We start from the raw sequence: 115,343 nt of genomic DNA on the forward strand, positions 1-115,343 counted from the left end.
CAGGAACGTTACGCAGGCGAGCCTGCGCGCCTCGATCGGCATGGTGCCGCAGGATACCGTGCTGTTCAACGACACCATCCGCTACAACATCCGCTACGGTCGCTGGGATGCCGGCGATGGCGAGGTGGAAGAGGCGGCGCAACTGGCGCAGATCGACAGCTTCGTCCGCAACTCGCCCAAGGGCTACGAAACGCAGGTCGGCGAACGCGGGCTGAAACTGTCCGGCGGCGAGAAGCAGCGTGTGGCGATTGCGCGCACGGTCCTGAAGGCGCCGCCGATCCTGGTGCTGGATGAGGCAACCTCTGCGCTCGACAGCCACACCGAGCACGAAATCCAGGAAGCGTTGGAGCGGGTCTCACGCGGCCGCACCTCGCTGGTGATCGCGCACCGGCTCTCCACCATCGTCGGCGCCGACGAAATTATCGTGCTGGATCAAGGCCGCATTGCCGAGCGCGGCACCCACGTCAAGCTTTTGGCGGCGGGTGGGCTTTATGCCAGCATGTGGAACAGGCAGCGCGAAGCCGAGGCGGCACGGGAGAAGCTTGCGCAGATCGACGATGGTAACGAAGCGCCGAACCGCGCCCCGCCGCCGGTCGATGATCCGCTCAACGAGCCGGCCGGCGATCAGCCCAAATCCAAAGATCCCTTGGCAACCGCCGCGGAATAATCCAAATACGGCGCTACTTCCAAAGGCAGCGAAGTCGGCCAGATAACAGCGAGCCCTAATGTCGATTGCGAATTCGATCCGCGCGCAGATCCCACCGATCCACCGGGAGGGCTATCCGTTCATCGGCGGCTTTGCGCTGGTCAGCCTGATCCTGTTCTGGATCTGGACTCCGCTTGGCTGGATCGGCACCGTCCTGACCGTCTGGTGTGCACTGTTCTTCCGCGATCCCGTCCGCGTGACGCCGGTACGCGACGGCATCGTGGTGTCGCCGGCCGATGGCCGCGTCTCGATGGTTGCTCAGGTGCTGCCGCCGGCCGAACTCGGCCTCGGCGACCGGCCCCTGCCGCGCATTTCGATCTTCATGAGCGTGTTCAACTGCCACGTGAACCGCAGCCCGGTGACCGGCCGCATCGACCGCATCGCCTACCGGCCCGGCACCTTCATCAATGCCGAGCTCGACAAGGCGAGTGAAGACAATGAGCGCAACTCGCTGGTGATCTCGACCACGAACGGCCGGATCGGCGTGGTCCAGATTGCCGGGTTGGTAGCGCGGCGGATTGTCTCATTCGTGCGCGAAGGCCAGTCGATCGGCGCCGGCGAGCGGTTCGGCCTGATCCGTTTCGGCTCGCGTCTGGACGTCTATCTGCCCGAAGGCACGAGGTCGCTGGTTTCGGAGGGCCAGACGGCGATTGCCGGCGAGACGATTTTGGCCGATTTCGGCTCGACCGAGCAGGGCCGGACTTTTCGCGCCGATTAACCACCTTCGGCGCCTGAATGGCCAGGCGGCTGCCAATGGCAAACCGGGTCGGCGCTTGCTATATGATGGCTGGCCATGTTGATCCCGGACCCCAAATACCCTGAATTGCGCCGCCGCCGGTTTCGCCCGATCCCGGTGCGGATGCTGGTGCCCAACGTCATCACGCTGCTCGCGATCTGCGCCGGGCTGACGGCGATCCGCCTGTCGATCGAAGGGCGAATGGAGCTCGCCGTCGCCGCGATCGTATTCGCCGCGGTGCTCGACGGGGTCGACGGCCGCGTCGCGCGCATGATCAAGGGCCAGTCGAAATTCGGCGCCGAGCTCGACAGCCTGGCGGATTTCGTCAATTTCGGCGTCGCACCCGGCCTGATGCTGTATTTCTGGCAACTGCAGGAGCTGGGCAATGGCGGCTGGATCGCGGCGATGGTGTTCGCGATCGCGGGCGGCCTGCGGCTGGCGCGCTTCAACGCCAGTATCGACGACCCGAACAAGCCCGCCTTTGCGGCAAATTATTTCACCGGCGTGCCGGCACCGGCTGGCGCGATCCTTGCGATGTTGCCGTTCTATCTGGCATTTCTCGGCGTCTCGAAGCCGCCGGCCATGCTGACCGCGGCCTACACGCTGCTGATCGCTTTCCTGATGGTATCGCGGCTGCCGGTGTTTTCCGGCAAGACGGTGAAGATGCGGGTGCCGCCGGAAATGGTGCTGCCGGTTTTCGTCTCCGTCGTATTCTTCGTCGCGCTTCTGATCGGTTATCCCTGGCACATCCTGTCGATCGGCTCGGTGCTCTACCTCGTGAGCCTGCCCTGGGGCTGGAAATCCTATCGCGACCACGAGCGCAACGCCGCCGTTGCGGAGCAGCCGGCTCCGGCCGCTGAAGCCACGCCGTCATCTCCGGCGACGTTCTCGCCGGCGCCCAGCGACAGCGAGGACGAACGGCCGGCGCGGCTGAACTGAGCGTCCTCGCCACTCTCCGATATAGCTGCCATGAGCTGCTGCCGAGTTGGGTTCTCCTGCAATCTCGGCTATAGGGCTTAGCGACCTACGGCCTCAAAGAGCCGGGCCGAAAAATCAGGAGAGAACGCCGTGAACAAAGCCGTTACCGCCCCGCTGCCTGCTTCCGTCCTCGAGGCGCTGGCGCGCTACGACACCCCGACGATCTGCAATGCGATGGAGATCGTGGCGCCGGAGCGCCGCCTGATCGGCTACACCACCAAGCCGCTGGTCTGTCCGTTCCCCGACCTGCCGCCGATGGTCGGCTACGCCCGTACGGTGACGATCCGCTCGGTACTCAAATCCACGCTTCCCGCCGACGAGCAGTCGAAGCGCCGCATCGCCTATTACGAATATGTCGGCACCGGCTTCGGTCCGCGCATCACCGTGATCCAGGATATCGACGGCGCCGATGTCGGCTACGGCGCGTTCTGGGGCGAGGTGCAGAGCAACGTGCACAAGGCGCTCGGCTGCCTCGGCGTCATCACCGACGGCTCGATCCGCGACATCCCGCAATGGGCGCCGGGCTTCCAGGCCTTGGCCGGTTCGATCGGACCGTCGCATGCCTGGGTCCATGCCGAGAACTGGGGCGGCGAGGTGCGCGTCGCCGGCATGACGGTGCATTCGGACGATCTGATCCACGCCGACCAGCACGGCGCCATCGTGATCCCCGTCGATATCGCCGCGAAAATTCCGGAAGCCGCCGAACTCTGCGGCCGGCGCGAAACGCCGATCCTGGAGATCGCGCGCAGCCCGGACTTCTCGCTCGAGAAGCTGAAAGAGGCGCTGAAGCGCTCGGCGGAGATTCACTGAACGGCCGCTGACGCCGGAAGGATTGGCCGCCTTCCAGAAGGCCAAGATCGCAAAATGGTGGCCTATCATCAAGGCCGCCGGCATCGGCGCCGCGCAGTGACTGCCGGCCGTGTCATGGCGAGCGAAGCGAAGCAATCCAATCCACATCTCCGCTTGCGGGACTATGGATTGCTTCGTCGCTATCGCTCCTCCCAATGACGGGGAGAACGAAAGATCGACCGGCGCATCATGGTTAGCAAATCCTTGAGAACGCAGCGTCGCTGCCCCGCAATTTTACGATCCCTGTTCGAGTTTAACCTTTACGGCTCTTTAATTGCGCGGTCGTAGGGTTCCTCTGCGCTAGCTCCGGATGGAGCGGCGCGACCGGTCAGGATGGCCGGTCGTTCGCGTAGGCGTTGGAGTTCAGAATGGATATCACCACGCTCGTTGGCCTGACAGCCGGTGCAATCGTGCTGGCGACGCTGATCCTGATGGGCGGTGATTTTCGGATGTTCTACGACATCCACGCCGTCATCATCATCTTCGGCGGGTCGTTCGCCGCGACCATGATCCGCTTTCCGCTCAGCGCGATCCTGCACGGCATGCCGTTAGGCGCGAAATTCGCCTTCACCATGAGCCGGCTCTCGGCGCGCGACCTGGTCGACGAACTGGCGCGGATCGCCGAAATCGCCCGCAAGCAGGGCCCGGTCGGACTTGAAAAGGTCGAGACCGACGAGCCGTTTCTCGCCAAGGGCATCCGTTACGTCGCCGACGGCTACGATCTGGAATTCATCCGCGACAATATGGAGCGCGACCGCGACAATTTTCTGATGCACCTGAACGAGGGCTCGAAGATCTATCGTGCGATCGGCGACTGCGCGCCGGCGTTCGGCATGATCGGCACGCTGCTCGGCATGGTGCAGATGTTCTCGAACATGTCGGACCCGTCCAAGCTCGGTCCGTTCATGGCCGTGGCCTTGCTGGCAACGCTTTACGGCGCCGTCGTCGCGAACCTGATCTGCCTGCCGATCGCCGACAAACTGCATGGCAAGCTGATCGACGAGGAAACCAATCGCACGCTGATCATCGACGGCATCCTGATGATCCGCGATTCCAAGAGCCCGGCCTTGGTGCGTGAAATGCTGTTGGCCTATCTGCCCGAAAAGCATCGACACGAGGAAGGCGAGCTGGTTCCGGCTTGATCGGGTGATAGCATCCAGCGCGGACATAAAGCATGGCCAAGAAAAAACGCGAAGAGGCGCATGGCGGTCACGGCTGGTTCGTGACGTTCGCCGACCTGATGGCGTTGTTGCTGTCGTTCTTTGTGATGCTGGTGGCCTTCTCCAGCCAGGACCAGCAGAAGCTCAAGATCGTCGCCGGCTCGATGCGCGAGGCGTTTGGCGTGCAGACCGAGTCCCGGCATTCGGGAATCGTCGAAGCCGACGGCCTGCCGACGCGGCCCAAGCTGAAGAATGTTGCGCATATCTCGCCCGAGGAAGCCTCCAATACCCCGACGCCCGACGAGAAGGACCGTCAGCGCGAAATCGGCGCCCGTCTTAAGGTCGATCGCGAATTCGCGCTCGCCGCGGCCTCGTTGCGCCAGGCGCTGCAGGACATGCCGGAACTGACCGAAATGTCCAAGAACATCATGTTCGAGGAGACCAAAGAGGGCCTCAATCTGGAGATCGTCGACCAGGATGGCCGCTCGATGTTCGCCGACGGCTCCAAGGTCCCGTACGACCGCACCCGCCGGTTGATCCAGAAGCTGGCCGTGCCGCTGAAGGCGACGCCGCTGCGGCTCAACATTGTCGGCCACACCTCTGCCGGCTTCCTGCCGTCACGCGGTGAATATGGCGCCTTCGATCTGTCGGCGGACCGCGCCAACGCCGTCCGCCAGATCCTCGAACGCGAAGGGCTGCCGGCATCCCACATCTACGCGGTTGGCGGCAAGGCCGACAGCCAGCCGCTGTTTCCCGACGATCCGACGCTGCCTGCAAACCGTCGCGTTACCATCACGTTGATGCGCGAAAATCCACCGCTTCCGCCCAACCTGAAGCCGTAATACGTTTCGACTACCATAATACCGGCATGAGCTGTGGCGACTTTGTGCCAGTCGCGGATCGCGCGTGGTGTTATGGTTGCGCGATGATTGACAGGCAACGCGGAAGCGCCGATAGCCGCCCGGATCAATTCAACGACGAGAACGTTCCTTCTCCATCATGGCTGTCAGCGTCACATCTACCGAAGCCCATGAGGGGCAGGCCACCTCCGGTTTTTGGGCCCTGACGCTGGGCAGTATCGGCGTGGTGTTCGGCGATATCGGCACGTCGCCGCTGTATGCGTTCCGCGAGGCCGCCACACATGCGGCTGAAGGCCAGCCGGTATCGCGCATCATTGTACTCGGCGTGCTCTCGCTGATCCTGTGGTCGCTGTTCATCGTGGTGACAGCCAAATATGTGCTGCTGCTGTTGCGTGCCGACAACAATGGGGAGGGCGGTACGCTGTCCCTGATGGCGTTGGGTCAGCGGGCGCTGGGCCGGCGGAGCTGGCCGCTATTGGCGCTCGGCGTGGTCGGCGCGTCGATGTTCATCGGCGACTCCATGATCACGCCGGCGATTTCGGTTTTATCGGCGGTCGAAGGTCTCAAACTCGTCACGCCCGCGCTCGAACACTATGTAGTGCCGCTGACGATCTTCATTCTCGTCGTGCTGTTCTCGGTTCAGAGCAGCGGCACCGCGCGCGTCGCCTCAGCCTTCGGGCCGGTCACGGCGGTCTGGTTCTTGACGCTGGCGGTGTTGGGCCTCGTCCACATCTCTGACGATCCCACCGTGCTCTACGCGATCAATCCCTGGTATGGAATCCAGTTCATGCTGTCCCATGGCGTCATCGGCCTGGTGACGATGGGCCTGGTGTTTTTGGCGGTAACCGGCGGCGAGGCGCTTTATGCCGACCTCGGGCATTTCGGGCGCAAGCCGATCCGGACCGCATGGCTCTTTTTCGTCTTGCCGTCATTGCTGATCAATTATTTCGGACAGGGCGCGCTGGTATTGTCCGATCCGTCGGCGATCGAAAACTCGTTCTACCGGATGGTCCCGGAGATGCTGTTGATTCCGCTCGTGATACTGGCGACCGCCGCCACCGTGATCGCGAGCCAGGCGGTGATCACGGGCGCCTTTTCGCTGATCCGCCAGGCGGTGCAGCTCGGTTTGTTGCCGCGCTTCGAGGTCCGTTACACCTCCGAAACCCATGCCGGCCAGATCTATCTGCCGCGCGTCAACCGGATGCTGCTGATCGGGGTCGTGCTGCTGGTGCTGTTGTTCCGCAGCTCGAGCGGACTGGCTTCGGCCTACGGCATCGCCGTTTCCACCACCATGGTCGTCGACGGTATCATGGGCTTTGTCGTGATCTGGAAATTGTGGAACTGGCGCGCGGCGACCGCGGCGGCCGTGATCCTGCCTTTCGTCGTCGTCGACATGAGCTTCTTTGCCGCAAACCTGTTGAAGCTGTTCGAAGGCGCCTGGGTGCCGCTGCTGTTCGGCGTTGCGATGGCGGTGATGATCTGGACCTGGCGCCGGGGTGCGGCGATCCTGACCGCCAAGACGCGGCGCATCGAAGTGCCCTTGATGGACCTGATCAAGAGCCTGGAAAAGCGCCCGCCCCACATCGTCAAGGGCACGGCGGTGTTTCTGACTTCCGATCCGAGCTTCGTGCCGACCGCGTTGATGCACAATCTCAAGCACAACAAGGTGCTGCACGAACACAATGTGATCCTGACCATCGAAACCGCACAAACGCCGCGGGTCGACGTTTCAGAGCGCGTCAAGATGGAAACCATTAGCGAGAAGTTTTCTACCGTGCGGCTGCGGTTCGGCTTCATGGAATCGCCGAACGTCCCCAAAGCGCTGGTGATCGCGCGCAAGCTCGGCTGGCAGTTCGACATCATGGCGACGTCATTCTTCGTGTCCCGGCGGTCGCTCAAGCCATCGGCGCAGTCGGGCATGCCGCTATGGCAGGATCATCTGTTCATCGCGATGAGCCGGTCGGCGAATGATGCTACCGACTACTTCCAGATCCCGACAGGACGGGTGGTTGAGGTAGGTACGCAGGTAACCATTTGATTTTCCAGAGCGAATTGTTTGCGGAACCCGCCGCTATCCATGCGGGCGGCGCATACCGGAGGCCTGGATTCCGGCTAACCTGTCCCTTCGCCCCGGGAGTATAGGGCTGCGCTTCGGCATTTGTGCAGTGCGGTAAAGAACCGAGGCCCCCGTCTCATGTCAGTCCAGTTTGCGATCCCCGCGGCGGAAACGCCCGCGGCGAATGGTCATGGCGAAGCGCATTCCACGGCGACCTTCAAGGCGCTGATGCTCGGCAGCATCGGGGTCGTTTATGGCGACATCGGCACCAGCCCCCTGTATGCGCTGCGCGAGGCGGTTGTTGCCGCCAGCGGGGCCTCGACCGCTGCTACGCCGCAGGCCGTACTCGGCGTGCTCTCGCTGATTCTGTGGGCGCTGATCGTCGTGGTGACGCTGAAATACGTCGTCATCCTCTTGCGCGCCGACAACAATGGCGAGGGCGGAACGCTGGCGTTGATGGCGCTGGCGCAGCGCGCGGTCGGCAAGGGCGGGGCGGCGGTCGTGCTGCTCGGCATCGTCTCCGGCGCGCTGTTCTATGGCGACGCGGTGATCACGCCGGCGCTGTCGGTATTGTCGGCGATCGAGGGCATTAAACTCGTCACCGTCACCTTTGAGCATTGTGTCGTGCCGCTGACGGTCATCATTCTGGTGGCACTGTTTGCCGTGCAGTCGCGCGGCACAGCCCGCGTCGCCTCGTTCTTCGGACCGGTGATGTGCGTCTGGTTCGCCGTGCTTGCGATCGCGGCCGTGCCGCAAATTGTTCGGCATCCCGAAGTTTTGCTGGCGCTCAACCCGCTCTATGCCGTTTCCTTCATGCTCCATCACGGCCTGATCGGTTTCGTGACGTTGGGCGCGGTGTTTCTCGCCGTTACCGGCGCGGAGGCGCTCTATGCCGATCTCGGCCATTTCGGCAAACGGCCGATCCAGACCGCCTGGCTCTTCATCGTGCTGCCGTCGCTTGCGATCAACTATCTGGGGCAGGGTGCGCTCCTGATTGCCAATCCCAAAGCTATCGAGAATCCCTTCTTCCTGATGTTCCCCGACTGGGCGCTGATTCCGATGGTCGCGCTGGCGACGGCGGCGACCGTGATCGCGAGCCAGGCCGTCATCACCGGCGCCTATTCGCTGACGCGCCAGGCGATCCAGCTCGGGCTGCTGCCGCGGTTCGAAATTCGTCATACCTCGGAAGCACATTCGGGCCAGATCTTCATCCCGCGCATCAACCTGCTGCTGTTGCTCGCGGTGATTTTGCTGGTGGTGCTTTTCCGCTCGTCGAGCGGGCTGGCGTCGGCCTACGGAATTTCCGTGACTGGCACCATGGTGGTCACGGGCATGATGGGTTTTGTCGTGGTCTGGCGGGTCTGGAAATGGTCGCCGATCGCGGCCGCAGCCCTGATCGCTCCGTTCCTGTTTCTCGACATTACCTTCCTCGCCGCCAATCTGCTGAAGGTGTTCGAGGGCGGCTGGGTGCCGCTCGCGCTTGGCGGCATCGTGATGATCCTGATGTACACGTGGCGCCGCGGCAGCCGGCTGTTGTTCGAGAAGTCGCGCAAGCTGGAATTCCCGCTGGCCGAACTGGTCGCGATGCTGGAGAAGCGGCCGCCGCAGCGGGTCCCCGGCACCGCCGTGTTCCTGACCTCCGACCCCGAATGCGCGCCGACAGCGCTGATGCACAGCCTGAAACACTACAAGGTGCTGCATGAGAAGAACGTCATTCTCACCATCGAGACCGCACCGACGCCGCGGATCGACGATGCCGAACGGGTGCGGATGGAGCAGCTCAGCGAGACCTTCTCCCGGGTCACGTTGAAATTCGGCTTCATGGAATCGCCCAACGTGCCGAAGACGCTGGCGATCGCCCGCAAGCTTGGCTGGCAGTTCGACATCATGTCGACGTCGTTCTTCCTGTCCCGCCGCGCGCTCAAACCCGCCGCGCATTCGGGCATGCCGCGCTGGCAGGATTTGCTGTTCATCCGCCTCAGCCGCTCCGCCAACGACGCCACCGACTATTTCCAGATCCCGACCGGACGCGTGGTCGAAGTCGGAACGCAGGTCACGGTCTAGGGCGAGACCCGTAAGCTATGATCGTCGGCCGATGCCGGCGTTGAAGCTCATTTCGGACTCAAGCGCCCGCCCGGATTGTTCTTGAGACTCCCATTCGGCCGACATTCCATGCCGGCCGAAGATACCCCTACCTTTATTGCTATTCAGTGCTGCTTGCGATATTCGGCCGGCGTGATGTTCATGTGCCGGCGAAAGACCCGGTTGAGATGGCTCTGATCGGCAAAGCCGCTCACCAGGGCGATCTCCTTGAGCGCCAGACGATCTTTACGCAGATGCTGGCATGCACGTTCCACCTTGCGCTTCAAGACAAAGGCATGCGGCCGGGTTCCGTAATGCGCTTGGAATTTGCGCACAAACTGAACCGGCGTGCAGTTGCAGATGTTGGCCAATTCCTCGAGTGTGATGTTCCGGAAGATGTTCTGTTCGATGTAGTCTTCGATCAGCCGCGCATGGGCGGGCCTGAAACGTCCCTGCGAGCAGGGTAACTTGAACTGCACAGAGGCGTATTTTCGCAGGATGTGCACGCTGGCCTGAAGGGCCAGCGCATCGTAACAGAGCCGCCCGCCCGGACCTCCAGCGGTCACCTCCTGAACCATTTGATCGCTGATCCAGGCCAATACCGGATCTTCCGCACGCACCAGGTCGTGGAGTTCAACGCGCTCCGCGTCGCGGTCGAAAGCTTCGCTTGCCGTTTTCATCATGAGCGCGGGCGAGATGTAGAAATGAGACACTTCGATATCGTTTCGCCAAACCCAGTTCGAAGGCTCCGCGCGCGTTAGCAAGGTCGTCACGCCTCGGCCGACGTGATCCTGTTTCCATGGTCCGCTCACGCGACGGTTCATGGATGTCGCGCCTTCCCGATAAATTGACAATCAGGAAATTCTCCGACGCCGGGACGCAGATGTCGGATGGGGCGTAGCGGAACACCCTTAGGCGAAATTCCGGCATGCCCGTCGCAACGCTGTCTAATTTGAGGTCACCACCGGCATATTGCGGAAGCTCCTCCACCGTGATCAACCGGCCCATCGCGCATCTCCCCCGCGTCTGGAATTCTTGGGGCGGTTGACCGCTCTATTCTTTAGCCAGACGGCGACCGGCGAGCATAAGGCTGTTTTGCAATTTGCCAAGGCCTGTGCGGACGGCGCTCCACGCCGGACATTTCGTCCAAAAGAATGCGCAATTCATCCAAGCCGCGAATGCCGGATGGCGATTAGCCTCCTGATCCGTCACCGGCCAGTCGGAAATTTAGAAGAGACGCCGGCCCGAGCGTCCAGCCCGCTGTCTGCCGTGAACGATACCAGACGACGTGTGCGCCGCCCGTCTCGCGACGGGCGAACGAAGCTGCACGCCGTTCAGCAACAAATGCCAATGGAGGGAAGCATGACCCAAGCAGCAACAGAGTCACGGAGAGGTAACGGCGCGCAGAAGACAGCGACCTTCGATGCCGTGATCGTCGGAGCCGGTGTCGCCGGGCTTTACCAATTGTACCGTCTGCGCGAGCAGGGATTAAACGTGAGAGTGATCGAGTCCGCGTCCGGCGTCGGTGGCACGTGGTACTGGAATCGCTACCCTGGCGCGCGTTTCGATTCTGAAGCTTACATTTATCAGTATCTCTTCTCCGAACAGCTCTACAAGGGATGGAGTTGGAGCGAGAAATTCCCCGGTCAGCCCGAAATCGAACGTTGGCTGAATTACGTCGCGGATCGGCTCGATCTCCGCAAGGATATTCAGTTCGACACGACCGTCGAGCGCGCGCATTTCGACGAGGCGACGCAGCGTTGGACGGTTTTGACCAACAAGGGCGATGCGATCGACACGCAATTCCTTATCACCTGCGCCGGCATGCTCTCGGCGCCGCTGACATCGAGGTTTCCGGGGCAAGAGACGTTCAAGGGTCAGCTATTCCATACGGCGCGCTGGCCCAGGGAGGGCGTCAATCTTGCCGGCAAGCGCGTCGGCGTGGTCGGCAACGGGGCGACCGGCATCCAGGTCATCCAGACCATCGCCGGCGACGCGGCCCATCTGAAGGTTTTCATCCGCACGCCGCAATACATCATCCCGATGAAAAATCCCAAATACAGCGCCGCGGACGTCGATGCTTACAAGGGCAAATTCCAGTTTTTCACCAAGCAACTGCCGAGTACGTTCACCGGCTTCGAGTATGACTTTGAGCATGCCTGGGCCGATCTCACGCCCGAGCAGCGCCACGAGGTACTGGAGAACTGCTGGAACGATGGGTCCCTGAAGCTGTGGCTCGCCTCCTTCGGCGAAATGTTCTTCGACGAGGAGGTCAACCGGCAAATATCAGAATTCGTGCGCGAGAAGATGCGCGTGCGGCTCCAGGATCCGAAGCTGTGCGAACTGCTCATCCCCTCCCAGTCCGACTACGGGTTCGGAACGCACCGCGTGCCGCTGGAACAGAACTTCCTGGAGACTTTCCATCGCCCCAACGTTGAGATCGTCAGCGTCAGGACCAATCCAATCGAGCGCGTGACCGCTAGCGGGCTGCAGACCGCGGACGGGACGGTCCACGAGCTCGACGTCATCATTCTGGCAACCGGGTTCGACGCCGGAACAGGCGCGTTGACGCGCATCGACATCCGCGGTCGGGGTGGAAGGGCATTGAAGGACGATTGGAGTACGGATATCCGCACCACCATGGGCCTGCAGATTCACGGCTACCCGAATCTGTTCACGACTGCCGTGCCGCTCGCTCCGTCGGCCGCCCTGTGCAACATGACAACTTGCCTCCAGAAGCAGGTCGAGTGGATCGATAACTGTATTAAGTATCTGCGCAGCAGGAATCTGAAAGTCATCGAGCCGACAAAGGATGCGGAAGACCAATGGGTGGCGCATCACGATGAGACCGCCAACGCGACCCTCATTGCCAAGACCAACTCCTGGTATCTCGGCTCGAACGTCGAGGGCAAGCCGCGGCGGGTGCTGTCCTACACTGGCGGTGTAGGCACCTATCACCGGAAATGCGACGAGGTCGCCGCGAGCGGCTACATCGGCTTCGCCATGCAATGAGCGCGGCGCCGCCAGGCATCGCGACAAGGGATTTGTCACGCGCGACCGCTGCGGTCGCGTGCGGCCGAACGCGGGCTCCAAGCGGCGCTGTGTATCGATCGAAAGCATTCACTTGAAAAAGGAGGAAGACGATGAGCACCAATTTCAATGCGTCGGCAAATGCCGTCCTCGATGGGGTCGTTGCGTCAAACCCGGGCGTCCCCGGCGTGGTCGCGATGGTCACGGACCGTCATCGTAATATCTACGAAGGCGCGGCCGGCAAGCGTCGGCTCGATCAGGCGGCCGAAATGACGACGGACAGCGTTTTCGCCATCTTTTCGACGACCAAAGCGATCACCGGGACGGCGATCCTGCAGCTCGTCGAACAGGGCAAGCTCGACCTCGATGCACCTGCCAAGATCTACGCGCCCGACATCGGCAAGCTTCAGGTGATCGAGGGCTTCGATGCCGCGGGCGAACCGAGGTTACGCCGCCCGAAGCGCGATGTGACCACGCGCATGCTGATGGTTCACACCGCCGGCTTTGGTTACGACTTCTTCAGTCAAACCTATAATCGCTTGGCGCAGGAGAAAGGTCAGCCCAGCGTCATCACGTCTTCCAAGGCGTCGCTGATGACTCCGCTTCTGTTTGATCCGGGCGACAAGTGGGAATACGGAACCAATCTCGACTGGTGCGGTCAAATCGTCGAGGCCATCGCTGGAAAGCGGCTCGGCGACGTGTTCAAGACGCGCATTTTTGAACCTCTCGGAATGAATGAAACTACCTTCGACCTCACCGAGGCGATGCGCGGAAAGCTGGCCGGGATGCATGCACGAGGCGCCGATGGCTCGCTCACGCCAATGGACTTCGAGCTTCCCGCCAATCCGGAAGTTCACATGGGCGGCCATGGCCTCTACGCCACCGTCGGCGATTACATGCGCTTCATTCGCATGTGGCTTAACGATGGTGCGGGTGAGAATGGCCGCGTGCTAAAGCCTGAGACCGTACGCACGGCGGCGCAGAACCACTTGGGCGACAAGAAGGTGACGGCCCTTCCGGGAGTCATCCCCTCGCTGTCCAATGACGCGGAGTTCTTCCCAGGTCAGTCGAAGTCCTGGGCGCTGACGTTCATGATCAACGACGAGCAGGCGCCTACGGGACGTCCAGCCGGTGCTCTCGGTTGGGCCGGCCTCGCCAATCTCTTCTACTGGATCGACCGGGCGAATGGGTTCGGCGGATTCTGGGCCACCCAAATTCTGCCCTTCGGCGACCCGGCTTCGTTCGTCGGTTATCTCAACTTCGAAACGGCGTTCTACGACAGCCTGAAGCAGCGAAAGGCAGGCTAGACTTCGAGAGGTCCACTCAAAATTTTCACTCAGTGGTGCGGCCTCCCGATTCCCGATCGAGTGGGATGTTGCGACCTCGATCGTCAGGGATACCGCACCCACGTCAGAAGTCAGGCGCTTCATCAGGCGCGGTTCGCGCCTGATGGCGCATGTGCTGCCAGACAGCCAGGGCGACCGAGAGCGCCGCACAGAGCAGCAACCCGCCGGAAATCGGCCGGGTGAAGAACAGCAGCGGGTTGTCGTCCGTCATAATCGCCCGAATGAGGTTGATCTCGATCTGATCGCCGAGGATGAGGCCGAGGATCAGCGGAGCCAGCGGAAATCCCCCCTTCACCAGCGCATAGCCGAACACACCAAAGATGAGCAGGACGTACACGCTCTGCATCGTGTTGTTGAGCGCGTAGGCACCGATCACGCAAAGCACCAGCACGACGGGCGCAAGCACCGCGAGCCTCACACGGGTGATCTGAAGCATGAACAGCGCGCCCACGGCCAGGATCAGCACCATCAGCAGGTGCGCCAAAATATACGCGGCGTAGATGCCGTAGGCGAGGGCGGGTTGCTGGGAGACGAACAACGGCCCCGACTGGATGCCATGGATCGTCATGGCGCCCAGCATGACGGCGGTCACGGCGTCGCCCGGGATGCCGAACGCCATGATGGTTACCAGCGAGCCGCCGACATTGGCATTGTTGGAGGACTCAGAGGCGATGATGCCCTCGGGGATGCCTGTGCCGAAACGCTCGGGGTGGCGCGAGAACTTCTTCGCCTGGTCGTAGGCCAGCATATTGGCGGCGCTGCCGCCGATCGCGGGCAGCACGCCGATCAGGATGCCGACGATCGTCGACCACAAGAGCAGGAACGGACGGCCAAGGATTTCACCGATTACCTTGACGTGGGAAACCTTGAGACTCGGCTGCGCCGCCAGAACGGCCTCGGGCGTCTTTGGCACTCCTAGCTTCTCGATATCGGACATGATCTGGGCGAAGGCAAAGATCCCGATCAGCACCGGCAGGAACGGGAAGCCGCCGCTGATGAACTCGGACCCGAAGGTGAAGCGCGGCACGCTGCCGATCGGGTCGGTGCCGATGACCGTGATCAGGAGGCCGATGGCGGTCGACAGCAGGCCCTTGATGAACGAGGACTCGGCCAGGCCCGCCACCATCGCCATGGCCAGCACGAACAGCGAGAAATACTCCCACGGTCCGAACTCAAGTGCGATGGCCGCGAGCGGCCCGGTCACCAGGATCAGGAACAGTCCGCCGAGCAGCCCGCCGAAGAACGACGACCACGCGCCGAGCCAGATCGCCCGGCCCGGCGCGCCACCCCGCGCCATCGGAAAGCCGTCGAAGGTCGTCGCGATCGCCGAGGGCGTGCCCGGAATTCCCAGCAGACAAGCGATGACCAGGCCGCCAGCGGAGCCGCCGACATAGACGCCGGTCATCGCGGCCAGTCCCTGCAGCGGATCGAGACCATAGGTGAACGGCAGGATGACGATGATCGTCATCGTGATGGTGACGCCCGGCAGCGCGCCGCCGATGACGCCAATGAGCGTGCCGGCGAACAGTGGAACGAGATAATTCCACTGCAGCACCGTCAGCAGCCCATGTCCCAAAAGCTCGAACATGGCCTACCAGTTTGTCCAGCTACCGCGGGGGAGCAGCACCGAGAGATACCGCTCGAAGACCAGATACGTCACCGCCGACGTGCCAATCGCTATTGCCGCGAGGACCGCCCATTGGCGCCAGGTCGTCGGCTTTTCGAGGATAGCTTGCAGCGCGGCGACGAACAGGACGGTGGCGATGCGATAGCCGAGCAGAGGCAGAAGTACCAGGTAGAGCGCGACAATGACGAAGGCGAGCGCGACCAGGCCATAGGCCCGTTGCGGCTGCGCCGGAGCAGGGACGTCGGCCGGCTCGGCGCGCCGGGCGAGCAGGTCCTGCACGATCAGTGTCGCGCTGGTCACAGCCATGAAGATCAGAACGATGCGCGGATAGAAGCCGGGACCGACCGGCACCAGCGGCAGTTGCGGCAGTCCAAACGATTGCACGAGCAGAGCCAGACTGACCGCGAGGAAAATCAGCCCGGCAAAGCTATCGCGGCCAAGTCTCATTTCTTGGCGAGACCGAGTTCGGTCATGATCACCTTGCTCTCTCGGTCGAGCTTGTCGAGGAATGGACCGTACTCGGCGGCGCTGAGATAAGAGACGCGCGTGCCCTGCTTCTTCATCGCGTCCGCGAACTCCGGCTCCTTGGCGGCTTTTCCGCAGGCCTCGTCCAGCTTGGCGCGCACTGCGGCGGGCGTCCCCTTCGGCACCACCAGGCCGCGCAAAACCGCGTAGACGATGTCCATGCCGAGCTCCTTCAGCGTCGGCACGTCAGGGGCTTCGGGATCGCGCTTCTCGGCGGCAATGGCCAGAAACTTGAGCTGCCCTGCATCGACCTTGCCCTTCTGCGTCAGGTTGGAATCCGTCAAATCGACATGGCCGCCGAGAATGGCGTTCATGCGCGGCGCAAGGCCTTCATAGGAGACGTACTTGAACTTGACGCCGGCCGCCTTTTCGATGAGCGCCGGGAAGATGTGGCTGGTCGATCCGAGGGTCGCTCCCACGGTGATCTGGCCCGGACGCTTCTTGGCGTCCTCGGCGAGCTCTGCCCAGGTCTTCCAGGGCGTCTTGGGACTCGCTGTCAGGACCGATGGCGTCGCAGAGAGCAGGCAGATTGGCTCGAAGTCGCTGTATTTGACCTCCGTGACGCCGGCATAGTGCACAAGGTGGATGTAGTCGTGCACCGCATAAAGCGTGTAGCCGTCCGGCGGCGAGCCTTTGGCTTCGCGCGCCCCGACGGTGCCGGAGGCGCCGACGACGTTGGCGATCACGATTGGCTGGCCGATGTGCTTTTGCAGAAGCGGCGCAAATGGACGGAAAATGTTGTCCGTATCGCCGCCCGCCGCCCACGGCACGATCATCTTGATCGGACGCTCAGGATAGTTTTGAGCCGCGGCCGGCACGGCCATCGCGGCCAACGCTGCTGTCGCCGCCAAAATACGGAGCACGGTCGTCATGACGCTTCTCCCTGTTGCTGTTGATTGATTTTTTTCAATCATAGCAAGATGCCAGAACTTCGCAAACAATGATGCGACAAGGACGGTCCGGCGGCGTGTGCGGCGCACTGTTCGGCTGAGTCCACTGGCGCCCTTTGAGGCATTTCGCAGAAGCACCCTAAGCGTCTGTTTGGTCCATACCGACGGCGACGACGAGTTCGGGGGATGTCCGCTTGGGCCAGAAGCCACATCAAAGCTAACCTGCAAGCACCGTCCAACTCGGCGCTCCGCAAATGCTAGCTCGACCCGTGATCGGGGAGAGATGTCGACCAACGCTAGAGCCGTCATCCCCAAGTCAGGGACAACAGTATCAAAACAATTCCCAGCGTAGCGACGTTCCAAACCAGCGAGCGCAACAAAAATATTCCTGCTGCGTAGAGGGCAACATAAGCAACACGCGCCCCAAAATAGAGCTGCGCCCCCCATTCGGTCATCCAACCGTGCCTTCCGGAAATATGGGCAATGAGCACGGCTGCTGCGAAGAGCGGAAATGTCTCGATGAAGTTTCGCAGCGCTCTATCCAGCCGACCAGCCAGCCCCGTTAAAGCCGGAACGGCTTCATCGCGCGCACTCGCAGTCCACATGTATCCGCGTTGCAGGCTCGCCGCGTGAGAGGCCAAGACAATTTGGACAAGCCCCAGCAAGATACTGAGCCCAAGCATTTTGAATTCAAGGGTCATCGATGGTGTGTCCATGTTAGACTGAGAGGCACGGCACCATAACGCGCAATGCCCCAGCCCCGACAGTGGCGGACCATCAAAGCATGCTCTTCATTCGTAGACCTGCAGTTATTCCTCGCAGCAGGGTTCGAAGCCGCTATAATGGGGCGGTTGCGACATGAACTGGCGAACGGGCCATGGTGGCAACGAACGATCAGACCGTCACCGTGTTCGGCGGAACCGGTTTTCTGGGCCGCCGCATCGTTCAACAACTGCGCTCGCGCGGCTTTTCCGTTCGGATCGCGTCAAGACATCCGGATCACGGGTACACCTTGCCTGGTGCTGATGATCCGCACCTTCAATCCGTAGAGGCCAACATTCACGACGAGCGGTCGGTCGCGGATGCGCTTGCCGGCGCTTACGGCGTCGTGAATGCGGTCAGTCTTTACATCGAGCGCGGAGCGGAGACGTTTCATTCCGTTCACGTCGAGGCCGCGCGGCGGGTGGCCGTTCATGCGCACGGGGCCGGTGTCAAAAGACTCGTCCACATTTCAGGAATCGGCTCCGATGCCGCCTCACAATCGCGCTATATCCGAAAGCGGGGCGAGGGCGAGCGGGTGGTCCGGGCTGCGTTCGCCGGGGCAACGCTCATCCGTCCGGCGGTGATGTTCGGACCGGACGACGCGTTTCTCGTCGCCATCCTCAAGCTGCTGCGCCAGCTTCCCCTCTATCCGATGTTCGGCCGCGGCGAGACCAGATTGCAGCCGGCCTATGTGGATGACGTTGCGGACGCGATTGGCCGGATCATGCAGCGCACCGAGACGCCGGGGATATTCGAGTTCGGCGGTCCTCGTGTCTACTCCTACGAGGAGTTGCTTAGAGCCGTGGCGCGTCAAGCCGGACTCGCGCCTCGACTGCTTCCAGTCCCGTTTGCCGCCTGGCATGCACTGGCGTGGGCGTCCGAAATGCTTCGGCTTCCATTCCTGACGCGCAATCAAGTGGAGCTGATGCAGATCGACACCGTGTCATCGCCGGATATGCCCGGATTTGCCGAGCTTGGGATATCGCCGCACTCGGTCGAGGTAATACTCCAGAAGATGCTGCCAAATTCCGGAGGATGAGCTCCTCGATCAAGCCGCGGCAACGGACGGCGGATTGTCGATGTTGCGCGCAAGAATGAGGAACCAACCGTTGCGAGACACCGTTATTCACTCAATGCGAAGGGGGCGACCATAGATGAAGGCGGATACCATGGCTACATGCGAAACCTGCGGCAATGACTATGACAAGTCCTTTCAGGTCACAATGGACGGCAAGGCGCATACCTTCGACAGTTTCGAGTGCGCCATTCATGCGCTCGCGCCGACCTGCGATCATTGCGGCATCCGTATCGTCGGGCACGGATTGGAGAAGTCCGGTACGTTTTTCTGCTGCGAGCATTGCGCCGAAGGGGAAGGCGTCAAAGGGCTACGTGATCGAATCTAGGCCCGGGAATTGATGCGGGTTGGGTCCCTCCATCTCGAAGGACAATGTTTCGCTTTGCAACAAGCGCCTCGTAAGGCCGACAGGCGCTTCGCGCTCGCTGGGCAAAACTGCCGGTCGCAATGGGGCGCTTTAGGACAGCATGGCTGCCGGATAACGTTACTTGCGCCATTGGAAATTTGAGCATTGAATTCGGCGAAGATGCGCCACTACCGTAAGTAGTTTTCACGTGTGTCTGTACCCTCACAGAATGAAGCGATGAAGGAACTGGCCTGGGCGCGAGGCGAGTGGGATGGCCTCATGCGTGGCTGAACGGGAGGTCCGCCCATTTCGTTCGCCTGACTGATCGGGAGTGGCCAACGCGCAAGCCTGACGCGCGCTCCGACCGGCGCCGTCGTGGCCCAACCAAACGGGGAGAAGAACAATGAGCACCTGGCTTAGCGAGCGAGAGCAGCGTCTTGTCGCAGGCGCGGAGGCGGCATCGGCGGCAACGCCGATTCCCACTCAGATTGTTTCCAACGGCGAGTATTTGCCGCCCCCGCAGAGCGCCGTGCAAAAGAAGGTCGAGGCGCGGATCAACGAACTCGCCGACGTGAACGGCAAGCACCTCGGCCTGAGCCGCCGGCAGTTCCTGCACACGGGCTGCGGCATGGCGGCGGCATTCCTTGCCATGAACGACGTCTATGGCAATGTTTTCCAGGTGGCGCCGGCGGAGGCGCGAGAGCCCGAATTGATGCTGGCGCGCGCGCAAGGCCTCGCCGGCCAGTTCATCTTCGACGTTCAGACCCATTTCGTGCGCGACGACTTCGATCACAAGGAGCTGCTGGGGCTGGCGGACTTTGCGAGCCAGCACTGGAATCCGAAGATGAAGGAGGAGGGCGTCTCCTCGCTCGCCCGCTACAAGTTCCAGAATTATGTGAAAGAGATCTACTACGACAGCGACACCAACATGGCGCTCTTGAGCGGCGCGCCGTTCGACGACCCGAGCTGGTGGCTTCTTTCCAACGAGCAGATCGTCAAGGCACGCGAACTCATCAACGACTTCGCCGGCTCGCGCCGCCTCCTGGCCCACAGCGTCATCACCCCAAAGCAACCCGGCTGGATGGAGGAAGTCGACAAGGCGATCGAGGTCTACAAGCCGGATTCCTGGAAGTCCTACACGATCGGCGATCCGCTGGCGCCCTCCAAGTTCCCATGGCGGCTCGACGACGAGCAGGTGATGTATCCGTTTTACGAAAAAGCCGTGAAGTCCGGCATCAACACGCTGTGTATCCACAAGGGGCTGCTACCGCCCGATTACGAGACGTCGTTCGCCGGCGTGTGGGAATACGCAACCGCATGGGACATCGGAAAGGCTGCCAAGGATTGGCCGCAGATGAACTTCGTGATCTATCACTCGGCGCTACGGCCGTTCACCGAACTGCCCGACAAGGCGTGGGCCGAGTTCGAGCAGACCGGCCGCATCCAGTGGGCCACGGATCTCGCGGAAATCCCCCAGAAGTTCGGCGTCACCAATGTCTATGCCGAGCTCGGTACATGCTTTGCCAACTCGGCGGTGGCGCATCCGAAATTCTGTGCCGCGCTGGTCGGTACGTTGATCAAGGGCATGGGGGTAGACCACGTGATGTGGGGCACCGACTCGGTCTGGTACGGCTCACCGCAGTGGCAGATCGAGGCGATGCGCCGGCTCGAAATCCCGGAGGACATGCAGAAGAAATACGGCTTTGCGCCGCTCGGCGACGCCAACAGCGCCGCCAAGCAACTGATCTTCGCCGGCAATGCCACGAGGTTCTACAAGATCAAGCTAAGGGCGGCTGACAACACCAGGATGCCGGCCTATTCCGAGGACCGCCTCGCTTCGCTCAAGAATGAGTATACGCAGGCGGCCAAGGCGCCCTCGAACCTGCGCTACGGCTACGTTCGCGCCGCGTAACGTCCAACGGCCGCGCCGGCGGAGGGGCAAGCTTCGCGGGCGCGGTCGAGGCGCGGCTGCAGTGAAGGGTGTAGATCGAAAGAGGCAACTTTGTTTTGGATGAAAACCAAACGCTTTGTGCGATATCTGCTTTTTGGCTCCAATAGCCCACATCCCGGGACGTCCGTTGTGCCCCCACAACCGGCATAGGATGATTGCGCCGCAACATGCGCCAACACAATTGGCCGCATCCGGGACTGCCAAACCGGGCTTGTAGGACTTTCGATCAATTGTATTCTCAAGGGGAGCATGCGGAACTCGCATGGCTGTTGCCTGAAGGGCGCAGATCACCATAAGCAGGCGCGAACCAACGTGCCGGTTTTTGGCTGGAGACCGACATGGCCGATGGCGGATCGTTTGACACGTTCCCCAAGTTGCTACTGCGAAACGCCGCGAAATTTGGCAGCCGTCCAGCGTTTCGCCATAAGGATCTTGGCATCTGGCAGACATGGACTTGGACCGAGGTCGCCGGGATCGTTCGTGCTTATGCCGCGGGTTTGCGGCGGATTGGATTGCAGCCGGGCGACACAATCGCCATCGTCGGCTCCAACCGGCCGAAGCTCTATTGGACCATAATGGCAGCGCAGGCGCTGCGTGCGATTCCGGTTCCGGTCTATTCGGATGCGGTGGCCGACGAGCTTGCCTACGTTCTTGCCCACGCCGACGTGAAGCTTGTTGCAGCGCAGGATCAGGAGCAGGTCGACAAGGTTTTGTCCGTGTCCGACCGGGTGCCGCATCTCAGCAAGATTGTTTATGATGAACCGCGTGGACTCGGCGACTACGATCACAGCCGGTTGGTCGCAATGCACGATGTCATCGATGACGGCCGGGCTGCGCTTGCAAGCAACGCTGCGCTAGGCGAGCAGATCGATGAAATCATCCGTCAGGGCGAAGGTTCTGACATCTCGATCATCCTCTATACGTCGGGAACAACCGGCGCGTCGAAGGGCGTCGTGCTGTCAGCGCGACGGTGCATCGACGCTGTTACGGATACTGTCAGGTTCGACAGGTTGACCGAGAACGACGTGGCGCTAGCTTATCTGCCGCTCGCCTGGGTGGGAGATCATTACCTCAACTATGCGCAGGGCCTTGCCGCCGGTTTCTGCATGGCGTGTCCCGAGAGCGGTGAGACGGTCGAGCAGGATCTGCGCGAGATCGGACCAACCTTCTATTTCGCTCCACCGCGCGTTTTCGAAAACATGCTGACGCGGGTGACGATCCGCATGGAGGATGCTGCGCCAATCAAGCGGCGTATGTTCGACTACTTTCTCCGCATTGCGCGACGGCATGGCGAATCGATTTTGACCGGAAAGCCGGTGCCGGTGTCAGGCCGGCTGCTTTATGCGCTCGGACGCTTGATACTGTACGAGCCCCTTAAAAACGTCCTCGGCCTGTCTCGCGTGCGCGTTGCCTATACTGCAGGTGAGGCCATTGGCCCGGATCTTTTCGCGTTTTACCGCTCGATCGGATTGAACCTGAAGCAGCTCTACGGTCAGACTGAGGCGTTCCTCTACGTCACGTGTCAGCCCGACGGGGAGATCTACTCCGATACTGTTGGGCCGGCAGCGCCGAACGTCGACATTCGCATTGCGGAATCAGGCGAGGTGCAATTCCGTTCACCCGGCATGTTTGTCCGATATTTCAAGGATCAGGCGAAAACTGCGGAGACCCTGACGCTTGACGGTTACGTCAAGACCGGTGATGCCGGTTTCTTCGACGAGAAGACGGGACATCTGAAGATCATCGATCGCGCAAAGGATGTGGGCCGGCTGGCCGACGGAACGATATTTGCGCCGAAGTATCTTGAGAACAAGTTGAAGTTCTTTCCAAGTATCAAGGAAGCGGTCGCCTTCGGCGATTCCAGGGAGTTCGCTTGCGCCATTCTCAATATCGACCTGACTGCGGTGGGAAGCTGGGCCGAACGTAACAACATTGCCTACGGATCCTATCAGGAACTGGCGGGCCATCTACTGGTCTACGACCTGGTGGCGAAAAGCGTTGAAGAAGCGAACCGCTCCCTCGCGGAGGAAAAGGTGATGGCTGGCGCACAGATTCGCCGCTTTCTCATTCTGCATAAGGAGCTCGACGCCGACGATGGCGAATTGACACGCACCCAGAAAGTTCGCCGCGGATTCATCGCCGAGCGCTATGCGCCATTGGTCACAGCCCTCTATGACGGCTCGCATGAAGCCGACATTTCCACCGAAGTCATTTTTGAGGATGGCCGCAAAGGCGTGATCGCGGCGCGGGTAAAGATCCGCGACGTGCCGGCAATTGGCGCGACGGAACCCTTGGGGAGGGCCGCATGAGGATGCCGGACACGAGCGAAATCCTGCTTCAGGTCGAGGGGGTGTCGCTGGCGTTTGGCGGCGTGAAAGCGCTGAGGGATGTTTCGCTTGACATCAGGAAAGGTGAAATTCGCGCCATCATCGGACCGAATGGCGCCGGAAAGACTTCGATGCTCAACGTCATCAACGGCTTCTATCATCCCAATCGCGGTGCCATCACCTTCAAGGGACGAACCCGCGCCCAGATGCAGCCGTTCGAAGCGTCCCGTGGCGGCATCGCGCGCACCTTTCAAAACGTCGCGTTGTTCAAGGGAATGAGCGCGCTCGACAATATCATGGCTGGCCGCACATTGAAGATGCGGCGGGGCCTTCTGTGGCAGATGCTGCGCTACGGCCCTGCGCTGGCGGAGGAGATCGAGCACCGGCATCGGGTCGAGGAGATTATCGATTTTCTGGAGATCGAACCGATCCGCAAGGTGCCGGTCGCGCGCTTGCCATACGGCCTGCAGAAGCGCGTCGAACTCGGCCGCGCGCTTGCGATGGAGCCAGATCTCCTTCTGCTTGACGAGCCGATGGCGGGCATGAACCTCGAGGAGAAGAAGGACATGTCGCGCTTCATCATCGACGTGAACGATCATTACGGCACGACCATCGCGCTGATCGAGCACGACATGGCTGTGGTGATGGATCTCTCCCATCGCGTGGTGGTGCTCGATCATGGCGTGAAGATCGCCGACGGCACGCCGGATGAGGTCAAGAACAATCAGGCAGTCATCGAAGCCTATCTCGGCGTCGCGCACTAGGGAGCATGGTGTGATCGCATTGGGTCAATTTCTCGAAGTGCTGATCGGCGGATTGATGTCCGGCGTACTGTACTCACTGGTCGCGCTCGGCTTCGTGTTGATCTTCAAGGCATCCGGCGTCTTTAATTTTGCGCAAGGCGCAATGGTGTTGCTCGCAGGGCTGGCGCTGGTTCGTTCGCTCGATCTCCTCGTGGCGAACGGCTTCCCGCTTTGGGTTGCGATCGTCCTCGGCATTGGCTTCGCTGCCGTGATCATGGCGATAACGGCCTGGCTGATCGAGCGGTTCGTGATCGGACCTCTTGTCAATCAGGACGGCCTTACGCTGTTCATGTCCACCATCGGCGTGACATTCATCCTCGAGGGTGCGGCGCAGATGATCTTCGGTTCCGGTTCTTACCCTTTGCGCCTGTTTCCGACGGATGCCTGGTTCCTGTTTGAAAATCTCTTTCCCGGTGGAATTCTGGTCAACAAGCTGGATGTCTGGGGCGGCTTTATCGCCGGCGTTCTGGTCGCGGGTCTCGCGATCTTCTTCCAGCGTACCAAGACCGGTCGCGCACTCAGGGCGGTTGCCGACGACCACATGGCAGCGCAGTCGGTCGGGATTCCGATCGGCTGGATCTGGTTTGTGGTCTGGCTCGTTGCCGGTCTCGTTGCGCTCGTTGCGGCGACTGTGTGGGGTACCAAGCTGGGTGTGCAGTTCTCGATCACGTTTCTCGCGCTGAAGGCCCTGCCGGTTCTGATCATTGGGGGCCTTACTTCGGTCCCAGGAGCGATCGTCGGCGGGCTTATTGTAGGTGCGGGCGAGAAGCTCGCCGAGGTGTTCCTGGGGTCGCATATTGGCGGCGGTATCGAATACTGGTTCGCCTATGTGCTGGCGTTGGCGGTGCTGCTTGTGCGGCCGCAGGGGCTGTTCGGCGAGCGGATCATCGAACGTATCTGAGACGAGGAGTCGTTGTGCTTTATCGTGAGGCTGGCCAATTCAAGACGACCTACGCGGAGGATATGGCGATCTTCCCGATACGCCAGGACCGTATGGCGCTCGCGATCTTGCTTGGTATCGCCTTCATTGGCGTACCGCTGCTGGCAGACTTCGACATTTGGCCGTTCGGCAGCGACTATCTGCTTCGCGCCATTCTGCTGCCCTTCCTGATCCTCGCGCTCGCCGCCATCGGCGTAAACATCCTTGTCGGCTATTGCGGCCAGATCTCGCTCGGCAGCGGCGCGTTCATGGCCATCGGCGCCTACTCCGCCTACAAGTTGGGGACCGGCGTTCATATTCCGCTCGCCTGGCTTGGCTTCGCGATTTCGATCCCGCCGTTGCCCGTGCTGCTATCCATTTTGCTCGGCGGGCTCGCGGCGGCGGTTGTCGGCATCCTCTTCGGTGTTCCCAGTCTGCGGATCAAAGGCCTCTATCTGGCGGTTGCAACACTCGCAGCGCAGTTCTTCTTTGACTGGGTGTTCCTGCGGGTGTCGTGGTTCACCAATTATGCGCCGTCGGGATCGGTCAGTGCACCGACACTGGATTTCTTCGGTCTGAACGTAGGCACGCCGATCGAGCGCTATATGCTGTGCCTGATCTTTGTAACCGTGTTCGCGTTTCTGGCGAAGAATCTCGTTCGCGGCAATCTCGGCAGACAGTGGATGGCGATCCGCGACATGGACATCGCCGCCGAGTTGATCGGTATCCGGCCGCTCTATGCAAAGCTCACGGCTTTCGCGGTCTCTTCATTTATCATCGGCGTGGCGGGCGCACTCTGGGCGTTCGTCTATCTGGGCTCGTGGGAGCCGCTGGCGTTCTCGATCGACCGTTCGCTGCAGCTTCTGTTCATGGTGATCATCGGCGGGCTGGGATCGATCATGGGTGCGTTCGTAGGTGCGGCCTTTATCCTCATTCTGCCGATCCTGCTGAACCGGATTCCGTCCGAGCTCGGCGTGCCGCTGTCGACCGAAACGATCACGCACCTGGAATTCATCATATTTGGATCTCTGATCTGCTATCTTCTCATCAAGGAGCCACATGGGTTTGCCCGGCTGATATCGATTGGCAAGGAGAAGCTCAGACTTTGGCCGTTTCCCTACTGAAGGGCGGTCAGTGTGAACGAAGCCGAAGATCGCAATGCGGAGCGACGGTCGTTGGCAAGAGGAGAAAGGAAGCCCGCGATAACAAGACCCGTACAGCAAAGAACGGGCTGAAACGAGGAGGAGACTCACTATGGTACGCAACAAACTGATATTGGCCGCAGCCATACTTTCAGGCGGGGCGTTTGCCTCTCCTGCTGCAGCTCAGAACGAGCAATTCATCCCGATACTGTCCTACCGGACGGGCGCGTACGCCGTGAATGGCGTGCCGTACGCAAACGGCGTGGCCGACTATTACAACCTTGTCAATGAGCGCGACGGCGGCATCAACGGCGTCAAGCTCTTGGTCGAGGAATGCGAGACCGGTTACGCCACCGACAAGGGCGTTGAGTGTTACGAGCGTCTCAAAGGCAAGGGCCCGACCGGTGCAGCCTTCATCAATCCGCTGTCGACCGGCATTACATTCGCCCTCACCGAAAAGACCGCGACCGACAAGATCCCGATTATCACGATGGGCTATGGCCGCGCCGATTCCAAGAACGGCGCTGTGTTCGCCTACAATTTCCCGCTGCTCGGCACATACTGGTCCGCAGCCGATATCGCGGTCCAGCACATCGCCAAGGAGGTGGGCGGCTTCGACAAGCTGAAAGGCAAGAAGATTTCGCTGCTCTATCACGACAGCCCATACGGCAAGGAGCCGATCCCGATGCTGCAGGTGCTGGCCAAGAAGTACGGCTTTGAGTTCACGCCGATTCCGGTCACGCATCCCGGTGTCGAACAGAAGTCGCAATGGCTGTCGATCCGCCAAAACCGGCCGGACTATGTCCTGGTCTGGGGCTGGGGCGTCATGAACGGGACGGCAGTCAAGGAAGCTGCGGCCGTTGCCTATCCGCGCGACAAGATGATCGGTGTTTGGTGGTCGGGCGCAGAGCCGGATGTGGAGCCCGCAGGCGATCAAGCCGTCGGCTACAAGGCGCTGATGCTTCAGCATGGTGCGGGCAAATTCCCCGTGCATGCCGACATCGAGAAGCACGTCTATGCAAAGGGCAAGGGCGCGTCGGAGCCTGGCAAGATCGGCGAGGTTCTCTACAACCGCGGCATGGTGAACGCCATGCTCGGGGTGGAAGCGATCCGCAAGGCGCAGGAAAAGTTCGGCAAGAAGCCGCTGACGGGCGAGCAGGTCCGCTGGGGGCTTGAGAATCTGAACCTCACCGATGCACGCATCAAGGAACTCGGCTTCGAGGGCATGTTGAAGCCGATCAAGATTTCCTGCTCCGACCACGAGGGCGCGCGGGACGGGCGCGTACAGCAGTGGGACGGCAAGGGCTGGAAGGTCATCTCCGACTGGTACACGGCCAACCAGTCCGAGACCGAACCGCTCGTTGAAGAGGTTTCCGCGAAGTATGCCGCGGACAAGAAGATTCAGCCGCGCGACTGCTCGAAAGAGAGCTGAAACATCTCGGCGATCCGGGAGGGGCGTTCGCTTGCTCCCGGATATTCCGAAAGCCGCAACAGTTTGGAGGGAGCAGCGTGTCAATCCCCGAGGCCGCCAAGGCGACAGAAACGGCAACGCCATTTCTGTCGGTCAACAATATCGAGGTTGTCTACGATCACGTCATCCTCGTGTTGAAGGGCGTATCGCTGGATGTGCCGCGGGGCGGAATCGTCGCACTTCTCGGCGCCAATGGTGCGGGCAAGACAACGACTCTGAAGGCGGTTTCCAATCTGCTGCATTCAGAGCGCGGCGAGGTCACCAAGGGCTCTATCTTGTTCGACAGTGTCGAAGTGCAGTCGCTGTCGCCAAACGAGCTGGTGCGGCGCGGCTGCATTCAGGTGATGGAGGGGCGGCGCTGCTTCGCCCACCTCACTGTCGAAGAAAATCTCCTGACCGGCGCATTCACGCGCGTGGACGGCAAGTCCGCGATCGCGGAGGATCTCGAGCGGGTCTATGGCTATTTTCCGCGTCTCAGGGAGCGACGCGGTTCCACCGCGGGCTATACGTCGGGTGGCGAACAGCAGATGTGCGCAATCGGACGTGCGCTGATGTCGCGCCCGAAGATGATCCTGCTCGACGAGCCATCGATGGGCCTCGCTCCGCAGATCGTCGAAGAGATCTTCGAGATCGTCAAGGATCTCAATGTCCGGGAAAATGTTACGTTCCTGCTCGCCGAGCAGAACACCAATATGGCGCTCAAATACGCCAGACACGGATACATCCTCGAAAATGGCCGCGTAGTGATGGACGGCGAGGCGCGGGCGCTCGCCGCAAATGAGGATGTCAAGGAATTCTATCTTGGCATCGCCGGGGACAAGCGCAAATCATTCCGCGATGTAAAGCACTACAAGCGACGCAAGCGCTGGCTCGCTTAGGCCATGGGGAAAAAAAGCCATACTGCTGCGCCCACGGCAGCTCTTGCTCTCGGAATCTTCTTCACAGTGTCGGCCTCCATTGCAACCAATGCGAACGTCGGCACGGTCGCGTCGCTCGTGGCGGCCGCCATCGGCAATCTCAGCTTCATTTCGCCCGCAATGGGCGAGCCGGCCGCACTCACCAAAAAACAGTCGGATGCGCTCAATACATACAGTAACGCACGAAGCAACTTTGAGTCGATCCTAGGCCAGCGGCGCGCGCAGATCAATTCGAACCAGCGGCTGCCGAACTTGCCGGGACAAGCCCTCTACCTTGCGCGCAACAGCATGATGAGCGCGTACAAGGATCTCACCGACGCTCTTCCGTCCAGGATCGGCAGGCCCAACAAATACGGAATCCCTCCGGCGTACTTTAGCGCCGACAATGAGCCGCTGCTCGACGAGTACAGGAGACTTTTTGACCTGATGCAAGCGCCGCCCGCCAGCGCGCAAAACTCGGATACTCCATTCAAGGACGTTGTCGACCTGGGCACTGCCATTGCGCGAGCCAAGGGCCTCGATGCGGCCAATGCCGAAGCAGCAGGCCGGATCAGCCTGGGCCTGTTCTTTGCCGAGACAAATGGCAATCAGAACATCGGGAATGCGCGCTCGAACAAATACAAGGGCAGCTTGCAAACAGGCGTATCCGAAGATCAAAATGGGCGAAAGAAATGGGCCGCAATAAAGAAGTCGATCGCAGCCTTTGATTCCACACTGAACGCCCGCGATGACAAGGAGGAGGCACGGGCCGGCAATCTGGACCATCGGTACAACCACTGGACCGCCGTGCGCGATGGCCTCATGAACGCACACGCGGATATTTTCCCGCAAATACCGGCGATCGTGAAAAGACTGCCGGATCCGATCGATCAAATGAAGCTGTTCGAGTTGATCCAGATCATCCCGAGCCCGACCAGGTCTGCACTCGGCTCGCGCAACCTGGTCGACTACAGAATTTCCGACCCGAAGATCATGGCCTATCTGCGAAACAACAGCGTTTTCACCTTCGGACAGGCTGACCGGGCCAAAACATCCGCGACCTACCGCGAAATTCTCGATGCGATGTGGTTGTTCAACGAAAAATTTGAACGAGCGCTTTCCAAATTCGACGAAATCAAGAAGCCGTCAAAGGGTTGAAGCCGGCAGGCGGGGTTCGGATGCGACGCTAACGCCCGTCAGAGCGGACCGAGCATGGCCCATCTGGGCTCGCAAAATGCCTTCACCGCCGCCGTGACACCGCTGCTGATAATGTCCCGCCGCTCAGGCGAACTCATCCTGAGCTCTTCGTCCCGGTTGATGATCGAGCCCGCTTCCAGCAGGACGGCAGCCATCCGGGTTTTTCTCAGCACGATGAGCTCATCGTAGCGATAGACGCCGGTCTCCTTGTTCAGCAGCTCGCGCTGGTACCGGCCCATGATGGGCTGGGAATATTGCCTGGCATAGTCGAGGCCCTGGGCCTTCATTTCCTTGGCGATCAGTTCGGCGAAGGCGAAACTCGTCTTGAAGTCCGGGTTGCTGCGGGAGACGAAGACGGAATATCCGCTGAAGCGGTCGCTGAAATGGCTTTTCTTTCCCTCGAACTCCCAGTCCTCGAGGAATTTGTTGGGCACGGAGTCATGGTGGATCGACAGGAAGAGATCCGCGCGCAGATCATTGGCGGCGGCGACGCGTTTGAAGAGGCTGTGCTTGGCCTTGCCCTCGGTTAGCAGCAACTTGGTCTCGGCAAAGCCTTCGGCCTTCAACTTCTCCTCGATCCGCTTCGCAAGGTGCAGATTGAAGACGAACTCGGGGACGTTGCGGGCGCTGATCGCGCCTTCTGATTCGACGGTGTGCCCCACATCCAGAACAACCCGGAGCTTGGAGGGATCGCACAGGGGGGCGGCCGGCTTGAAAGCGGCAGATGGCAAGCCGACCGGCCCCAGGGCCGCAAGCCTTATGGTGCGGCGCTTTGGCGAGGCGGCTGGCTTCGTCAAGGCGGCTCGCTTGCGCGAAGTGACATGCTTTGACGGCTTGCCTTGTTTTGGCGCTTTGGCTTCTTTTGGCGAGCCCTTGAAGACGTCCGACAGCCAGCCCGCGTCGCTGACCTCGATCGGCAGAAGCACCATTGCGGCCATCGCGAAAATCATGATGCGGCCACGGCGCCGCAATCGTGAAGCGATGCCGCCGAGAACAGAAATGAATGCGCGGCGCTTCATGTTCGCCCAGAGGCCGAACAAAAAGGCGCGCTAATGCGAATGAGGTTTGCTTTGAAGTCGACGAACGAAGTCCCGGCACAGCCGATGGAAAACATATCGTACCCCACCTACCGAATTCGACACGCAAGGGTCGCAATCCAATGAGGGCGGATACAAGTCGGAGAGAGCGATTACGGCATCCAATCGCGCGATTTTATGTCAGTGTTGTCATTGAGCCACATCTGGGTTTCCGGAGCCGCGCACAGCTATGCACTGAAACAGGCTTTCGGCCATTTCCTGGAAACCGTCAAAAGCGATTGTTGGTCTCGCTCTGGCGGCGCTGCTTTTTCGGCTTTGGTGCCGCCGGCGCCCGTGCATTGGCATCGAGCGATGTCGATGCCACTGGCGTCTCACCACCCTTGGCCCCTTCGCGTTCGATTTCGCGTCGCGGCCAGGCAAAATCGTCGGCTCGACCGGCTGGCGCCGACAAGGGCTCTCCTGTGATCAAGACCCGCGCCGCTTGCGCATCCATCGTCACAGGCCGCGTTCCCGGATCGCCGAGCAATTGATTCGTGCCGACAGAGGAGGCCGTCAAGGGAACGATCGGCCCGGCCAGCGGACGCGGCGCCGGTTCATCCGGCCGCGCGCTGGCGTCGGGCGTGGCCGGCTCAGTGGGCATCACAATCGGCGCGGAACGCGAAGCCAACAGCCGGTTGATTTCGCGCTCGGCATAATGCGCGAGCTTGAGCGCGCCGGCCTTGGTGAAGTACACGCCATCGGAAGAGCGCAGCCGGCGGATCTGCCCTTCGAAATCGGGGCCGTGCTGCAAAAAGCGGCCGGATTCATCGACAAATCCGTCCCAGACATCGACATAGGTGATGCCGGCCTTGCCGGCCGCATCGCGATAGAGCGTATTCAGAAACGCCGTGTCGGCGGTCGATTTTGGGCCACGTACCACCGGCAGACCCACCCACAGCACTGGCACGCCCTTGGACTTGAGTACGCCGATCATCTCCTCGATCTTTTCCATGTAGAGTTCGACCCAGCGCTTCTCGCGAAACTCATGGATACCGCTCGGCGAGCGCGCGCTCTTCTCCGGTCCAGTGACGGCCCGCGCACCACTGTTTTCGGCGTCGTCTGGCGGCAATTCGGGGTCCGTCACCTTGGTTGCGCCATCGGGCTTCGCATCGGGTTTTGCGCTCGAAGCCTTGCCATCAGGTTTGGCCTTGGCGTCCTTCTTGTCGCCAGCTTTATTGTCGGATTTATCGACCGCCGGCTCGCGGATTGCGGCGCGATCATGAAGCCCGAGCAAGACGACAATGGCGTCCGCTTTTTCGGTGGCGAGAATACCTTTGGCGGCGGCGGCCCAATCGGCTGGATCGCCCTTCGGCGGATACTTGATCAGGCCGGAGACTGTCTTGTGTTTGCGGATCACACCCATCTCAGGCTGATCGGCATAGACGTTCTCAAGCCCATAGGCGAGCCAGTCCGCCATGGCGTCACCGAGCACAAGAATGTGGCGCTCCGGTACACCGTTGCGTTTCTCGGGCGGCGGCGCCTTTGAAAAATCCTCGCGCGGCGCCGGAGGCGCTTGCCGCCCATTCCAACGGGGCTGCGGCGCGTGCTCCTGGTAAGGCGCAAACGTGTCGTTACCATACCAGCCGCCACCGCGTTCGTTACCAAACCAGCCGCCGCCGCGTTGCGGTTGTGGCCGCTGCTGATATCCGCCGAAATTAAAAAACTGTGCTGAGGTGGGTCCGGCCATGCCGAGCAACATTCCCACGACGAGGGCCAGCGCAATCAGCCAACCACGCTCGGTAAAGGTGCATTGCCTTTTTGGTTCCCTTGGCATGCTTCTTGACCGCAGACACGCAGAACCTGCCTCCGCCAGACTAGCACAATGGCCCTGTGGCGGGTCTCAGTTTACCGTGAAGCACGTCATCTCGGTGCGGAATATGCGAGCAACGGCCCATGTGAGTGGTGCGCGCGCGGAACGTCCCATAACAATACACCCAATCCGATGCCGCGCCTCACCGCGGCGTTCGCAGCTCAATGCCGTAGCGAGCGTAGATCCGCGCGATGGTGCCATCGGCCAAGAGGGCCTCGATCGCCGCATCGACACGCTGTTGCAGCTTGTCGTCGGGGCGGAGCAGCCCAGCCGCAATGTTCCAGTTCAAATCAGAATCATTGTCGAACGCCGGAATCAGGCGCAACGGCTTGTCGGCATGCTGCAGGTTGAACCAGCCAACCGTCATCGGTGTGACGGCGGCCGCCTCGATCTCGCGATTGGCCAATGCTGCGACGATATCGTCCTCGTATACGAACGGGGAGGTGGCGGCGCCGCCCTTGGCGAGCGTCATGGAGACCAGCGAGCCGACCGGTACGCCGACCCGCTGATCGGAACCGAGATTTGCCAGCGACGATGCCGGCGAATCGCTGCGCACCGCGAGCACGACGCCGCTGCGATGGTAAGGACGCGAAACCCGCACACCGCCCGGCGGCTCCGTATCCTTGCGCGCGATGACGTCGAGCACGAGGTCGCAATCGGCGCGCCGATGCTGGATCGCACTGACCACCCACTCTCTCGTGAGCTTGACACCGAGTTGCTCGGCAATCTTCTCGCCGAGTTCGATCTGAAATCCCGGTACCGGTCCGAACTTGCTTGCAAACGGCAGCGCGTTGGGGCTGGCGCAGAGCGTCAACGCGCCGCGCTCGATCACCGATTCCAGCGAGCGGGCGTGCGCCGATGCGTTCCAGAGCATCAGCAGCGACAGGCTTGCCGCGTAGCAGGCGAGGCGACATCGCGGTTTCCGCGCCGCTGAAAACGCTCTAGTCATCCAGCCCTCGGATGTAGGCCAGGAGCGCGCCAATCTGGGCATTATTGAATACCTCACCATACGCGGGCATGGCTCCGGTCTTGCCCTTCTTGATACGTTCGATGATGTATTCGTCGCTGCGCTCGGACTTCGACAGTTTTGGGCCGCGGCCGGCATGGCGGCCGCCATCCTGGTGACAAAAGCCGCAGTTGCTTGTGAACATTTTCCGGCCATCGACGTCGTTTGGCGAGGCTTCGGCTTGCGCCGGCGGACTCGCAGTGTCCGCTGAGTCGGACTGTTGGGCAAACGTGGCGCTCGACAGCCATGGCCAGAGGATGGCCAGCGAAGCAGCAGCTACAAACAGTATTCGCATTCCAGCATCCGTATTAGCCGCATGGGCGGCAGGGAGAGATCACTCCCTGCCGCCCTTGCCATCGTCATTGTCTGAGCGCGAAGACCACCAGGGCTCCGGTGTTCTTCGACATGCTCTTGAAGGGCTCGCCGTAGAGCGCGACAAATTCGTCGGCGACCAGGCTGCCCCAGCCCGCCGGTACGGCGATGTACTGCTTGCCACCGGCCATGTAGCTGATGATGCCGGCGTTATGTCCCATGCCGTTATTGCGCGACCAGAGCTCTTCGCCGGTGTCCGCATTGTAGGCGTGCACGACGCCTTCGGCGTCCGGCACGAATACCAGATTGCCTGCGGTAGCGAGAACGCTGGCAAGCGGCGGATACTTGTAATTGACCTCCCACTTCTTGGCGCCGGTGACTGGATCGCGGGCGCTAAGATGACCGCGGGCCGGTCCGTCCGGTGGCGCCACAGCCTTGAACGTGGCGCCGATGTTGAGCTGAGCCATCGGCTCCAGGACCGGCGTGGTCTTCTCGACGGTCAACTCCATGCACCACTCCTGCCCGATCCGGTAGAAGAGCCCGTTCTTGGGGCTGTACGCGCCAGAGTTCCAGCTGATGCCGCCCATGATCGCCGGGCACAACGGCGGGTCCACTTTGCCTTCCGCGAAGTCGCGGCGACCGATCAGTTCGCCGGTCTTCGGATCGATGCTCTTGACGAAGTTGATGTTCTTTACCAATGGCCAGACATTCTCGACCTTGGCGTTGGAACGATCATAGACGAAGATGTATCCGCCCTTGTTGGCGTGCACCACGAGCTTCTTGCCGCCCCGGTCGATCATGACGAATTCGCCCACGGCAGAGTCGAAGTCCCAGGCATCGTGCGGCAGCTCCTGATGGTAGAATTTGAGCTTGCCGGTATCGGGATCGAGCGCGATGACCGATGTCGTATAAAGATTTTCGCCCGGCCGCGGTCCGCTCTTCTTCCAGTCTGCGCCCGCCCAGTCGTAGAGCGGTGACGGGTTGCCGGTGCCCCACCACACCGTATTGGTTTCCGCATCATAGGTTCCGGGCATCCAGCCGCCGCCGCCGCCGGTCCGCCAGGAGTCACCACCCCAGGTTTTCATGGCCTCTTCGGTCCCGGCAACCGTGAAGAACTCCCATTTCTTCGCTCCGGTCTTGCCTTCCACGCCGAAGATCGGTCCGCGATAGAGCCATTCGCCGCCCTGGGCGCCGATGATCACCTTGTCCTTCACGACCAGCGGCGCGCCGGTGAAGCCGACTGTCATCTTCTTGGAATCCAGGAGCTTCGTGTCCCATACCGGCTTGCCGGTCTTCAGATCGAGCGCGATCAGGCGCCCATCGACCGTGCCGACGTAGAGATTGCCGTGTCCGATGGCGATGCCGCGATTGTAGGGCGAGTGCGTCTGCTTGGAGACCAGGTCCTCGTCGAGCTCCGGTGTGTAGGACCAGATTGTCTTGCCGGTCGCGCCGTCCAGCGCCCAGATACGGCTGTAGGAGCCCGAATAGTACAGCACGCCGTCAAGGACCAGCGGCGTTGACTGAATGCCGCGGGTGGCGCGCTCCGGAAAATGCATCCAGGCAACTTCAAGATTCTTGACGTTGCCGGTATTGATCTGGTCGAGGCCGCTGTAATGGTAGGACTTGTAGGTGCCGTGATAGGTCGGCCAGTCGTTCTGGGCCGCCTCGGCATTCAGGGCCGCTTCTTGAGGCTGCGTCGGCGCTTGAGCGTGCGTCGGCGAGACAGTGACCAGGGCAGCCACCGCCACCGCGGCGCAGCCGACGACATATCGTTCATGGAAAGTCATCTGTGTCCTCCCTTTGTAGTTTGTTTGTTGGGCCGAATTTTCTCGCGACCCTTGCAAGGGATGTTCTGGTGTCAGAGCCTCATGGGGTCGGGAGTTGGAGATAGATGGCGTGGAGCGGTTGAACTAGCGTCGAGAGAAGACGGCAGCACGTCTTGTCGCCTGCGCGAGAAGTTGTTTTGGGGGAGGGCGCCATTCAGTGCAGGGCGGCACAGGCCGTCATTGTCAGGATTTGCCTGCCCCGTATTGCGCCCGGCGATGTCGGTGCGGTGCACCATGACACGTTCCTCGATGCACACCCATTAGTTGACCGGATTGTTGTTTTTTTGTGGAGCGCCACTCGGCGGTGGCAACGTTGAGCTGAAGTCCCGATCACTCGGTCACCACGTCCCGGGGGCGCCGGCAGCTCCGCTATCCGCGGATCGCCGCATTGGCCTTCTCGGCGGCGTTGGTCATCGCAATCTTCGCCGGTTTCGCTCCGGTCACCACTTCATTCACGCCGATCATGAAAGCGTCCAGGATCGGTCTCGAGAACGGATGGAAAAGGATCGCCTTGGCGCGGCCAACATCGGCATTCTGCAAGTTGGTCAACGCCGCCTCGGCGGCCTGTACGCCGAACGCCTTCTTGAAGTCCTCGCTCGACCAGGCCGACACCCGTGTCGTCGCCAGCCCCGCTGCGGCGGTCCGCAGCGAGGTCGGCTTGCTTGTCGCCCACAGCAGAAACAAGAACGCCGCCCGCTTGTGTCGTGACTGGGAATTGATGCACGCCTGCCAGTGCGACATGAAGGGCACGGACGTGCGACCGGCGGCATGTGGAAAGGCGGCAAACACGGCCCGTCCGGCAACGTGGCTTTTGGCCGGATTGGAGATGTCGGTAGCGAAGTTACTGCTGTCGATCGCCATTGCCGTCTTGCGCTGCAGGAAATCGTCCAGCACGTGGTACCATTCATAGCCGCTCACACCGCGAGACCCGGCTTGACGGAGCAGTTGACCGTACATCTCGAGGGCCGCGATGGCTTCGGGGCTCGCGAAAGCGGCCTTGTTGTCCTTGACCATGTCCCCACCGTAGGAGAACACGAAGCTCATGGCCGGCGGGGACGAATTGCCGCCGGCCTGCGCCCGCATGGCGATCCCGGACATCTCATTGGTCTTGATCGCGTTGGCGGTGACAAGCAGCTCTTCGAAAGTCCGGGGAACCGACAGGTTCTTGGCTGCCAGCGCGTCGCCGTTGATGAACAAGGTCACCGCCTCGGAAGTTATCGGGCAGGCGTAGCGTTCGCCGTTCCGCCACACCGGAAATGTGCGGGCTGTCTCGATAAGGTCGGCCTCGTCATACCAGCGGAGATCAGTAAGCGACTTATCGGAATAGTATGCGTTCAGCGGCTCGAGCCATCCTGCCGAGACGCCCTGGCCATAGGCCGTGAACATGAATACGTCGGGTGTGCTGCCGCCGCGGTTGAGCTGGATCGCCAGTGCACCCAGGTACGTGGTCTCCAATCGGAAGTCGGTAATGACACTGATACCGGTGAGCTTGGTGAAGTCCCACAAAAGCGGAGTGATCGCGTTCGACCAGGGATGGATCGCGCCCGCGAGCGTGATCGTCTCGCCCGCAAATTGTTTCCAATTTATCGCGGCGTTGGCATAGCTGGCGGCGACATCCTCTGCGACACCCCACTGCGGCAGCATGGCGAGGGCCGGCAAGGCCACCCCCGCGGCGCCCAATCCCTTGACGAAGCTGCGCCGGCTGGCCGGTCCTCGACCGTGCGGCGACTTTCCACCCCGAGCCATGCGGATCGCTCCTGCCTGAGGGCAGTCCTTCACAATACGCGCCCGTGACGTTCTGGCCCTTGCGAGAGAACTGACGGGCTCCCCCAGCCGGTGTAATCTACGCGGCTGAGCATGCCGGTTCCCACTTCATCTGCGCGGGTCTGGCTGTGTCTGCATTATACTAGCAATGCTTTGCGTCGGCATCAGAAAACAGCCGCTCTCGCAAGCATCCAAGGCCGAGGCCATGTCAGTCCTTCTGAGCCAGTCCTCTCGGCGGTTTGCTCGTCCGCTGACGCTCGTGGTCGCGGTGCTTCTGGCTGTGGTTGCCGCGACCGGGCTTCTCGCCATCCAATATCGTCAGGAGCGACAAGCGGCAGATTTAGCGCACGAGCGCAGCCGTCAGGTGCTGGAGACTCTGGATCGGCTGCGGGCGGTCATCGCCGACGTGGAGGCCCAAAGGCGCGGGTATCTGCTGACTCTCGACCCCTCATATCTCAAGGCCTACGGAATCTCCGACGAAAGCGTACGACGAGACGCGCAGGCGCTCCAGGCTCTGGTCGCGAACGATCCATTGCAGAACCATCGTGCCGGACATCTGGCGCTGACAGTTGCAGCAAAGCTGCGTGAGATCGACGACATCGTCAAGACGGCCGGCACCTCCGGGTTGGCGGCGCTGGCGATGATCCGCAGCCTGGACGAGATAAGGTCGCAAATCGACCAGATGGTGGACCACGAGCGTTTCCTGCTCGTGGATCAGGAGAAGCGCGCCAAGGTACTCGAACAGCGCAAGGCCTGGCTGATCGCGACCGCCATCGTCATTGTCGCGGTCCTGGCAGTGGTGGCGTTGGCGCTTGCACGGCTCGAAGCGACGAGGCGGCGCAAGGCGATCGCGGAGAACATCGCGCTCCACGGCGATCTCCTGGCGCGCGACAAGAAGATCCGGCGCCTGGTCGACGCCAACATCGTCGGCATCGTCATTTGGAATCTCGAAGGTCGCATTCTCGAGGCCAATGACGCGTTTCTCCATATGTTGGGTTATGACCGAGAGGATCTTACTTCGGGTCGGCTGAACTGGACCGACCTGACGCCAGCGAAATGGCGCGACCGCGACGCACGCGCCGCGGAAGAGTTGAGACGGACGGGGACCGTCCAACCGTCCGAGAAAGAATATTTTCGGAAAGACGGTAGCCGCGTGCCGGTGCTGCTCGGCGGGGTGATGTTCGAACAGGGCCCAAATCAAGGCGTCAGTTTTGTGCTCGATCTGACGGAGCGCAAGCGGGCGGAAGAGGCGCTGCGGCAGAGCGAGGAGCGCTTTCGCACGCTCGTGCAGTTCTCTTTCGACGTGTACTGGGAGACCGATGCGCAGCATCGCTTTATTCACCAGGAGTTCGCGGATAACCTTGCCGACGCGCCGAGGTCGGGCTCCGAGATTGGCAAGACACGTTGGGAAGTGCCTTACCTGGAGCCTGATGAAGAGGCCTGGCGCAAGCACCGGGAGACGCTCGATGCCCACTTGCCGTTCCGTGATTTTGAGCTCGCACGGCTTGCGCCCGACGGGAGCAAGCGTTACGTGTCGGTCTCTGGGCTGCCGATGTTTGATGATACAGGGCGATTCGTCGGCTACCGCGGCGTCGGGCGGCACATCACCGAACGTAGGCGCGCTGAGGAAACCTTGCGTGCGATGCAGGCGGAGCTCGCGCACGCCAATCGCGTCACCACGATGGGTCAATTGACGGCCTCGATTGCCCATGAGGTCAACCAGCCGATCGCCGCGACGGTTACCAATGCCGAGGCTGCCCTGCGCTGGCTCAGCGCTCGACCGCCCAATCTCGGCGAGGTTCGCGATTCTCTTCGTCGTATCGTCGAGGACGGCAAGCGCGCCGGCAACGTCATCAACGGGATCAGGGCCCTCATCAACAAGGTGCCGCCGCGGAACGATCGGTTCGACCTCAATGAAGCCATCCTCGAAATGGTCGCGCTGACCCGGAGCGAAATGCTCAAGCATGGCATCCTGCTGCAGACCGACCTCGCGCCGGGCTTGCCTATGGTGAAAGGCGATCGCACTCAGTTGCAGCAGGTGATTCTGAACCTGATCCTCAATGCCGTTGAAGCCATGGAAGGCATCGAGGAGCGGGCAGGCGCACTGCGGATCAACAGCGAGAGGGAGGCCGCCGGCGGCGTACTCGTCACGGTTCGCGATTCCGGCCCGGGCCTGGATCCGGCGGATGTCGAGCGCGTATTCGAGGCCTTCTATACGACGAAGGCCAAGGGCATGGGCATGGGCCTCGCGATCTGCCGGTCGATGGTCGAGGCTCACGGGGGACGGATGTGGGCTGGCGCGAACGAACCTCGGGGCGCCGTGTTTCAATTTTCGCTGCCGCTGGAACAAGACGAGAGCGTTCAAGCCCGGCTGATCCGGTCCAATCCAGCCGCGTGAACCGTCGGGCTAGGCTCAAATATTTGAGATGGGTCACAGGTGAGACCGGTGGTTAATCTTGTCAGCAAACGCCCTGTACGTGGGTGGAGTTGTTGCGGGAGCCGCCGCCGAGTTGCCTCATTAAATCGGAGAATTTGCACAGGCACCGATTTAAGTCGGAGGAGCATCTTGCTGAGAATGGTGTTGTTGGGCCTCCTCATCCCACTGGGTGTAGGAGTGCTGGCGGCAATGGAACTCAGAACTCCACCACGTAGTGCAGGAGCGGTCGTCCCGCCCCTTGCCGAGATGACCGCAGGCATTTCCGATTCACATGGTGCGCTGGCGAAGGCTGATCGACTTGAAGTTGCCGCTGCGAGCAGCGAGACGCCAGCGCAGCCTGCTCCAGTCGATGAACGCATTTCTCCGCCGGAAGCCATCAGTGCCGGCTCTTTGGAGTCCCCGAGGGTGATCAACCTCCATCGGCACAATCCAAAATCAAAGAAGGTCACTGCCGCTGCCCTTCCTAAGCCGAAGCCAAAGACACCCGTTGTCAAGCGAACGATCATTTCCGAGCGTTCAAAGGCCGGCAGCGACACCGGGCCGTGTCGGCTAAGCGCGTTCGGTTGCTCGCGCAGGGCTTCGAATTCAGTCGACTGCGAAATCTGATTCAGCGAGCTATAATTTGGAACGGCTTCGGTCGCTCTAACCCAATGTTATCTCCAGAACTTGGTGAGCAAAACCCGGCCTCAGGCCTAATTTCCACCCGACATCGCTCGGACTTATGGGCGCTTCTGCTTTGCTCCGAAGGCGGACATCATCCGGCCCGCTCGGCAGGTCCGTTGAGGGGGCCAAGACCAGAAGTCGCGGCCGCAGAGCGGTTGCCCGGTCTATAGGAACGTCAACAAGGCCGGCGCGTTGATTGGAGGCGCTGATGCCGAAAATCAGCGATGCACTTCCCTGCCCGCGAGATCATTGTCAAACTCGTTGAGGGCTGAGCTGCTGCTGTTCGGTGCCGACCTGACGACGCAGGACTGCGAGGCCATCATGGCCAGGCCTTGTCGGGCACCGGTGCAAAGAGCAACACGGAGGGGACATGAGAAACATCGTGAACGAAGCGGGCGAGATCGTCGCCAAGGCAACGCGTGACGGCACGTTGGTCGGCGGACACCACCGCATCGCGTTGGAGGCTAGCCTCGGTCAAAAGCTGCTCTGGGAAGACACCGGCGAACCTGTCAATCTTGAGGCCTTCTTCAGGCATCCGGCAAGTTCTCTGCGACATACAGCTTGATGCGCTCGCCGAACGTCACGCTTGAGACCTGTGAGGTTATAATGGCCAAGGTCCTCGAACGCTCCGGCACCGCGGCGCATTCCAGGAACGAGCAAGCCCATGAAAGTTAAAGACCTGATAGATGAGCTACAGAAGCTCGATCCGGAGATGCCGGTCGTAGCTTCCAGCCCTGACGGCTTCGATCTCTATGAACCGACACTTGACTGCGAATGGATCACGATAGACCAGTTCGGTAATCCGCAGCGCGCCCTGTCAGGCGAGGCCGGCGCCGTGCAAGCCATCCGCCTATAGCTCGGCGGCTCACGCCAGCGACGACCTCAATGCCGCGGTGACGGTTCGATGTAAGGAATGCTCGCGACTTTAAGGGCGATCGTACAAGCCCGGCCATTTGGTCGCGCTGCGACCGACGAAGATTTCCGCAATCGATCCGCCGTCAACATGGCGGGCGGGAGAGCGCGGCTAAGACAGTCGGCACTTCGCTACACCCGGCTTTCACGCGGCGACCGGGCTACTTCAGCTTGTCACCCGGCAACGGGCATTGCTCAGGGCGCTCCGCAGGTCGGCTTTGGGCCCGATAGGCGACGTCCGAGACGTTGCTCTCGATCTCAAGTAGCTGCAGAATAGCGCGTCAGAACAGGTCTACGGGAGGGATATCATGATCTCACGTCGTCTTGTCATCCGACTGCTTGGGGCCGCAGTAATAGCTTTCGCGCTCAGCCCCACCCCGGTGGCGCTGGCTTTTTCGCCCGAGGCGCGCAACGCCAAGCTCGATGAAACCCTTCGGGGATTGGTGGAAGGCCGCAGCACTCCGGGTATCGTGGTGCTGATCCTCCAGGACGGCCGCCCGGCCTACAGCCGCAGTGTCGGCGTTCGCGAGGTCGGGAGTACCGCGCCGATCGGCGCAAACGACATGTTCCGAGTTGCTTCGATGACGAAGGCTGTCACCTCAGTGGCGGCGATGATCCTTGTCGAGCAGGGCAAGATTGGCCTGGATGATCCGGTCAGCCGCTTCCTCCCCGAGTTCAGCAAGCTGCGGGTGCGCGGGCCCGACGGCGCCGAGGGGCCGGCGAACAGGCCCCCGACAGTCCGCGAACTGCTGACCCATACCGCCGGGCTCTCCTATAACTTCATCAATAATGCTCGGCTTGTGGATGCATATCGCGACGCGCGCGTGACCGACGGGCTAGATCAGCCCGAATTGACCACCGCTGAAGCAATGCAGCGTCTCGCCTCCGTTCCGCTTGGCTATCAGCCCGGTACGGGCTGGGAATACTCGCTTGCGACGGATGTGCTCGGGGCCGTGATCGAGAAAGTGACGGGAAACAGCCTGGAATCTTTTGTCAACGAGCGTATAGCAAAGCCCTTGCGCATCGAGAGTTTTGTGTTCAACGCACCTGAGGCCGCTCGCTCGCGCTTCGTGCAGGTGACGCGACCCGCAGAGGTCACGGGCGCACTCGGCACTGGCTACGTTCCCGTGAGGGGACCTGAGGCAGTGCCGTTCCCGCCCACCAAGGGCACTGCCAGCCTCGACCCGAACCGCGCCTTCTCTCCGACTGCCTACAATTCCGGCGGCGCCGGCATGAGTGCCACGATCGGTGACTACGCGCGGTTCTTGCAGATGCTGCTGAACGAGGGCGAGCTTGATGGCGTGCGGGTGCTCCGCGCCGAGACGGTCCGGCAGATGACGCAGAACGCGACCGGCAACATGCGGACGATCCGCGGGCCGGGTTGGGGCTTCACGCTGGGCTTTGGGATTCTGACCGATCCCGCCGCAGCCAAGAGCCGTCTTCCGGCCGGTAGCTATGGATGGGGCGGCATCTATGGCACGCAGTTTTGGATCGATCCGACAAACCGCGTCATCGGCGTAGTCATGACCCAGACGGCGATCATCGGCTCCGGTCCAATTTCGAATCCCGTGCGCGAGGCGTTCTATGCGGCCGATTGAAGGCCCGGTGCCGGGTTAGGGATCGGTCTGCTCCCGCGAGGCTGGTGCCGTCCGACAATTCGATTGGCAGCCCGACAGTGCCGCAAATGCTTATCGCAGATCATCCCGTCGGGCTTTGGCAGACTTGTCGCTGCCAGGAGCGGGAGTATATTTTGCCCGATGGCTGTCAGCTCCCCCGATCTGAAAGCGTTCTTGCTCGCCACACCTTTCTTCGGTGGCCTTTCAGATGCAAGCCTCGATCTCTTGATCTCGATGCTGGTCGAGCGCCGCTTCAACGCCGGTGCCACGGTCGTCGCGGAAGGAGAACCGGGACGCTCACTGTTCATTGTTCACTCTGGCCAGCTCGTGGTGAGCAAGCGGGCGGATGCCGGACGCGTCATTCGCATGGCGGGTCTCGAGCCCGGTGATTTCTTCGGCGAAATGACGCTGATCGAAATGCAGAACCGATCGGCTACCGTCGTTGCGGAGAGCCCAACCGTGCTGTACGAGCTCACGGCGCAAAAACTCTACACGTGCTACAAGACCGACATCCATGCGTATGTGATGGTGATGCAGAACATCAACCGCGAGCTTTGTCGGCGGCTCAGACGCGCCGACGATCGCATCGCCAGGCTGCAGATGCTTCGCGCCAGTCAATGACGCGGATTTCGCGCAAGGCTTGTGGGGTGACGAAAACCAGCGAACTGGAGCACAATTGCGCCACACGCTGCGTAGCCCGCTACGCACTCCGGCCCGGCGGCAGGACGACCACGATCGCGCCCAGCTTCACCCGATTCACGAGATCGATGACGTCTTCGTTGGTCATGCGGATGCAGCCGGAGGAGATGGCCTGGCCGATATATTCCGGCTGGTTGGTGCCGTGGATGCGATAGAGGGTGTCCTTGTTGCCCTCGTAAAGATATAGCGCCCGCGCACCCAGCGGGTTGGCCGGACCTCCGGCAACGCGCTTCGGGTAGGGGCCGAGCCGCGCCTGGATCTCCGCCGTCGGGATCCAGTCCGGCCATTCAGCCATGCGGCCAACGGTTGCAACGCCGTACCAGGCCAGCGCTTCCTCTCCCACCGTCACGCCATACCGGATCGCCTTGCCTCCCGGCAGGACGTAATAGAGATAACGTGCGTTGGTATCGACCAGAATCGTGCCCGGCTGCTCCTTGCGCGTATAGTCGACGATATGCCGGCGATAAGTCTCGGGAATGCTGGCCTGCGCATAAGGCGTGTGGGCAAGCAACTGCCGGTCCCTCGGGGTCAAACTGGCATTCGAAGACGGTGCAAGCGTCGCTTGCATGCAGCCGCCGAGCAGCCCTACGAGCAACAATGCGAGCCCGCGCCTTATCATCGCGTGTCCTCCAAGAGTCCACATGGACGTAATTTGTTTGCTCAAAAAGTGCAGAAATCAAGGCGTGGCTCCCGGACCGGGTCACGCTGGAGGCATCGCGACCTGGGCCAGGTGATGTCGGTGCTGCGGCAAGCCGCAGCACCGCCCCGGTTACCGAGCGCCTAGAGATGGCGCCGAACACGGACCTACCGCGTCGACCTCACGTAGTAATTTGCCACGAGATGGTCGGCGATCTTGCGACCCATCGATTCGCCGACCTCCAACGAATTGCGGAAATGAATGCCGCCCCAGATGCGCACCTCTTTGTGCTCCTGGGCCATCTGCGAAAAGCTGCCGAATTGGCGCGAAAGGCGCGCGTCGGAAGTGTCGGTCACGGTGAAGCTCTCCGTCCCGCTGCCGAAAACAGCTTCAAGAACGCCTTGCACTGCACCCGCGTTGATCGCCGCCTGCGACGGGTATTCCGGATGCATCGGTGTGGTGTTCAGAGGCTGCCAGCTTGCGTCGCGTTCAGTCGCATCGTTGCCGTCCTGGTCGCCGTTGCGGATCGCAGTGATCGGCCGCCAGAAATTGTATTGGAATTTGGCGTCCCAATCGACGACGAAGCAATTGGCGAAAGCCATGGACATCAGTGCGAACACTCGCGCGCTTTCTGCCACCGGGAGGCCATGACGAGCGGAAGTCTGCCGGGTAGCCTGGAACCATGCGGACCCAAGGTTGGCCTGGGTCCAGAAACGCACGGCGTCGGACTGCGCGTCGGTCCGCTTCGTGCTTTTGACTCCCCCGATTTCCTTGGTTTCGTTGTAGTCGCGCGCGTAAAGAGCACTGTTGAGGGCCGGGGGCGGAGCCGGCCGGAACTGACTCGCGCTCTCCATGCCCCACGGCTTGGCCGTTGCGTATTGAGGGAAGAGCGGCAGCGTGGTCGGCACCCATATGCCAGCCGTGGTGTGCGGGCGGTATGTGTCGGGCGTGTTTGTCGCGTCGCTCTGACGTTCGGCGAAAACGGCGGCCGCAACTTTTTCGCCTAAAGAAATACCGGCGACCCGCGCGGGGTTGTCCGGAATGGTTTTCATCGTCTCCGCGAAGGCTGCATCGATCCGCTCCTTCTGGCCGGGATACTGTCGCATGAGAATTTCGCGGGCCGCCGCCGCTGCCGCCGCTTCGGCTGACGCGTTCGGGTCAATTGGAAGCTCCGGTATGTAACGCGAATATCGGCTCTGCACCGAGTTGACGGCGTCAGACATGGACACGTTCACCAGGGCCATACTGCGCGTCCACGGGTTACCGCCCACATTGGCGGCCTTCATCACGCCCATTGCGGTGTTGTTCCAGTCGGCGATGACGTCCGCGCGGACCGCTGTATTGGCTGAAATTAGGGTCAGGCCGACGATTGCAACTTTCAACACGTTCATCGTTGCCTCCTTCGAAAAGTTGGATTTCGAACGACTGCCAATGTGGTGTGAATGTACCTCTGCCATGATCGTGTCGTGCGCGCAGCCGCATTCGCGCCTGTCACGCGGAAGCGTCGCCCAACTCCCAAGGGTTCATTGCAATTTTCGCCAAGGAGTCCGATTGCGGCGGTACTTGGCGAACGTCGAGCCTATCGCTCAGGCGTGTCCGTGGTCGAAGAAGACATCGCGGACCAGCGCTCGTCAAAACTCGCAGTCGGGAGCTCATTCGCGTCAACCGCGAGGCCTTTCGTAGTCGTGCCGGCAGAGACGACAGTGCTATCGTTCCAAGGCAGATGCGACCTCATGGTGACGGCGGTTGCGGCGACAGCGAGCAGGGCGACGGCCACGAAACCAGTAATCGTTCGATGCCTTGTCATCAGAACCTCCTGTGGTCCCTAAAGCCCCCTGGCGTGGGTCACGCGAACTTCGCGAAGGTTCAACAGCAATGGGAGAAAGCATGGATTGCGAATTCATGGATCGGGCAACGAAGCTGTCGCGGATTCCAATGCTTTTTTAATAGCGAGAGTTGTGTTTCCCGAATGGGAGCACAGTTTCCTTCGACAAGGTCGGCTACAGTGATTTGCGGACCTTCGATGACGGATTTCATCGGAAGACTCCTTTTTGCTGCCCATGCGATGGGCGTGGGCATTTTATTCCTCGTCATTTCTTCCTGGTGTGAGCTACCTCACCCGTGGACGCGATCACCCTTGCAAAATGCCGTGAACGTCCGCCGTGCGTTGGCATTGGCAACCTCGTTGGAAGCAAAAGCGGCGTGCGGTAGCAGGCAAGCGTCGCTAAGCGCGAAGGGCTTGTTTTTCGCCCTGTTCCAGCAACATCACTTTCAACGTCGCCCATCTGCCAGTTCTTCCAAACTTGTGCTAACGGCAGCTTTTTCGTTGCAGAAGAAGTGACGATGAGCGCCATTCACCGTCGGGCGATGTTCAATGACGCGGACTGTCTCTGCGACATTCGACGACGGTCGATCCTCGAGCTTGCGCCGCCAAAAATGTCCGTTGCCGAAGCGCAGGCGTGGGCTGCGAAGCTCACGCGCGCCGGAATGGAGCAAAAGCTGCGTGAGCTGGAAGTATGGGTGGCCGAGCTCGACGGCTTCGTAGCCGGGTGGGGGGCCATTCGCGGCGACCGGCTGGAGGGGCTTTATACCGACCCGGAATTTGCCGGCCGGGGTGTCGGCGCGGGGTTACTGGAGATGTTCGAGCGGCTGATGTGCGAGCGAGGCATTCGGGCGGTGCGGGCCGAAGCCAGTTCGAACGCGATGGCATTCTACCTTCGTCGAGGCTACCGGGCGAATGGTCCTCAATCGCCGAACGGGGCCTGGCCGATTGCGAAGGGGCTTCGATAGGCGCCGCCGAAGCTGAGGCCGGAGGTTCGAACGGCGCTTTAAACCGTTCGCGGCGCTTGATTTTCGCCGCGCGAGGGGCGACTTTGGCGCCCGCTTGGCCGGGCCTGTCGGAGCCCGTGCGGCGGGTTGTCAGGAGGATATTGCGTGGCGGACCATCAGGTGCACGATTTGACGCCGGAAGACGTTTCCAGGGGGATGGCGGAAGGGCGCTATCTTCTGGTCGATGTCCGCGAGCCCAATGAGGTGGCGGTGGAGGCCTATCCGGATGGGGTGGTTGTTCCGCTCCAGAGCTTCGATCCGGCGGCCATTCCGGAACCGCAGGGAAAGCAGGTGGTTTTCGCCTGCCGCTCGGGCAAGCGCTCGGTGACGGCGTCGCTGGCGGCGCAGGCGGCGGGGCTGCCTTACGACAAGCATCTGGCAGGGGGCATCATCGGCTGGAAGGCTGCGGGATTGCCGACCAAGACCGGCGGCTGATCTGCCAATGACCTCCATGAACAAGGTCTTTGCCGACCTTCCCGTCACCGTGTTCGAGGCGATGTCGCAGGCCGCGCGCGACAATAACGCCATCAATCTCGGCCAGGGCTTTCCCGACGATCCCGGACCGGAAGACATCCGCCGCGCGGCAGCCGATGCCACGGTGAACGGCTATAACCAGTACCCGTCGATGATGGGCATTCCGGAGCTGCGGCAGGCCATCGCCGCCCATTACGGCCGCTGGCACAAATTGTCCCTCGATCCGATGACCGAGGTGATGGTGACCTCGGGCGGCACCGAGGCGCTGACCGCGTCCATTCTCGCCGTGGTCGAGCCCGGCGACGAGGTCGTCGTGTTCCAGCCGGTCTATGACAGCTATCTGCCGATCATTCGCCAGGCCGGCGGCATTCCGCGCCTGCTGCGGCTGGAGCCGCCGGGCTGGCGGCTGACGGAAGAGATGCTGGCGAGCGTCTTCAACCCGAAGACCAAGGCGGTGCTGTTCAACAACCCGCTCAATCCAGCGGCGGTCGTCTACCCCCGCGAAGACCTCGAACTGCTGGCGCGCTTCTGCCAGCAGTTCGACACCATCGCGATCTGCGACGAGGTCTGGGAGCACGTGATTTTCGACGGTCGCGAGCATATCCCGCTGATCACGATCCCGGGCATGCGCGACCGCACCATCAAGGTCGGTAGCGCCGGCAAGATTTTTTCGCTGACGGGATGGAAGGTCGGCTTCGTCTGCGCCGCGCCGCCGCTGCTCAGGGTGGCGGCCAAGGTGCACCAGTTCCTGACCTTCACCACCGCGCCGAACCTACAGGCGGCCGTTGCCTACGGCCTTGGCAAGCCCGATCAATATTTCTACGACATGCGCAAGGAGCTGGCGCGGAGCCGGGACCGCCTGACCAAGGGCCTGGAGAGCATCGGTTTCCCCGTGCTGAAATCGCAGGGCACGTACTTTCTCACCGTTGACCTGTCGCCGCTCGGGCTGAACGAAACCGATGTCGAGTTCTGCAAGCGCATCGTGAGCGACTACAAGGTCGCCGCGATCCCGGTGTCGGCGTTCTACGAGCAGGACGCGGTGACCTCTGTGGTGCGTTTCTGCTTTTCCAAGAAGGATGAAACGCTGGATACCGCGCTGGAACGGCTGTCGGACGCGGTGCACGGCCGCCGCAAGAGGTAGAAGATGCGCGCTCCAATCCGAGGCCCGCTTCGTCTGATCGGTGTGATGACGGTCGCGCTGTCGCTCTCGCCCGCGTGGGCGCAAGAGCGCACGGTGAACTTCTACAACTGGTCGAACTATATGGCGCCGGGGGTGCTGGAGGATTTTACCAAGGAAACCGGCATCAAGGTGGTTTACGACACGTTCGACGCCAACGAGACGTTGGAGACGCGCCTTCTGGCGGGGAAGTCGGGCTACGACGTCGTGGTGCCCACCGGCTATTTCCTGCAGCGTCAGATCACCGCAAAGGTCTTTCTCAAGCTCGACAAGTCAAAACTGCCCCATCTCGCCAACGCCTGGCCTGTGGTGACCAGCCAGCTCGCGACCTATGATCCCGGCAACAATTACGCCGCCAACTACATGTGGGGCACCACGGGGATCGGCTACAACGTCAAGCTGGCGCAGAAAATCCTCGGTCCCGACGCCAGGATCGACAGTTGGGATATCGTCTTCAAGCCGGAGAACCTCGCGAAGTTCAAGGATTGCGGCATCCACATGCTGGATTCCGCCGACGACATTCTGCCGGCGGCGCTCAGCTATCTCGGCATCGATCCGAACTCGACCAAGCAGGCCGATCTGGAAAAGGCCGCCGACCTCGTCGGCAAGATCAGGCCCAATGTCCGCAAGTTTCATTCCTCGGAATATCTGGGCGCGCTCGCCTCCGGCGAAATCTGCTTCGTGGTGGGCTGGTCAGGCGATGTGATGCAGGCGCGCAGCCGCGCGGCGGAAGCAAAAAACGGCGTCGAGATCGGCTACACCATCCCGAAAGAGGGCGCGCAGATGTTCTTCGACAATCTCGCGATTCCGGCGGATGCCAAGAACGTCGCGGAAGCCTATGAGCTGATCAACTATCTCTACCGCCCCGAGGTCGCCGCGAAGAATTCGGACTTTTTGTCCTACGCCAACGGCAACCTCGCAAGCCAGAAGCTGATCGACCCGAAGATTTTGAACGACAAGAACATCTATCCGGACGAGGCGATGCAGAAGAAGCTGTTCGTGATCCGGGCCCGCGACCCCGCTACCCAGCGGGTAATCAACCGGCTGTGGACGAGGGTGAAGACGGGGAGGTGACCGGCGATCCATCCCACAAACTTCTATTGCCGAAACCCAGGCCAGAATCTATAGCTTTCGCCGGGAGCATCACATGACCAACATCCTGACCTTCTTCTCAACACGCACGCTGCTGCAGATCATCTTCGTCCTGGCATCGACGGTTGCGATGAAGGCGTGGAGCCTCGGCCTGTTGTTCGGCGGATAGGCCACCCCGTAGCCCGGATCAGCGCAGCGACATCCGGGGCCGTTCTCACCTCTGATACCGGGTGTCGCTGCGCTCATCCGGGCTACGAAAGCAGACCTACCGCCATCTCCGGTGCAGCCACAGCCACTGGTCCGGATATTCGCGCACCCAACCTTCGACCACGTCAGTCACCGCCTGCATCGTGCCCTGGATGTCGATTTGCCCTGCGGTGTCGCGCACCGGCTTGACCTCTTCGGACAATTCGGCGCGGAAGCGGTGGTTGGGCAGGCGGATGATGCGCACGCCGTGCACGGGGCATTCGACCTGCCGCAGCAGGCGCGCCAGCGTCGGGTTGGCCTTGGTCTTGCGGCCGAAGAATGTCACCTCGACGCCGTTGCCGAGGTACTGATCGACCAGCATCGCGACGTGCTGGCCCCGTTGCAGCGCCTCGGCGAGTTTGAGCGGTGCCTCGCGGCCGGCCGGCACCAGCGTGCCCATCTTGACGGCGCGGATCCGTTCGATGGCGCGGTCGGCGGCCTCGATGTTCGGCCGGCGGAACAGGATCGCGCAATCGAGCCCGTGCGCGACGGCACCGAGCGCCGGGATTTCCCAATTGCCGAGATGGCTTGCGAAGATGATCGCAGGCCTCCCGTCGTCGCGCAACGAATCGAAGATTTCCTTGGTCCGCGGGGGAAACTCGATGCGGCTCGGCTTCTCCGGATGGTCGAGGTCGTAATCCCAGATGTGATCGAGATGGGCGAACTCGGCGCCGATGCGGCCGAGATTGTCCCAGACGCCGGCCAAAATGGTTTCGATCTCTTCGGTCGATTTCTCAGGGAAGGCGGCCTTGAGATTCTCGCGACCGATACGGTTCTCGCGCAGCCTGCTGCCGATGAAGCGGGTGACGCGGCCGAAGAAATCGGCGGTCTTGTCCGGATCGAAATAGCGCGTGGTGCGCAACAGCGCGATCGTCAGCGCGCCGACGGCCAATTCCGCCACCGGCTTGGCGGCGTCGCGCAGGCGCGCCCTGGTGCGTAGGAGCAGGCGGTTCATCTTTTGGAAACAGCTAGCCCTACGCCGGTTCGCGCGTCAGGATCAGCGAGGCGTTTTGCCCGCCGAAACCGAACGAGTTCGACATCACGGCGGTAACCTTGGCGTCGCGCGCCTTGTTGCCGACCACGTCGAACAGAATGGTCGGATCCGGAATCTCGTAATTGATGGTCGGCGGAATCCGTTGATGCTCCAGCGTCAGCAGCGAGAACACGGCTTCCACCGCGCCGGCCGCCGAAATCGTGTGCCCGACCATCGATTTGTTCGAGGACACCGGAATCTTCGGCAGATGATCGCCGAACACGACCGCGGTCGTGTTGTATTCCATCTTGTCGTTTTCCGGCGTCGCGGTGCCGTGCGCGTTGATGTGGTCGATCTGTTCCGGCTCGAGGCCGGCGTCCGCAAGCGTCTTGCGCATGCAGCCGATGATCGGCTTGCCGTCGGGGCTGGAGCGGGTGCGGTGGAATGAGTCGGTCAGTTCGCCGCAGCCGGCGACGACGCCGAGAATTTTGGCGCCGCGCGCGATCGCGGATTGATAGCTCTCCAGCACCATCGCGCCGGCGCCTTCCGCCATCACAAAGCCGTCGCGGTTCTTCGAGAACGGCTTTGAAGCGGCTTGCGGCGGATCGTTCTGCGTCGACAGCGCCGACAACAGCGAGAAGCGCACCATGGCTTCCGGGTTCACCGAGCCGTCGGTGCCGACGCACAGCGCCGCGTCGGCTTCGCCGCGTCGGATCGCCTCGACGCCGAGCTGGATCGCGGTGGCGCCGGAGGCGCAGGCGGTGGAGAGCGAGATCGGCGATCCCTTGGTGCCGAACGTTTCGGCCAGGTGGCTCGCGATCGAACCGAACATGAAGCGGTGATGGTAGGCTGTGAACCGACCGCCGCCGCTGACGCGCAGCATGTCCTCGTAAGCGAATTCGGTCCTGCCGACCGCGCGTCCGAGCTCGAGCCGCTGCGGCCATTCAACCTCGACCGGCGCAACTGCCAGAAACAGCGGTCCGGGAAAGTCGGCCTTGGCGCCGATCGCCGCCTGTTCAAGCGCTTCCTCGGTCGCCATCTCGGCGAGACGTTCGCTGAGACCGGTCGACGAGAACGGATCGACGGTGACGAAATCCACGGTGCCAGCCATGGTCGTTTTCAGGCCGTCGATCGGAAAGCGCGTCACGGTGCGAATGCCGGATTCGCCCGCGGTCAGCCGGGTCCAATTGTCCGTCTTGCCGGCGCCGAGCGAGGTCACCACGCCCATGCCGGTAACGACGACGATCGGCCTGCCGAGTTTATCGCGTGGTGCTGACATGGTTCCCCCCGTCGATGCTGCGCCGTAACTGAAAGCGCTGTCGCGCTCATTTCATGGTCTGGTCGTGATCCCCGTGGAAAAGCAATGACGCCGTCCCGGATCACGCGCTACTTGATGGCCTCGACCAGGGCCATGCCTTCGCCCTGCCAGTGACCGGCCCCCACGATGACAATCTGGTCCGGGTTGCCTGCCTTTTCAACCTCGAGGCCGGTCGGATCGTTGGGCGGGAACAGCGCGCCACGGGAGATCGAGAGTGCGGCAAGCGCCAGCCCCAGCGGAAACTGCGTCTCCAGCGTGTGGCCGAACATCGTGCCGGTGGCGCGCACCGCAAAGCCGGGATGCTGGCGCAAAAACGCCTTTTCATCCGACGTCACCGGCTCGGCGCCGGTTGCGCCCGTGATCAGGGTGCCGCTGTCGCCGACGCCGAGCTTCGGCCACAGCGCCTCCAAAGATTTGGTCACCGCGCCCGGCTGCTTGCGCTGCGCAAGGTCGGCGACGACCTTGGTCAGTTTGGCGTATGGCTTGGCGCCGCGGGCTTCGGCGTGCTCGCGGGCTTCCAGCACCAGGAAGCAGCCGGCGGAGCCGAGCGCGAACCCGCTTTTGTCCTCGCGTTGCCACACGGGGCTGAACTTGTCGGTCAGGTTGAAGTCGCCGAATTCATAGAGGACCAGCAGGTCGGACCGTTCGCCGTTATGGGCTGCGCCGACCAGCGCGATGTCGCTTTGGCCGGCTTCAATCCGCGCCAGCGCAATCCGTGCCGCATCGATGCTGGCAGCTTCCTCGCCCATGAAGGTGCGCGACGTGCCGCAGACGCCATGCACGATGGCGATGTTGCCGGCGAGCAGGTTGGAGAGCTGGGCCAGAAACAGCGTCGGCCGCAGATCGTTCATCAGCCGTTCGTTGAGAAAGCCGGGGCTGGAATTGCCCTTGGCGTCGGCGCACAGGATTGCCGCATCGACTGCGATGTCGCGCTCGCCGCCGCCGGCGGCGACGATCATGTCCATGCGGCCGAGGATTTCCTTGTTGCCTTTGACGCCGGCCGAATCCAGCGCCAGCCCGGCGGCATAGGTGCCGATGCGCTGCCATGCTTCCATCTGGCGCTGGTCGCCCTTTTTCGGGATCTGCGCGTCGAAGCTAACAGGCGCCAGCGGATGCACGATGTAGGGCGCAAACCGTTTTTCGTCGACGTTGATCTTCTTCTCGTTCAGCGCATCCCAATGCGCCTCCAGCCCCTCGCCGAGCGAGGAGACGATGCCGATGCCGGTGATCCAAACTTCCTTGGCGCCTGCGGATTTTGGCTCAGTCATTGCGTGATTGCCTGCAGTGGGAAGCCGATCTCGTGGGCCTTCGCGTCCATGTGCACGCGCAAGGCAGGGTCGGGAAAGGGGGCAAGGCCGAAGGTGAGTTCAGCGCTGCACTTCAACTCCTTGCCGACGCGTATTTTTGCCTTCGTGACGGCAAAGCCGGAGCCTTCGTGCTCGAGTTTCGCATCGATCGTCAGCAACTGGCCGGGACTGACGTAACCCCGCATCTTGGCTTCCTTCACGATGGCGAGGAACGGCATCCGCTCGAACTTCAACAGGCCGAGCAGCAGCCAGCCGGAGCTCTGCGCCATCGCCTCGGTCAGCAGCACGCCGGGCATGATCGGAAAGCCCGGGAAATGCCCCTCGAAGATGGTGTGCGCGGCCGGCACCTGCGCCTCGACCGTGATTTTCTTCTCGTCGAGGTCGAGGTCGACGATGCGGTCGATGAGCTGGAAATAATCGAGTTGCATGGCGGGCGATTAGGCGCCCGTGGCTGCATTCTTGGCGGCGACCAGTTCGTCGATGCGATCGGCGAGATTTTGCAGCACGAAATACTGCTCGGTCGTGGCCTTGCCGTCGTTGACCTCCTGGGTCCATTTTTCGAGCGGCATCTTGATGCCGAACGCCTTGTCGATGGCAAAGGCGATGTCGAGGAAGTCTAGGCTGTCGATGCCCAGATCGTCGATGGCGTGGCTCTCCGGCTTGATCGTGTCGCGCGGGATGTCGCAGGTCTCCGCGATAATGTTGGCGATCTGATCGAATGTGGAAGACATCATTAAGCCTTTGATATACTGGAGAAAATCCGGAACGGCTTGGAGGAGGCGGGTGCACGGCCCCGGAAGGCCCATTCCCTCGGCCGGAGTCGAGTGCCCGTATATCGGAGCGGGACGCCGAGTTCAATGGAGGGGGGCGAGGGGATCGGCGACCGATTTATGGGCAGGGATGGCCGGTTTGGTTCCGGAAGAGCAGTGGCCTGGATGTAGAAAGCAGGCGTAGCCCGGGTGAGCGAAGCGACCCCGGGGACAGTGTCTCCCGCATATCGCCGCGCTCATGCGGGCTACGGTTCGCCCACTCTTAGCATGAACCCATCAAAATATGCCGCAAGCTCGGCATGGCCGTCGAGCGGGAGAATATGCGCGACGTACTGGTCCGGGCGCACCACGACCATGCAGCCTTTGTCCCGATCGATGCCGCGCATCGAAAAGATGTCGTGGCCGGCCTTGAGATCTGGGCAGAACATTTTTTCGTAGTCGATCAGCCCGTAGAGTCCTTTGCGCGGGAGCAGGAGTGGGGGCATCGTCTCGATGGCGAGCTCGGTGTGCGCCTGCTGGAACACGGCGCGGACGTCGATCACGGAGTCGATATCTGCGCCAGCAGGCGCGTGTCTTCGGACCGGAGATTTGGGGCTCTCGCTCAGGAAGTCGCATAGGGAGCGGAGCGGGGCGTTGGCGGCCGTGGGATCGCCCGCGCCGGCAAAGACGAAAAGCCGGAAGCGTCCGTCGGCCTTCGTGACGTGGCCGAGATGAACCGGCTTGGCGTCCGAGAGCCGGACGACCGGTGCCGAGTGAAAGCGCGTACCGATCACGAATCCCTTCGCTAGCTGCTGGTGGTCGGATTCGGCAGTAATGACGGACGGGCGGTAGTGCGTCGCCGTTCCCGCGGTATAGCGGCCGTGACGGACGAAGTAGTCCTGCATTTGCGCCGCGTCGGCGCCCTTGTTGTCGCCTTTGGCGGACGCAAGAATCGCGGCCCATTCGCGGTCGAAGTCGATCAACTCTTTCGCTACCGCCTGCCGTTCCGCCGAATAGCTGTGCAAGAGATGCGGCGAGCTGCGCCTTCGCAGCACGGAGGCGAGCTTCCATCCGAGATTGAAGGCGTCCTGCATCGAGACGTTCATGCCCTGGCCGGCCTTGGGGCTGTGGGTGTGGCAGGCATCGCCCGCAATGAACACGCGGGGCAGGCGCGTTTCGGTCTCGTCCGCCGGCACGTCGTCGAACTTGTCGGTAAGCCGCTGGCCGATCTCATAGACCGACCACCAGGCGATCTCCTTCACGTCGAGCGTATGCGGATTGAGAATCCGCCGCGCCTTCGCGATCAGATCGTCCGGCGTGATGTTGCGGCTGGCGACCCGCTCGCCGGCGTCGAGATTGGCGAGTTCGACATAGAGCCGGACCAGGTAGCCGCCTTCGCGCGGGATCACGATGATGCTGCCGTCTCGGGCCGACTGGATCAGCACCTTGAAGCGGATGTCGGGGAAGTCGGTGACGGCAAGGACGTCCATGACGCCCCAGGCATGGTTGGCGGAATCGCCGCGCAGCTCGCGCCCGATCGACTTGCGCACCGTGCTGCGCGCGCCGTCGCAGCCGACGACATAGCGCGCCTTGATGGTCTCGACCTCGCCCTCGTGCCCGGCATCGAGCCGTTCGAGGCGCACGGTCACGGCGTGATCTTCGAACTGTGCCGCCGGCGCGATCGAAAGATCCAGCAATCGCCGTGAATAATAGGGCTCGAGCTTCGCCGGCGATTTGCGCATGACATCGAGGTAGCAATCATGCACGCGCGCCTGGTTCAGGATCAGGTGCGGCATCTCCGACAGCCCGTCCTCGACGTCCTGAACACGGCCGCTGCGCACGATGTTTTCGGGCTTGCGATCGTCCGGCTTCCAGAACATCGTTTCGGTGATCCAGCAGGCTTCCTTCAGCACGCGCTCGCCGAAACCGAAGGCCTGAAACATTTCCATGGTGCGGCAGGCGACGCCGTCGGCCTGGCCGCGCAAGAGCCGGCTCGGCTTCTGCTCGACGATGCAGGTCTTGATGTCGGCAAACGCTGAAAGCTGCGCCGCCAGCGTCAGGCCCGCCGGCCCGCAGCCGACGATCAGGACATCGACTTCCGCCGGAACAGGGCCGGACATGCCGGAAGGTGCAACCCGCTCGGCGGGATCGGCGATCTCAGGGTCGCCCGGCTCGAATCCATTCAGATGAAACTGCATGAGACCTGATCCTCCCGTCCCTGGCCGACCGGAGTTGATTTTGACCGATCGAATTACCCTTCATCTATGGCGTCGGTCACTTGACTGCCCGGCAGATGCCGCCGATATTGATCAGCATGCTGATTATCAGTATGCTTGTCAATTCGAAACCTGCCTTTGAGTTTGCCTTGGAGAATTTGGTGAGAGACAACAACGAGATGCCTGGCCATCTGGCGCGCCGCTTCCAGCAGATTGCGGTCGCCGTGTTCCTCGCCGAGGTCGAGCAGGCGGGCTTCGACCTCACGCCCGTTCAATACGCGGCGCTCGCGGCCATCAAGATGAATCCAGGGATCGATCAGGTGACGCTCGCCGGTCTCATCGCCTATGACCGCACCACCATCACCGGCGTGGTCGACCGCCTGGTGCAGAAGGGCTTGCTGGTGCGTCACGCGAGCCCTCGCGATCGCCGCGCCCGCGAATTGCAAATCACGGAAGCGGGAAAGCGCACGCTGCGTGCCATCACGCCGGCCGTCGAGGCGGCCCAGCGCCTCATGCTGCGCGGCCTTAACGAAAAGGAGGGCGCGGAGCTGATGCGGCTGATGCGCAAGGCGATCGCCGCCGGCAACGAACTAAGTCGCGCGCCGTTGCGGGAGGCGGAGCTGAGGTGAGGACCCAACCCCGTAGGGCAGCTTTCCGCGCTGACGATAAAAGTTGCCAGTGATCGTAGTGATGCGCTGATGCCTGCCGATCCACGCCGTCGCCGCGAGGCTTTGCAATGGCTGTTCGCGGCGTTCAATTCGGTCGAATGGTAACGGCAATTGCGCCGACCGTGCATCTAATTCTCACCCGACGCGGGTGACGGATGGGCGATGGGTGATCGATCGGGGCCAAAGGGTGCTGTGCGAATGCGCGAATTTCAGTAATAATTTCAAGTTGATTTGCCCGGCAGTCACGCGCGGAAAAATAAAGCGCTTCTCAGCAAACCCAAATCACCCTTACAACTCCGGCCATCCCGTCCCGAGAAGAGGGGCGTTGGCCATCGTCACGAACGTTGGGGCGGGTTGCGGTGGACGCGGCAGCGTCGGGGCGCGAGAGCCGTTCGCAGGGCGGTTTTACCGTGAGCGAACACAGCGCGCAGGACGTACGGCGCTTAAACGCCTCCGCCAGAATTTTGGCCGGCACGCACTTGGCTGGTCGGAATCTCTGGCGAAGGAAGCTGCGTACGGCAAAACCGTGTGGTCCTGGCGCCCGTGGCTGGCGTCTTCGCTGGGACGATCCCGCTTCGCTACCCCTGCGGCGCCACCGAAATCCCAGCGCAATCCCGCCGGCCCATCAACACGCAGTCCTGGGTCTTGCGGAGATCGGCGATGCTTACCGCAAGCCAAATGCCGATCGCGGTCAGAGCCACGGTGAAGGCGAGCGCAGCGACATTGGCGAGCATGCGATGACGGAAGTCGTCACCCTCGTCGCGCGATTGCTCGTAGCGGGACAGATCCTTCGCCGCTTGATGCTGTTTAGTTTGCTCGGGCGCATCCCGCCCGCCCGGCGGGCGTGCCGAGGTACGCGGCCGGAACTTGAGCACGACGTGCTCATCGTCCGTGGTAATGGGCCGCTGGGTTTTCACTGCGCTCGTCCGACGAAAAGTCCTGCCGCCTTTTTAGCACGGCGGCAGCGCTTCCAACATGAAATCTTGCCAACCGCAGGACAGCCACCCGTCTCCGCAACGTCCGATGGAACCGCAACGAAGCCGGGCTCAGCCCTGCTTCGGCAGCCGCCCCATCATGTAGAACTCGTCGTTCGGGCGCATCGCCGTGATGTTGGCCAGCCGGTTCGACAGCGCGAAGAAGGCCGAAATTGCCGCGATATCCCAGATGTCGTCCTCGGAAAAGCCGTGGCTTGCGATCTCGGCAAAATCGGCTTCCGAAACCTCGTTCGCCGCCCGGCTCACCTTCATGGCGAAGTCAAGCATGGCGCGCTGGCGCTGCGTGATGTCGGCCTTGCGGTAATTGACCGCGATCTGGTCGGCGATCACAGGGTTTTTCGCCCGGATGCGCAGGATCGCGCCGTGGGCGATCACGCAGTAATGGCACTGGTTGGCGGCGGACGTCGCCACCACGATCATCTCGCGCTCGGCCTTGGTCAGCCCGCTGTCCTTCTCCATCAACGCGTCGTGATAGGCAAAGAAGGCGCGAAATTCGTCGGGCCGGTAGGCCAGCGTCAGGAACACGTTCGGCACGAAGCCGGACTTCTCCTGCACCGCGAGAATTCGCGAGCGGATATCCTCCGGCAGCTTGTCGATGGCGGGCGGCTGAAATCGCTGGGCAGGCTTGGACATGAAAGGGTTCCGGATCAAGGCCGCGGGATGCGGCGTTGCCGAAACCATATCGCGCTTTGCGGTGAAGTGGATACCACCCCGGGCGGAGAATTTGCGCGAAGCTGTCGCGCCTCAGCGCAGCGGCTTTTTCAAGAGCGAGAACCGGTCGGGATCGAGCCCCATCGAAGGCTGCAACATCGGCGCTTCCACCGGCGTCATGATGCGGGCGGCGGGCCGGTCGCTGATCGAGGGATCGTTCGGCGCGTCGCGGTTGGAGGTGGCGCCGCGCCAGCGGTCCAGCACCGCGGAGACGAAGTGCATGTCATGGCCGGCGGCGACCGACGGCACGGACGCGATAGTGGCTTCGCTGCGCGGCAGTTGGTGGACCGGAACCTCCTTGAAGCGCAAGCGCGTCGGCAGGGCCACGCCTTCGCCGAAGGCCAGCACTTCGCGGGTGCCGAGCGAGGGCACGAACGACAACAGGTTGGCGGCGGCGTCCGAGACTGCCGAGCGCAGCAGCGCCTGGTCGCGGTCGTTGGCAAGGCGCATCGCAAACAGCGTGTTGCACTGGGATATGATGGTGGCGTCGAGTTCTGCCGGACGCTGGGTGACGAGGCCGAGAAAGACGCCGTATTTGCGCCCCTCCTTGGCGATACGCGAGACCGCCTTGCGCGTCGGCCCGAAGCCGATGTTGCGGTCGGCAGAGGCGTAACGGTGCGCCTCTTCGCAGACGAACAGCAGCGGCGAGACGCCGTCGCTCCACAGGCCGAAGTCGAACGCCATGCGGCACAAGACCGACACCACGGAATCGACGACTTCGGCGGGGAAGCCGGCGAGCTGCATGATCGTCATCGGCCGGCCGTTGGCGGGCAGGCGGAACAGATGGCTGATCACTTCCGCCATGGTGTCGCCGCCGACATTGGCGTTGTCGAACATGAAGGCGTAGCGCGGATCGTTGCGCACGGTCTCGATGCGCGAAATCAGCTTGTGATAGATGATGCGCGAGGAGCGGTTCTCCAGCTTGCCCATCCGTTCGTCGATCAGCGAGATCAGGTCGACGAGGCGATACGGCACCGGCGTATCGACCGTGTAGCCGACCGACTTGGGATCGATGCGCTTGAGGCCAAGCCGGTCGGAGTTCTGATATTGCGTATAGATGCCCTTCGCCATCGGAATGACTTCGGCGAGGACGTCGAGCTCTTCCGGCACGCCCGGGCGGCCGCCGAACAGCACGTCGACGATCTCTTCGAAATTGAACAGCCAGAACGGCAGTTTCAAATTGCGCGGGTTGAGCACCAGCGCGCGGTCGCCGAAGCAGCGGCCGTATTCGTTGTGCACGTCGAGCAGGAAAACCCGCAGGTTCGGCCGCGCCTTCAGAATCTCGTTGAGCAGCAGCGACACGCTGGTCGATTTGCCGACGCCGGTGGAGCCGAGGACCGCGAAATGCTTGGAGAGCATCTCTTCGACGTCGACATAGGCGATCACCGAGCGGTCTTGCTGCAGGGTGCCGACATTGATCTGGTCCGACCCGCTCGGCGCGTACACGGTGCGAAGGTCCTCGGCGGTGACGAGCTCGACGGCGTCCCCGATGGTCGGATAGTTGGTGACGCCACGCTGGAATTTGGGGCGTTCGCCGCCGGAGATTTCGCCGAGCAGGTCGACCGAGGCACTCGCGATATAGTTGTCGGAGGTCGGCGTATCCTCGCAGGACACCTCGGTGATCATCGCGATGATGGTGGAACCGGCGCAGCGGATGCTGATGAAGCGGCCGACCGTGGCGCGCACCTCGGAGACGGGCATCGGGCCCGCCGCCAGAAGTCCAACCCGGGCGAGGGAGCCGCGCACGGAAATCACACGTCCGAAGGATGTCACGGTGTTGAACCTGGATCTCATGAATTGGAGTCTGGCCTCCATTATGGTCGGCCCCGACTAGCGAAACGGTTAAGCCGCAGAGGTTTCGCATCAGCTAAATCTGCGGCATCTCGGTCAGGATCCGTTTTTGCAGCGGAGCCCGGTCCGACGCTCCGAGTGCGAGTTAGGCTTGGAAAATCAGGGCTTTCTCGCATTTGTTGGCACGCGCGAGCCGGGCTGCGAATTAATCTCTCGTTTACCATTTCGAAGGAGAGGACCAGCCGAGGGTCACCTCACGATAACCTGTTATTGGCGAAGGGCGATCGGAACCAGCCCGCGTATTGACGTAACCGATTGCTAACCGCAAGTTGTAACGCGCCTTCCATTTGTCCTTCGTACCAATATCGCTGGGCGGGAAACTGGATTCCGGCTTGCGCCTGCATGACCGATCGCCGACCGCCTGCAGATTGGCGATTTCGCGTGGAGAAGCATCTCGGGTGGGCATCGAAAGCGACCAGAAATTGCATGGCGGTCCCGCCGACAAGGCCGGGCTATTTACGCTGCTTGCTGTCTGTGCCGTCCTGCTCGCGACGGCCGTACTCGCGCAATTTGCGGTCTCGACATGGAGCCTTCGCGAACGCGTCCTGCTGGGGCTCGCCGCCGTTCTTGCCGTCGCCGCCGGACTGTTGCTGCGCCGCGACCGGTTGACAGATCAGCGGCTGGCGGCGGAGCGGCGCCAGCTCTCGATCGCCGTGAACAATATCCCGCAAGGTCTTGTTCTGTATGATGCAGCCGCGCGGATCATCATCTGCAACCAGCCTTATCTCGACATGTTCGGATTGTCGCCCGACGTGGCGAAGCCCGGCTGCACCATGCAGCGGCTGATCGCCCATCGGAAGGAAACCGGGTCTTTCGATGGCGACGTCGATGCATTCTGCAACGCGATCATCCAGAAAGTATCGCTCGGCAAAGCCACGCGCCAACTTACCAAAGCGCCGGGCGGCCGGGCGATCGAGATCATCAACCGGCCGCTGAAGGGCGGCGGGTGGGTCGCTACGATCGAAGACATCACCGAGCGCAAGCGCGCGGAAGAGAGGATCGCGCATCTGGCGCACTACGACGGTCTGACAGACCTGCCGAACCGGATCCTGTTCCGCGAGCGGCTGGAATATTCGCTCAAGGCGTTGCGGGCGGGCGAGCAACTGGCGGCGCTCTATATCGACATCGACGAGTTCAAGAGCGTCAACGACGCGCTCGGTCATGCGATCGGCGATGAGCTGCTCAAAGGCGTCGCCGATCGCCTGCGCGGCTGCTTGAGGGAAACCGACGTGGGGGCCCGGCTCGGCGGCGATGAGTTTGCCGTCATTCAAATGCCTATCAAGAATCGCTCGGAAACCACTCGGCTCGTTGACGAAATCCATTCTGCGATCAGGCAGCCCTTTGAATGCATGGGGCACCTGATCACCACCGATGCCAGCATCGGAATAGCGCTTGCTCCCGGCGACGGGGTGGACCTCGACCAGTTGTTGAGGAATGCAGACCTTGCGCTCTACGGCGCCAAGGGCGACGGACGGCGAACCTACCGCTTCTTCGAGACCGGCATGGATCAGCGAGCCAAAACGCGACGAAGCCTGGAGCTCGAGCTACGGCAGGCGATCAGCGACGGCAGCCTCGAGACCTACTACCAGCCGGTGGTCAATATCGAGGACGGCAAGATCTCATCCTGCGAGGCGCTGTTGCGGTGGCGGCACCCCGAGCGCGGCATGATCTCGCCGGCGGAGTTCATCCCGATCGCGGAAGATTCTGGCCTCATCAATGAGCTAGGCCAATGGGTACTCAATGCGGCCTGTGCCGAGGCCGTCAACTGGCCGGATCATGTCCGTGTCGCGGTCAACGTTTCGCCGGTCCAGTTCAGGAGCCAATCGCTGGCGTTGAACGTAGCGGCGGCGCTGGCCGCCTCCGGCCTGCCTGCCAGCAGGCTCGAGCTCGAAATCACGGAGGCTGTACTCATTCGTGACGACGCGGCGCTGGACGCGCTGCATCAGTTGCGCAAGCTGGGCGTCCGGATCGCGCTGGACGATTTCGGCACCGGCTATTCCTCGCTCAGCTACCTGCAGCGCTTCCCGTTCGACAAGATCAAGATCGATCGCTCCTTCATCAGGGATATCGCAGGCCCCGGCGCATCCTCGTCCATCGTCCAGGCCGTGGTGAATATCGCAGCCGCCAGCGACATGACGACGACGGCGGAAGGTGTCGAAACCGCACAGCAGAGGAACTTGCTGTACATCCTCGGTTGCACCGAGATGCAGGGCTATTTGTTCAGCCCCGCGATATCGGCCGTCGAGGTGAGGCGACTGTTGCTAACGCATAGCGGCATGGCGATGTCGGCTGCTTGAAACGCCGGGTACCACTTGCTATCGACGGAGAAGGAAAAAACAAGAAAGCAGGGCAGGGTGGACCGCGATGAGTCGCGATAGCGCATCTTGAGCGAGCCCGCGCGATCGTCCGCGCTCGCACCATTCCGCGTCAGGAACTACCGATTTCAGTGGCCGGCCGATCTGCTCACCTCCTGGGCGTTCGAGATGGAACTGATCATTCTCGGCTGGTATGTGCTGGTCGAGACCGGATCGGTCCTGCTGCTCACGCTGTTCGCCTCGCTCGGCTATGTCGGTACGCTGGTCGCGCCGATGTTCGGTGTCGTCGGCGACCGCATCGGCCATCGCGATCTGCTGGCGATAATGCGGGCGACCTACGCGATGCTGGCGGCGGTGCTGATGGCGCTGGCGCTGTCCGGCCACCTCGCGCCGGTTTATGTGTTCATTGTCGCGGCCGTGATGGGCATCGTCCGCCCATCGGATCTTGGCGTGCGCGGCGCCCTGGTCGCGACCATCATGCCGCATGGCCAGTTGATCGGCGCGATCAGCATTTCGCGCACGACAATGGATACCGCGCGCATCGCCGGCGCGCTGAGCGGCGCCGGATTGTTTGCCTCGCTCGGCATGGGTCCGGCCTATGTGGCGATCGTCTGCCTCTATCTTACCGCCACCGCGCTGACGCTGTGCATCATGGCGCCGGCAAGACCGGATGCGGCGGGCGAGGCTGCCGGCGAGGCGTTGCAGCGCTCGCCCCTGCGCGACCTCAAGGAAGGTGTTGCCTATGTCTGGACCACACCGCGGATGCAGGCCGCGCTCTGGGTGGCTTTCCTGGCCAATTTGACGGCCTATCCGCTCTCCAACGGGTTGCTGCCCTATATCGCCAAAGCGATCTACGGCACCAACCAGACCGGCCTTGGCTATCTGTCGGCGAGTTTTGCGATCGGCTCGCTGGCCGGTTCGATCGTATTGAGCCTGATCCGCGATATCCGGGTGGCGCGACTGATGATCGCCGCGACCGTCGTCTGGTATGCGACCTTGCTGGTGTTTGCGCAGATGCAGACGGTGCCGACCGCGATCGTGTGCCTGGTGGTGGCGGGTTTTTCGCAAAGCCTCGCCATGATCTCGATCGCCGTCATCCTGATGCGGACCGCGAGCGAGAATTTCCGCGGCCGGGTGATGGGCGTGCGCATGATGGTGATCTACGGCCTGCCGATCGGGCTGCTGGCTGCCGGCAGCCTGATCGACGAGATCGGATTTGCCGCGACCGGCACACTCTACGCGGCGGCCGGTCTCGCGCTAATGCTCGCGATCGTGCTGCACTGGCGCGCCGATCTCTGGCACGTGCACGCGCCGGCGAATGCGCGGTGATATGACCGCGCCCGCCGGCCAGCGAAAGCAGGGCGGCGGCGATGGCGATTGTTCCAGGTGAAATCCAGATGTTTGTTGACCGGACCTGATATTTTGTACAGATGTACAAATCTCGAGGGCGGAAAGCAAATGCCATGACGCGAAACCCCAACATGCGGGAAGCCATCCTGAGCGCGGCCGAGCTGTTGTTCTCGACACGCGGTTTCAATGCCGTCTCGATCCGCGACATTGCGCTGGAGGCGGGCGCCAACCCCGGCAGTATCACCTATCATTTCAAGAGCAAGGACGGCTTGCTGCTCGAAATCTACAAGCGTCATTGCGGGCCGATGAACAGACGCCGCATCGAGCTGCTGGTGGCGGCAAGGCGCGTGCGCGACATTCAGGACCGGCTGGAAGCGATCGTGCGCGCCTATATGCAGCCGGCGTTTTCATCGAGCAGCGACCTTGCCGGCGGCGGCGCGCGCTTCACGCGGCTGCGCGCGGTGATGTCGGCCGAAGGCAACGCGGTAGTGGGCCGCATCATCGCGGAGATCTTCGACGATACCACCAACGCATTCATCGATGCCATCGCGGAAAGCCTGCCGCATCTGCCGCGGACGACGATCGTGTGGCGGTCGCAGTTCCTGCTCGGCGCACTCTATTACACCCTCGTCAATCCGGAGCGGGTGACGCGGCTCTCCCGCGGCGAAGCCGACGGCGGCGATATGGCTGAGGCGATCGAGCAGATCGTCTCGGCGACGGTCGCCTCGTTGCAGGCATCCGACATCAATCACATCGACAGTGCGTCACGTCGGATTAAGCCTGTTCAGCAGCGCGCTTTGGCTACCGCTCGAAAGCGGAAAGAGAATCCACCCGACTAGGTACCCGAACCGAGCACTGCAGAAGGCACCATGAACAAGCCCAGAATTCCCGGACCCGATCCCAACACGCGAACGCCGAAATTCAAGCTCCCACCGCTGGCGTGTGATGCGCATACCCACATCTTTGGCCCCGGCGACAAATACCCTTACGCACCTGGACGGCCCTACACGCCGCCCGATGCGTCGCTCGAGGATTTCCGGGCGCTGCACAGGAAGCTCGGGATCGGCCGCGCTGTCATCGTCAATGCCAGCGTGCACGGTACCGACAACCGCGTGGCGCTCGATGCCATTGCTGTCAGCAACGGGACCTTTCGCGCCGTCGCCAATATCGACGACACCATCACCGAGCGCGGCCTTTGCGAATTGCATGACGGAGGCTTCCGCGGCTGCCGCTTCAACTTCGTCCGTCATCTCGGCGGGGTACCCGACATAGCAGCGTTCCACCGTATTGTTGCGATGGTCGCGCCGCTCGGCTGGCACATCGATCTGCATTTCGACGCGATCGACTTGCCTGAGTATGCGGAGATGCTGGCAAAATTGCCGGTGCGCTACACCATCGATCACATGGGGCGCGTCAAAGCATCCGACGGTCTCGACCAGCTTCCGTTCCGGACGCTGATCGATCTGATGAAGCGCGATGAGAAATGCTGGGTCAAGGTGTGCGGGTGCGAGCGGGTATCGTCCGGCGGACCGCCGTTCCACGACGCGGTACCGTTCGCACGGCGCATCGTCGAGACGGCGCCGGACCGCGTGATCTGGGGAACCGACTGGCCGCATCCCAACGTGAAGGTGATGCCCAACGATGGTGATCTGGTCGATCTCATTCCACTGTTTGCACCGGAACCGGAACTGCAGCAGAAGATTCTGGTCGATAATCCGGCGCGGCTGTTCGAGTTTTGAAGGAGCGCGTGCGATGGCGGACAAACGGAAGCAGTATGGCTTGAGCCGGCGCCGCGCGCTGCTCGCCGGCATGGCCGCGCTGGCGGCAGCGTTGTTGCTGCCGCAAGTCGCCTGCGCGCAAAGTTATCCGAACCGACCGGTGCGGCTGATCCTGCCGTTCGGCGCAGGCGGCGTCGCCGACGTCACGGCGCGGCTCGTTACCGAAAAACTCGGCGAAAAGCTCGGCCAACGCTTTGTTATCGAGAACATGCCGGGCGCCGGGGGCATCAATGCGGCGCGCGCCGTGCTGTCAGCCCCTGCTGACGGTCATACGCTGGCGCTGTTCAGCAACGGCACCGCGATTTCCGTATCGCTGTTCAAGAACCTGACGTTCAACCCGATAACCGATTTCGTGCCGGTTTCGAGCATGGGCTATTTCGACTTCATCTTTGTCACCCAGGCCGGTTCGCCTTATTCGACGCTGGCGGAATTCATCAAGGGGGCAAAGCAAAAGCCCGGCGCGCTCAATGTCGGCACCATCAATGTCGGCTCGACCCAGAACCTCGCCGCGCAATTGTTCAAATCGACCGCCGGCGTCGATGTAACCATCGTGCCGTTCCGCAGTTCGCCCGAGGTGCTGATCGCGCTGTTGCGCGGCGACGTCCAGATGGCGATCGAAAATTACAGCGCGGTGCAGTCGCATATTGCCGACAAGGCCGCCATTGCCGTGTCATCGTCCGGCTCGGTACGCACCACGTTCCTGCCCGACGTGCCGACGGTGAAGGAAGCCGGCGGCGGGGATTTCGAGGCGCGATCCTGGAACGCGATCTTTGCGCCGAAGGGCACGCCGCCGGAGGTGATCAGGACGCTCAACGCCGCGCTGCACGAGGTGCTCGAGTTGCCCGACTTGAAGAAGCGCGCGCTCGATCTCGGCATCGAGGCCAAGGCCGGTTCGCCCGAAGAAATCCTCGATAGGCTGAAGGGTGATATCGATAAGTGGGCGGCAGTGATCGAGCGGGCAGGAATTGCCAAACAATAGTCGCGCGGCCGGTGTGGCGGCCGGCCACGTGCAACGAGCGAAGGAGGAAATCCCGATCATGAGCAATGCTGGCAAAACAGGCCTTGTGGTTACCGCGCATCCCGGCGATTTCGTCTGGCGCGCAGGCGGCGCGATCGCGCTGCATGCCAAGAAGGGCTACCGCATCAAGATCGCGTGTCTCTCGTTCGGCGAGCGCGGCGAGAGCCAGTTCGCCTGGAAGGAGGCGGACGCGACCATGGAGAAGGTCAAGGCCGGAAGGCGCGACGAGGCGCAGCGCGCGGCGGAGATGCTGGGCGCGGAAATTGAGTTCTTCGACGCCGGCGACTATCCGCTGCGGCTGACGGAAGCGCATTTCGATCGCATGGTGGGTATCTACCGCGAGCTCAATCCGTCCTTCGTACTGACCCATGCGCTGGAGGATCCCTATAATTTCGATCATCCGAACGCGGCGCACTTTGCCCAGGAAACCCGCGTGGTCGCGCAGGCGATGGGCCACAAGCCCGGCGCCAAATATACCTATTCAGCGCCGCCGGTATTTTTGTTCGAGCCGCACCAGCCGGAGATGTGCAATTTCAAGCCGCAGGTGATCCTCAACATCGACGAGGTCTGGGGGATCAAGCGCAAGACGTTCGAGATTCTCGCGGCCCAGAAGCATCTGTGGGCCTATTACGAGCGTGTCGCGCTGCAGCGGGGCGTGCAGGGTGGCCGCAATACGGGCAAGCCGATGACCTATGGCGAGGCCTATCAGCGGCTGTTCCCGATGGCGATGGAGGAACTGGCATGAAGACGGTCGTCGTCCGCAATATCAAGCGCACCGAGCCTGATATCGTAAGGCGGCTGGGCGCGCTCGGCGTCGCCACCGCGCACGAGGCCTATGGCCGCTTCGGGCTGATGAAACCGTATCTGCGCCCGGTGTGGAGCGGGGCGGAGACGTCAGGCACTGCCGTGACCGTGCTGGCGCAGCCCGGCGACAACTGGATGATCCATGTCGCGGTGGAGCAATGCCAGCCCGGCGACATCCTGGTTGTCGGCTGCACGGCTGACAATACGGATGGCATGTTCGGCGATCTGCTGGCGACTTCGCTGATGGCGCGCGGCGTCAAGGGCCTCGTCATCGACGCCGGCGTTCGCGACGCCAAATCGCTTCGCGAAATGGGCTTTCCGGTGTGGTCGAAGGCGATCTCGGCCAAAGGCACGGTCAAGGCGACGCTGGGCGCGGTCAACGTGCCCGTGGTCTGCGCCGGCATCAACGTGGTGCCGGGCGATGCGGTCGTTGCCGATGATGACGGCGTCGTGGTGATCGGGCGCAGGGACGCGGCCGATGTCGTCGCCAAGGGCGAGAAGCGCGTCGCCGACGAAGACGGCAAGCGCAAGCAGTTGGCGGCGGGCGTGCTCGGGCTCGACATGTACAAGATGCGCGATCCGCTGGCGAAGGCCGGGCTCGTCTATGTCGACGAGTTGGAGGAGGACTGAGGTGGCGATGCGCCTGCGCACCTTGCTCGGCGACCATCTTGGCACGACCGCGCTGAAGAACGGCTCGATCAGATCGGATATGGTCGCGTTCGATTTTGCGCAGTATTCGCCGACCAACAAAGGCTTCAAGCCGATGGTCCGCGAAGCGGCGTTCGACGTCTCGGAAATGGCGATCGTCACCTATTTGATGGCGAGGTCGTTCGGCAAGCCGATGGTGCTGCTGCCGGATGTCGTGCTGGCCCGGTTTCAGCACGGGCATGCGCTGTACAATGCGAAGGCGGGCAAGCTTGCGCCACGCGATCTCAAGGGTAAACGCGTCGGTATTCGGTCCTTCACCACGACGACCGGGGCATGGCTGCGCGGCATCCTCGCCAATGACTATGGCGTCGATCTCGATTCGATCGAATGGATGACGTTCGAGGACGCCCATGTCGCGGAATTCGTGGATACGACCAAACGGGCACCCGCAGGCAAGCAGATCGTGCAGATGCTGATCGACGGCGAACTCGATGCGGTGCTCGGCGAAAAATCTGACCATCCGGATTTGAAGCCGCTGTTTTCCGATGTCGCTGCGGAAGAGAAAGCCTGGTTCGACAGGCACAAGGTGGTGCCGATCAACCACATGGTGGTGGTGAGCCAGGCGATGTCCGAGAAGCATCCCGACGCGGTGCGCGAGGTCCATCGTCTGCTCGCCGAATCCGCCACCGCCTCGCCCGCCGCGCCGCGTTTCAGCCGGGACGAAATGCAGCGTTCGCTGCAACTGATCATCGATTACTCCGCGCAGCAAAAGCTCATCCCGCGTGCGTTCGGTGTGGATGAACTGTTCGACAATGCGACACGGGCGCTCTGGTAACCCCGCTCACCGATGTCATCATCCGCGGGGGATGACGGACTGAGAGAAATCAACGGTCAGGAGAACCAACATGACCCCCGAGCCGATTTTCGATCTCGCCCATCTCGGCCATATGGAATTGCTGACGCCGAAGCCGGACGAGAGCCTGAAATTCTTCGTCGACGTCATGGGCATGACCGTCAGCGGCCGGAAGGGCGAGTCGGTCTACCTGCGCGGCTGGGACGATTACGAACGCTATTCGCTCAAGCTGACGGCCTCGAAAACTTCCGGAATGGAGCACATGGCGTTACGCGCGCGCAGCCCGCAGGCGCTGGAGCGTCGCGTCGCCGCGCTGAAAGGCTCGGGATTCGACATCGGCTGGATCGACGGCGACATGGGGCAGGGGCCTGCGTTCCGCTGCCGCGACCCCGATGGCCATATCGTCGAGCTCTATTACGAGACCGAATGGTTTCAGGCGCCGCCCGAACTCAAGCCGGCGTTGAAGAACCAGGCGCAGCGCTTTCCGGCGCGCGGCGTCAATGTTCGCCGGCTCGATCACCTCAATTGCCTGGCCGTCGACATCAAGGCAAACCGGCTCTTCTTCGAAAACTATCTGGGCTTGCGCACCACCGAGCAGATCGTGCTGAACGACGGCACGGAGGCCGCGATGTGGATGACGATGTCGAACAAGAGCTACGACTTCGCCTATACCCGCGATCACTACGGCAAGGCCGGTCGCTTCCACCACGTCACTTACGCCCTCGACAGCCGCGAGGAGATTTTGCGTGCCGCCGATATCTTTCTCGAAAACGGCGTTCACATCGAGACCGGTCCGCACAAGCACGCGATCCAGCAGACCTTCTTTCTCTATGTCTACGAGCCCGGCGGCAACCGCGTCGAAGTCGCCAATGCCGGCGCCCGCCTCATTCTCGCGCCCGACTGGAAGCCGATTATCTGGACAGAAGACGAGCGCAAGAAGGGCCAGGCCTGGGGCCTGAAGACGATCGAGTCATTCCATACCCACGGCACGCCGCCGGTGTGAGGCGACGTTTGCCGGCCCTCGGTCAGCGGACGTCTAAAAAATGGGGAAGATGACCAGCCTTGCGGCCGCGATGTGACGCACCATGTTGATGCGAACGTGCGAATGACGTGGTGGTTGGTCGATGGCAGAGCTAGTGGATTTCTCCAGCGAGTCTTTTCTTCGTGATCCCCAGAAGGGCGTGGCCCTGTTGCGGTCATCCGGACCCGTCGTCGCGACGAAGTTTCCCATTCTAGGCCGGCTCTGGGTCACCACGACCTATGAGGCGGCGGCGCGCGTGCTAAAGGACAGCACGACATTCACGCTGCGCAAGGAGGGCGGCTCGCTCGTCGGCTTGCCCTGGTGGATGCCGAAGCTGATCAGGGCCCTCGCCAACAACATGCTCACAATGGACGAACCGGATCACACGCGGCTGCGCGACATCGTCGACGAAGCGTTCCGTCGCCGAGCCGTGATGGACATGGAAACACACATCCGCGCCATCGCCGATCGCCTCGCCGATGAATTGTTTGCGGCGGGAAGCCCGGCCGATCTGGTGCAGCGCTATGCGCGGATGTTGCCGCTTGCGGTGATCTGCGAACTACTCGGCCTGCCGTCGGCCGACCGGCCGAAGTTCATCGCCTGGGCCAATTCAATCGCGAATCTCACCAGCGCGTTCGGCTTTCTGCGGTTGATGGGCGGAATGATGAAGATGCGGCGCTATCTGAAAGGGCGTCTGCAGGTCGCCCGGGAACAGGGCGGCGAAGGATTGATTGCCGAGCTTGTGCGGGTCGAGAAGGAAGGCGGGCGCATCACGCCGGACGAAATGGTCTCGATGGTGTTTCTCTTGCTGGGAGCGGGCTCCGAAACCACCACCCATCTGATCAGCGGATCAGTGTTGGAATTGCTGAAAGATCCTGCGCGGCGCGATTGGCTGGCAGCGGACTGGAGCCGCGCTGGCCTTGCGGTGGAAGAATTTTTGCGCTTCGTCTCGCCGGTGCAATTTTCAAAACCGCGCTACGTGCGCCATGACGTCGATATCGAGGGCGTGAAATTGAAGAAGGGTGACAGGGTCATGGCGATGATCGTCGCCGCCAACCTTGACCCGGGGTCAAACGAGTGCCCCGAACGGCTCGACCTCGAGCGGCGGCCGAATCGACACCTGTCGTTCGGGACCGGAATTCATTTCTGCCTCGGCCACCAGCTCGCGCGGATCGAAGGAATCTGCGCCCTGCAGGCGCTGTTCACCCGCTGGCCGGGACTGAAGCTGGCGGTCGACCCATCGCAAATTCATTGGCGGAGGCGGCCCGGCATTCGGATGATCGCGGAGCTGCCGGTTGTGGCAGGCGCTTGAACGGCGGGGCTAAAGAAAAAGGCTGGCTGGGGAACCTGGATTCGAACCAAGACAAACAGAGTCAGAGTCTGTTGTGCTACCGTTACACCATTCCCCATCGAAACTACTGAAATATCAGAGCTTTTCTCGAAAGTTTTCCAGTATGAGCCGGGAGTTTTCCAAACCCGGCGATTTGCAGGGCTCATATAGCCGGGTCGACGTTCGTGGTCTAGTCCTTCTTGTCGCCGCCGCTTACGAGGCGGAGCCGCTTCTGGCCATCGGCGCCAACTTGCATCTGATCCTTGAAGCGCATGTAGTGCTCGACGTTCTGGCGAGACATACCAATGTCATTGGCGATCTGATCAACCTCATACCCTTGTTCGGCGCGGGCGAGTATGCCGGTGCCGCGCAAGCCGTGGATCGTGGGGTGGTCTGCATCTTCCGGGTCGATGTCCCACTCGTACTTCTTGGCTTGTGCGGCGACCCACAGTTTCCAGCGGCGGCAGAGCTCGCGACCCTCCACAGTATCAGCCAGCCAGCGTCCCCACCGCGCTCGGAGCCCGTCTGCGGTGTATGGCGCGCCCTTCGGGGAGTAGAGGTAAAGGTCCTCGCGGAAGCGATCGATCGGCTTCAGCCAGCGCGAGTTAGTGTAGGTCACAGGCGTTTCCGCCCAGCGGTCGATTTCGAGCGCATCGGCCGTGGCAAGGGGGATATGGAAAGCACGGCGCCGCTTCCGAGTCTTCTTCGGTCGGCACCACAAGCCGTTTCGGTCGCGGTGCTCCGGTCCCATCCTGATAAGGTCGCTGCCGCGCTGGCAGGTTATGGTGCCAAGCCGCACCATCCGAACGAGATCCGTCCAGGCGTGCAGACGAACGTAGCCGACGGCCCAAGTAGGCCACGGCACATGGCCGCGATCTGGAATGTCGAAATCCTTCACTTTGTCGAACGGGTTGGTCTTAGCGAGATCGAGCGGGATGGCCCAATCCCAGATCGTGCGCCCCACCGATAGCATCTGGTTTGCCATCACCAGCGTTTCTTTCATGCCGTCGCGCGCGGTCTGCACGATCAGCGGCGTCAAGTCCTTGACAGCCACCATGCCCCACGTCTCGTGCGCCTCGAAGCGGCGCATGGTCACTTCGTAATTTAATTGGGTGCCTTCGGACAAGCGCTTGAATTCGTCGCTGTCACGATATCGAACAATGAGATCACCTACGGAGCCAGCTGGATATGCCGTCGGCGTTGTCTTCTGGCGCCGTTCGACCTCCCTCCAAAATGCTGCGGGCTTCGCATCGGCATTGGGCAGAAGAACGCGCTCTCCCTCTCGTTCGGTGCCTCGCCCAGGGTTCCAATAATAGTAGGTGTAGACCTTGCCGCTCTTCTTGCGGATGGTCTTTTTCTCGACGCCCTCAGGCAACACCACGCCGGTTTCCCTTCTTCTTGCCAAAGTTGAGCGCTCCCCTGATGGCGAGGTCGGTGGTGTCTGATGCCGTTTGCCCGGATAGTTTACGGTCCACGTCTTCCCAGCGCCAGCGGGGGGTGCCGGCCGGGAATGTATCCCACGGAGGGGGCAGGCGACCTTCCTTCACCCATTGGTCCCAAGTATCGGGTGATATTTGCAATTCGGCCGCGCCGGTCTCCCGGTCGACATAGGCGGGGGTTCGATCACCGCGAAGCAGATTCTCAGACTTTCGTACCGTCATTGTCGCCGCACCCGTAATGCTCAACGTCGCATCTGATTTCGGAAACCGGGATTAGGATCCTCGCACCCGGAAAATTCAGCGGAGTCGTTGCTAGCTTTCATGCCGCGTTCCCGGATCTTTGGATGTCGCAGACCGCGGCGAGGATGGTCGTTGCCGTGGGCGGGAAGTAGCGGCGTCTCGACGGCTCCCGCGGGACAGGCAGCCCATTCTGACGACATCCCACGCGGCGTTCAGACCGATCGCCTCAGCTCGTCCTTGACAGAATTGCCGACACAGCGGCGCTGGTTTTCCCCGCCACGTACAAATTTCGCCGCTCCACCTGAACCTGACCTGCGCACTCCTTGGTTCATTCAATCACGGCGTCAATTGGTAACTCCACTGAAACGAGGGAAAGCTTGGGTCGTGTTATGGGATAGTTGGAATGGCGAGCGACCCCTTTCGAGCAATAAGATCGAAAGAGATGATAAAGATCATTTTTTGTTGACTGAACACTTGCGTCCTGCCGAACATAAAGCTTCCGGAGAGATGCCACCGGTCGACGTCAATTTGACGGTTGGTACCGGCGGACGGTGATCGCAACACTGGCAATAGTGCGGCGGACGCTAACTTCACGCCGATCTAGCAGCTGCCCTTCATCGCTCGTTTCAGCGGCAACGATCGCCGTTATCACAACGGCATAGCATCTTCGAGGGCGAAGGTCCGCTACACCACTACGCTCGGTGCGGCCAACACGCTCGCTGTTGGCACCAAGGCAGGGCGGAAGGCCGGATATTGATAGAATCGCCGAGTGCTCGGATCGCGGCCCCCTGGTGGTTAATGCTGCATTGTCGTCGCTGAGGACCGTGCAAAGAAACTTCTTTCTTTTGCGTCGGTGGTGATCACGATTGTGCTTCTGCTCCACGCGACACACCATGGTGCGCATGCAAACTCTCCGACGCATTGCGGCTTTTGGACCGACATAGAGGCTGGGTTGTCGTGTCGCTAGGTCACTCCCCAATTCACCGCAGGCGTGCCCCTGAAACTAAGGCCGCCAGAGGGGAACGCGGTTACGGAACGATCACGGCGGCCAATGAACCGCTGGCCCAATTATATAGCGGTTCATCACGCGGAAGAGCGCGCGGATGGCTTCTTGGTTTGTAGTGATGGAGTACAGATTGCACATAGGATCACTACATGCATGGATTAAGATACGAACAGACGTACACCAGCCCTCCATAAGCTCCGATTAAAATTGCCGGAAGGCATGGAATAAATCGAAACACCCCGAAGCCCTCGTCATATAAGCCGCAGCCAAGAAATGCGAGCCAGCCGCAAAAAACTACGGCACTGAACAGAAACGTCGCCTCGCCTGCGACATGCAATGGCCAGTGCATGCGCGCGACCGAGAATACAATCGAAGGTCCAAGCAACCCGACCGCACCAATTATAAGTGAAATTTTCAGGTAGTCTCTCACAGCCCGTACCCATAGCCCTAGCAATCCGTTCCTTGCCCCAAACTCTAGTAAAGTTGCTCAACCCGGCCAAGCTCGCTGTAATGGCCAGCCATGAGCACCAAGAAACGCGAAGTGATCTGGGGCGGGCGGATCATGGGCGCGGATATGCGCGCCCAAACGGCCCGCCAAAACGCTAAGAAGGCCGCCCGCGCCGCTGATCGAGCCGATGCAGAAGCAATGGTCAGTCCGAATGGAAGGCTATGGCGGCCCGGCCCAGCCGTCCCCAACGATCGGCCAATGCCTGAATGGAGGTTACGGCTGGCTGGAGATCGAGTGCTGCCGATGCAAAACAAGGGCAAGCCTGCCACTCGATGCTATCCGCAGGCCGCGTGATACGCCGATCTGGAAGCTAGAACCGTCCTTCCGGTGCCGATCATGCGGCACGCGTCGTTACAAGCTGCCGGTTCGGATGATCAAGTTGACTGAGCAGCGGGGAGATTACGCCGTACAAGTGGGTGCATCCTGACGAGGAACGATGACTTAAGCGAGCCGAAGCGGGGGTCGCGATGGCTCTCTCAAATGCCACTACGGCAGAGCCGTCTTTGCCAGCGCAATGCAACTTTTAAAAGTCCGGCAGATGCCCATTATGCAGACCGAGGTTTCGAACCAATTCAAGTTGCGAAGTGCGCGCCGCCCCACCCGTAGAAATACGGTAAGAGCGATCTTGCGTGCGCTAGCCTGTTCATAAGCCTTTGGTAGTGTCCCACGACTCATCAATGCGCGGGTATACCTATGAACACCACTTCAGGACGAAGATTCGGCACAATACATCTTTCGTCATTCTTTTTGTCATTTTGCCGCCGAGGGATCGATGCAGATCATCCACCTGACTGACTTGCACTATACGAGAAATTCCCCTTTTCAAGCCCAGCTCATCAAAGCGCTAACCGATGATTTAAAAAAGATTTTGGACGATGGAGCCTCGCCCGATTTTTTGGTTTTCTCTGGCGATCTTGTCAACGATCCAGACGAACCTGACATCTATTCCGAGCTTGACGAAAAATTCTTAACCCCGCTCAGGGAACTTCTGCGCCTCCGTCCGAGCGGTGTTGTTTTCTGTCCGGGAAATCATGATGTTAGTCGCAAGGCTATTTCTGATTGGGCGGACGAACGCAAAAAACTTGTTGCGGCGATGGAGACGAGCCAACAAGCGATCAACGACCATCTCAAGTTAGCGCCTACAGTCGCATACACCCGCGCAATCGGTTCGGGTTTCTTCGAATTAGCGAAAGCATATGGTCATGAATGGGCCAACCCTTACACTAAGACCTACAATTTTCCCGATAAGGCTACCAGTTTTGTTGCCTTAAATACGGGGTATGCATGCGGCCTTGAGGGGTCAAAACATGATCGTGGAAAAATCGCACTCTCTGCGGGCGTAGTGCTCTCGGCGTTTCAAGAAGTGACTAGCGGGCACAAAGCCTATTCCTTGATGCACCACACAGCGGCCGACCTGAATGAACACACAAGCCGACTGTTTCTGCCGCTCCTGTTCAAGAACTCAGCGCTCCACATGTTCGGGCACGTTCACCAGCCGAATCCAATTGTCCAAATGTCGCCGAGCGCGACCTGCTTCACCGTGCAAGGTGGAGCGCTTTATGAACGGGATGGTCAATATAACGGCTACTCCATCATCTCGCTTGCCGAGGCTGAAAACTATGCGTCTACAGCTTACAGAACTTACTGGGTAGACCGCCACGAGTTTGACATTGGTACCAACGTCACCTCTGGAGGCATATTCTACAGCACGCCGGCTGCTCAATCTTATTGGGCTAATCTCGTCCCTTCTGCCTCGAACGACGACGTCAGCTATTGGCTGCTCGAAACGTTGCCCAGCGTGGCCAAAGAACTCGACAAGACGATGACCGCCAAGCAACTGAGGGACGTCTTTGTTGAACCGATCATAAAGAAATCACGTCTAGAGGATGATGGAGGAAATCGGGACCAACGTTTGTCAGTGGCCGATATTATAAAATCCCCCAACCATACGGTGATATCGGCAGCCAGCGAATATGGCTGTACCTCTCTCCTTGCCTTTATCACTATGGCCTATCACGAGGAGTGCGTGAACCTACCCAAGGCCATGGTACCAGCATTCATAGATGCGCGACGCATCAAGGGGTCTTACGAAGCAGCCGTGAACAAGGTGATCCGCGATGCCCTTCCAGAGAGCGAGGACCGCAGGTTGAAATTAGGTGCTCTGCACGACAGTGGCCGCCTTGTTATCATCGTTGACGACGTCAATCCCGAAAAGCCTGCTCACGTTAGCTTCATCAAGGCTGTGCGCAACCTCTATCCACAAGCTCGGCTTATCGTCGCCATAAAACTGAACCTCCTTGACACGGAGCGTTTGCGCCCGATCATCGGTATAGACAATTACGATCTCCTTCAAATCGTTGCGTTGTCCCGGGGCAAAGTCCGCACATTCGTTGAAAAGTGGCACTTGCCTCCCCGCTATCAGACAGACACGGTCGTTGACGAGATACATTCTCGTTTTCAGGCTCTTGGCATTCCTCAAACAGCCGCGTATGTCGCGATCTACTTAGCTGTGCTGGAGGAAAGCGAGGGCTACGATCCTTTGAACTCCTCAACCGTGATCGAGAATTTCGTCGAAAGTTCGCTGCAGAAGCATAAGCCTCAATTCCTATTTCGTAGCTCATTCGACTATCGGAACCAGATCGACTATCTCGGCGCAATTGCCGAAAGCATGTGTCGGGAGAACCGTTTCATCGTAGCCTATGAAGATTTATACAAATGGACCAAGGAACATTTTGAAGGAATTGGACAAGAACACGATCACAGCAAGCTCATCCGCCACTTTATAGACGCCAAGGTCTTCGCCGATGAAGGCAACTCGATCTATTTTCGATACAACATATTTCTTTCTTTCTTTATCGCGCACCGGATGCAGCAATCCGTGTCATTCCGAAATTGGATGCTTCAGGACAATCGGTACGTAAATTACATATCCGAATTTGACATCTATTGCGGCCTCTCCCGTCAAGACGAGGAAACGCTCGAATTTTTCGGCAATGAGTTCGCCACCTTTGAGGCCAAGCTGGAGGCTCTCCTAACTCCCCTTTCTTGGACAGATCGGCTTGAAACGTTGTCGGTTCCGGCTGTGAAGAAAACCGACGTTGAGGCTTTCACAAAAAGTATAGAAACCCAGCTCACCAAAGCGGCATCGCCTGAGGAACGGGACGAAGAAATATCAAAACAAGTTGCCGACACAGAGGATGTTAAGCCCCAAGCCCAGCGTCCTGAGGTAATTGGGACGCTGCCAAATTGGGTCCTGAGCCTGCGGGCGTATACCGTCGCCTTGAAAAATCTAGAAAACATACCGCGTGAAAAAAAGGAGAGACACCTTTCGAAGATTCTGGCTGGTTGGTCGAAGCTAATTTTATACGCCTGTATCGTTTTCAAGAACGTGATCGAAAAGAGGCGGCTCCAGATTGGGGATATAAATTTTGAAATAGAACTGCCTCCTAAGTTGGACGCGCGGTTCTTGCGCATGTTCTTTCTGACAATTCCGGTCTACATATCGGAGGTCATGCGACGCGACCTAGGGTCACAAAAGCTCTCGCTGCAGTTGAAGAACGACAGCTTGGCGAAGTCGTTATCCGATTCATTCTTACAGACAGCTACCTACGCGGACCTTAAGCTGCCCGAGTACATTAACAGACTGAGGGCTTTTCAAAGAAAGTCGAAAGACTCGCACATCTTTCTGGAGATACTTCTGCTCAAGATGCGTGGTATCTTTTTGCGTCTTGGGCTTCAGGAGAACGAACAACTACCATTCCTCGCAGTTGCTGCGGAAATTAGTGCTGACATCAAGGGACTGGAAGGCGATGAACGCACGAAGGAGATTGATCGCTACACTAACGAACTTCGTCGCCTTGGCCAGGTAAACAAGCTGCGGGACAATATGCAATAGTTCTGCGTATCCAGTTCTCACCTTCTTGGCCGCGGGATCATCTGGCGTCATTAACAAGGGCAAAAGGGCAGGGCCCCGCGCCAACATAGGTTTTACGTCACTGACACCAAAAAACTCGGCGGAAACCTGTCGGGGGGAACGTAGGAGCGCTCCCCCGCGACCACTTTTCCACTCCTTTGACCTGGTTCGGATAAGCCTTCTGACCTGCCACTGAATTTTCATCCAGCAGCGGTTAGAGTCTCGGGGTTTTGTACGCCAAGTGGCGCGGGTGGAGCAACGGACGATCGGCGGAGCTGGTCGGGGTTGCGCAGCCGATCGTCCGTTGCGGTGAGGTGGGCGGCATAGACCGCGGGGGTCAGGTATTTCAGCGACGAGTGAGGCCGCCGGATATTGTAGTCGGCGACCCAGTTGGCGATCTTGGCGCGGGCGTCATCCAGATCGAAGAACAGGGTCTCGTTGAGCAGTTCATCGCGCATCCGGCCATTAAAACTCTCGATGAAGCCGTTCTGCATCGGCTTTCCCGGCGCGATAAAGTGCCAATCGATGACCGTCTCCTTGCTCCAGGCGAGCATGGCGTTGCAGGTGAACTCGGTGCCATGGTCGGACACGATCATTTCTGGCTTGCCGCGTCGCTCGACGATTGCCGTCAGTTCGCGGGCGACGCGCCGTCCTGAGATCGACGTCTCCGGAATGGCGCCCAGGCATTCCTTAGTGACGTCGTCGACGATGTTGAGAATGCGGAAGCGCCGGCCGTTGGCGAACTGGTCGTGGACGAAGTCCAGCGACCAGCGCGCGTTGGGCCTCGCCTCGATCAGGATCGGGGCACGGGTCCCCACAGCTTTGCGCCGAGCCCGCCGCTTGCGGACGGTGAGCCCTTCCTCGCGATAAATCCGGTAGATCCGATTGATCCCCGAGGGCTCTCCCTCCCGTCGCAGCAGGACGAATAGCCGGCGGTAGCCGAACCGCCGCCGCTCGTTGGCGAGATCGCGCAACCGGCCGCGCAGAGCCGCGTCCGCAGGGCGGCTGGAGCGATAACGGATCAACTTCCGATCCGCGCCCACGATCGAGCAGGCCCGCCGTTCCGACAGGCTCATGACGGCCTGCAGATGCGCGACCGCAGCGCGCTTGGCGGCGGGCCCTACCATTTTTTTGAAAGCAGCTCGCGAAGGGCGGCCGCGTCGAGCATCTGCTCGGCCAGAAGCTTCTTCAGCTTCGCGTTCTCCTCTTCCAAGGCCCTCAGCCGTTTCGCCTCGGAAACGTCCATGCCGCCGAATTTGGCCTTCCAATTGTAGATCGTTGCTTCGGAGATCCCATGCTTGCGAGCCAGGTCAGCTGTCTTCGCCCCAGCCTCATGCTCCTTCAATACCGCGATAATCTGCTCTTCCGTGAACCTTGCTCGCTTCATCTGTCCGTCCTTCTTCGGGCCGGACTCTAACTCCTTCTGGAGGAAATACTCAGTGGCAGGTCAGGGCGTTCTGGTGAGCTGCCCCAAGGCGCCGAGAAATAAAATCTGCTAAGTGATTGATTTCATGACGGGCCCGGCACCACTCGAACCTGCAACCAGACCGTTATGAGCGACGGGATAAAGGTTGGGTTCGTGGATTTTTCTGCATTTTCGATCGGGTGCGATCGCGTTCGTTGCGTCGTTTCTGGTGTGAAACTGGTGCGTACCTCTGGAGGCCAAATGACCGATTGGGATTGGGTGGCGCTCGAATGGCACGACCTTGGCGCCCAGCGGGCAGCTGCAACTGGATATCGCCAGCGCTAGAGTCCGTTGCGAGCGCAGTCCGAAGCTCGGCAATCACGGGAGCAATGCGCACCATGGCGATCGAAGTGCGATGGGGCATGTTTGCCATTCAAATTGATGAGCCCATTGCCCGGCGCTGGGGTGAAATGCTCGGCCGCAATGACAAGCACACCGATGACTCTCTGGACTGGTCGCGACCGCTGCTGTTAGGGGGGTTATCGTGTGACCCGCAACGAGGCTGATTTCAGGGAAGAACGTGACTATTCTGAACCCTTTTAAGAGGTCATCAAAGGTAGTTTCGCCAACGTAGTTACGACGTTACGATCCTTTCAGCGTCACAGGCATGGTCGTCTCGTCCAGTTCATGCCGTGCGACGGCATCCTTCCTGGCGCTAACCGCAAGGTGGTATGCCGCTCGCCTTCGCATTTTCCAAGGACGTCTCTCCCACCTTGAAGCCTCCGCTCCAGATGCTCACCATCGAGTCGTCGGCTCCCCCGGTGTAGCAATAGCTCGCGGGCGACATCTCCATCGTGAGATCTGGTGTATCGATCACTTTCCGCAGATTCAATGCCGAGGCGCAGTGAAGCAAGATGGCGGTGAGATCGTCGTTCTTAAGTGAGGCGACGTCGAGCTTTTCAATCAGATTGACGAGATTTCTTGCCTCTGGCGGCATATTCGGATCTATTGCCGTCGAAGCGGCGCTTGACGCTTCCACGTTGGTCGGAGCCATCTTCGGAACGCTCGCGATCTCCTCCTTCTTGCTTTTCCTCTTGCTCGATTTTGTCTTGGATTTGGCTTTAGCCTTCTTGCGTGAAGCGTTCAATTTTGCCTCCTGTTACGGCAAGATGCGCGAACCGCGAAGTCCGGCCTTCAGCTGTTCGTTGATGTGGAATGATTCGGCCAAAGGCGTGAGCTTCCGCCCGCCATCTGCCAATGGACCAAACGTGAAGACGACCTGATGCTTTCGCTCACGCCCTGTACTGAAGAGATTTCCGGAGGGATTGACGGAGCCCGTTGTGAATTTCCAGGTCGGCGTAATGTCGCCCGACACAGTCTCCTTGATCGATACCGTTTGGGTAAGAACGTTCTTTTCATTCACGAGTAGATCTGACTCATCGGGATCGGTCGCGAAACCGAGCTGCACGATTTGAATACGGGATTGGAGTAACGGAAGTATCCGAAGGTCGATATCAACCAGAGGGGAGCCTTCCCTGTTGCCGCGTGGATCGCGGCACGGACGCTCTTGACTGCCCAGGTGGAACAGGTCTGGCTTGTAGAGCGCCGCTATGGGATAAAACACATTATAAGTGTTATCGTTCGTCGAGACTGCGGCGCCGCTGATGCCACCGGATAGTGTGAAAATCGACGACGCAGGCGAGACGGGTGCCCAAATGCCGGAGGGACTAATCGTCGAATTCTCGGTAACCGTGAGATCGGTCGCGACCTCGACGCCCCAACTGGCAAGAAAGCGGCTATACGCCCGGCGATTCCGCCTGTCCCTTGCTTGCGCGAGATCGCTCTTGATCGCCAGGGTGACGGCATAGCTCAGTTCGCATACGATACTGCGAACAAGGGTTGCGTTCATGTCGGCGACTTCGCGTGCGGTGTCGTTAGGCCAGTCTCTTTGACTGGGAATGTAGGTTCCACATGCCCCAAGTGACAGGCAGCAGGACGTTACCAAGAACAGCTGAACCGACCTCATGAACGCAACGCCTCTTTCAAAAAAACGGCAGCTCGGAACGCTGAAGCCGAGCGTAAGCATGCGCCTTTCGTGGCGCTCAGAAAAAGAACGTAAAAATCGGACGGCCGCCCAGCGCGACTGATCGGCGAAATGCAATCGCCAGCTGAATACTATGGCCGGTCTCGCCGCGAGTCTGTAACCAAGCTGCAACACTTTTGCAATTTTGCGTTGCTTTGTCCAAGGAACGCTCTCGCGCCCCTCTCGTACGCTTCCTCTCCGTTTGGCTCGATATTCCTCGACGCGACACGTTGAATAAGGGCGACTCAGCGAATTGTGAACCGGTCCCACGTGCGATCGCTATTGCCAATCGCATCCGCAAGCGAGGATTCGCGTGGCGGCGATCGCTTCCGCGCCTATGGCCGTGTCATCCATATTTCTTCCGTAGTGTTGATCGGCAATAGCTCATTCTCGGCCGGGTGATTATTCATGACATCCGCCTGCTTGAGGCTCTTGTCGAAGCGGACGATCGTTGCACCCTCGATTTTGCTCAGCGACGCCTACTCGTGGTAAAGCCCTTCGGTGTAAACTCGCCCCGAGAACTTGTTGGATGTCAATGTGGCTTTTTGCTCACTGCAATTCACTGAGGAACGGTGGCGCCTCATCCGGCAGCGCGAGAAGCAGCGAACTCGACTTGCAGTATTGTTCGATCGCGGAAACAAGCTCGGGCCTGAGCACCGGCGCGGTGTCCGCGGCCGCCTCGCGCTTCCAGTCGCCAAACTTGATGCTGTTGGGATTGGCCGCCACCTCGACGAGATCGGCCAGGCTGAAGCTTGCGAGCATCTTCAAGACGGCTTGCGAGGAAACGAACCGCTGGTTGATCTTGGCGGCCGACAGCTGGTGTGATGGTAGGCGATTTAGAAAAGCCTTCAACATCGCGGCGGAGTAGTTGATCCTCAATTCGATCACGTTACCAATCACGAACCGGTCCATTCTTATCTTGTCCTCGGCCCTCACTTCGTACGTTGGAGCTCTCACCTGGTGTCGCTCGTCGGCCCAGCGGTTCCGCGTCGCGCTGCAGGATTTATCGACCGGACTGTCGACATAGTATGCAACGAACGGTTCGACCTCGACCGCGCCGACGGCCGTTCGCGCCCTCAGCTGCACTCGGACGATCTCCGTGAACTGATGGATAAAGCAGGCATTCCAAGTCGCTCTGAACGTCGCATAACTCGACCCTCCCGGAGGCGGAATCATGGCGCTCTCCGGACGCAGCATTTGATCCGCCGTCAGGTGGCTGCCGGCACCGCATGCCGCCTCTTGAGGGGTCGCATTCTTTTCCTCAGTCGGCTCCCCGTCGGCGTAGAGCAAGGTCTTCCACGGCGGTTTCTCAAGCGGCGGCCGCGCGCTGTTCGGTAAGATGTCCGATCCGTTACCCTTGGTTGCCACAACCGGCATTGCCGACGGCGCCAGTGCCCAGCCTCCGACCCCTAGCTCAGGACCATCTCCGATCGCGACAAACACCGGCGCAATGCGCGACGCCAGAACGTCGAGCGCCTCGGCGATGGTCTTGTCGCCGCGCTCCCCCGAATTGCGATCCCAATAGCGTACGCCTTGGCTGAAATTGACGGCGGAAATGCCGAAGCGGCCTGAAACCTGGTAAAGATAAACCCGATACAGCTCCATCAAGCGGTGGAATGTATGGTCGGCGGAACGCAAGGCGAGAAGCTCGACATCCTGAACGCCCGCATCCTTTTCCAGAGACATAGCACTATCTCTTGCGATGCGGACGACCAGCCGATTGATGAAATGCAGATCGGCACCGCCACGGGCCTTGTCAAGGATGCGCTTGCGCGCCTCGCGATCCGCGTACTTCACCGAAAGTATGACATAGGGATCTTCCTTCAGCGCAAGACGGTCCCAGAAGTCTGGACTGGTTTCGGCTTGCGCCGATCCTCGCCCGACCGCGGCTACCAAGAGAGTCAGCAGTATGCCGAGCACCCGACTCATGGAAGCCTTACGAGTATGGTCGTATTGGCGCGCGCAACGCCGCTCGCATCAAACCAGCCGCCTCCAAAGTTGGCCCGCATTTCAACGTCGAAGCCAAGTCGCGTGCCAGCACTTTTTGCGACTGATTTGGCCAGCGCGATGATCACGGCAACGTCAGTTTCCCCCACGGGGAATTCGGCGCCGACAGCGTCAAACTTCCAGATGATCCGAGATTGATCGTAAACCACCGCGACTTGCTGGTAGAGCGGGCTCCACTTCCAATTGAGATTTGCCTCGCCGCTCACACCCAAGCTCGCCTTGGCGGGTCCTTGATCGGGCGTGGTGAGCTTAAGATCGCTGGACAGAACAAGCTTCCCGTCACCCGAGAACGAGCCGGCCTTCAGGTTTGTTGCGGGAAACACATTGAGCACAAACGCTTGTGTGGCGTCGGCGCCGGCCGCCTTTAGCGTGGCCCCAAGCTGCATCGATTTGCAGGTCTTTCCGTCAAAGCCAATGACGCCAAACTTCAGGGGCACGAAATAGAAATCGAAATAGTTCGAATGTTGCTTGACAGCAGCGATCGACGAGTCCGACGAGCTTATCTTGCTGGCAAGTGCAATCTCCTGGATTGAGACCTGTCCGAATTTCTCGACGGTCGCCGCCTGACGATCGGCAGCGCTCCCGTCCAAAAGGGCGCTGGGAGGCGCGAGCGGCAAGGTTTTCATCGCCTGCGCCGAGACTCCAACGGGAGCAAAGCAGATAAGCGCTACGACGACTTCCCCCGCTCTCACAGAGGCCGCCTTGTTTTTTCGCATGTACAGGGCTTTCGGAAGAATGCTAATCGGTAAGGATACAGTTGACTAAGCGAGCAAGCTGGAAGACAGCTTGCTTTTTGAAGTTGTTCTCTGAAGATCAGCTCATTCGCGGCGGCGTTGATCATCACAGCGCCTTGGGCATATCTCAGACCATCCACAAAACATGGCTCTGCTCCGGTAATGAAACCTCGACGATATCATCGTAAGGTTGCTTTTGGAAGTAGCGACTTTGCGCAGCCTGTCACAGCCGGTGCGCTCGCCGTGATCCGCTATGCCAAGATCCATGGCACGGGGTATCGGCCCTGGCTCACGGGGCTGCTGGCCCGTCGGCCGACCAAATTTGCTGCGATCGCGCTCGCCAACAAGATTGCAGGCATGGTGTGGGCGATGATGGCCAGAGGTGAGCGCTACAGGGAGCCCATCTCACTCGCGGCGTAAAGGATCGCGCTGGATACCCCGCGTGACGTAACGGTTGGGAGGCGAACAGCACGTAATGCAGCGCCGGTCGATCCGGCGATCAGGACAACCCACCAGGCCACGGCATCTTCGAATGCTTGCTTTTGACCGGGGCCTGATCCGCGGATGGCATAATGGCCAGCGGTCATGTGAACCGCTCAGACAGCCTGAACACATAGCTGCTCCGACCAATGTTGTAGCGTGTAGAAAACCTTGCCAACCCGGACCGTCCACAAACTACATCCCAGAACTCGAACTGATGAGGACCGTCATGGATGACCATGCGAAACAGATGGGTGAGGCGCTGTCGAGAATCCTAAGCGCGATCGATGATCGAAAAGACAAACCGAAGCAAACCATGCACGGTCCTGTCACTCTTGGTGAGTTCTGTAAGCCTCTCTGTCGTGTCGGCTACGCTGAGGATCTCGGGCGCGGTAGCCCGGCTGCGGCGGTCATCCCCAGAGGAGTTGTCCCTGGAGAGAGTTTTGTGGGTGCCAGACAGAGGAATAGCGACCAACATCGCCAAAGCAGTGCAGTGCGAATTGGTCGCCAACAGGACGTCTGGTGGCTGGCTGGCCACCGCGGCAGAGGCAGTCGCGGTAGCGAACTGATCGCGGTTAGGATATATCCGGGTGCAACGTTAGCTTGGCACGATCAGTTGATTGGTCGCTAGCGCAGATCAGCGGCTTAGCTCATCTCTTTCAATATCGACAGGAAGACAGTGGTCGCTAGTAGCACGGCAGCAAATGCTCCTCTCTCGTATTCGACGACTCGCCATAGGACTGCCCTTAGGCCGAGAAACAGCCATCTCACGTAGAACATGCGAGCCTGCAGAAGTGTGCTAACTGCTTGGAAAACTACCCATGAATTGGAAAATGCCGGCCAAACGGGCAGAAGGCAGATCATTTTCAATAGGTTGGAAGACTGATTGTCCTCCGAGATAGGGATGTCGAGAACGAAATGGCCGAAGAAATAGGGATGTCGAGAACGAAACGGCCGAAGAACATGAGTGCGACAGCAGGAGGAGCTGTGAATAAGAGCATGAGAAAAGACGCTGCAGTAGAGCGAAGGAGAATCACAAGCCAGTTGTTATTCTGTCCGACGATTGCGGGGCCGGCCATCGCCAGCAAATTCCCAGGAAGAGGAAGGAGAATATTATACTGCCGATTTTAATGTAGTAGCCAATAGGTCCATCTTGCGGATGCTCCACCGGGCTTCCACTCTCCGTTGAGCAAGAGGAGCTCGATGACCGTGCCGCTCCCTTCAGGGGAGCGTCGCCAAGTCGCTTAAGGCGCCGAATTTTGATTCCGGTGATCGCAGGTTCGAATCCTGCCGCGCTTACCAACTCCATAATCTCTCCTGATTTCGTTCATCAATGCCGAGCTTTACAAGCGGACATTCGTGCAGCCGGAAGGCATGTCGCGATCGTGTTGAAATCAGACCTTGCGGCAGGCCGCTTCTGGCGGCGCAAAGAAGTCGTTGACGTTCAGACGTTAGGTCTCGCTGCTGACTGGATCTAGCTCAAACTTCCTTACGATGGAGCGAGAATTCAAGTTTAATCGGCGTGTGCAAGACGTGTGCACCGGGACATCCAGAAAAATCCATCGAGCGTAAGTTGGGCGTTGTTGGAGTGGTGAGACGTCCGTAGAAGCCTAGGCGGCCTAGGGCGCTCGGTGTCGCAGAATTGCGCGTAACAGTTTCCGCCACCGTGAACGATCCCGGATCTGGCATCTTATCTATGCGGAGGTCCGTTATGTTGCCAAAGAAGCTACGTGAATTCCCAGAGTCACAGCACCAGGATCGGAAAGGCGAACCGAAACGCACCGATGTTGAGGACCGCGATCTGGCCGGCGGGGAAGGGGGCGATCGAGACGCCTCCGCTCCCAAGCGATATTTCACGAGACGATTAGATTGGATACGTGCGTCCGCGATCAAATTCGCATATGTACGCAGCCCGAGGCGTAGCTCTCGCATCGGAGCGGGCCTGTTCGAAGCAACACTCGCCCATCAGCTCCAGTTGGTGGCGAATCAACGACGGGTTCAAGGTGGGCCATTCTAGCAAAGCGCGTGTTGCCAGCAGGGCAACGAAGCGAAAGAATTCTTCATCGCGGACTGCGATCTCTTCTTCTTCGCCCGTAGGCATGGTGGCCCTCCATCTGCTCGCACAGTGGAAGAAGTCGAGCCGCAAAGGCGTCGTCTTTCTTGCTGAAAACGAGAATAGGGCCGAGCGGCTGGGTGCCGTCATTCATGCCCTCGCCCCTTCGTGCGATGTGCTTGTTTTTCCAAGACTGAATACGCTGCCGTTCGATCAGCTGGAGCCGTCGCATGAAATCGCGGGTAGACGAAGCTCGGTCCTGAGGCGCCTTGCCAAGCCTGAGAAGCCGATCCTGCTCGTATCCACGGCAGAGGCCCTGATGGAGCGCCTTCCCACTGTGGCGAGTTGGTCCCGGGTCATCCTCCGTTTGAAAGTCGGTGCCGCGTTCTCTAAACAAGATCTCCGGGCGCGGCTTGAGGCCCTCGGATACGACCTCGATGACGAGGCGGACTACCCCGGCGGCGCGCTGTTTCACGGCAAGACATTCGAGATTTTTCCCGCCGGCGCCCTCGGTCCGTTCAGAGTAGAGCATTCCGGCGGGGTGATACGTCGGATCGTGGCGTTCGACCCGATAGAACATGACATCGTTTTTGAGACGAAAGAGCTTCTCATCGACCCGATGTCTGAGCGGCTGGCGTTCGGGAATCAGCGCGGAAAGCGCTCGACTATGTTCGACTATTGTGGTCGGGCCAAGTGGATCGCGGATACCGGGGTTTCAGCGCACGCCGATGGCTGGCTTAGCACGATCGAGGAGGCGGCCGGTCGCGCTGACAGAGAGCGCGAATACCTTGGCAGGCGCGAATGGAAGCAGGCGACCAAGCGTATGAACGTGTTGTCGCAAAAGGCATCTTTCGTTCCCACACCGGACTTTTCGCAGGTTGCACCGCCCAGGAAGGCGCTCCGTGCGTTCGTCGACGATACGCGGCGCGCCGGTTCGCGACTGGTTTTCGTCGCAGCGCATGAGGACGACCTGCGCGTGCTGGAACGGATGAGCGGAGTCAAGGCGGAGCGCTTTGTGGATTGGAACGAGGCGACGGCCGGACGCAACCGTGAGGCGGCGCTTCTGGCCGACTTCGACAGGGGTTTTGTCGTGCCTGGTCGGAAACCTCTTGTCGTTGTGACGGCTTCCGATGTGCTCGGCAGCAGGGCTCATCATCCGCAGCCCCTGGTGAGAGCTTGGAGTGCGGCTTTCGACCACGCAGATGTGCCGGAGCAAGGGACAGCGGTTGTTCATTTGCAGCGAGGGCTGGCCTTGCTCGACGGCTTGCAGACCGTGGCAATGGGGGGCGGGTCGTCGCGCGAAATGATCAGGCTCGGATTTGCAGGAGACGATGCCGTTCTCGTTCCGCCCGCCGACCTAGCCTTGATCTGGCCATATGCGTCGGAGCGCGGCGAACTCACCCTCGACAAAGCGGATGGAAGTACATGGTGGAGCCGGCGTACCGAGGCGGAGCACGAAATTCAGATCGCCGGCAAGCAGCTCGCCAAACACATCAGCCAGCGGCGCCGCCGGCGGGCTCCGAAACTTGTACCTCCCGGTCCCATCTATGAGAGGTTTGTCGCGCGTTTTCCGTATTTCACGACAATCGACCAAGCGAAAGCCATACGGGACGTTTTGGATGATCTTGCGTCAGGCCACCCCATGGACAGGATCATTTGCGGCGACGTCGGATTCGGCAAAACCGAGGTGGCGTTGCGAGCCACGGCCGCCGTCGTATTGTCAGGGAAGCAGGTGGCGATCGCGGTGCCGACGACCGTCCTGGCAAGACAGCATGTCGCGACTTTCCGCAAACGCTTCGCTCCGTTTGGCATCGAAGTGGGGAGTTTGTCGCGAACCGGTTCGGGCGCAGAGACAAGAGAGGTGAAGGAGGGGCTGAAGAGTGGCAAATTGAAGATTGTAGTCGGAACGCAGGCCCTCGCCGCGAAGGACGTGAAGTTCGCCGGCCTCGGCCTTGTCGTCATCGATGAGGAACAGCATTTTGGGGCGACGGAGAAGGCGAGACTTTCCGGGTTGGCCAAGAGTATTCATGCCCTTTGGATGAGCGCCACGCCGATTCCGCGGACTCTCGCGGGCGGTCTTGCCGGCTTCAGGGATATCAGCGTCATTGCCTCTCCGCCCATTCATCGACTCCCGGTCGTCACAAAGGTCGCTCCTCTTTCGGATGCTGCTATTGCCTCCGCATTGCTGCGCGAGCAAAGGCGGCACGGGCAAAGCTTCTTGATCTGTCCGCGAATTCAGGATCTCGATCCGATGCTGGCGCGCGTTCAATCGGTGGCCCCGGATCTCCGCATCGTCTGTCTGCATGGCAAGTTGCCCGCCGACGACATAGACGATCGAATGATGAGCTTCGTCGAAGGCGCGACGGACGTGCTGCTGGCGACCAACATCGTGGAGAGCGGTCTCGATATCCCACGTGCAAACACGATCGTGGTCTGTTGGCCCGAAAAGTTCGGTCTTGCGCAACTTCATCAGCTCAGAGGAAGGGTGGGGCGCAGCGGGATACGGGCGTTTGCGCATTTGCTGACCGATTCGGACTCAGAGCGATCTGAGAAGCGATTGGCCGTACTGGAGGAGTTCAACAGACCCGGCGCGGGTTTCGCGATCAGTGCGCGGGATCTGGACCTCAGGGGAGCGGGGGATGTGCTTTCAGAGCGGCAGTCGGGCCATGTGCAGGTGTTCGGGCCGGTGCTCTACAGCCACCTTCTGAAATTGGCCTCGGAGAAAGCCGACGACAGAACAGCCGACCTGTGGGTGCCTGACCTGAATCTGCCGGTCGGGGACATGTTGCCCGCAGGCTACGTGCAATCGGAGGCGGTTCGGCTGGAAATCTACGGCCGCGTCGCCAGATGCCGAAGCGAAGATGAGCTGGACGATCTCGAGGAAGAGACGTCTCGTCGCTTCGGCAGATTGCCTCCGGCGGCCCGCGATTTCTTTGCCGCAGCAAGGCTCAGAATCGAGTGCAGGCGAAGAGGAATCATAAGACTTGATGTCGGCCTCGACGCCGTGGCCGCGACATTCCTGCCGGGACGACTTCGGAAATCCAAGGCGCGGTCCCTGCAACGCGATGGCGACCGGGTTGTCTACATCAGCAACGGACGCGAGGGACCGCTTAGGACGGTCGAAGAGTTCCTCGACCTTCTGGATGTGTAATCGCGGCGCTGCTATTCAACTAACATGAGAGACAACCAATCCTCGTCTTCCAGCTTCGGGCCCGTTGAATCCAGAAACGGGGATTCCGAGCAGCCGTATCGCCTTCTTTGCCGGCATCAGGTGCTTCAACAGGTCAAGAGCCAGGCTCGAAAGATCGCTCGCAGTGTCGATGATGGCGACCGACCTGCTGCGGTGTTTAATTCGAAATCGGAGAACTTTCGGGAGCGCTCTTTTGGCTTCTCGCTATCGCGTTCTTTCTCGCTCAGCTGGTGCTGATCCGCGCGCCATCGGCGCTCAATGTCTTTCATCTCGGTTGCGCGTTTGTGATGCAAGTATGTGACGGGCTTTGCGGTTCAGCACTGGATCCCTCACCAGGGCCGCTACCCGAAAGTCGCTTACAGACGGCCTTCGCAGTTAATCTCGTGATTCAGGTCGGTGCATGGTTGTGGATTCGTCATCCGCGCCGCCCCGATCGCAGAGGAGAGCGGATTGCGCTGCGAGTTAGCGCTTTGACGCGGACGTTGTCGCACAAGATCTTCATGCGGAGCTAACAGCGCATTGTCTTTCTTCCAGCCGTCACATTCGCTTTAAATGCACCTACCGATCGCCAGACGCCGTTTTGATCTTTTGCGAGAACCGAATTATATCGCCGCTAGGAGGATGTGCGATGTTCGGAAAGAAGAAGAAAATGCTGCGGAAGCATAAGACCCAGGAGGTTCAAGCCCGATTCGAGCGGAACGAGCGGGCAGGGAAGGACATTTACGCCCGAATCGCTGATTTGAAGAACGTGCCGCGCGACAACCTGCCTGATGCGGTCTTTATGCTCTTCGTTGAGGCAAAACACCAAAGCGAGCTGATTCGGCAATCGGTCAAGGACCGTACCCGCTATGACTTCAATTTCGTCGGGTTCGTCGACGGCGATCTTGCGACCTACCTCGCGGAGGAAGCGGCGCATGCGATCCGAGATCACGTTACTAACCCGCAGACATTCTTGGAGGCGATGTCTGAGCAATTTCCGGATGTGCACTTCACGATCCAACAGCAGGACGCCGTTTCAATGGTTGCTTCGATGATCCGTGTGCAGCGGCTGGAAGGCATTCTGGAAGGTCTGCGGATTACTGGCCTACTGAACAAAGCGCCGAACCGCCGTCGCACCAGCCCGCAGAACGACGGGATGCTCTAGCAGGTCCACTTCAAGGCGCTTCTGGTACCATAGCGACACCCTCGACAAATCCGATCACGTTCGCACTTTTCTTAGTCGTCCGTGAAGAACTGTCCAAGCCCTTGAGCGGGTCTTTTGGAGCGGAGCGCGGTTTGAAATTGCAAGCTTTTTGGGTTTGAAGGCCGGAAAGCTTGCAATTTCATTTCAGTCCCAATCGATCTTGCCACCGAGCTGCACCAGCTCGTGTTACAGGTTGATGATCTGGTCGAGCCTGGCGCGAAACAGATCGCCTTGCCTGTCGTCTTCGGCTTCGTCGGTCGCATCGTCCCCTCCGCTGCGACCACAGAATCACGACCGGCGCGAGGGAATCTTCAAAACCAAATTTGCAAGCTTCCGAGGCCTCAAGTCGCAAAAACTTGCAATCTCAAAACGGCCTTCGCTAGAAAATTGAATCCTCGGTCAAGACCTAAGGGGGGCCTTCACGGGCGACTCCTCTAAGCGCGCTCCCGGGGTGCGGATCGCCGCTGCCGCGGATTGCGCCGGCTTCTTGCAGCACCGAGATCGCCCAGCCCTGCAGCGTTCGGATCGCCGGGCGGACGCTGCTTAAACGTCCGCATCCATATGACTCCAATCCTATGCGCGTCCCGCGTTCCGCGCTCCTAACACCAGGCAAGTATTCCGAACTGCCATAGGTCTGCGTTTCCACGGTGTTCCGTTCCCAAGCGGGACTTAGGGATGCGTGAAAGATGGACGTCCCTTATTCGCGGAAGCCCAGATCGGCCTTCGACGAACTCCACAACGGAGAGAGGCGGCTTGCGATTCGAAAACCCGCTTGGCACTTGGTCCAGGAAGATCGACGCGAGTTGGCTGAAATCACATTGCAAGTCCGACGGCTTGTAACAGTCCGCGTCTTCCGAGTTTCCGAGCCGCAACCGCACAGCTCATCGTCATCGCACTCGATCCACCAGTAGGAGGCTTGTATCCGAGGATCGGCGCCGGCAGGAGCATATTGCTTTCCCGGCCATTGGCCAAAAACTTCAAGGTACAGGTGGCGCAGCGTCCAGACGCTGTAGATATCCAGCAGCGTCCTGAGATCGCCGCCGTCGAACCATACCCCGTCGGCCGGTGAGAGGCGCAGATCGAATCGTCTTCGAAATTGGTGTGCCGCGGTCCGATCCATCTAGATGGACCAGCTGTAGCCCAGAAGCCCCATGCGCGCGGGCCCACTCCTGACCTGTATGGAAGCGTGACGAAAAACGTGGTTTCCCGCGCCAAGCCCGGAATGATCGAACTTCTCGCAAGGAGCCACATTCCATCGTCGTCTGGGAAAGTCCGAAGCGAAGGATACGCTTCGGCAAGGCATTTTACCTGGTCGGAGGCGACTTGCTCCGCACCGCCTTCACGTCAGCCTCAGCACTCATATGGGCGAACAGCTTATGCCCCGCACGTCCACGTGCAATCGGGTGCGAGGGCGCGGCGGTTCGGTGATAGCTTGGCAGGCCCGGCAGACGAACTTCTCGCGCACGTGCTGGATCACTTTCGATCTCAGGACTGGATAAACTTGGGGCAAGGCTCGCCAACAATCGGCTCGCCAACATTTTTATTGTCGGTGATTGAATTCGAGATGTTGGTATTTGTGTTGGTATTGGCCGGGAGAAGGATAAAGAAACTCCTGCGAGTTCAGGTGGTTAGGTGTCAAAATCGATTACCTTGGACGTAATGGAATGGGCGAAATTCGCATGATAGGTTTTCCACCATGAACGCACATGCTGCCACGGCGCGAGCCGAACCAACGAAAGCCCCTCATATCGGCGATCACCTGCGCGAATGGCGCCAACGGCGCCATCTGAGCCAGCTCGATCTGGCGAGCGATGCCGAAATATCCGCGCGTCACCTCAGTTTTGTCGAAACCGGCCGCGCCGCGCCGTCGCGGGAAATGGTGCTCAAGCTTGCCGAGCGATTGGAGGTCCCCTTGCGTGAACGCAACGTGCTCCTGGTCGCGGCGGGTTTTGCCCCCGCCTTTCCGCAACGCTCGCTGGATGATCCGGCGCTAAAGTCAGCCCGGCAGGCGATCGAGCTGGTGCTGAAGGCGCACGAGCCCAATCCGGCGCTGGCCTATGACCGGCACTGGAATCTGGTGACGGCCAACCGCATGGTGGCGCCGTTGCTCGAAGGCATCCCGCCGCATCTGCTCGGGCAGCCCTTAAACATTCTGCGACTCGCCTTTCATCCCGAAGGGCTCGCGCCGCGCACGGTCAATCTTGCCGAATGGAGCGCGCATCTCCTTGAGCGGCTGCACCGGCAATGCGAGGCGACGGCCGATCCCGAACTGCTGAAGCTGTATCAGGAGCTGAAAGCCTATCGTATGCCGGCGCGCTCGGGGCCGATCTCGGCCGACAATGTCGCTATCCCGTTCAAGCTGCGCCACAAGGGCGACGTGTTGAGTTTCATCTCCACCACCATGGTATTCGGCACGCCCGTCGACATCACGCTGCAGGAGCTGGCGCTGGAAACCTTCTTCCCGGCAGATGATCTGACCGCCGATCGGATGCAGCAGATAGCGGCAGGGTTGACCTAATTTGTCGCGCTGCCCTGCAGCATATCGGGCGACCACCGCCCGCTGGCTTGTTCGGTGGCGCGAAACAGGGGCCTTCCGGCCTGAAAATGGCGGTCGTTGCAGGGGCTCTGCGGTTCAAGATCGATTCACGGAGCTGGCCGTTCGCCACAATACCCGCGGAGGTGAAGTGATACGAGACATGCGGCTATCGCCCTTGTCTCCTCGCCGGATCGGACTACCTTCCGGGCTTCATTCAGCGAAGGACGACCCCGATGAGCACCCTCAAACCTCTCAAGATCGACATCGTCTCCGACGTGGTCTGCCCCTGGTGCTACATTGGCAAACGCCGGATCGAGAACGCCTTGGCGCTGGTGCCGGATGTTCCCGTCGAAGTGCGCTGGCGGCCGTTCTTCCTCAATTCCTGGGTGCCGCGCGAGGGCATCAGCCGCGACGAATATCTCACCGCAAAATTCGGTTCGGTCGAGGCCTATAAGGGCATCGCCGGCCGCGTCGTCGCGGCTGCGGGCGAGGAGGGGCTGACGTACCGGCCCGAACTCGTGAAGCGTCAGCCCAATACCATCGATTGCCACCGGCTGATCCATTGGGCGGAAGCGCAGGGCAAGGCTGCTGAGATGAAGCAGCGCCTGATGGAATTGTACTTTCGCGATGGCGGCGATCTGACCGATGTCAATGTGCTGGTGCAGGCCGCGGCCGATGTCGGCCTCAATGCCGACGATGTGCGCAGGCGTCTTGCCACCGATGAGGACGTCGCACTGATCTCCGGCCAGGCGCAGGAAGCGTCCGACAAGGGAATCTCCGGCGTCCCAACTTTCGTGTTCGCACAGAAATATGCAGTGTCCGGCGCCCAGCCGGCCGAGCAACTCGCCCGCGCGATCCGTCAGGTATCGGGGGAGATCAACGCACAGGCGCAGTAGTCGAGGGTTCTTTCTCCCTCGCCCCGCTCTTGCGGGGAGAGGGTCGGGTGAGGGGCCTCTCTCCGCACAGCGCAGTGTAGCGTTTGACAGGAGTGCTGCCCCAAAACAACAAACAGCAAAAAACTTGGGGAGGCATCATGATCTACGAACTGCGCACCTACACCGTAAAGCCCGGCACGCTCGGCGACATGATCAAGGCCGCGAGCACCGTGTCGCGCGAGATCCGCAAGGACGACTACGGCAAGCTCGAAGGCTACTGGTCGACCGAGATCGGCCCGCTCAACCAGGTCCTGCACATGTGGAGCTACAATAGCTTTGACGAGCGCGCGCGCATGCGGGCGGAGCTCGCCGGGAATTCGCGCTGGACCGGCGAGTACGTGCCGCTGATCCGCCCCTTGCTCGTGCGTCAGGAAGTCCGCCTGCTTAGCGCGGTGCGAGCGCCGGTGGCGCCGATGACCACGGGCAACGTTTATGAGCTGCGCAATTACCGCGCCAAGCCGGCCGGCGGTCTCAAGCAATGGCTCGATGCGTTCACCGCCGTGCTGCCGGAGCGCGAAAAATATTCAAAGATCGTCGGCCTCTGGACGACCGAAGCGGGCCAGCCGAACGAAGCCTGCCACATCTGGGCCTATCCCAGCCTGAACGCACGCGCCGAAGCGCGCGGCAACGCGATGAAGGATCCGGCCTGGCAGGAATTTCTCGGGAAGGGTCCCGGATTTCTCGACGAGATGCACTCGACCATCATGCTGCCGGCGCCGCATTCGCCGCTGCAGTGAGACGATGAAGTAGCCCGGATGGAACCAACGGGTCGCGCGAATGCGCGCCCGATGACAGGCTCCGCGCAATCCGGGGACCGGCACCCAGGAGTCCCGGGTTACGCTTCCGCTTCAACCGGGCTATGGGCGCGTCACACCCCCTTCAAATAGTAGTTCGCCCGTTTGCCAAGTGCGATCCGCCGCAGCACGCGCCGCATTGCCATCGAGGCGCGCAGCGGTTTGATCGCGGTCGTCACGGTGCGATAGAACGCCAGCTTCAGCGCGTCGAGCACCGGCTGTTTGCCCGGCGGCTGCTGAGGCAGGCCGATGCCGCGCAGCATCGAATTGAAAAAGTGCAGATCGTTCATCCGCCGTACTTCGCGCGTCTTCCAGGTGATCGCCATTGAGATCGAGAACGAACCTGCGGTGCGTACCCAGTGCGGCCATTGATACGGCACGTAGCATCCTTCGCCAGCGAACAGGTGGAATTCTGTGCCCCGCGGCGCGATGCCCTCGTCGTATTTCAGGTTGCGATGCTTGGTCATCGAGCGCTCGATCTCGTCGTCGGAGACGATCGAACGGTCGGTATTGTCGAAGATCGTGAAGAATTTTTCGCCGTGAATGTGCACGAAGAAGTTGTCTTCGCTGTCGAGATGAAATGGCGTGGTCGAATTCGGCGAGGACACGAACAGGAAGCCTTCGACCTGCTCGAAGCCGGCGTCGAGGAGGCTGTTGAAGCCGCGGGCACGGGCGACGGACAGCAGCGTATCCTCCAGCAACGCCCGGTATTCCGGCGAATTCTCGATGCGCTTGAGCACCATCCAGGCGCCGGCCGTCTCAATGCTTTTCACGACTTCGACAGGGTCGAGCCCCACGGTGGGAATCGCGTCCGGATCCTGGCTGATCGCGACCTTGCCGGAATTATATTCGATCAGGTCTCGCGGCAATTCGGAAGCCAATTGCGCGATGCGTAGCAGCGTTAGCAGCGGATGGCCGGCGAGCTTGTGGCGGATCGCAAACGGTTTTAGCGGAAAGTCGTGGCGAAGCGCGTCATGATCGGCCGTAATGACGGGGGCTATAGCGGTGAGCGTATTCATTTTAGGATTTCTCCCGACTCTTTCTGACGAAATGGATGAGACGTCGCGCCGGCTCGCGGATTGCGGACCGCAACGGGAGCGCGGCGCGAATCAACGCCACCACCGGATCGTTCCGCCGCAGCGGAATCAACACGTCGCCGATCGCAAGGCGTCCGCGCCAGATCGGGTTGATCATGGGATGGTCGGGATTTGCGGTGGAATCCACCATGGCAATGGCGGGGTCGGCGCAAAGATGCTGCGTCAGCTCCAGCGTCAGTTGCACGCCCGGCGAAAACTTCGCGAAGCGCTCGTCGACGCCGAGCTTGAAGTAGAAGGCGCGGTCCTGATGGCGTAGCACGATCGCTGCCGCCACCGGCGTCTCGCCGGCCCGCAAGGTCACGATCTCGCATTGACCGATCTCGGCCAGCGCCGAAGTGGCGCGGCGAACGAAGGCCGCATCGCCCTCGTGCTGGCCGAGGGCCGTGCCACGCTGGCCCTTCCAGCCGCTGGCCTCCAGCACCAGGAATGTTTCGACGGCGGCGGCGATCTCGCCGGGCGTCCGCGCCACATCGAAATGGACAGCGCCGTGTTCGGCAAGGCGATTGCGCTGGCGGCGCAGTTCTTTCAGTTTCTTTGCGCCGAGCGCGTCGCGTAGCACCGTATTGGCGTCGGCCGTGGCATCGAGGCAGGCGCGGACATGCGACTGCAGCACCAGCGGCTGCATGCCGCCGCGATGCAGCGCGTCGGTAAACGCCTTCATCGCCGCGCCATCGAGCGAGGCGGCTCGAAAAATCAGCGCATGCGCGCCGGCGCGCCGGGCCCGGCGCAGGATGCCGGTGACGGCTTCCTCCGCCATGTCGCGATCGAGCAGCGGCGTGCAAAGCGTGCCGTAGGGATCGGCGCTGACCAGAGCGGGCAGCGGAACCTTGTAGGCGCGCCACATCGAGATCACGGGCACCAGGCCGATCAAGGTGGATGAATCGCGCCACGCGCCGAGCGCGGCGGCGTTCTGGCGACCTCGCGCCGAAGCGTTCACCGCCAACTCCCATTCGGGCAAGTAATAGCCGTTCGGCTCGGCGACGCGTTCGGTAAGCGCGCGCCATTGGGGCGCGGAGATGCCGGTAAGCGGCGTCAGCGCATCGCCGATGGCTGGCGCACTCGCGTCCTTGCTCGATGCTCGGCGCACCGTCGATATATCGGTAATATCGGCCACTTCCCCGAATCCCCGTTCGCGATTTTTGTGCCGGCGACACCTTGAGCGCCGGCTCATCGCGTTCATGGGGCGACGCTAGTGGAAAGAGGTGGAAAATAGCGTTGCTACGACGCTCGGATTTAAGGTGTCGCGTTAACCGATCGTTCAGCCTGATCAGCCGCTCGGCCGTCACGCCACCTCGGCGGCAGCGGCCGCGGTCAGGAATTTGACTTCGAACTCGCTCGCCGGCATCGGCTTGCCGAAGCAATAGCCCTGTCCTTCTTCGCAGCCCATCCTGACCAGGAAGTCAGCCGTGGCGCGGTCCTCGATGCCTTCGGCGATAACCGACAGGCCCAATTGCTTGCTTAGTCCGATGGTCGAACTGACGATCGCCGCGTCGTCGGGATTGGTGAGCAGGCCCAACACGAAAGAGCGGTCGATCTTGAGCCCGTCGAGCGGGAATTTTTTCAGATAGCTCAAGCTGGCAAAGCCGGTGCCGAAATCGTCGAAGGACAGGCGAACCCCAAGCTCCTGAATCTCAAGGAACGTATTCAGCGCGGCCTGCTCATCGTGGAGCAGGATGTCTTCGGTGACCTCGAGCTCGAGGCTGGTTGGACTCAAGCCGGTGCTGGCCAGCACCTGCGCAACCGAGATTGCGAGGTCGCCAGACTCCAACTGGGACGGCGAAAGGTTGACGCCGACGCGGAGCTTGTGTCCCGCGTGTTCCCAGGCGGCACCCTGGGTGCAGGCAGTTTGCAGAACCCATTCGGCGATCCGCTCGGAAATCGGAGAGGTGTTGACGACCGGCATGAATTCGCCCGGCGAAACCAGGCCCCGCACGGGATGGCGCCAGCGGATCAGGGCTTCGGCGCCGATCAGTCGGCCGTCGGCCAGATGAAATTGCGGTTGGTAGAACAATTCGAACTCATTGCGTTCCGCCGCCAGCGCGAGCTCTGCTTCCAGAGTCAGGCGCGTCTCCAACTCGCGGCGGATCGAATCTTCGAACAGCACGTGGCCGCCGCGGTTGGTCGCCTTGGCGCGGCTCAGCGCCAGATGGGCGTTGCTGAGGAGTTCGTCCGCCGTTCGTCCATCGGCCGGGCAAACGGCGGCTCCAATGCTGACCTTGACCCGCAGGTGGCGGTTGCCGGCCAGCAGCGGCGCGTCGAAGCCGTCGCCGATCTGCTCGGCGAAGCGGCTGAGGTTTTCTCCGATGTCGCTGGTCGGAACGGCGATGGCGAATTCGTCTCCGCTCAAGCGAGCGACCAGACCCGCCGGCGGAACAGCCGCCGTCAGTCGCTGCGAAATGGCGCGAAGCACGAGGTCACCACAGGTGTGGCCAAGCATGTCGTTGATCTGCTGGAAGCCGTCGATGCCGATCACCAGCAGTGCCACCTTGCGGCCGTCCGTCTCGGTCGAGGAAATTTTGGCCTTGAGCTGCACGTGAAGCGCATCGCGATTGATGAGCCCCGTCAGCGTGTCGTGTTCCGCAAGATATCTGACTCTCTCGGCTTCGTGCTTGCGCACCGAGATGTCGCGCAGGATCGCGCCAATCTGAAGCCCGTCGGTGCCTTGCCAGCCGGAGAAGGAAGCCTCGACCGGAAACACCTCGCCATTGCTGCGGCGTCCGTCAAACTCGACCACCGATCCAGCGGCGAGCTGCGCTGCGTTCTTGATTGAAAAGGTGGATGCGGCGAGGCCGTCGTCACGTGCGCAAATCTCGTCGAACGGCCGACCGATCATCTGTTCGGGCAGATAGCCGAAGATTGCGGTAGCGCCCGGATTCCACACCGTGATCAAATAGTTTGAATCGGTGCAGATCAGGCCATCGCCGAGCGACATGGCCACGCGCTGAAAGCGGCTCTCGGCGACCCGGCCGAGCAGATCCTTGATGTCGATTTCGTCGAGCGCGATGGCCGCGACGTAGATGATGATGGCGAAGTGAAGCAGCGACGTATCCAGAATGAGCGGGAACGCCGCCTGCAGGGCAAATGCGCCTGCCTCGAGCGTGAACGCCGTTGCGCCGAGCAGCGCTACGCGCTTGCCGGCAGTGAGGCGACGCCACGAGAACAGCATCAGTAGGCCAAGCAACGCCAGGCCGGCCGTCGTGACGACGTGCGAGGTCCATTGCAGCGCGCGGTTCTGCAGCAGCGACTCCGCAGCTAGCGTCTGCAGCACGGGGCCGGATACGATCACACCGTTCGGCACGCTGAAGCGATCCCCAAGTTCGAGCGCCGTGCCGCCAATGACGACCTTCTTGCCCCTGAGTTTTTGCAGTGTCGCCGGGTCGCCGCTCAGAACATCGGCAAAGGACACTTTGGGGATTCCGGCCGTTCGGATGCTGAAGTCGATCAGAAAGGGCGTGCGCTTTTCGGCGTACTGGCCGGCGAGCACGGCAGCCATCGACGGCACGAATTTGCCGTCCAGCTTCTCGCCGAACGGATAACTCCGGACGAGGCCGTCGCGGCCGACCTCGACGTTGACGACCGCCGGCCAGGAATGTTCGGCGAATTGCTGCAGCGGGCGATTGATGTGAAGCGTCGTCCTGTCGGTGCGGGGCTGCTGGAAGGAGGGAAGCACCACCGATCCGCCGGCGCTCTGAAGCGCTTCGGCAAAGTTTCGGTCCGACGACGCATCCGAAGGTGTCGAGAAGTCGACGTCGAGTGCGATGTCCTGGACGTTCGCCTTCTGAAGCTGGCGGATCAACTCGCCGTGGAGCAGGCGCGGCCACGGCCAGACGCCGATCCTGTCGATCGACGATGCGTCGATCGCGATCACCACGATGTCGCCGCTGACCTGTCGCGACTGCCAGGCGAACCGCAGGTCGGCCAGGACGTTGCGAAGCGAGCTGTGCCAGCCAGCCGCCAGGACAATAGCCAACGCGATCATCACAAAAATATGCGGCCGATATCGTCTCACTTGGTCGTCACCGTTCTGGTGTTTCGGGTTTGAATGGTCGTTCGGTTCTTGCAGTCGATTCTTCGGCTAGCGGCCTCTTCCATGTCCGCTGTTGCCACGGCCACTGCCGTTGGCTCCATTGCCGCTCCCGTTGGCGGCATTTTCGCTGCCGCCATTGCCATTGCCGTTGCCATTACCACTGCTGCCATTGCCGCCGTTGCCGCTATTGGCATTACCCCCGGCGGCAGCCGCTACCGCGCTTGCATTTGCCCGACCGGCGGCACCGGCGGCGGCTCCGTTGCCATTATCTCCGTGACCATTGTTGGCGGCGGCCATGTCCGTGCCGAGAGGTGATGAATTCCAGGCCGTATTGGACTCGGAGGCGCCCCGTGCCGCGCCGACCGGAGCCGAGCCACCATGGGCGAGACCGTTAGTAACGCGATGGAAGTTCACCCGAACTTCGCCGATCGACGAGGAGATGCGAGTGACGCCATGTTTGGCGGGATGGGCGCTCGCATGCTTGTTCTGTCCGTTGGCCGCATGGCGCGGCGCGGAGAGACCGTTGCGCGGCACCGGCACGCGCTCGATGGAAGGTGCGCGCGGCTTGCCGTGCTCGATCGGCGCGAGGACGCCGGCTCCGCCCAGCGAGAGCCCGGTCTTGCCGCTGGCGAAGGCCGTCGCATGCTGCCCGGCCATCACTTGCGCGATCTGGCCTGACTTGAAGTCGGCGACTTCGACCTGACCGCGGATCACATCGACGGTGGTCTTGCCGGCGTTGACGGTGACGCGAAATTGCGTGCCCTTCACCACGGCGGCGAGGTAGGGCGTTTCGACCTCGAAATGCTTGACGTTGCGCTTTTCGACGTCGAGCAGGATCGAACCGGCCTGCTGCACGATCGTGGTCGATAGCCCTTCCTTCTTCTGGGCGGGGACGCCGACCACGGAATTCGGTGCGACCATGATCATTTCCTCGCCGCGCTTCAACAGGACGCGACCGGTGCGGCCGGTGCGAACCGTATCGCCCGGCTTCAACACGTCTTCCTGTTTGATCGATGCCTGCTGCACGCCGCTGCCGGTGAGCCAGACCTCGCCGGAGGATTTGCTGACCGTCCACTCGCCGCCATCGGCGGCGTTGGCGGCGGAAGCCGTCGCCAGGAAGAACATCGCCGCGAGTGTTCTCGAGACGTGAGGGATCGCACGCATGAAACTCTCTCTGATTGCCACTTTGTCCCGCAGGCTATGGGAAATGTTTCAAGATTGAGTGAGCGAAAGCCGTTCTCTGCGAGGCACCCATTAACCATTCGTTGACCATAATTTTCTATTAAAAATCAGATGGCTAGCGGTTCAGCTCACGATTCCGGTTCCTTGTCCGTACAATTACGGAAGTGGAGCTGTTCAGCTTTGTCCCGTGTGGTACTCGGGCTGTGGACTTCGCTCGCCTGCTTTCCGGCGCTCGCGCAGCAAGCGCATCAGCCCGGTTATGATCCGCGGCAGACCGAAAAGCGTTTCGAGGACCAGCAATCCAGCCAAGACGTGAACGGAAGGCCCCGATTGCCGTCGCCGCAATTCGCCGGACCGGAGGGGCAGGGAAACACCAAGCTGCTGTTCGTGCTTCGGCGCGTCTCGATCAGCGGCGCCGTTGCGATACCGCAGGACCGGCTGGTGACGGCCTATCAACCTTATATCGGGAAAAATGTGTCGCAGGCTGACCTGGCGGCGATGGCCAGCGCGGTCAGCGAAGTCTATCGCGCCGCCGGCTTTCACTTGAGCCGGGCAATCATCCCGCCACAGGATATCCAGAGTGGCAAGCTTCGCATTCAGGTCGTCGAAGGCAGCATCACGAAGCTGACACTGAGGGGGGACGGCGCCGACGAATTCGGCGTCCGGCCCATGCTCGAGCCCGTGCTGGCCGAACGGCCCTCGCGGCTTGCAACGCTGGAGCGGCAATTGCTGCTGATCAACGGCCGGCCGGGCGTGCGCATCGTTGATACTGCGATCGAGGAGATCGGCACGACAACCGGCCATTTCCGCCTGATCCTCTCCGTGAAAACCTGGCACGTCTTCACGTCGTTCGGTATCGACAATCTCGGATCCTCGTCGGTCGGACCGTGGCAAAGCTACGGAACGACGGCGTTCAACTCCTATCTCGCGCCCGGCGATTCGCTGATGTTCAACCTTTCGACCACGCCCGGCGATCCGAGGCAGCTCGCGTTCGGCCGTCTTTCCTACGAAGTGCCCGTCGGCACCGACGGCGCCCGCATCGGCGCGTCCGGCTATTACAGCGAAGTCTGGCCCGGCGATTACCGCCGTCTCTACAGCGACAACATCAAGACCCATTCGTTCGAAATTCGCGGCAGCGCAGTGCCGTTGCAATCTCAGAGGTCCAGCCTGACGCTGACCGCGGCGGCCGGATTCACCAACGCCACCGAAAACGACGTGTTCGGCCTGATCTATGCCGATGGCATCCGCACAGCGAGCCTCACGTCGGACTACCGCCTGCAGGACCATTTCGGCGGCATCAATTATCTGACGGTGAATTATCGCCAGGGCCTCGACATTCTCGACGCCTCGAACCGCGACGACGATTATCTGTCGCGCGTCGGCGCGTCCGGCACTTTCTCCGCGCTCAATTTCTGGTTCACGCGCTATCAGACGCTGACGGATGCATGGTCGGTGAAGCTCGCTGCCGCCGGCCAGGCGGCGTCCGGCCGGCTCTTCACCTCGCAGCAATTCTATCTCGGCGGCATTGCGTTCGGACGCGGCTATGGCAGTGCCGAGATCAGCGGCGACAACGGCCTCGCAGGCACCGTCGAGCTGCGCTTCAACCAGAAGACGAACCTGCAATATCTGAGCGGCTACCAGTTCTATGCCTTCGTCGACAGCGGCGTGGCCTGGAATGACGGCTATCGGCTCAGCGACGGTCTTTCGCTGACCTCGGCCGGCGGCGGCGTTCGCTTCTTCCTCACGGAAGGCCTGCAAGCCGACATCGGCGCCGCCGCGCCGCTCAGCTATCGCGCGCCTGATAATCCCACCCGTGGCGCGCGCGTGCTGTTCGCGCTGACCAGCGCGCTGAAGCTTTGCCCGGTCCGGGCGACGACGCGGTGTCTGTAGGGCTAGACCAGTTCGTAGCTCTCGGTCGCACAGGTATCCTCGCCTTCGACCTTTTGGCGATCGGCGATCGCGCCGTCGGAAATTTCGATCCGATAGGTCTGCGTGCCAAGCGGCTGGCCGGTCACCGAAACCACTTCGGCCTTGACGCAGGCGGTCCAGCCCGGGCCGCGGAGGTTGGGACGCGGCTCGGAAACGCGGACCTCGGTCGGTTGCGAGGCCGCCACGAACACCGAATCCAGTTTCTGCCTCAGCAGCAGTTTGACGTCGGGCGGCGTCCCCATCGCGGGCGGGTCGGGTGCCTTGGCGCGCATGAATTCGGGCACCGGCGCGCGGACGTCGGCAAAACCGCAACCCCCAAGCGCCAGCGCTGCGCCCGCTACCAGCGCTATGTGAACCACGATCCGCCGCATCGGAGGTTGTTCTACCGCGGAGACGTCGCTCCGGACAGGGGTAATGCGGTCCAGGCAACATAACGATTCCGAGACTGTGATTCAGATCACTGCGCGGGAGTCCGGGCCTGCGACAAGATCGCCGTTGAATGGGGCCGCCGTCACGCCTCACATGGCGCGGCCGGCTTGAACCTTTGGCTTCGAGGCCGTGACCAATCCGAAGCCTGCATTGCCGGGAGGTGGCATCATGTTCCGTCACGCGCTGCTCAAGCTGATGATTCCCGCGGCGGTTCTGCTGGGAGCCCATTCGGCCTCTGCCGAAAGTCGCCTCGCACTGGTGATCGGCCAATCCGCCTATCGCTCGGTGCCCGCGCTGCCCAATCCGGCCAATGACGCCAGGGCGGTCACGCAATTGCTGACCGATTCCGGCTTCGAGGTTTCGACCGCGGCCGATCTTTCGCAGAATCAAATGCGGGAGGCGGTCAGCGAATTCGCCGGCAAGGTGGCTGCGCGGGGCGCCGATACGGTCGCCCTGGTCTTCTACGCCGGCCATGGGCTGCAGATCGACGGCGAGAATTTTCTGGTTCCGGTCGACATCGATCCCAAGCGGGAAGCCGACATTCCGATCCAGGCGGTGCGCCTCAACGACATCCTGAACACCCTGACATCGGTGCCGAGCAGGATGCGCATCCTGATGCTCGACGCCTGCCGCAACAATCCGTTCCCCGATCTGAAAACAGCCGGCAGCGGCCTTGCGCTGGTTGATGCCAAGGTCGGCTCGCCCGGCACGTTCCTGTCGTTCTCGACCTCGCCCGGCGCAGTCGCGGAAGACGGCTCCGGCTCCAACAGCCCGTATACCACCGCGCTGCTCGCGGCCGGCAAGGAGCAGGGGATTCCGATCGAGGAGACCTTCAAGCGGGTGCGGCTTGCGGTGAACAAGGTCACCGAGGGGCGGCAGACTCCGTGGGACAGCTCTTCGCTGACCGAGGATTTCCGCTTTTCCGGCGCCTCGGTCGCAGGACCCAAGCCCGCCGCGCAGCCCAAGAAGACGGTTGCAGAATGGACGCGCGATCTGAAGGGCAAGCCGGTCGAGGCGGCGAACGAATTGATCGTGGCCGACGGCACCGACGAAGCCTATGGGGCTTTTGCCGGCCTTTACCCGCAGACCTCGCTCGGGCGGCTGGCGCGCGACTGGCTGGTCCGGCACCGGCGCATGGTAGCGTGGAATAACGCCGTGCTGATCAATACCGCGTCCGGGTATCGCTCGTTCCTGACGCGATTCCCCGACAGCGATCTGGCCGCGACCGCGCGCAAGCTCGAGGAGCGGCTGCGCAACCGTCCCGACTTCGCGCCGCCTGCTGTCGCCGCCGGTGCCCTGCCGCAAAACGTTGCGCTCGCCGCGCCGATGTGTCCCTGCAACGTGCAGCCGCCGCAGCAGCAGCCGATCAAGGTCAATGCCCCGGTCCGGCGTGTCGAGCCCGTTCCGCCGAAGCGGGTCGATCGCAAGCCGCCGCGGCGCGTGCGTGAGGTAGATGACGATGTCGTGGTCGTTCGCCGTCCGCCCCCGCGCGTGGTCTACGAGCAGCCGCCTCCGCCGCCCCCGGTTAGCATCGGCATCGGAATCGGCCTCGGCGGATTCGGTGGCGGCCGCGGTGGCAACTATGGTGACCATGGCCGCAGGGGTGGATACTGAGGTGGCAATAAGGTAATCGATCCCGCAAGCGTTGTGCTGCGCTTGCGGGGGTGGGATGCGACATCCGGTTCGTCTGTTCACGTTCTTCGTTGCCATCTTCTATGCAGGTAATCCGCTTCCGGCGTCCGCCTGGGAGCATTGGGGCGGCGATCGCGGCGGATCGCGGTTTTCGCCGCTCAAGCAGATCACCCCCGACAACGTCGGCAATCTCGTCCGCGCCTGGGAATTTCGCACCGGCGATCTCGATCGCCGGCCGGTCGAGGCGATGAAGCGGACCAAGTTTCAGGCCACCCCGCTGCTTGTCGAGGACAGCCTGATCTTCTGCTCGCCCTTCAACGAGGTCATCGCGCTCGACCCCGGCAGCGGCGCGCCGAAGTGGCGGTACGATCCCAAAATCTCGACCGCGCAACGCCCGGCCAACCGCTACACTTGCCGTGGCGTCGCCTATTGGGTCGACGAGCGCGCCGCCGAGACTGCCGCCTGTCGCGCACGGATATTCATGGGCACCAACGACGTGCGCGTGATCGCGCTCGATGCCAGGACCGGCGTTCCCTGCGCCGATTTCGGCAATAATGGCGAGGTCAAGTTCGCACTCGGTCCATTGGAGTGGCCCGGCGAATTCCAGATCACGTCGGCGCCCGTCATTGCCCGCGACACCATCATCGTCGGCTCTGCAATTGCGGATAATCGCCGCGTCGACGCGCCGCCGGGTACGGTGCGCGCTTTCGATGCGCGAACCGGGAGGCCGCGCTGGAGCTTCGATCCGCTGGTGCATGACGGCTTCATCGCCGGTCACGCCAATGTCTGGGCACCGATGTCCGTCGACGAGGTGCGCGGGCTGGTGTTCCTGCCGACGTCCTCGCCGAGTCCGGATTTCTGGGGCGGCAAGCGGCCCGGCAACAACGATCACGCCAATTCGGTTGTGGCGCTGCGCGCCGAGACCGGCGAGCGGGTCTGGTCGTTTCAGACCGTGCATCACGATGTCTGGGATTACGACCTGCCGGCGCAGCCGACTTTGGCGCGCATCGATACCGGCGAAGGCGAGCGCGACGTTGTGATCCAGCCTACCAAACAAGGCTTTGTGTTCGTGCTCGACCGCGACACCGGCAAGCCAATATGGCCGGTGGAGGAGCGCGCGGTGCCGCAAGGCGGCGCCGAAGGCGAGCAGCTCTCGCCGACACAGCCGTTCCCGACCCATGTCCCGGCGCTGCTGCAGCAACAAATCTCGGCCGACGACGTGTTCGGGCTGATTCCGTTCTGGGACAGCGGAGCCTGCCGCGCGAAGGTCGCATCGGCCCGCAATGAAGGCCTTTACACGCCGCCGTCCACGCAAGGCACCCTGGTGTTTCCGATGACCGGCGGCGGCGTGAACTGGGGCGGCGCTGCATTCGATCCGGTCAACCAGATCCTCTACGCCAATACGACGCGGGCGATTCACATTGTCAAACTGCTTCCACGTGCCGCTGTGGCCGATGGCTTCAACCCGCCGCCCGGTCACGATTTCGGACGGCAACAGGGCACGCCGTTTGCGATGACGCGCGCCGTCGCGCTGTCGCCGCTGGGGCTGTTGTGCAACAAGCCGCCCTGGGGCGAGATGGTCGCCGTCGATCTGAAGGCCGGGAAGATTCTCTGGCGATCCAGGGTCGGCACTACGGAAGATCGTGCGCCGCTCGGCATCGCTTTTGCCTTCGGCACGCCGCTCGTCAGCGGCGTCGCGATCACCGCCGGCGGTCTCGTCTTCACCGGCGCAATGGACGCCTATTTGCGTGCCTTCGATGCGCGATCGGGGCAGGAGCTGTGGCAGGGCCGGCTGCCGGTGCCGGGTGTTGCCAATCCCATGACGTACATGTGGAAGGACGAGCAATATGTCGCGATCGGTGCCGGCGGTCATTCCGAGTCCGGCACTACGATCGGCGAGAGCGTAGTGGCGTTCCGCCTGGCGCGGCCGGGCGAGGCACCCTCGCTGTGGTCGCGCACCATCGACCGCCCCGGCGGACGATTTATGAGCGGGGCGATTGCGGTCGGGTTCGTGGTGCTGCTGATGGGGATTTTGCTGTGGCGCTGGCGACGGAGCCGGGTGGGAAGGGTGTGAATGGGTGCAATCGATATCAATGATAGCCGTCGTCCCTGCGAACGCAGAACCCATAGCCACCGCTCTCGCTTGCCGACGGGATAGCGGCCCCAGCTTCGTGTCACAATCAACATTTGTGGTTATGGGGTCCCTGCGTTCGCAAGGACGACATGACATCGCGATCTCGCGACGCATGGCGCCCGAGGTTTGCCATCAACTTCCCGCCCTCTTGGCTAGAGGGCGCAGGGAAGACCGGATGCGCGCCGCACCCGCGGTCTCGTGTGCAATTGCGCATAGGAAGAACGCACACGAGCATACAGGTACAGCGGGAGCATCCCGGCCTTCCCTGCGCAATGGCCTTACGGCTTACTTCGTGCTCTTCCCGGAGAACGGCTCTTTTGCCTCCGTCGCCACGCGGAAAACCTCCACGCGACTTAACGCCAGCACCGCGGCGCCCGAACCACACGACTTCGCCGTACGCTTCCGGCGCCACCGTCCTTGCGCCTTCGTCCACCGCATCTCACCGCACGTTCGTGACGATCGCGAGCGCCCCTCAATGGGTGAGACGGGCGGAGTTATGCGGCTGATTTGGGTGAGAACGAAAGCGGAATATTTTTGATTCTCTTTGTTTCTCGGGCTTGACACTATTTCTGAAAATCAGAAGTGATTTGCCCGTCGTGCCAATTGGTCGCAGTCGCGCGTTGAATCTTCACTTGTGCGCGCGGCAAATCAGTCGGCCATCTCGTCGAACACGCGCCCGATGATAGATGGTGGGCGCAAGAGCGCCTTTGCCAACCTACAATTCCTACAGCATCGCGAATGCGCTCGAGACCATCGCCACCGGCTTGTTGTCGGTGGCGGAAAGCAGCGTGACGCGGCCAAAGCTCATGGTGCGCCCGAGGCGGACCACGCGCGCATCGGCGAGCACGTCGGAGGCAGAGACCGCGCGCATGAAATGCGTGGTCTGGTCGACCGTCGTCATTGCGCGGTAGCCGCGGTTGGCGGCGAGGTTGGCGATCACCATCGCGGTGTCGGCGAAGGCCATCAGCGCCTGGCCTGAGACCGTTCCGCCATTGCGGCACAGCCGCTCCGAGAAAGGCAGTCGCAGGATCGCGCCCGGCTGCCAGTCGGCGGCGTCACCGGGAGCGACAGAGTCAAAGCGCTCGATCGACAGGTTCAGATCCATCACCCATGGCGCGAATACCTCGCCGAGCACCTGCCTGGCGTCGGCGATGCCGAATTCCCCCGCTTGTGGCTGTTGTTGCATGAACGTCCGTTTCCTCGTCCGATCTCGTTGTCGGCGCATTGTAGTGGTCATTGCGGCGAAGGGAACAGCGGCGGAGGGTGTCAATACTCCGCGATCCGCAAACCGATTGGACGCAAGCGCCGAAATCCTGCAGGCGTCTCGAACCAAAGGCGAGGTCCGCGCGTGCTTGGCTTGGCGGTGACGCCAGTGGTATCTTTATCGGAAACGCTGAAAGCATCCCAAAGGAGAGCGTCATGAGAATGCTGAGCGCGGCCGCGGTGGTGGTGTTGTTGACGGTGCCGGCCCACGCGCAGACCCCCAATATCAACCTGATGCCGGAATTCCAGTCCAAATCGCCGGAGGAAAAAGAGCAGGATGCGATCAGGGAGAAAGCCTACAAGGACTCTTTAAGGAAGATTCCCGACGCCAAGGCCTCTTCCGATCCCTGGGGCACCGTGCGCAGCACCGAGGCGCCCAAGGCCGCGGCGCCCGCCAAGAAGAGCAAGACCGGCAGCAGCAGCCAGTAATCCCTGCAAAAACGGCGAGTAGGATTCGCTCCCCGCAACCGCTATATTCGACCTGTCGTCATCGTGTCTGGAGTTGCGACATGGTCTTTCGTCCGCGCGATCTCGCGAGCCGGATGGCCGGCCGGCGCAAGCCGGACGACGGCTATCTGCGCGAGACCTTTACGCTGCCGCGCGACAAGGCGAGGGCGAGGGCGCGCGACTTCCTCAACCGCTATCCCAAGGCGGCCTATATGAGCTCGGTCGAAAGCTGGCGCGAGCTGCCCAGTGGCGACATCGAATTCACCATGCGCCGCCTTGCCAGCGCCGATTAGGCGACGCGGTTCCACCTCGCGCCGAATTAACATCGACTCTCCAGTTTTGCCGAATTCCGATAACCCGGTATTCAGGTGTTCCGCCTAGTATTTCTACGTACAGGAGAGATCATGGCGAGAGACCGCAAAGACCTTGGTGCCCGCAAGTTCGTTCGGGTCGACTTGCGCAAGCCGGGATTCCTGATTCCGGCGCCCGATGCGCCATGGATCGAGTGCTACATCCTCGACATTTCCGAGAACGGCGCCTGTCTGGATGTGGGCGACCTCGCGGTTCCCAGGGTGTTCGGCCTTTCTCTCACCGCAGGCGGCGAGGTGCGGCGGATATGCACGCTGATCTGGCGCAGGGGCGAGCTGGTCGGCGTCCGATTCGTCTCAGCCCGGGAGCTGCGCAACGGGGTGGCACCGCCAGGTGAACCCGATACCGCTTCCCGGAAAGCCTACGCCGACTAAACTACCGTTCGTCTTGACCGGTTTCCTGCAGCGTCTCGGCAACCAGCCGAATCCGGAATACCGGCTTTTTGGATTCGTCCAGCAATTCCATCTGCCACTCGGCGTTTTCGGGCAGCTTGCGGGAAACATCCGCGATCATGTCACCGCAGACCCCGGTCATTTCCTTCCAGGCCGCGTTATGATCGGCAAATTCTGCACCGTCATTGCTGACGGATGCATCCTCGCCATGTCGAACGCTGAAGAAAAAGATCGGCATGGCAAGCTGACCAAATGCAAAAGGGGCCGCTTTTGGCCCCGAGATCCCCACCTGCCGAGAGTGGATTCCTCACGTATTGAAAGATCAACCCCGGGTTTTTACGGGCCAAAGCACGTTGCGGTGCATATAGGCCGGATTATCGCTCAGCCCTAAGCTGATGTAGTTGCTGAGAACTTCCGCCATAAAGGTCCGCGGAAGAAGCCGGCGAGCGGGTCATTCCCGTTCGGCTTTTTTCAGCTCCCGGTCAATCCGAAGCTGGACTCGCCGGATGGCAAGCAGATTGAGCCTGGCTTCGGTCTTGCCCGTGACGACCTTGTCGCCGATGCGGAATTGCCATTTCCAGATGCCCGGAGCGACCGCCGTCACTGTGTATTCAACGCCCTTGTGGATCATATAATAATCCCGCTGCGGCTCCCGAGCGCTTCAAATCCCTACCTTTTACTTAAAATTGCTATTGTTAATCAATGCAACTATATGAGAGTCGATCGGACAACCGCTGAAGTGGAGTGCCCGCCGACTCCATTACGCCTTTGCGATTCATGGAAACTTCCCGCATTCTGGTGCATAAACGGAGGCGGAACCGCAAAGTTCCGTGGTTCCGGCTGCTGATGCTGCTGATAATGGCTTTGCCGCGACTGGCACGGACGAAATCCGCTCCCGGCCAATGGGAATTTCAACCCTGTGCGCGTGGCCGAATTCCCTTGTCGACCCCCATTCGCGCCCGCGTGCAAAAAGCGCTGCGCCGCGCAAGCGGAGTATGGTCGCTTGGCGGCGCAGGCCTATTCCCCGAGTGATGCAATATCCCAGGCAAGAATTTGGTCGCGGCGACGTGAAAAAGGTTCAACGCGCCCGAGACGGATTTGCCGGGCGATTTGCACGTTGAAACGGGGGCTGGCAGGGGACGTATCTGTTCAAGAGGACGGGGGTGGTCCTCCAGATTTTCCCCGTCGTCGGTGACCTCGCTGCATAGGCCCATGCGGCGGGTTCGTTTGGCTGGGCGTCGCCGAGCGCACACTTGGCGGGCCTGCGAGGCGCGACAGCCTTCGGAATACCGGCGCGCCGGCTATTCATGTCGCGATGGATAAGGCTGCCGTGGCGGAATGTGGGGTCTCGACGGCGCGTCCGGCCGGACGGGCTGCGGCACCCTTGACGGTTCCGGCGCACGCCCGAGGTTCAACAACCAAGTGAGGAGATGAGCGCTATACCGTTGACGCAGCGGCAGGATGGGTTCGCAGGCAAGGGCGGTCACTGGGGCGGTCATTCGTATCTGCATGCCGCCAAGCATAGCGTGCAGCGCCTTGACGGACGGTTCAGATGGAACTGCAAGCACGGCTAAAATTGTAAGCGACGTCACCCGCGTCCGACTTGCCGATCGACCGATAACGATGAGGCCGCCTGTTCGGCGGCCTCATCGCGAGAGCTAGTCTTTCGGCTGCTCTACATCAGGCGCCCGGGGGCTGGCGTCCGGCGCCTCTTCGCTCCTGGCCTGAAGGTCGGCGGCCTTGTCGAGAAAGCCCGCGGCGACGTCCGGATCCGTGGTGGCCATTGCGAACTTGAGAAAGGTTGCTGCCTGTTCTGTGAGATACTTCTTCCCCGTCACAATCTAGTTCCCCGTCACTACCCGTTACTTGCCCGTCGCACGCGCTGCTATTACGCACTGCGGCGAAATCCGTTCCGGGAAAAGTACAAAAGTATACTTAAGTCGGATCGTGGTTCGGCCTTGTCTTGGCGATGTCCCGAAGGCTGCCAGCCCGCAAGCCAAGGCGGGAGTGTCAGTCCTCGCCCAAAAGCTTTCCGGTTTCCTTATGGATAAAGTGAAGCCGGGTGCAGGCGAGACAGACGACGGACACATACGAATTGGGCTCGTCCTCCGGCGTGATCGCCGGAAGCCAATGCTGCACCTTCGTGCCCAGCCGTGGGCATGTGAAAAGGATATGTCGGCCCGTCATGGGCCAGAGATATGCAGAGGCTGGCTGTCCGGTCACCTCCGTATGTTTGCGTAGTTGGGAGCGGGTCGGCAAGGCGAGGAGCGCCTCGTCAGGACGAACCTGGCAAGATCAGACAAGCCCCCGAAGTTCCGGTAGCGGAACACCGTGATGTTACGGACTCCAAAAGTGCCTATGGATGACTCTATGCTCGATATTGCCGGGGCTGCTTTTCATCCCGAACCAATTTGTACCGGCTGAGGGTCGCCGAAAGGCGGCCCTTTCAATTTGCGGGTGGGGTCTCCTGGGGAAGAGGCCGCCAACAGAGGCGGCCTCTTGAGGCTAACGGTAACCTTTACATTTGGTCTCTTCTTTGTACTCGCCGTTGCGCTCCCACTTGCGTTCGATCTTGCAGGGCCCTCTGTAAAATTCCTGCTTGTACTCGCGTGCCTCGTTGTAGCTGCGGCCATAGTAGCCGCCGCGATCATAGCCCCAGCGGCCCTTGCCGCTTTCGTCTTTCCACGGGTCGGCCAATGCCGGACTGGCGAGCATCGTTCCGCCGACAACCACTAAGGCCCATTTCATCGCCGTTCCTCCTCCGGGCGTCCGGCAATGTAACCAGGCGGGGATAAATTGGTTCGTACAAAAGGGGCCACCTTCGAATCCGCACACTTATTTGAAGCTGATCGCAGTGGTGAGGTGGACGAAACTATGCTGGAAGCGCTGGAAGATTATGTGAAGCGCCAAAAGAAGCGATTGGAGAGGGGTACGAAAGAGGCCGCCAACTGATGCGGCCTCTACACACCTATGCAACAAACATCATCCGCACCCTTTCGGGTGAGCACCACGCAGGTATTGCCTCTTAGGTTCGGCCGAGCGGCAGCCAACTCCGCCGCCAGTCGCTTAGCAGCCTGGAAAGCCTCCGTGTCGTTTTCAAATGCGAGGCCGCCTGAGTCGTGGGCGTTCTGTGCGCCATGGAGGTCGAAATAGTATCGCCCCATGTCACTCTCCCGAGTTAGACTACAACCATGCAGTGCATTTACGGGCCAACATACAACCGTGTTCCGGCCAGAACAGCGAAAGAACGCGGTTTTGGTTATCCAGTAGTTATACGGGGAAGTAGCGTATGTCGTGCATCAGACACAAAGAACAAAGCCGGCCACTACTAAATTCAGCTTAGGCCACTGGGGGTTAAAACAGGACCTTACCCACGCGAAAAGAACATATTGCGAACATAGAACAAAGGTGGTACAAGGGTTTCTAGACGAAATCGAATCCTAAAAGCCGCTCACCGCCGTTTGTCCCGCTCGCGAATCCCCGCCATAAGGAGCACGTATTATGTCCGCTACTGCCCTGCGTATCGTTGAAGGATCCTCCATGGATAAGACCAAGGCCCTGTCTGCCGCGCTCTCCCAGATCGAGCGCCAGTTCGGCAAGGGCTCGGTGATGAAGCTGGGCAAGAACGACCGCTCGATGGATGTCGAGACGGTGTCCTCGGGCTCGCTTGGCCTCGACATTGCGCTCGGCGTCGGCGGGCTGCCGAAGGGGCGAGTGGTCG

Annotated in this window: 100 protein-coding genes, 1 tRNA gene and 3 pseudogenes (2 of these 104 cut by a window edge); 59 read left to right on the forward strand and 45 right to left on the reverse strand. The window is 61.1% G+C overall.

The window, feature by feature from the left end; genetic code table 11:
* The 8 genes from LMTR13_RS14795 to LMTR13_RS14830 all read left to right on the forward strand — a co-directional run.
* Positions 1-667, forward strand: the final stretch of a protein-coding gene (locus LMTR13_RS14795; RefSeq protein WP_065728514.1) for an ABCB family ABC transporter ATP-binding protein/permease. It extends 1,322 nt beyond the left edge of the window; 667 of the gene's 1,989 nt are visible here — the last part of the coding sequence; the start codon falls outside the window, past its left edge; its stop codon occupies positions 665-667.
* Between the two features lie 58 nt (positions 668-725).
* Positions 726-1,424, forward strand: coding sequence for a phosphatidylserine decarboxylase (locus LMTR13_RS14800; RefSeq protein WP_065728515.1), 699 nt, complete (start codon positions 726-728; stop codon positions 1,422-1,424).
* A gap of 75 nt (positions 1,425-1,499) precedes the next feature.
* Positions 1,500-2,381 carry a CDP-alcohol phosphatidyltransferase family protein gene (locus LMTR13_RS14805; RefSeq protein ID WP_065728516.1) on the forward strand — a complete coding sequence of 294 codons (882 nt, stop codon included), beginning with the start codon at positions 1,500-1,502 and terminating at the stop codon, positions 2,379-2,381.
* Positions 2,382-2,510: 129 nt separating this feature from the next.
* Positions 2,511-3,230, forward strand: coding sequence for an RraA family protein (locus LMTR13_RS14810; protein ID WP_065728517.1), 720 nt, complete (start codon positions 2,511-2,513; stop codon positions 3,228-3,230).
* Between the two features lie 407 nt (positions 3,231-3,637).
* Positions 3,638-4,411, forward strand: coding sequence for a motility protein A (locus LMTR13_RS14815; protein WP_028349767.1), 774 nt, complete (start codon positions 3,638-3,640; stop codon positions 4,409-4,411).
* Positions 4,412-4,443: 32 nt separating this feature from the next.
* Entirely contained in the window at positions 4,444-5,271 is an 828-nt protein-coding gene (locus LMTR13_RS14820) for an OmpA/MotB family protein (RefSeq protein ID WP_065728518.1), read from the forward strand.
* Between the two features lie 157 nt (positions 5,272-5,428).
* The gene (locus LMTR13_RS14825) at positions 5,429-7,327 is read left to right on the forward strand and encodes a potassium transporter Kup (RefSeq protein ID WP_065728519.1); all 1,899 of its coding nucleotides are present in this window, start codon (positions 5,429-5,431) and stop codon (positions 7,325-7,327) included.
* 156 nt (positions 7,328-7,483) lie between these two features.
* On the forward strand, positions 7,484-9,409 hold the full coding sequence (locus tag LMTR13_RS14830) for a potassium transporter Kup (RefSeq protein ID WP_065728520.1): 1,926 nt from the start codon (positions 7,484-7,486) through the stop codon (positions 9,407-9,409).
* A 143-nt stretch (positions 9,410-9,552) separates the two neighbouring features.
* Here the strand turns inward: LMTR13_RS14830 and LMTR13_RS14835 are convergent, their stop codons facing one another.
* A complete protein-coding gene (locus tag LMTR13_RS14835; RefSeq protein ID WP_236843393.1) occupies positions 9,553-10,140 on the reverse strand; it encodes a helix-turn-helix domain-containing protein in 588 nt (195 codons plus the stop codon).
* Between the two features lie 649 nt (positions 10,141-10,789).
* On the opposite strand from LMTR13_RS14835, the gene LMTR13_RS14840 reads away from it, so the two are divergent.
* Both LMTR13_RS14840 and acmB read left to right on the forward strand, forming a co-directional pair.
* A complete protein-coding gene (locus LMTR13_RS14840; RefSeq protein ID WP_065732699.1) occupies positions 10,790-12,439 on the forward strand; it encodes a flavin-containing monooxygenase in 1,650 nt (549 codons plus the stop codon).
* A gap of 131 nt (positions 12,440-12,570) precedes the next feature.
* Positions 12,571-13,764, forward strand: a complete 1,194-nt coding sequence (acmB, locus tag LMTR13_RS14845) for a methyl acetate hydrolase AcmB (RefSeq protein WP_065728521.1) — start codon at positions 12,571-12,573, stop codon at positions 13,762-13,764.
* A 103-nt stretch (positions 13,765-13,867) separates the two neighbouring features.
* Here the strand turns inward: acmB and LMTR13_RS14850 are convergent, their stop codons facing one another.
* The 4 genes from LMTR13_RS14850 to LMTR13_RS14865 all read right to left on the reverse strand — a co-directional run bounded on the left by LMTR13_RS14850 (position 13,868) and on the right by LMTR13_RS14865 (position 17,546).
* Complete coding sequence (locus LMTR13_RS14850; protein WP_065728522.1) at positions 13,868-15,391, reverse strand: tripartite tricarboxylate transporter permease; 1,524 nt, start codon at positions 15,389-15,391, stop codon at positions 13,868-13,870.
* A 3-nt stretch (positions 15,392-15,394) separates the two neighbouring features.
* Positions 15,395-15,877 (reverse strand): tripartite tricarboxylate transporter TctB family protein, encoded by a 483-nt coding sequence (locus LMTR13_RS14855; RefSeq protein WP_065728523.1) that lies wholly within the window; start codon positions 15,875-15,877, stop codon positions 15,395-15,397.
* On the reverse strand, positions 15,874-16,827 hold the full coding sequence (locus LMTR13_RS14860) for a Bug family tripartite tricarboxylate transporter substrate binding protein (RefSeq protein ID WP_197521108.1): 954 nt from the start codon (positions 16,825-16,827) through the stop codon (positions 15,874-15,876). Before LMTR13_RS14860 ends, LMTR13_RS14855 begins: the two co-directional genes overlap by 4 nt.
* Before the next feature lie 323 nt (positions 16,828-17,150).
* Positions 17,151-17,546, reverse strand: a complete 396-nt coding sequence (locus tag LMTR13_RS14865) for an MAPEG family protein (RefSeq protein ID WP_065732700.1) — start codon at positions 17,544-17,546, stop codon at positions 17,151-17,153.
* Between the two features lie 176 nt (positions 17,547-17,722).
* Between LMTR13_RS14865 and LMTR13_RS14870 the strand changes: the two genes are divergently transcribed.
* From LMTR13_RS14870 to LMTR13_RS14915, 10 genes are all read left to right on the forward strand, one after another.
* Positions 17,723-18,646, forward strand: a complete 924-nt coding sequence (locus tag LMTR13_RS14870; RefSeq protein WP_065728525.1) for a complex I NDUFA9 subunit family protein — start codon at positions 17,723-17,725, stop codon at positions 18,644-18,646.
* A 115-nt stretch (positions 18,647-18,761) separates the two neighbouring features.
* Positions 18,762-19,010 carry a hypothetical protein gene (locus tag LMTR13_RS14875; RefSeq protein WP_236843394.1) on the forward strand — a complete coding sequence of 83 codons (249 nt, stop codon included), beginning with the start codon at positions 18,762-18,764 and terminating at the stop codon, positions 19,008-19,010.
* A 421-nt stretch (positions 19,011-19,431) separates the two neighbouring features.
* A complete protein-coding gene (locus tag LMTR13_RS14880; protein WP_065728526.1) occupies positions 19,432-20,940 on the forward strand; it encodes an amidohydrolase family protein in 1,509 nt (502 codons plus the stop codon).
* Positions 20,941-21,317: 377 nt separating this feature from the next.
* The gene (locus LMTR13_RS14885; RefSeq protein WP_065728527.1) at positions 21,318-23,288 is read left to right on the forward strand and encodes an AMP-binding protein; all 1,971 of its coding nucleotides are present in this window, start codon (positions 21,318-21,320) and stop codon (positions 23,286-23,288) included.
* Positions 23,285-24,070 (forward strand): ABC transporter ATP-binding protein, encoded by a 786-nt coding sequence (locus LMTR13_RS14890; RefSeq protein ID WP_065728528.1) that lies wholly within the window; start codon positions 23,285-23,287, stop codon positions 24,068-24,070. The genes LMTR13_RS14885 and LMTR13_RS14890 overlap by 4 nt, the downstream gene beginning before the upstream one ends.
* Positions 24,071-24,125: 55 nt before the next feature.
* A complete protein-coding gene (locus tag LMTR13_RS14895) occupies positions 24,126-25,010 on the forward strand; it encodes a branched-chain amino acid ABC transporter permease (RefSeq protein ID WP_197521155.1) in 885 nt (294 codons plus the stop codon).
* 14 nt (positions 25,011-25,024) lie between these two features.
* Positions 25,025-26,152, forward strand: coding sequence for a branched-chain amino acid ABC transporter permease (locus tag LMTR13_RS14900; RefSeq protein WP_065728530.1), 1,128 nt, complete (start codon positions 25,025-25,027; stop codon positions 26,150-26,152).
* Positions 26,153-26,405: 253 nt separating this feature from the next.
* Positions 26,406-27,602, forward strand: coding sequence for an ABC transporter substrate-binding protein (locus tag LMTR13_RS14905; protein ID WP_418219797.1), 1,197 nt, complete (start codon positions 26,406-26,408; stop codon positions 27,600-27,602).
* Positions 27,603-27,685: 83 nt separating this feature from the next.
* Positions 27,686-28,519, forward strand: a complete 834-nt coding sequence (locus LMTR13_RS14910; protein ID WP_083219453.1) for an ABC transporter ATP-binding protein — start codon at positions 27,686-27,688, stop codon at positions 28,517-28,519.
* 159 nt (positions 28,520-28,678) lie between these two features.
* Positions 28,679-29,695 carry a hypothetical protein gene (locus tag LMTR13_RS14915; protein ID WP_236843467.1) on the forward strand — a complete coding sequence of 339 codons (1,017 nt, stop codon included), beginning with the start codon at positions 28,679-28,681 and terminating at the stop codon, positions 29,693-29,695.
* A 38-nt stretch (positions 29,696-29,733) separates the two neighbouring features.
* On the opposite strand, the gene LMTR13_RS14920 is transcribed toward LMTR13_RS14915, so the two are convergent.
* From LMTR13_RS14920 to LMTR13_RS14945, 6 genes are all read right to left on the reverse strand, one after another.
* Positions 29,734-30,753, reverse strand: coding sequence for an N-acetylmuramoyl-L-alanine amidase family protein (locus LMTR13_RS14920; RefSeq protein WP_335622084.1), 1,020 nt, complete (start codon positions 30,751-30,753; stop codon positions 29,734-29,736).
* Positions 30,754-31,039: 286 nt separating this feature from the next.
* On the reverse strand, positions 31,040-32,497 hold the full coding sequence (locus tag LMTR13_RS14925) for an SGNH/GDSL hydrolase family protein (protein ID WP_418219774.1): 1,458 nt from the start codon (positions 32,495-32,497) through the stop codon (positions 31,040-31,042).
* Between the two features lie 265 nt (positions 32,498-32,762).
* Positions 32,763-33,569, reverse strand: coding sequence for a substrate-binding periplasmic protein (locus LMTR13_RS14930; protein WP_065728535.1), 807 nt, complete (start codon positions 33,567-33,569; stop codon positions 32,763-32,765).
* On the reverse strand, positions 33,562-33,921 hold the full coding sequence (locus LMTR13_RS40755; RefSeq protein ID WP_156795629.1) for a c-type cytochrome: 360 nt from the start codon (positions 33,919-33,921) through the stop codon (positions 33,562-33,564). The genes LMTR13_RS14930 and LMTR13_RS40755 overlap by 8 nt, the downstream gene beginning before the upstream one ends.
* Before the next feature lie 64 nt (positions 33,922-33,985).
* Positions 33,986-35,725 carry a pyrroloquinoline quinone-dependent dehydrogenase gene (locus LMTR13_RS14940; protein WP_065728536.1) on the reverse strand — a complete coding sequence of 580 codons (1,740 nt, stop codon included), beginning with the start codon at positions 35,723-35,725 and terminating at the stop codon, positions 33,986-33,988.
* Between the two features lie 408 nt (positions 35,726-36,133).
* Entirely contained in the window at positions 36,134-37,510 is a 1,377-nt protein-coding gene (locus LMTR13_RS14945) for an ABC transporter substrate-binding protein (RefSeq protein ID WP_065728537.1), read from the reverse strand.
* 223 nt (positions 37,511-37,733) lie between these two features.
* On the opposite strand from LMTR13_RS14945, the gene LMTR13_RS14950 reads away from it, so the two are divergent.
* The 5 genes from LMTR13_RS14950 to LMTR13_RS14970 all read left to right on the forward strand — a co-directional run bounded on the left by LMTR13_RS14950 (position 37,734) and on the right by LMTR13_RS14970 (position 43,777).
* Complete coding sequence (locus LMTR13_RS14950) at positions 37,734-39,926, forward strand: PAS domain S-box protein (RefSeq protein WP_083219455.1); 2,193 nt, start codon at positions 37,734-37,736, stop codon at positions 39,924-39,926.
* 1,072 nt (positions 39,927-40,998) lie between these two features.
* Positions 40,999-41,193, forward strand: a complete 195-nt coding sequence (locus LMTR13_RS14955; RefSeq protein WP_065728539.1) for a hypothetical protein — start codon at positions 40,999-41,001, stop codon at positions 41,191-41,193.
* A gap of 99 nt (positions 41,194-41,292) precedes the next feature.
* A complete protein-coding gene (locus tag LMTR13_RS14960; protein ID WP_065728540.1) occupies positions 41,293-41,484 on the forward strand; it encodes a hypothetical protein in 192 nt (63 codons plus the stop codon).
* Between the two features lie 364 nt (positions 41,485-41,848).
* A complete protein-coding gene (locus LMTR13_RS14965) occupies positions 41,849-43,138 on the forward strand; it encodes a serine hydrolase domain-containing protein (protein WP_083219055.1) in 1,290 nt (429 codons plus the stop codon).
* 159 nt (positions 43,139-43,297) lie between these two features.
* Positions 43,298-43,777, forward strand: a complete 480-nt coding sequence (locus LMTR13_RS14970) for a Crp/Fnr family transcriptional regulator (protein ID WP_065728541.1) — start codon at positions 43,298-43,300, stop codon at positions 43,775-43,777.
* A 79-nt stretch (positions 43,778-43,856) separates the two neighbouring features.
* Here LMTR13_RS14970 and LMTR13_RS14975 read toward each other — a convergent pair whose 3' ends face one another.
* Positions 43,857-44,474 (reverse strand): L,D-transpeptidase, encoded by a 618-nt coding sequence (locus LMTR13_RS14975; RefSeq protein WP_065728542.1) that lies wholly within the window; start codon positions 44,472-44,474, stop codon positions 43,857-43,859.
* A 185-nt stretch (positions 44,475-44,659) separates the two neighbouring features.
* Positions 44,660-45,883 (reverse strand): vanadium-dependent haloperoxidase, encoded by a 1,224-nt coding sequence (locus LMTR13_RS14980; protein ID WP_065728543.1) that lies wholly within the window; start codon positions 45,881-45,883, stop codon positions 44,660-44,662.
* A gap of 632 nt (positions 45,884-46,515) precedes the next feature.
* Between LMTR13_RS14980 and LMTR13_RS14990 the strand changes: the two genes are divergently transcribed.
* From LMTR13_RS14990 to LMTR13_RS15010, 5 genes are all read left to right on the forward strand, one after another.
* Positions 46,516-46,833 (forward strand): hypothetical protein, encoded by a 318-nt coding sequence (locus LMTR13_RS14990; protein ID WP_065728545.1) that lies wholly within the window; start codon positions 46,516-46,518, stop codon positions 46,831-46,833.
* Positions 46,834-46,835: 2 nt separating this feature from the next.
* A complete protein-coding gene (locus LMTR13_RS14995; RefSeq protein WP_065728546.1) occupies positions 46,836-47,282 on the forward strand; it encodes a GNAT family N-acetyltransferase in 447 nt (148 codons plus the stop codon).
* Between the two features lie 195 nt (positions 47,283-47,477).
* Positions 47,478-47,756 (forward strand): rhodanese-like domain-containing protein, encoded by a 279-nt coding sequence (locus LMTR13_RS15000; RefSeq protein ID WP_051379298.1) that lies wholly within the window; start codon positions 47,478-47,480, stop codon positions 47,754-47,756.
* A gap of 7 nt (positions 47,757-47,763) precedes the next feature.
* Positions 47,764-48,936 (forward strand): aminotransferase, encoded by a 1,173-nt coding sequence (locus LMTR13_RS15005; protein WP_065728547.1) that lies wholly within the window; start codon positions 47,764-47,766, stop codon positions 48,934-48,936.
* Positions 48,937-48,981: 45 nt separating this feature from the next.
* Positions 48,982-50,046 (forward strand): polyamine ABC transporter substrate-binding protein, encoded by a 1,065-nt coding sequence (locus LMTR13_RS15010; protein ID WP_236843469.1) that lies wholly within the window; start codon positions 48,982-48,984, stop codon positions 50,044-50,046.
* A 283-nt stretch (positions 50,047-50,329) separates the two neighbouring features.
* Here LMTR13_RS15010 and LMTR13_RS15015 read toward each other — a convergent pair whose 3' ends face one another.
* The 6 genes from LMTR13_RS15015 to LMTR13_RS15040 all read right to left on the reverse strand — a co-directional run bounded on the left by LMTR13_RS15015 (position 50,330) and on the right by LMTR13_RS15040 (position 56,855).
* Positions 50,330-51,265 (reverse strand): lipid A biosynthesis lauroyl acyltransferase, encoded by a 936-nt coding sequence (locus tag LMTR13_RS15015; RefSeq protein WP_065728549.1) that lies wholly within the window; start codon positions 51,263-51,265, stop codon positions 50,330-50,332.
* Between the two features lie 19 nt (positions 51,266-51,284).
* Positions 51,285-52,562: a beta-ketoacyl-ACP synthase gene (locus LMTR13_RS15020; protein ID WP_065728550.1), complete on the reverse strand. Its 1,278-nt coding sequence runs from the start codon at positions 52,560-52,562 to the stop codon at positions 51,285-51,287.
* Between the two features lie 107 nt (positions 52,563-52,669).
* A complete protein-coding gene (locus tag LMTR13_RS15025) occupies positions 52,670-53,869 on the reverse strand; it encodes a beta-ketoacyl-ACP synthase (protein ID WP_065728551.1) in 1,200 nt (399 codons plus the stop codon).
* A complete protein-coding gene (locus LMTR13_RS15030; RefSeq protein WP_065728552.1) occupies positions 53,866-54,336 on the reverse strand; it encodes a 3-hydroxyacyl-ACP dehydratase FabZ family protein in 471 nt (156 codons plus the stop codon). The genes LMTR13_RS15025 and LMTR13_RS15030 overlap by 4 nt, the downstream gene beginning before the upstream one ends.
* 9 nt (positions 54,337-54,345) lie before the next feature.
* Positions 54,346-54,639: an acyl carrier protein gene (locus LMTR13_RS15035; protein ID WP_065732705.1), complete on the reverse strand. Its 294-nt coding sequence runs from the start codon at positions 54,637-54,639 to the stop codon at positions 54,346-54,348.
* A gap of 284 nt (positions 54,640-54,923) precedes the next feature.
* Complete coding sequence (locus LMTR13_RS15040) at positions 54,924-56,855, reverse strand: FAD-binding monooxygenase (protein WP_065728553.1); 1,932 nt, start codon at positions 56,853-56,855, stop codon at positions 54,924-54,926.
* Between the two features lie 179 nt (positions 56,856-57,034).
* On the opposite strand from LMTR13_RS15040, the gene LMTR13_RS15045 reads away from it, so the two are divergent.
* The gene (locus LMTR13_RS15045; protein WP_065732706.1) at positions 57,035-57,502 is read left to right on the forward strand and encodes a MarR family winged helix-turn-helix transcriptional regulator; all 468 of its coding nucleotides are present in this window, start codon (positions 57,035-57,037) and stop codon (positions 57,500-57,502) included.
* Positions 57,503-58,119: 617 nt separating this feature from the next.
* Here the strand turns inward: LMTR13_RS15045 and LMTR13_RS15050 are convergent.
* From LMTR13_RS15050 to LMTR13_RS15060, 3 genes are all read right to left on the reverse strand, one after another.
* Entirely contained in the window at positions 58,120-58,458 is a 339-nt protein-coding gene (locus LMTR13_RS15050; protein WP_065728554.1) for a hypothetical protein, read from the reverse strand.
* A gap of 129 nt (positions 58,459-58,587) precedes the next feature.
* Positions 58,588-59,169, reverse strand: coding sequence for a peroxidase-related enzyme (locus LMTR13_RS15055; protein ID WP_065732707.1), 582 nt, complete (start codon positions 59,167-59,169; stop codon positions 58,588-58,590).
* A 111-nt stretch (positions 59,170-59,280) separates the two neighbouring features.
* The gene (locus LMTR13_RS15060) at positions 59,281-61,041 is read right to left on the reverse strand and encodes an ATP-binding protein (protein ID WP_083219456.1); all 1,761 of its coding nucleotides are present in this window, start codon (positions 61,039-61,041) and stop codon (positions 59,281-59,283) included.
* A gap of 455 nt (positions 61,042-61,496) precedes the next feature.
* On the opposite strand from LMTR13_RS15060, the gene LMTR13_RS15065 reads away from it, so the two are divergent.
* The 10 genes from LMTR13_RS15065 to LMTR13_RS15110 all read left to right on the forward strand — a co-directional run bounded on the left by LMTR13_RS15065 (position 61,497) and on the right by LMTR13_RS15110 (position 72,197).
* Complete coding sequence (locus LMTR13_RS15065; protein ID WP_065728555.1) at positions 61,497-63,395, forward strand: putative bifunctional diguanylate cyclase/phosphodiesterase; 1,899 nt, start codon at positions 61,497-61,499, stop codon at positions 63,393-63,395.
* An 87-nt stretch (positions 63,396-63,482) separates the two neighbouring features.
* Positions 63,483-64,742 carry an MFS transporter gene (locus LMTR13_RS15070; protein WP_065728556.1) on the forward strand — a complete coding sequence of 420 codons (1,260 nt, stop codon included), beginning with the start codon at positions 63,483-63,485 and terminating at the stop codon, positions 64,740-64,742.
* Between the two features lie 134 nt (positions 64,743-64,876).
* Complete coding sequence (locus LMTR13_RS15075) at positions 64,877-65,602, forward strand: TetR/AcrR family transcriptional regulator (RefSeq protein WP_156795631.1); 726 nt, start codon at positions 64,877-64,879, stop codon at positions 65,600-65,602.
* Positions 65,603-65,632: 30 nt separating this feature from the next.
* Entirely contained in the window at positions 65,633-66,502 is an 870-nt protein-coding gene (locus LMTR13_RS15080; RefSeq protein WP_065728558.1) for an amidohydrolase family protein, read from the forward strand.
* Positions 66,503-66,515: 13 nt separating this feature from the next.
* On the forward strand, positions 66,516-67,520 hold the full coding sequence (locus tag LMTR13_RS15085; RefSeq protein WP_065728559.1) for a Bug family tripartite tricarboxylate transporter substrate binding protein: 1,005 nt from the start codon (positions 66,516-66,518) through the stop codon (positions 67,518-67,520).
* 58 nt (positions 67,521-67,578) lie between these two features.
* Positions 67,579-68,304 carry a PIG-L deacetylase family protein gene (locus tag LMTR13_RS15090; RefSeq protein ID WP_065732709.1) on the forward strand — a complete coding sequence of 242 codons (726 nt, stop codon included), beginning with the start codon at positions 67,579-67,581 and terminating at the stop codon, positions 68,302-68,304.
* Positions 68,301-68,993 carry a 4-carboxy-4-hydroxy-2-oxoadipate aldolase/oxaloacetate decarboxylase gene (locus LMTR13_RS15095; protein WP_065728560.1) on the forward strand — a complete coding sequence of 231 codons (693 nt, stop codon included), beginning with the start codon at positions 68,301-68,303 and terminating at the stop codon, positions 68,991-68,993. The genes LMTR13_RS15090 and LMTR13_RS15095 overlap by 4 nt, the downstream gene beginning before the upstream one ends.
* Before the next feature lie 7 nt (positions 68,994-69,000).
* Entirely contained in the window at positions 69,001-69,846 is an 846-nt protein-coding gene (locus tag LMTR13_RS15100; protein WP_083219457.1) for a substrate-binding domain-containing protein, read from the forward strand.
* 70 nt (positions 69,847-69,916) lie between these two features.
* Positions 69,917-70,867, forward strand: coding sequence for a catechol 2,3-dioxygenase (locus LMTR13_RS15105; protein ID WP_065728562.1), 951 nt, complete (start codon positions 69,917-69,919; stop codon positions 70,865-70,867).
* 121 nt (positions 70,868-70,988) lie between these two features.
* Positions 70,989-72,197, forward strand: coding sequence for a cytochrome P450 (locus tag LMTR13_RS15110; protein ID WP_065728563.1), 1,209 nt, complete (start codon positions 70,989-70,991; stop codon positions 72,195-72,197).
* Positions 72,198-72,220: 23 nt separating this feature from the next.
* Here the strand turns inward: LMTR13_RS15110 and LMTR13_RS15115 are convergent.
* The 4 genes and pseudogenes from LMTR13_RS15115 to LMTR13_RS42515 all read right to left on the reverse strand — a co-directional run.
* Positions 72,221-72,294 (reverse strand) — tRNA-Gln (locus LMTR13_RS15115).
* A 111-nt stretch (positions 72,295-72,405) separates the two neighbouring features.
* Complete coding sequence (locus LMTR13_RS15120; protein WP_065728564.1) at positions 72,406-73,596, reverse strand: site-specific integrase; 1,191 nt, start codon at positions 73,594-73,596, stop codon at positions 72,406-72,408.
* Positions 73,583-73,876, reverse strand: coding sequence for a helix-turn-helix transcriptional regulator (locus tag LMTR13_RS40760; protein ID WP_156795632.1), 294 nt, complete (start codon positions 73,874-73,876; stop codon positions 73,583-73,585). The genes LMTR13_RS15120 and LMTR13_RS40760 overlap by 14 nt, the downstream gene beginning before the upstream one ends.
* Positions 73,877-74,963: 1,087 nt before the next feature.
* A pseudogene (locus tag LMTR13_RS42515) lies at positions 74,964-75,038 on the reverse strand (SOS response-associated peptidase); the annotation flags it as partial.
* A 382-nt stretch (positions 75,039-75,420) separates the two neighbouring features.
* Between LMTR13_RS42515 and LMTR13_RS42520 the strand changes: the two are divergent.
* A pseudogene (locus tag LMTR13_RS42520) lies at positions 75,421-75,848 on the forward strand (hypothetical protein).
* Positions 75,849-76,180: 332 nt separating this feature from the next.
* The gene (locus LMTR13_RS15125; RefSeq protein ID WP_065728565.1) at positions 76,181-79,303 is read left to right on the forward strand and encodes a metallophosphoesterase; all 3,123 of its coding nucleotides are present in this window, start codon (positions 76,181-76,183) and stop codon (positions 79,301-79,303) included.
* Between the two features lie 218 nt (positions 79,304-79,521).
* Here the strand turns inward: LMTR13_RS15125 and LMTR13_RS15130 are convergent, their stop codons facing one another.
* Positions 79,522-80,589, reverse strand: coding sequence for an IS3 family transposase (locus LMTR13_RS15130; protein WP_236843067.1), 1,068 nt, complete (start codon positions 80,587-80,589; stop codon positions 79,522-79,524).
* Positions 80,556-80,708 (reverse strand): annotated as a pseudogene (locus LMTR13_RS42525) (transposase); the annotation flags it as partial. The pseudogene LMTR13_RS42525 and the gene LMTR13_RS15130, both read right to left, overlap by 34 nt.
* A gap of 416 nt (positions 80,709-81,124) precedes the next feature.
* Here LMTR13_RS42525 and LMTR13_RS40765 point away from each other — a divergent pair.
* Positions 81,125-81,292, forward strand: a complete 168-nt coding sequence (locus tag LMTR13_RS40765; RefSeq protein WP_156795634.1) for a hypothetical protein — start codon at positions 81,125-81,127, stop codon at positions 81,290-81,292.
* 149 nt (positions 81,293-81,441) lie between these two features.
* Here LMTR13_RS40765 and LMTR13_RS15140 read toward each other — a convergent pair whose 3' ends face one another.
* The 4 genes from LMTR13_RS15140 to LMTR13_RS15155 all read right to left on the reverse strand — a co-directional run bounded on the left by LMTR13_RS15140 (position 81,442) and on the right by LMTR13_RS15155 (position 85,442).
* Entirely contained in the window at positions 81,442-81,873 is a 432-nt protein-coding gene (locus LMTR13_RS15140) for a hypothetical protein (protein ID WP_065728567.1), read from the reverse strand.
* A gap of 12 nt (positions 81,874-81,885) precedes the next feature.
* Positions 81,886-82,635 (reverse strand): hypothetical protein, encoded by a 750-nt coding sequence (locus LMTR13_RS15145; protein ID WP_156795635.1) that lies wholly within the window; start codon positions 82,633-82,635, stop codon positions 81,886-81,888.
* A 723-nt stretch (positions 82,636-83,358) separates the two neighbouring features.
* Positions 83,359-84,738, reverse strand: coding sequence for a hypothetical protein (locus tag LMTR13_RS15150; RefSeq protein WP_065728569.1), 1,380 nt, complete (start codon positions 84,736-84,738; stop codon positions 83,359-83,361).
* Positions 84,735-85,442, reverse strand: a complete 708-nt coding sequence (locus LMTR13_RS15155) for a hypothetical protein (RefSeq protein WP_065728570.1) — start codon at positions 85,440-85,442, stop codon at positions 84,735-84,737. The genes LMTR13_RS15150 and LMTR13_RS15155 overlap by 4 nt, the downstream gene beginning before the upstream one ends.
* Positions 85,443-85,793: 351 nt before the next feature.
* On the opposite strand from LMTR13_RS15155, the gene LMTR13_RS39305 reads away from it, so the two are divergent.
* Together LMTR13_RS39305 and LMTR13_RS40770 are read left to right on the forward strand one after the other, a co-directional pair.
* Positions 85,794-85,970 (forward strand): IS110 family transposase, encoded by a 177-nt coding sequence (locus tag LMTR13_RS39305; protein ID WP_083219058.1) that lies wholly within the window; start codon positions 85,794-85,796, stop codon positions 85,968-85,970.
* Between the two features lie 1,319 nt (positions 85,971-87,289).
* A complete protein-coding gene (locus tag LMTR13_RS40770; protein WP_156795636.1) occupies positions 87,290-87,508 on the forward strand; it encodes a hypothetical protein in 219 nt (72 codons plus the stop codon).
* A gap of 386 nt (positions 87,509-87,894) precedes the next feature.
* Here the strand turns inward: LMTR13_RS40770 and LMTR13_RS15170 are convergent, their stop codons facing one another.
* Positions 87,895-88,131: a hypothetical protein gene (locus LMTR13_RS15170; RefSeq protein ID WP_065728572.1), complete on the reverse strand. Its 237-nt coding sequence runs from the start codon at positions 88,129-88,131 to the stop codon at positions 87,895-87,897.
* Between LMTR13_RS15170 and LMTR13_RS15175 the strand changes: the two genes are divergently transcribed.
* Positions 88,130-91,234 (forward strand): DEAD/DEAH box helicase, encoded by a 3,105-nt coding sequence (locus LMTR13_RS15175; RefSeq protein WP_065728573.1) that lies wholly within the window; start codon positions 88,130-88,132, stop codon positions 91,232-91,234. The genes LMTR13_RS15170 and LMTR13_RS15175 overlap by 2 nt on opposite strands.
* 15 nt (positions 91,235-91,249) lie before the next feature.
* Here the strand turns inward: LMTR13_RS15175 and LMTR13_RS43675 are convergent, their stop codons facing one another.
* A complete protein-coding gene (locus LMTR13_RS43675) occupies positions 91,250-91,435 on the reverse strand; it encodes a DinB/UmuC family translesion DNA polymerase (RefSeq protein ID WP_083219059.1) in 186 nt (61 codons plus the stop codon).
* Positions 91,436-91,901: 466 nt separating this feature from the next.
* Between LMTR13_RS43675 and LMTR13_RS15180 the strand changes: the two genes are divergently transcribed.
* The 4 genes from LMTR13_RS15180 (at position 91,902) to LMTR13_RS15195 (ending at position 96,664) form a co-directional block, all read left to right on the forward strand.
* Positions 91,902-92,417 carry a hypothetical protein gene (locus tag LMTR13_RS15180; protein WP_065728574.1) on the forward strand — a complete coding sequence of 172 codons (516 nt, stop codon included), beginning with the start codon at positions 91,902-91,904 and terminating at the stop codon, positions 92,415-92,417.
* Positions 92,418-94,152: 1,735 nt separating this feature from the next.
* Positions 94,153-94,974, forward strand: a complete 822-nt coding sequence (locus LMTR13_RS15185; protein WP_065728575.1) for a helix-turn-helix domain-containing protein — start codon at positions 94,153-94,155, stop codon at positions 94,972-94,974.
* Between the two features lie 251 nt (positions 94,975-95,225).
* Positions 95,226-95,888: a DsbA family oxidoreductase gene (locus tag LMTR13_RS15190; RefSeq protein ID WP_065728576.1), complete on the forward strand. Its 663-nt coding sequence runs from the start codon at positions 95,226-95,228 to the stop codon at positions 95,886-95,888.
* Between the two features lie 137 nt (positions 95,889-96,025).
* A complete protein-coding gene (locus LMTR13_RS15195; RefSeq protein ID WP_065728577.1) occupies positions 96,026-96,664 on the forward strand; it encodes an NIPSNAP family protein in 639 nt (212 codons plus the stop codon).
* A 131-nt stretch (positions 96,665-96,795) separates the two neighbouring features.
* On the opposite strand, the gene LMTR13_RS15200 is transcribed toward LMTR13_RS15195, so the two are convergent.
* From LMTR13_RS15200 to LMTR13_RS15215, 4 genes are all read right to left on the reverse strand, one after another.
* Positions 96,796-97,740, reverse strand: a complete 945-nt coding sequence (locus LMTR13_RS15200; protein ID WP_065728578.1) for a cupin-like domain-containing protein — start codon at positions 97,738-97,740, stop codon at positions 96,796-96,798.
* 1 nt (position 97,741) lies between these two features.
* Positions 97,742-98,932, reverse strand: a complete 1,191-nt coding sequence (locus tag LMTR13_RS15205; RefSeq protein WP_065728579.1) for a GNAT family N-acetyltransferase — start codon at positions 98,930-98,932, stop codon at positions 97,742-97,744.
* A 168-nt stretch (positions 98,933-99,100) separates the two neighbouring features.
* Positions 99,101-101,797: an EAL domain-containing protein gene (locus LMTR13_RS15210; protein ID WP_156795997.1), complete on the reverse strand. Its 2,697-nt coding sequence runs from the start codon at positions 101,795-101,797 to the stop codon at positions 99,101-99,103.
* A 96-nt stretch (positions 101,798-101,893) separates the two neighbouring features.
* Entirely contained in the window at positions 101,894-103,009 is a 1,116-nt protein-coding gene (locus LMTR13_RS15215; protein WP_065728581.1) for a FecR domain-containing protein, read from the reverse strand.
* Positions 103,010-103,138: 129 nt separating this feature from the next.
* On the opposite strand from LMTR13_RS15215, the gene LMTR13_RS15220 reads away from it, so the two are divergent.
* A complete protein-coding gene (locus LMTR13_RS15220; RefSeq protein WP_083219060.1) occupies positions 103,139-104,917 on the forward strand; it encodes a ShlB/FhaC/HecB family hemolysin secretion/activation protein in 1,779 nt (592 codons plus the stop codon).
* A 2-nt stretch (positions 104,918-104,919) separates the two neighbouring features.
* On the opposite strand, the gene LMTR13_RS15225 is transcribed toward LMTR13_RS15220, so the two are convergent.
* Entirely contained in the window at positions 104,920-105,327 is a 408-nt protein-coding gene (locus LMTR13_RS15225; protein WP_065728582.1) for a hypothetical protein, read from the reverse strand.
* Positions 105,328-105,553: 226 nt separating this feature from the next.
* On the opposite strand from LMTR13_RS15225, the gene LMTR13_RS15230 reads away from it, so the two are divergent.
* Both LMTR13_RS15230 and LMTR13_RS15235 read left to right on the forward strand, forming a co-directional pair.
* Positions 105,554-106,999 carry a caspase family protein gene (locus LMTR13_RS15230; protein WP_065728583.1) on the forward strand — a complete coding sequence of 482 codons (1,446 nt, stop codon included), beginning with the start codon at positions 105,554-105,556 and terminating at the stop codon, positions 106,997-106,999.
* A gap of 55 nt (positions 107,000-107,054) precedes the next feature.
* Positions 107,055-109,091: a pyrroloquinoline quinone-dependent dehydrogenase gene (locus tag LMTR13_RS15235; RefSeq protein ID WP_083219061.1), complete on the forward strand. Its 2,037-nt coding sequence runs from the start codon at positions 107,055-107,057 to the stop codon at positions 109,089-109,091.
* Positions 109,092-109,875: 784 nt separating this feature from the next.
* Here the strand turns inward: LMTR13_RS15235 and LMTR13_RS15240 are convergent.
* Entirely contained in the window at positions 109,876-110,337 is a 462-nt protein-coding gene (locus LMTR13_RS15240; protein WP_065728584.1) for a PaaI family thioesterase, read from the reverse strand.
* A gap of 233 nt (positions 110,338-110,570) precedes the next feature.
* Here LMTR13_RS15240 and LMTR13_RS15245 point away from each other — a divergent pair, with 233 nt between their 5' ends.
* From LMTR13_RS15245 to LMTR13_RS15255, 3 genes are all read left to right on the forward strand, one after another.
* Entirely contained in the window at positions 110,571-110,843 is a 273-nt protein-coding gene (locus tag LMTR13_RS15245) for a hypothetical protein (RefSeq protein ID WP_065728585.1), read from the forward strand.
* A gap of 80 nt (positions 110,844-110,923) precedes the next feature.
* Positions 110,924-111,154, forward strand: a complete 231-nt coding sequence (locus tag LMTR13_RS15250; RefSeq protein WP_065728586.1) for a hypothetical protein — start codon at positions 110,924-110,926, stop codon at positions 111,152-111,154.
* 111 nt (positions 111,155-111,265) lie between these two features.
* Positions 111,266-111,604, forward strand: coding sequence for a PilZ domain-containing protein (locus LMTR13_RS15255; RefSeq protein ID WP_065728587.1), 339 nt, complete (start codon positions 111,266-111,268; stop codon positions 111,602-111,604).
* A 1-nt stretch (position 111,605) separates the two neighbouring features.
* Here LMTR13_RS15255 and LMTR13_RS15260 read toward each other — a convergent pair whose 3' ends face one another.
* From LMTR13_RS15260 to LMTR13_RS15275, 4 genes are all read right to left on the reverse strand, one after another.
* Positions 111,606-111,911, reverse strand: a complete 306-nt coding sequence (locus tag LMTR13_RS15260) for a DUF6894 family protein (RefSeq protein WP_418219775.1) — start codon at positions 111,909-111,911, stop codon at positions 111,606-111,608.
* Between the two features lie 162 nt (positions 111,912-112,073).
* On the reverse strand, positions 112,074-112,253 hold the full coding sequence (locus LMTR13_RS15265; protein WP_028350016.1) for a hypothetical protein: 180 nt from the start codon (positions 112,251-112,253) through the stop codon (positions 112,074-112,076).
* 1,027 nt (positions 112,254-113,280) lie between these two features.
* Positions 113,281-113,460 (reverse strand): hypothetical protein, encoded by a 180-nt coding sequence (locus LMTR13_RS15270; RefSeq protein ID WP_065728589.1) that lies wholly within the window; start codon positions 113,458-113,460, stop codon positions 113,281-113,283.
* Positions 113,461-114,127: 667 nt separating this feature from the next.
* Complete coding sequence (locus LMTR13_RS15275) at positions 114,128-114,370, reverse strand: hypothetical protein (protein WP_065728590.1); 243 nt, start codon at positions 114,368-114,370, stop codon at positions 114,128-114,130.
* Between the two features lie 48 nt (positions 114,371-114,418).
* Between LMTR13_RS15275 and LMTR13_RS40775 the strand changes: the two genes are divergently transcribed.
* Positions 114,419-114,574, forward strand: a complete 156-nt coding sequence (locus LMTR13_RS40775; protein WP_156795637.1) for a hypothetical protein — start codon at positions 114,419-114,421, stop codon at positions 114,572-114,574.
* An 8-nt stretch (positions 114,575-114,582) separates the two neighbouring features.
* Here the strand turns inward: LMTR13_RS40775 and LMTR13_RS43680 are convergent, their stop codons facing one another.
* On the reverse strand, positions 114,583-114,786 hold the full coding sequence (locus LMTR13_RS43680; protein WP_065728591.1) for a DUF6894 family protein: 204 nt from the start codon (positions 114,784-114,786) through the stop codon (positions 114,583-114,585).
* A gap of 337 nt (positions 114,787-115,123) precedes the next feature.
* On the opposite strand from LMTR13_RS43680, the gene recA reads away from it, so the two are divergent.
* Positions 115,124-115,343 carry the 5' portion of a recombinase RecA gene (gene recA / locus LMTR13_RS15285; protein ID WP_028350014.1) on the forward strand. The gene runs 872 nt beyond the window's last position, so 220 of the gene's 1,092 nt are visible here — the first part of the coding sequence; it begins with the start codon at positions 115,124-115,126; its stop codon lies beyond the right edge, outside the window.

Origin of the sequence: Bradyrhizobium icense (assembly GCF_001693385.1) — a bacterium.
Lineage (GTDB): Bacteria > Pseudomonadota > Alphaproteobacteria > Rhizobiales > Xanthobacteraceae > Bradyrhizobium > Bradyrhizobium icense.

Bases quoted from the DNA above. Each gene is read 5' to 3' on its own strand.
- LMTR13_RS15000 (WP_051379298.1), top strand. From the start codon at position 47,478: ATGGCGGAAGGGCGCTATCTTCTGGTCGATGTCCGCGAGCCCAATGAG.
- LMTR13_RS14855 (WP_065728523.1), bottom strand. From the start codon at position 15,877: ATGAGACTTGGCCGCGATAGCTTTGCCGGGCTGATTTTCCTCGCGGTC.
- LMTR13_RS15185 (WP_065728575.1), top strand. From the start codon at position 94,153: ATGAACGCACATGCTGCCACGGCGCGAGCCGAACCAACGAAAGCCCCT.
- LMTR13_RS14870 (WP_065728525.1), top strand. From the start codon at position 17,723: ATGGTGGCAACGAACGATCAGACCGTCACCGTGTTCGGCGGAACCGGT.
- LMTR13_RS15250 (WP_065728586.1), top strand. From the start codon at position 110,924: ATGGTCTTTCGTCCGCGCGATCTCGCGAGCCGGATGGCCGGCCGGCGC.
- LMTR13_RS14950 (WP_083219455.1), top strand. From the start codon at position 37,734: ATGTCAGTCCTTCTGAGCCAGTCCTCTCGGCGGTTTGCTCGTCCGCTG.
- LMTR13_RS14945 (WP_065728537.1), bottom strand. From the start codon at position 37,510: ATGGCTCGGGGTGGAAAGTCGCCGCACGGTCGAGGACCGGCCAGCCGG.
- LMTR13_RS15215 (WP_065728581.1), bottom strand. From the start codon at position 103,009: ATGCGTGCGATCCCTCACGTCTCGAGAACACTCGCGGCGATGTTCTTC.
- LMTR13_RS43680 (WP_065728591.1), bottom strand. From the start codon at position 114,786: ATGGGGCGATACTATTTCGACCTCCATGGCGCACAGAACGCCCACGAC.
- LMTR13_RS14930 (WP_065728535.1), bottom strand. From the start codon at position 33,569: ATGACTAGAGCGTTTTCAGCGGCGCGGAAACCGCGATGTCGCCTCGCC.
- LMTR13_RS14925 (WP_418219774.1), bottom strand. From the start codon at position 32,497: ATGGCCGGACCCACCTCAGCACAGTTTTTTAATTTCGGCGGATATCAG.
- LMTR13_RS15025 (WP_065728551.1), bottom strand. From the start codon at position 53,869: ATGACTGAGCCAAAATCCGCAGGCGCCAAGGAAGTTTGGATCACCGGC.
- LMTR13_RS14940 (WP_065728536.1), bottom strand. From the start codon at position 35,725: ATGACTTTCCATGAACGATATGTCGTCGGCTGCGCCGCGGTGGCGGTG.
- LMTR13_RS15035 (WP_065732705.1), bottom strand. From the start codon at position 54,639: ATGTCTTCCACATTCGATCAGATCGCCAACATTATCGCGGAGACCTGC.
- LMTR13_RS15150 (WP_065728569.1), bottom strand. From the start codon at position 84,738: ATGAGTCGGGTGCTCGGCATACTGCTGACTCTCTTGGTAGCCGCGGTC.
- LMTR13_RS15175 (WP_065728573.1), top strand. From the start codon at position 88,130: ATGGTGGCCCTCCATCTGCTCGCACAGTGGAAGAAGTCGAGCCGCAAA.
- LMTR13_RS15225 (WP_065728582.1), bottom strand. From the start codon at position 105,327: ATGCGGCGGATCGTGGTTCACATAGCGCTGGTAGCGGGCGCAGCGCTG.
- LMTR13_RS15030 (WP_065728552.1), bottom strand. From the start codon at position 54,336: ATGCAACTCGATTATTTCCAGCTCATCGACCGCATCGTCGACCTCGAC.
- LMTR13_RS14875 (WP_236843394.1), top strand. From the start codon at position 18,762: ATGAAGGCGGATACCATGGCTACATGCGAAACCTGCGGCAATGACTAT.
- LMTR13_RS14890 (WP_065728528.1), top strand. From the start codon at position 23,285: ATGAGGATGCCGGACACGAGCGAAATCCTGCTTCAGGTCGAGGGGGTG.
- LMTR13_RS14820 (WP_065728518.1), top strand. From the start codon at position 4,444: ATGGCCAAGAAAAAACGCGAAGAGGCGCATGGCGGTCACGGCTGGTTC.
- LMTR13_RS15095 (WP_065728560.1), top strand. From the start codon at position 68,301: ATGAAGACGGTCGTCGTCCGCAATATCAAGCGCACCGAGCCTGATATC.
- LMTR13_RS15240 (WP_065728584.1), bottom strand. From the start codon at position 110,337: ATGCAACAACAGCCACAAGCGGGGGAATTCGGCATCGCCGACGCCAGG.
- LMTR13_RS15255 (WP_065728587.1), top strand. From the start codon at position 111,266: ATGGCGAGAGACCGCAAAGACCTTGGTGCCCGCAAGTTCGTTCGGGTC.
- LMTR13_RS15105 (WP_065728562.1), top strand. From the start codon at position 69,917: ATGACCCCCGAGCCGATTTTCGATCTCGCCCATCTCGGCCATATGGAA.
- LMTR13_RS15200 (WP_065728578.1), bottom strand. From the start codon at position 97,740: ATGAATACGCTCACCGCTATAGCCCCCGTCATTACGGCCGATCATGAC.
- LMTR13_RS14830 (WP_065728520.1), top strand. From the start codon at position 7,484: ATGTCAGTCCAGTTTGCGATCCCCGCGGCGGAAACGCCCGCGGCGAAT.
- LMTR13_RS14975 (WP_065728542.1), bottom strand. From the start codon at position 44,474: ATGATAAGGCGCGGGCTCGCATTGTTGCTCGTAGGGCTGCTCGGCGGC.
- LMTR13_RS14995 (WP_065728546.1), top strand. From the start codon at position 46,836: ATGAGCGCCATTCACCGTCGGGCGATGTTCAATGACGCGGACTGTCTC.
- LMTR13_RS15090 (WP_065732709.1), top strand. From the start codon at position 67,579: ATGAGCAATGCTGGCAAAACAGGCCTTGTGGTTACCGCGCATCCCGGC.
- LMTR13_RS14920 (WP_335622084.1), bottom strand. From the start codon at position 30,753: ATGAAGCGCCGCGCATTCATTTCTGTTCTCGGCGGCATCGCTTCACGA.
- LMTR13_RS15125 (WP_065728565.1), top strand. From the start codon at position 76,181: ATGCAGATCATCCACCTGACTGACTTGCACTATACGAGAAATTCCCCT.
- LMTR13_RS15110 (WP_065728563.1), top strand. From the start codon at position 70,989: ATGGCAGAGCTAGTGGATTTCTCCAGCGAGTCTTTTCTTCGTGATCCC.
- LMTR13_RS40765 (WP_156795634.1), top strand. From the start codon at position 81,125: ATGGCGATCGAAGTGCGATGGGGCATGTTTGCCATTCAAATTGATGAG.
- LMTR13_RS15180 (WP_065728574.1), top strand. From the start codon at position 91,902: ATGTTCGGAAAGAAGAAGAAAATGCTGCGGAAGCATAAGACCCAGGAG.
- LMTR13_RS15220 (WP_083219060.1), top strand. From the start codon at position 103,139: ATGGCTAGCGGTTCAGCTCACGATTCCGGTTCCTTGTCCGTACAATTA.
- LMTR13_RS14815 (WP_028349767.1), top strand. From the start codon at position 3,638: ATGGATATCACCACGCTCGTTGGCCTGACAGCCGGTGCAATCGTGCTG.
- LMTR13_RS15055 (WP_065732707.1), bottom strand. From the start codon at position 59,169: ATGTCCAAGCCTGCCCAGCGATTTCAGCCGCCCGCCATCGACAAGCTG.
- LMTR13_RS14970 (WP_065728541.1), top strand. From the start codon at position 43,298: ATGGCTGTCAGCTCCCCCGATCTGAAAGCGTTCTTGCTCGCCACACCT.
- LMTR13_RS14840 (WP_065732699.1), top strand. From the start codon at position 10,790: ATGACCCAAGCAGCAACAGAGTCACGGAGAGGTAACGGCGCGCAGAAG.
- LMTR13_RS14955 (WP_065728539.1), top strand. From the start codon at position 40,999: ATGAGAAACATCGTGAACGAAGCGGGCGAGATCGTCGCCAAGGCAACG.
- LMTR13_RS14850 (WP_065728522.1), bottom strand. From the start codon at position 15,391: ATGTTCGAGCTTTTGGGACATGGGCTGCTGACGGTGCTGCAGTGGAAT.
- LMTR13_RS15085 (WP_065728559.1), top strand. From the start codon at position 66,516: ATGGCGGACAAACGGAAGCAGTATGGCTTGAGCCGGCGCCGCGCGCTG.
- LMTR13_RS14825 (WP_065728519.1), top strand. From the start codon at position 5,429: ATGGCTGTCAGCGTCACATCTACCGAAGCCCATGAGGGGCAGGCCACC.
- LMTR13_RS15195 (WP_065728577.1), top strand. From the start codon at position 96,026: ATGATCTACGAACTGCGCACCTACACCGTAAAGCCCGGCACGCTCGGC.
- LMTR13_RS15020 (WP_065728550.1), bottom strand. From the start codon at position 52,562: ATGTCAGCACCACGCGATAAACTCGGCAGGCCGATCGTCGTCGTTACC.
- LMTR13_RS15170 (WP_065728572.1), bottom strand. From the start codon at position 88,131: ATGCCTACGGGCGAAGAAGAAGAGATCGCAGTCCGCGATGAAGAATTC.
- LMTR13_RS15075 (WP_156795631.1), top strand. From the start codon at position 64,877: ATGACGCGAAACCCCAACATGCGGGAAGCCATCCTGAGCGCGGCCGAG.
- LMTR13_RS14880 (WP_065728526.1), top strand. From the start codon at position 19,432: ATGAGCACCTGGCTTAGCGAGCGAGAGCAGCGTCTTGTCGCAGGCGCG.
- LMTR13_RS15145 (WP_156795635.1), bottom strand. From the start codon at position 82,635: ATGAACGCAACCCTTGTTCGCAGTATCGTATGCGAACTGAGCTATGCC.
- LMTR13_RS15060 (WP_083219456.1), bottom strand. From the start codon at position 61,041: ATGAGATCCAGGTTCAACACCGTGACATCCTTCGGACGTGTGATTTCC.
- LMTR13_RS15040 (WP_065728553.1), bottom strand. From the start codon at position 56,855: ATGCAGTTTCATCTGAATGGATTCGAGCCGGGCGACCCTGAGATCGCC.
- LMTR13_RS15080 (WP_065728558.1), top strand. From the start codon at position 65,633: ATGAACAAGCCCAGAATTCCCGGACCCGATCCCAACACGCGAACGCCG.
- LMTR13_RS14865 (WP_065732700.1), bottom strand. From the start codon at position 17,546: ATGACCCTTGAATTCAAAATGCTTGGGCTCAGTATCTTGCTGGGGCTT.
- LMTR13_RS15245 (WP_065728585.1), top strand. From the start codon at position 110,571: ATGAGAATGCTGAGCGCGGCCGCGGTGGTGGTGTTGTTGACGGTGCCG.
- LMTR13_RS14915 (WP_236843467.1), top strand. From the start codon at position 28,679: ATGGGCGAGCCGGCCGCACTCACCAAAAAACAGTCGGATGCGCTCAAT.
- LMTR13_RS14860 (WP_197521108.1), bottom strand. From the start codon at position 16,827: ATGACGACCGTGCTCCGTATTTTGGCGGCGACAGCAGCGTTGGCCGCG.
- LMTR13_RS15005 (WP_065728547.1), top strand. From the start codon at position 47,764: ATGACCTCCATGAACAAGGTCTTTGCCGACCTTCCCGTCACCGTGTTC.
- LMTR13_RS15015 (WP_065728549.1), bottom strand. From the start codon at position 51,265: ATGAACCGCCTGCTCCTACGCACCAGGGCGCGCCTGCGCGACGCCGCC.
- LMTR13_RS15190 (WP_065728576.1), top strand. From the start codon at position 95,226: ATGAGCACCCTCAAACCTCTCAAGATCGACATCGTCTCCGACGTGGTC.
- LMTR13_RS15100 (WP_083219457.1), top strand. From the start codon at position 69,001: ATGCGCCTGCGCACCTTGCTCGGCGACCATCTTGGCACGACCGCGCTG.
- LMTR13_RS14805 (WP_065728516.1), top strand. From the start codon at position 1,500: ATGTTGATCCCGGACCCCAAATACCCTGAATTGCGCCGCCGCCGGTTT.
- LMTR13_RS15265 (WP_028350016.1), bottom strand. From the start codon at position 112,253: ATGATCCACAAGGGCGTTGAATACACAGTGACGGCGGTCGCTCCGGGC.
- LMTR13_RS14800 (WP_065728515.1), top strand. From the start codon at position 726: ATGTCGATTGCGAATTCGATCCGCGCGCAGATCCCACCGATCCACCGG.
- LMTR13_RS40755 (WP_156795629.1), bottom strand. From the start codon at position 33,921: ATGCGAATACTGTTTGTAGCTGCTGCTTCGCTGGCCATCCTCTGGCCA.
- LMTR13_RS15010 (WP_236843469.1), top strand. From the start codon at position 48,982: ATGACGGTCGCGCTGTCGCTCTCGCCCGCGTGGGCGCAAGAGCGCACG.
- LMTR13_RS40760 (WP_156795632.1), bottom strand. From the start codon at position 73,876: ATGACGGTACGAAAGTCTGAGAATCTGCTTCGCGGTGATCGAACCCCC.
- LMTR13_RS15210 (WP_156795997.1), bottom strand. From the start codon at position 101,797: ATGATCGCGTTGGCTATTGTCCTGGCGGCTGGCTGGCACAGCTCGCTT.
- LMTR13_RS15230 (WP_065728583.1), top strand. From the start codon at position 105,554: ATGTTCCGTCACGCGCTGCTCAAGCTGATGATTCCCGCGGCGGTTCTG.
- LMTR13_RS15155 (WP_065728570.1), bottom strand. From the start codon at position 85,442: ATGAAAACCTTGCCGCTCGCGCCTCCCAGCGCCCTTTTGGACGGGAGC.
- acmB (WP_065728521.1), top strand. From the start codon at position 12,571: ATGAGCACCAATTTCAATGCGTCGGCAAATGCCGTCCTCGATGGGGTC.
- LMTR13_RS14895 (WP_197521155.1), top strand. From the start codon at position 24,126: ATGTCCGGCGTACTGTACTCACTGGTCGCGCTCGGCTTCGTGTTGATC.
- LMTR13_RS14885 (WP_065728527.1), top strand. From the start codon at position 21,318: ATGGCCGATGGCGGATCGTTTGACACGTTCCCCAAGTTGCTACTGCGA.
- LMTR13_RS14990 (WP_065728545.1), top strand. From the start codon at position 46,516: ATGACGGATTTCATCGGAAGACTCCTTTTTGCTGCCCATGCGATGGGC.
- LMTR13_RS14965 (WP_083219055.1), top strand. From the start codon at position 41,849: ATGATCTCACGTCGTCTTGTCATCCGACTGCTTGGGGCCGCAGTAATA.
- LMTR13_RS14960 (WP_065728540.1), top strand. From the start codon at position 41,293: ATGAAAGTTAAAGACCTGATAGATGAGCTACAGAAGCTCGATCCGGAG.
- LMTR13_RS14980 (WP_065728543.1), bottom strand. From the start codon at position 45,883: ATGAACGTGTTGAAAGTTGCAATCGTCGGCCTGACCCTAATTTCAGCC.
- LMTR13_RS15235 (WP_083219061.1), top strand. From the start codon at position 107,055: ATGCGACATCCGGTTCGTCTGTTCACGTTCTTCGTTGCCATCTTCTAT.
- LMTR13_RS15275 (WP_065728590.1), bottom strand. From the start codon at position 114,370: ATGAAATGGGCCTTAGTGGTTGTCGGCGGAACGATGCTCGCCAGTCCG.